The organism is Paenibacillus xylanilyticus (genome assembly GCF_013359935.1).
GTDB classification, from domain to species: domain Bacteria; phylum Bacillota; class Bacilli; order Paenibacillales; family Paenibacillaceae; genus Paenibacillus; species Paenibacillus xylanilyticus.
The window spans coordinates 1-115,343 of record NZ_JABMCB010000198.1 but is presented as its reverse complement, the minus strand read 5'-3'; the positions used below and the strand labels follow the sequence as shown (position 1 = coordinate 115,343).

Below are 115,343 nucleotides of genomic sequence, written 5' to 3'. Positions count from 1 at the left end.
ACCGCTACCAGTCCTTCAAGTACTTGAATGTCGTCCGCGTCGTAGCCTGAAGACCCCTGTCCTCCGCCTGTCGAACCTGCCGACATATCGATTTGCTCGACCATTCATGCTCCCCCTTCTTAACTTGCAACTAAAAAAATACCTAAAATGCAAACAGATGTTTTCTTATCCTTGTCCATTTTAATTCAAGATATCCCGTTTCGTAAAGACAAGGAATGACACAATGAGTGATGCAATGCCCCAAACACTAAGCACAATAAGGGAAAAACCCAAATTCATTCCTTCAATCGGCGGCAGCCCGCCAGACAAATAATCCGGAAGTTCCAGATTAACCATGAACAGGTATTTGGCCGACTGCCAGGATGCAGCCATGCTTGTAAGAATTGTGCCTGCTATAAGTGCAGCCATCATAATGACAATGCTTGCTGCAGTACTGCGGACCAGGACGGAAACCATGAATGCCAGGATCGCCACGATGACACTAACAAACCAAATTAATCCTGCCTGCATGAGAAGATACAACCATTGGTCCACGGCGTGTACGGCAGACATATCCACATCGGTGCCTACGACCTTGAATCCGGTAAAAATCGGCATGCCGAAACCTTTATAGCCAAATACCGCACCGGAGATGATGTAACAGATAATATACGCAGATACGACGATTATAGACACAAACATAAGCAGGGTAATGAGTTTACTGAGCAGTACTTTCCAGCGTTTCACCGGACGAGTAAGCAGCATCTTGATGGTACCTGTTGTACGCTCACCCGAAACCAGATCCGATGCAATGGCCATAATGAGCAGGGGAATAAACAAGCCTACAGCATTGTTCATGAATTCCCGGGTAAAGGTGACACCATTGGGCTCTTCAGGATTCACGTCATTTTCCAGATAATATTGCATCTGCTGGATGTAAACCATTCTGTATTTTTTATATTCCTCCGGTACCCGGTCACTGCCCAGTGAATTCTGATTATCCGTGATTGCCTGCTGAAGTTCAAGCCGCCAATCTCCCCCGAACTTGTCACGATTATTTTCCGCAGATTTCATCTGCGCATACGTAAACATCGGAACGAGGACCGCAAGGACGATAAAAATAATATAAAGACGTTTCTTCTTCACCATCTTGATCGTTTCATTTCGGATGAGGGGCATGATATTACTCAATGGATTCACCTTCTGTCATCTTTAAAAATAATTGTTCCAGTGTTGGCTGAATCCGCTGCACACCTTCAACCTGAATTCCTGCTTGAACCATCTGATTTACCAGACCGGGTATACGGTCCTCATGCATTTCAGCAACAACTGCATTTGGCCCCAGCCCTGCAATAATGGTATCATCCATCACCTCAGCCGGGCGATCTATCAGCGTAATACCTGCGTCAAGAAGCATTCTTTTCCCTTCATCAAAAGGTGAAACATGCCAAATGGCAAATTTGGAATGATCCTCGATTAACTCGTTTACGCCTCCAACCGCAAGAACTCGGCCTGCGCTAATAATGGCAACCCTATCACACAGAAGCTGGATTTCACTCAATAGATGACTGCTGACAAACACAGCCATGCCTTCACTTGCAAGTTGCTTGATAAAGACACGAAGTTCCTTAATCCCTTTGGGATCAAGTCCGTTTGTGGGCTCATCCAGGATTAGCAAACGCGGGCGTCCAAGCAGCGCTTGAGCAATACCCAGCCGTTGACGCATACCTAATGAATAAGTCCTTACTTTATCATGAATTCGCTGGTCAAGACGAACGATATCCACCACTTCCTGAATACGGGCATGATCCACACCTGGCTGCATCCGGGCAAAGTGCTCCAGATTCTCCCAACCGGTCAAGTATGTGTATACCTCCGGATTTTCAACGATGGAACCGACATATTTCAATGCACGTTCTGGATCGCGATTCACATCGTAACCGCAAACCTTAATTTTACCTTCTGTCGGCTTGATTAGGTCAACTAGCATACGAATGGTTGTCGTTTTACCCGCTCCATTAGGACCAAGGAAACCAAAAATCTCGCCAGGCTTGACGTCAAAAGTGACATCTTTAATAATCCATTTGCGTCCAATCTTTTTCTTAAGTTGCTGTACAGAAAGTACTGAATCGGTCTGTGGTTCTGCCATTATTTTGTGCTCCCTTCCGCCGCTGATTCAGCCTGATATTCCTGTGCAATACGAGTTGCAATTTGCTCGTATCCTGCACCATTAGGGTGGAAGTGATCCGATGAAAGATACTCGCCCAGATGGTTCTCAAACAGATCGAAGGTTGGTACAAGCATCATTTTGTCCTCTTGATTCAAAATTGTAAGAGCAGCATTATTCCATGCAGCTACAACTGCATTTCCGGGTAACTCCAGTTCCTTCACATCACCAAACGGGTTGTACAGCCCTATGTATGCAATCTGTGCGTCCGGATTGATCTCTTTTACTTTCTTCAAAATGTCCTGAAGACGTTTGGACGTTTCAGGTAATGCTGCAGTCAATTGCTCAGCAGTTGGCGGGTCTTCCCCCTGCAAAACCTGCCCCCCTTGGAACAGATCGTTAGCACCAATGGACAATAAAATAAAGTTGGATTGCTGGAGGACATAACGTACGCCATGTTCGTCCAGTTTATTCAGTAAAGCGTCAGTCCTCAGACCGTTGACTCCCAAATTGTTAAGAACCTGGACTTGATACCCTTGTTCTTTCAGAAGGTTTCCTGCACGTCGTACGAATCCAAGTCCTTCATCGTCGCCCGTACCTCTTGCCAGAGAATCACCGATGACTGCCATGCGAATCTTCCCATCCTCGATGGGAGCGGCAGGTTTACCTGCTTCATCAGCAGGCGTAGTTGATGGCTGAGTCGTTCCCAATGTTGAATCTCCCGTAGGAAAGATGACGTCTTTTATGGCGTAACCAAAACCGAATAATAGCAAAAGCGTTGCCAAGATGGATACCGTACTGATTGTTCTCCAGATCCATGGCGCTGAATCAAGGTTTTTTCTTTTCATTCATCACATCTCCGCTCATGTACACCTGGTTGGGTACTTAGAATTTAATATGGTTTTACATTAAGATGACGCTTTTTCTAAATAACATAAATGTTCTGTCGATAATTTGCAAATTTTGCCGCTTCAATCATCATCTAATTTTGGTAATGAAAAAAGGCTATGCCATGCACAGACCTAGCTGTGATGACATAACCTTTTTTTCGATTACAACTCGAATGTTCTTCATTCAAATGTATTATTTGCCGATAAATTCTTGAGCCCAGTATCCGTTGAAGTAACCAACGCCGATTTTGGTGAAGTTTTTGCTCAGGATGTTAGCACGGTGTCCTTCACTGTTCATCCATGCAGTAACAACTTCCTGTGGCGTTTTTTGACCTTTGGCAATGTTCTCTCCAGCATAGCTGTACGTTACTCCGAATTGTTTCATCATGTCAAACGGAGAACCGTACGTTGGGGATTGGTGATCAAAATAGTTGTTATTGCTCATGTCTTTTGCTTTTGCAAGAGCGACTTTATCCAGAAGCGAATCGGAAGCCAGTGCGCTCAAACCTGCTTTGGAACGTTCAGCATTAACGAGTTTTACAACCTGTGCTGCGAAATCGGATTGTGCCGACTCATTACTATTGTTGCTGGTGTTGTTACCTGTGTTGCTTGTATTACCAGTGCTGCCATTGTTTTCAGGCTTTTTCGTTGGTGTAGCAGCCGGTTTCTCTTCTTGAGTTGGTTGCGTTGGTTTTGTTGTTTCTGGCTTTGTTGTTTCTGGTTTTGTTGGTTTTGTTGTTTCTGGCTGTGCTGTTGGCTGTTTAACAACTTGACCATTCGATACCGTAATTCCGTTGTCTTTCATCCATTTTTCAAGCATTGTTTTCAGACTCGCAGCATCCGTAAGTTTAAACGTTGCTTTATATGTGGACACCTCTGCAGCTGATGCAGAAGCGGGCATCATAATCCCTACGGCCAATACCGCTGTCAGACTACCAGTGACGACAGTTTTCAACAAGTTCTTTTTCAAATAATTCATCTCCTCGAAAATTAATTAGTTACAACTTTGTAATGAATACTCTAGCAGTATACCAATTCATAATGATGATGTGAACCTATAAATTATGGAAAAGTTACTTTTTTGTAACATTCGTCTTGATTCAAAAGCAATGAAAAAGTTTATATCATGAAGGCTCATACCATGAATTGAGTTATGTACCCATACTTGCTATAAAAGATATATCGGATTTATGCATGCTTAAATGAATATTTAATATAATCTCTATACACGTTGAAATTGCCACTTTTCTTCAATGATTGGCTTAAGGATTATCATATCGGAAAAATAGACTTTGCGGGACGTCCTTTTTTAACCAAAAAAAAAAGACATCCAGACAACTAAACCTTGTCCGAATGTCCCGAGGAACCAATAAATCATCAATCTCATTGACAAATTGGTGCCTTAGTTCAGAATAATCTTTCTATAGAAGGACTTTACTGAAACGATATCCTCTCTTCTGGAAACCAATATGCTCATAGAAAGAATATGTTGATGAAGCAACTTCACGATTCGCACCGGTGACAAACAATTGTTTCCCACCTTGCTGTCTGCCCCAGTCCTCAGCACGAGCCATCAGACGACGACCAATGCCGCCTCCACGATGTTCCTGCCCTACAATCAAGGACGTAATTTGAGCGGCAGGTTCCGGATAGGCATGACTTTGCACACATTGCAAGCCGATCATACCAATAATTTGTTCATCCACTTCGGCAACAAGCATGCATGCGTTTGGATTGCTCTCCAAACCTTCAATGCGCTCTTTCATAACATTGGCTGTTGTCGGATAGCTGACCTCGCGCATCAGTCCCGTTACCGCTTCAGCATCTCGCAGTTCACACTCTCGGATCATCAGTACAGGGGCCTGGGCATTATTGGACATGATTTACCTCCACTTTCAGCATATTTGCGGCTTGAACCGCCGTTTTACGAGCTTCCTCCACATCCTGGCCAGCACTAAGTGCCACAGCCATGCGGCGTCCCACTTTCGTCTCAGGCTTGCCAAATACACGAACCTGAGTGCGTGGAAGGGCCAGCGCTTCTTCAATCCCGCCTACAGTAAAGTCAGTTGTTTCAACATTCGCCTTCAGCGTTGCTGAAGCTCCCGGTGTGAGCAGATGTACATCTGTAACCGGAAAACCAAGAATTGCACGCACATGCAATGCAAACTCGGAGCTGTCTTGCGTTACCATGGTAACCATACCTGTATCATGCGGACGAGGTGACACCTCGCTAAACACGACTCCGTCGGATGTCAGGAATAACTCGACTCCGAACAGCCCATAACCACCGAGTTCATCAGTCACAGACTTGGCAATATGACAAGCTTGCTCCCATTGCTGCGGCGTCATGGCATGGGGCTGCCAAGATTCGACATAATCCCCATCCTTTTGAATGTGGCCAATCGGAGGACAGAATACGGTTCCGGATACGGATCTTACAGTAAGCAGCGTTATTTCGCTATCAAACTTCACAAAACTCTCCACAATGACACGTACAGATTTGCCGCGCGCCCCAGAAAGAGCGATATTCCAGCAATTCTCTACGTCATCCGGCGTGCGGCATACACTCTGCCCTTTGCCGGATGAACTCATCAGGGGTTTGATCACACAAGGTGTACCCAGTTTACGAACCGCTTCTTGAAGCTCTTCTAGGTTGTTTGCAAAAAGATAAGCTGCTGTCGGAAGGTTCAGTTGTTCGGCTGCCAAACGGCGAATTCCTTCGCGGTCCATGGTTAAACGGGCAGCACGGGCCGTAGGCACAACACAAAATCCCTCTTCCTCAAGCTCCAGCAAGGCTTCTGTTGCGATTGCTTCAATCTCAGGTACGATGTAATGAGGTTCTTCCTTACGGATCAATTGTTTCAAAGCTTCGGCATCTAACATGTCGATGCAGTAAGACCGGTGTGCAACCTGCATGGCAGGTGCATTGTCATAACGATCTACAGCGATCGTCTCTACTCCCAGTCGATGGGCCTCAATAACGACCTCTTTTCCCAATTCTCCGCTGCCCAACAGCAGCATTTTTTTGGCTTGAGCCGTAAAAGGAGCACCCCACATGTTCTTTCCAATCCTCCCAAAGAGAAATCTTCTATATCTGTCTCTCTATTTTCGGGGTTTTGGTTAAAGAATGCAAGAGTGCTCCCTATTTTTCTTGTGAATTTTACAAGATTTTTTGTGTTTTTTCGATCATTTTTTACAAAAATCTGTATTGAGCTTCTATTAATCCATTATAAACTCCTTGTTTCTGGATAAGTTGCTCATGGTTTCCTTCTTCCTTGATCTCACCATGATCGAGTACGATAATATTGTCCGCATTCCGAATTGTTGAGAGACGGTGAGCAACCATAAATGAGGTTCTGCCCTTCAACAACACTTTCAGGGCTTCCTGAATTTTGAGCTCTGTCTCGGTGTCAATGCTTGCTGTCGCTTCATCCAGAATCAGAATCCGCGGATCTGCAAGCAATGCACGTGCGAAAGATAACAATTGTCTTTGCCCCATGGACAGTACATTCCCTCGCTCTTCAACCTCTGTATCGTATCCGCCAGGCAGCTTCATAATGAATTCATGGGCATTGACCGCCTTCGCCGCTTCTTCCACTTCTTCATTCGTTGCATCGAGTCTGCCAAAGCGAATATTGTCACGAATGGTTCCGGAGAAAATGAACGTATCCTGCAGTACTATGCTGACCTGGCTGCGCAAACTCTCTACCGTTACGTCCCGTATGTCCCGACCGTCAATGGTGAGTCTTCCCCCAGTGATGTCATAGAAACGACTAATCAGGTTAATAATCGTACTTTTCCCTGAGCCTGTGTGACCAACCAGTGCAATCGATTGGCCTGCTCCCGCGGTAAAGCTGATTCCTTTTAGCGCCTGTCTGCCTTTCTCATATTCAAACACGACATTATCAAATACGATATCTCCCTTAATGGAAGGAATAGGTTTCGCACCCGGCTTGTCGGCGATGCTTGGTTTCTCATCCATGAATTCGAAAATTCGTTCCGAGGAAGCCATCGCTACCAGCAGTTGATTGTACATCTGTCCCAGACGGTTGATCGGGTCCCAGAAGTTGCCGACATAGTTGGCGAAGGCTACAAGCAAACCTACGGTCAACTGACCATCCTGAATCAGGTAAGCACCAAACCAGAAGAGAATCAATGTACCGAAACCGCCGGTAATTTCGATCAGCGGTCCAAACCCCTGGTTCATGGCCGATGCTTTGTCCCATGATTGTTTGCTCGACAAGTTCATGTTGTCGAAGTATTTCATGTTTTCTTTTTCCTGTGTATACGCCTGCGTCACACGAATCCCCTGAATAGATTCATTCAAGTGGGAGTTGATGCGGGAGTTTTTCATGCGTACATCCTGCCAGGCTCGGCGGATTAACACCCGAAGTTTGGTGGATATGATAAACATGATCGGTACCGTGATAATGACTGCCAGACCAAGCTTCCAGTTGATTAAGAGCAAAATTACGATAATTCCCAATAACTGCACACAGTCAATCATGACGTTGACAGCACCGTTTGTGAACAAGTCCTGCAATGAGTTGATATCATTCGTGACACGAACCAGTACGGAGCCTGCTGGCCTTTTGTCAAAAAAGTTAAAGGAGAGCTTCTGGATGTGTTTGAACAGATCCGAGCGAAGGTCATAAATGACTCGCTGTCCTATAATATTGGTCAGTTTGATCCGGTACGTATTGGCTGCCCACTGGATCAGATACAGCAGGAGTACTGATCCCGCAATAAGATATAACATTGTCATGCTTGGCAGTCCGTTCGCGGGAGCTATCGCTCTGTCAATCGCTAAACTGATCAAAAAAGGAACGGACAGTTTGGTAATAGTACCCAAAATCATCATTAATATGACGAGTGGCAGGAGCTGCCTAGCATAAGGTTTCATATATCCGAACAAACGTCCAAATTCTTTCCAGTTAAACGGTTTCTCAATGATCTCATCATCCTGATAGACAAATCGTTCATTAAGATTCTTTTCAGTGGTCCCTTTGACCTCGCGCCTGTCTGCTACTGTTTCGGCACTCATGAGTTCACCTGCTCCCCAGCCTCCCGCTTGCCGCGGGCGATATAATCTGCGTATTGAATCTTGTAAACATCCTGATACGGTCCAGGTTCTTCAATGAGGCGTTTGTGTGTGCCACGCTGAACAACACGCCCTTCATCAAGTACGAGTATCTCATCCGCATGACGCAGTGAAGAAATACGGTGTGCAATAATAAAGGTCGTTCTTCCCCGCATGACTTCCTGGAATCCGGACTGAATCTCATGCTCGGTCTCCATATCCACTGCACTTGTCGCATCGTCCAGTACCAGAATTTTCGGATTTTTAAGCAAAGCTCTCGCAATCGCAATCCGTTGCTTCTGACCACCGGACAACCCCATGCCTCGTTCACCCACAACCGTGTCATATCCGTCCGGAAATTCCATGATGAAATCATGAGCCTTGGCAAGCTTCGCTGCCCGTATGATTTCATCCATGCTTACATTTTTGAGACCGTACGAGATGTTGTTGCGTATGCTTGACGAGAACAGGAACGTTTCCTGGAACACGGAAGCGATCTGACTCCGCAGGCTGCGAATGCCCAGGTCTTTAATATTTTTGCCATCCAATTTGATTGTTCCCGAATTGACGTTATATGCACGCATCAGGAGCTGGATAATAGTGGACTTACCGGAGCCTGTGCCTCCCAGAAAACCGATAACCGAGCCCGGAGGCGCATCAAAATTAATATCGGTAACTGCCGCCATTTTATTGCCATACGCAAAGGTTACAGACTCAAACGTTACATGCCCTTTAACCTGATCAGCCTCGACAATGATTGGATCTTCTGTCTCCTGCACGTCCACTGGTGTATTCAACAGTTCAAGCACCCGTTCGCCCGAAGCTTTGGATTGCGTATAGTTGTTGATATGGAAACCAAGGTTCCACATGGGTCCGATTATGTACCAGATCAAACTGAAGAAGGCAACGAGTTGACCAAGCGTCAGTGTCTGCTGGATGACCATTCTTCCTCCAATGACAAGAAGCAGTACAACGCTTACAGAAGCAAGAATCTCCATGATTGGAAAATAGCGACTCCACAATGTTGCAGCATGAATCTGATTCGTTTTGTAACGCTCGTTGCGTGTGGAAAACTTCTCCACTTCGTAAGGCTCGCGTGCAAAAGATTTCACGGTACGCACTCCGGTGATATTTTCCTGTACGGCTGTTGTCAATGAGCTGAGCGCCAGTCGCATCTCCTGGAACGCGGGGTGGATCTGGGATTCAAATCTCAGCGCAACGAAGGCAAGCAGAGGAATACATATGAGTGTCAGCAAGGTAAGCTGCCAACTCATCGTCATCATCATGATTGCGCCGAATACGACCATCAAAACCATGTTGAGAATCTGTGCAAAGCCGAACCCGATAAAGTTGCGGATGGCTTCAAGGTCTCCCGTGAGGCGGGACATCAGATCACCCGTCTTGGCCGTATCATAGTAACGGAAGGATAAAAATTGAAGCTTTTCGTAACATGCGTTACGGAGTCGGTACGCCAGGAAGTTACCGAGGCGTCCTCCAAAAAAACCGTGTAAAAACTGCATTCCCGCTTTCAAAATCACAACACCTAACACGGTCAAAGCAAGTATGGGAACGTCTTCAAAATTGCGCGGTATAATGACGTCATCAATCAGTATCCTGAGCAAATTCGGATACACCAGCCCCAGCGCAGTCGCTATGGCGAGGAACAAGATTGATACAAATAAATACGTGCGCTTCTCCCAAAAAAAGGTTTGCAGCTGCCTGAGAACATCCATGTTTCTCCTCCTCTTGTCTAGTTCAAAAACAGTATGAACATTTATGAAGTTTATCACCGTCCCTCATTCGCGGCAAAGCGAATAACTGACCATATTCAGGCTACTTTCTCCTTAATGCGTCATTAACGGGAATAAAAGACCACCTATCAATCAAATGTTTGAATATTCTCTTTGTTTCAGGTTGTTCGGACAAAAAAAGGCTCCCTGTATGACCTGGTCGGTCAGGAGCCTTTTTCCGGATACATATGCATACACTTTGCGTGTATACTTATTCGTGTACGAATTGCTGCATTTGGACTGACAGGCTATGCCATTCTTCTGCCGGGACACCGCTCGTCAATGTCTCATTTAATGCAGCAACGGCCTCTTTCAGTCGATCTTCCAGCTGGCTGGATTGATGCTTCAATGACTGATGCAGCTGGGCTTCATAGAACTGCACCAGCTTCTCCTGTGCAGCTGGGAGAGCGCCAGCTACCATTTGTTTAATCACCGGATCGAGCGCCTCCTGCAGTCGCTGCCTTCCGTCACCTTCAAAGAACTGCTTCGGATTGCGGAAGTAGCCAAGGTAGGTTTTCCATCCCGATGGTTCCTCCAGCCTGATCTCCTCGAGCACAGGTGTGCTCCAACTTTCGTCTAAGGCCAGCGATAGATCCATTCCTCCTGATCGTTGTTTGAGTTCCTGGACACAATCATTGATCTGCTTCATTAACCAGCTCTTCCCTGTTTGCTCCAGTCGTAGCGTGGTCGCAAGCAATTCCTGTTCCAGTTCTACAGCGATCATGCGCAGCAGCTCTCGACCGCAAGCTGCAAATGCGCCTTTCAGATTGCCACGGTCTTCCCGCAGTACGGAAGGATGAAATGCTTCAGCCATAAATAGACCCAGACGGTAACCCAGACGCTGTCTGACATGAAAGAGCAATTCAGCCGTTTCCTGGGCAAGCTCTTCTTTCATGGACCGCTCCGAAAGGGTCCGAATTCGAGCGAGCGATTGATCCATGATGGCATGAAGTTCCTGCCTGCGCTGCTGCAGCACCTCTTCACCCTGAACAGCATCATGTGCACGCTGATCCAACCGCTGCACGACCCGTGATAACTCTTCGGCAGCACCTCCAACAGCAAGGTCAGCAAGTTCCGTACCTGCGAACCGATTAAACTCCTCTTCAAATCGGATAAAACCCGATTGTTCAAGCATATTTTCGTCTCCCGCACGCTTGCCCTCCATCGCGAGCAGGCTGGAAACAGGAAATAATCGGGGCGCACGGATTCCATTCGTTCGCAGCTGTGTGCTGACATGGTCGAGAACCTGCTCTAGCTCTTCTTCAGATGAAGACAGATCACTGGCATTAACCACAAAAAACATCTGGTCCATGGCAGAACTGTCTTTCACCCGTCCCAGTTGATTAAGGAACTGTCGATCCCCCTGGGAGAATGCATGGTTGTAGTAGGTTACAAAAATAAGCGCGTCCGCATTCTTCATATAATTGAAGGTTACGCCAGTGTGACGGGCATTCACCGAATCGGCTCCTGGTGTGTCCACCAGCACAATGCCTTGTTCCGTGACCTCACAGCTGTAGTACAGATCAATACTGTCGACAAAACAGGATTTCCGTTCATTGGCCACAAAGTTTCGATATCCGTTCAGGTCTACCTGGATATCCTGGCCCAGCTGATCTGCCGTGTCATCCCAGCCTGCAGCCGCTGCCTGCAGGAAGCTGTAATGCGGTCGCCCTGCCGGATGTACCTCTTGTGGCGATAAAGACTTGACCCGTTTTTGCCAATCTGCTCCTGGTTCACCCAGTCCGAGCAAACGGAACGAATAGGCCAGATCCTCCTGAAAGGCGTTTCGGGTCTTCATCCGGACCCGGGCGGTTCCATGCTCCGCGCCCCCGGCTGGAGCCATGATCCGGTTAATCGCCGCTGTCGTTGGATGGGGCGATACGGGTAGTACAGATTCGCCAAGCAGCGCGTTGGCGAAGGAGGATTTGCCGGCGCTGAAGGCTCCGAACAGCGCCAGAGTGAACGTGCCGCCCGCAAGCGAAGCCGCGCGTGCACGCAGATCCCGTACCGCCGACCCCATGGCGGGGTACGGCTCTACCAGCGCAGCGGCGGCTTCCAGCCGTGCCGCCGCTGCGTCCAGGCGCCGGCGGCGCTGTGCACCAGCCGCCGGCTGCACGTGCGCCGCAGCCTTGCGCGGCGGCGCCTCCGTCTGTGGCTGCGCAGCCACAGACGCTGCCGTGCCCGGGCGAGAGCCGTGAGCTTCGCTCGGCTCTTGCGCGGGCACGTGCGGGCCCTGCACCTCCGGCAACAGCCCGGAGGTGAGGGGGCCCGCAGGGGGCAGCAGGCTGCGCAGCCCTGCTGCCTCGGCGGCGGCGGCGCGCTGCAGCGCCGTGTAGCGCGCCGCCGCCGCGGATTGCGCCAGCAGCGCTGCGCGGCTGGCGTCCAGCGCCTGGAGCGCGGCTTCACCCTGCGCGCCCAACGCCTCAAGCAAACGGTCGGCCAGCAGCATGGCCGACTTGCGGTAGCGGGCCTCAATCTCGCCCCGCACCTCCTTGCTGAATTGAAGCACATATTCGGGAGACACCTCTGCGCTGGCGCTTCGTTTCATCTCCAGCAGTGCTTCATCCAGAACAGGCAGCTCCGCATTTAATGCCTGTTCCCACTCCGGGCTCCACAGCTGGTGAGATTCTCCCAGCTTGCGGAGCATGGTGCGGATGTGCACCTCCACTTGACCCGAGGTTTGATCCTGAAGCATTTTCACAAGCTCAGCTGCACGGCGCTGCTTCTCCTGTTCAGTTTTGCCGCCCGAGAAGAGCAAACCTACCCGGAACCCGGGCTTCCGGCTCTCCAGATAGGCTGACGCCGATGTCCGAATATCTGCCGGAGTGAGATTGGCATTCGCCAGAAGAGGCTCCAGCTCGGCCCGGAACTTCTCACGCTCTCGTGCAGGTTTCTTACGAAGTTCCTCTTCTTCTCCCTTTAGCTTATCTAAGTCTCGTTCCAAACGGTCTAAACCTTCCCGTCCTCCGATTTCCTCCAGCAGAGCGGACTCTTCGTCTTCACGCTGTTCCGCCTGCCTGATCAAGTGCTGCTCGGTGATATGGCTGGCCGAACTTGCAAGACTATGCTGAATCAACGCTTCCTTTTCTTTCATCATGTGTTGAATTAAATCAGGAAGCACATGCCATTGATTGTAACGATGCTCCTTATCGCGAAGCGAAGTAAACAAGAGGCCGTCATACCTGACTTCCCACGCATCAAAAATGGCCTCTACACCCTTCACATATTCGTCAAACGCAAGCTCACGTTCCCGGTGCTTATCAATCTGGTTCACAATGAGGAACAACGGCTTACCCCAATCCGACAGACTTTTGGCAAAAGATAAGTTGCTTTCAGACTGGACGTGATTATAATCCATCACATAGAACACCACATCTGCCAGGTGAAGCGCCGAATGGGTCGCCAAACCGTGTCCCCGGTCCGTCGAATCCACACCTGGCGTATCAAGCAGCACCGCATCGTCCGCTAGCAAAGGAATATCATCCCATACTTCAATAGAACGATATGCGCCGCCATTCTTGCAGTACTCCTCCAATTGTTCAGGAGATACCTCAAGAGGAGCTGCCTGATTGTCAGCGCTTTCGTTAGCAGCCGTATAAATCAATGCACGAGGCGCACCATTACGAATGGACACCACATTGGCACTTGTAGGAACAGGACTTGAAGGCAGGACCCGCTTACCGCATAAACTATTGATAAGACTCGATTTTCCTGCTGAGAAGTGCCCACAAAATGCGATCGTTAACTGCTTCATTTCCGCCTTGCTCATCAGATCCGTTAAAGCCTGTACAGCAGTATGGTCTTCTTTCTGCTCCATCGCCTCACGCAGTGAAAGCAGAGGTTTGGCCATTTCTACTGGGTATTCTGTTCTGGTCATGACTGGCCTTCCCCCTGGCTCCTCTAATTTGGCATCTGTTTAATGCCTTTATCTTATAATAGTCTTATTTTAACATTAGACGACCTGAATTTGAACGGTTTGCACGTATAGATGATCGGCCCTGCAAGAACAACAGATTATTTTAGCTAAAAAAAATAAAACCGATCTGTCGGTTTTATCTGTGTTGTGATGTATTTTCTGTTAAGACATCATGTCGGTAGTGCAATGCTATGTATGCTGTATTCAATGCCAGCATGAACTTATGTGGTAAGTTCGATGCCAGCATTGATAAACACCTCTTGCGTTTAGCAAGAAAATTAGGAAACAGCATTCTCCATTGAGGGCAGCAAAATTTCAAATACTTGTCCATGCTGCAGAATAGTGATGTCTCTTCCTTTGTCTCTCATAACTACAACTTCCGGTTTTGTAGACATGCGCTCCAAATAGTGCTCAGGCACATCGCCAGAGTGGCTTACAGTGATGCCTTCTACTTCTTTCTCTTCATTTTCAGCCATTTCCTGTTCAACGATTTGTTCGAAAATATCGGAAAAAGCCTCAAAATTGTCAGTGTACACGGAAATGCATTTCATGATTACTCATCCTCTTCTACTCATTAATTTATTTTTCGTTTTGGGGTAGTAACACGTTCCTTATCTTTCCTGATTTGGGACGTTTTCATACGCTTCTTCCCTTCCCGGCATATGTCCAGCAATGGACAGATATGACATTGGGGATTTTGAGCCTTGCAATGGTAGCGTCCAAAGAAAATGATCCGGTGGTGAGTTAAGGTCCACTCATCCCGGGGTACGCGCTTCATCAGTTTTTTCTCGACTTCAAGTACGGAGTCGTCCCAGCCTGCCAGCCCGAGCCGTTTGGATACACGTTCAACGTGAGTATCCACCGCAATCGCTGGTACACCAAACGCATTGGAAACAACCACATTCGCAGTTTTCCGCCCAACGCCTGGCAAGGTCACAAGCTGATCATGTTCCTGCGGTACATCACCGCCATACTGCTCTATTAAAATACGGCACATGTTCTGAATATGCTTGGCCTTGTTCCGGTACAAACCAATACGTCGGATGTCCTGTTCCAGCTCTTCGAGAGGAACCGCCAGGTAGTCGGCAGGACTGGTGTACTTTTGGAACAAGTCTGCGGTCACCTTGTTTACCGTCTCATCGGTACATTGGGCAGACAACAGAACAGCTACAGTCAATTCAAACGCATTGCTGTGATTTAATTCGCAATGTGCATCAGGGAACATCGCTTCCATTGTATCGAGTATGTGCCTAACCGTTGCTGCATTCATGAAGAGCTACCTCCCACAAAATCACCACACAGAGTGGAGACTTACTTCCAAGCTTATTTCGAGTGTTCTGCGGGGACGCCCAAAAAGCTTGCAAAAAAAACGTCCTGATGCAGGAAAGATCCCGCATCAAGACGGTCATTCTTTTGATCCTCGAAAAGAAACGATTACTGTTTTTGGATCTCCATGACTACATTATTCAGGAGATACAATACAATATTATCATTATCTTTGAGAGATTGCACGCTTAAAGTGTTGTCACCCTGGTGAACAAATACGCCTGTACCAAGTGCAAAACGGTAATTTGTGTCTGAAGTGGACTCGCGTTTAACCAAAATTTGGTTTCCTACTCCATCATAAGACCAGAACTGTTTGCTCATAATCGTCATCACTCTGAATCGTGTCGAATTGTCCGTATCCTTTGTCATTTCTACACGATCACCCACTGTAAGACTGTTTAATGTCGTTAATGTGGAACCCGACTTGATGACTTTTACAGCACCGCTAACAGGTACAGTTTCGCTCTGTCCATTAAACAACTTCAGTGTAACCGAAGTCGCATCCACAGATGTCACTTCCGCAAGCGTACGTTTCACGACCTGAACCGCTTTAGGCGTAGTTCCTTCGAATGTGACGTTAATCAGGTTGCCTGCTGTTAACTGGGAAGTCATGATCGACTGTCCACTTTCACCAGTCAAAACAGCTTGATCCACGTAAAACTGACTTGTCAACGAATCTGATTTTACACGAACACGGCCATTGGTCTCTACAGATACGACTTCAAATTGGGCCACGGTGTTCAGTGACACTTTCTGTACGTAATCCTGATTAGAACCAAGTGTAACTGTCACTTTATCACCAATTTTCAGGTCGCCCAAACCTGCTCCAGACTTGTTATAAATCTCAATTGTTGGAACGGTCGAGTATGGGACGGTGATGGTTTGATTACCGGACAATAAGCTGATCGTTTTCTTATTCGTATCGATCCCGCTGAGCGTACCTTCATATTTGTAAATTACTTTTACGGACAATGCTCGTGTTCCAACATAAGTCAGATCAAGTTTACGTCCTTCGTTCAACAGCGATTCCAATCCAGCCAGTGTAGGTTTGGTTGTGTTGTAGTCCAGCTTCGTTTTATCATCCAGGGTAAATACAAATGGTTTTTTGTTGCTGTCCAGTACCGTCAACACTTTGGTTTTGCTGTTGTAGGATACCACGGAAGCTCCGTTCATCGGTTCCATCTGACGTCCAATCACCTGTATTTTCGTTACGCGATCTTCCCCGTTCAGCGTAAGTTCTACCTGGTCACCATTGGTTGCATCCGTAATCAGATCATTCAATGTGGCATCCTGAATTCCGTTAATCACCACTTCCGGATTTTCCGCAAGAAGTTTCGCCTCCAGGGAGCCTCCTTCACGTTTGAACGTTAGTGTGGATTGATTGCCGCCGATCTCTACCAGGGTACCACGTACCGACTGCTCTACTCCCTGAGACAATTCAATGGTTTGCAGAACACTGTCTTTCACTGTGTATTTAACCGCACTTCCTGCTTTAAGCTCGGCGAGGGAGAGAATTCGATCCTGATAACGAATGATAAGATTATCGCCATACACAAATTGCTCAGTGGTTCCTGCTGCATTCGTGAACTTGATTGTTTTTCCAGTGGTACTTACTTCCGCAATCACACCGCTATCGCTCTTGTTGACAATACCGGATTTCACACGAATGGCGACAGTCTTTTTGTCAGGGGAGAACGTTTCGCGCTGCACCTCAATGATACTATCTGCTGTAATATCAGACAGCTTAATGGCATTTCCATTCTGATCAATGAATGCCGTAGCTTCATCATATCCGTACGTTTCATAGTTCTCGCCAACAAAAATACCAATTTTATTGCCTGACAGTGAACGTGCAAAAGTACCTTCAACGCTCTCTACCTGCGGTGTCGCATCCATTACCTCCACATAAGCTGCAGTTCCGGCAGAGCCAACCACCTGCACTTTGGTATAGAGCTGAACATTGGGTGCTGCCGCACGTGTTTCACTGTCTTTTGTAAAATATGGTGTGCTGGTGTTCACCGCAAAGTTCATTGCTTTGCCATCAACCAGCATGCTGATCTGACCATCCTTTAAGCCAGTCACATAACCCGTAAAGGTGTTCGGATATGCCGTCTCTGTTAACGCCTCTCCTCTGCTGAAGAAAGTCGCCAGTTGGGCGCGCGTTACCGAGCCAGTAGGATTAAATTTGTTGCCTTCCACTCCTTTGGCAAGCTCTAGGCTCACCGCCAGATTGACGTAACCTTTTCCATCCTCGGAAATGCTTGCATCATCGGCGAAGCCAGTTGACTGACTGTTCTGTGCCTTCGCTTCAGCCTCTTTGTTCAATGAACGGATCAGTAATTTGGTAATCCACTCACGCGATGCAGGCTTTTGTCCCCATGATGTTTTGGAGACGTCTGCTGTGGATTCTTCCGTTTTATCAATCAGTCCCAGTTGAAGCGCCAAAGCGACATATGGCTTGAAATAGTTCCCCACTTCCATATTTGTCGGTAATGCCGCAGCCGTGCTGTCGTTCAACTGGCCTTCCTGGTTCATAAAACGGATCGCCATGGTTACAGCTTCCTGTTGTGTTACCGCATCTCCTGGACGGAACAGACCATTGTTACCGAGAAGGATACCTTGGTTTGCCAGTTTATATACATGCTTCTCAGCCCAGTATCCAACCTTGATATCACTGAACAAACCTGCAGGTGCAGTCGTATTGCTAACAGCTGCAGTCTGGCTTTGCTCCGCTTCTGTTGATTCTGCTGCCATGGCAGCTCCGCCAGTGCTAAGGGCCATCATGCCTGCAAGCACGGCTGATACTACTTTTTTAGAGTGTGATGGATTGTTATATTTAAAAGTCACCTATGATTTCCCCTCTCATGTAAAACGGTCGGTCGATATCCCTTGAAAAACGGTAAAACAACAAGCAACAGCGAACCTATTCGGATCTCGTCATTGGATGCTCAAGATCGACATGGCCCATCAAGCTCTCAGATTGCTGCCCGTCCACCAACAAATCAAGCGATTTGACTTCATCAAACTGGAAGAATGTTTTCTTCAAGGCATCAATTGCATACGCTTCTCCACCTGCACCAAGACGCGCGGTATCAGGCATATGGATATCCAATGTGAGTGCACCTGCATCAAATTTTACGGACTTTAATTCAATCTCTTTAGCCCATAGTGGAACAAGTTTGTCATCTGACGTTTGTTGCAAAGCTGCAAATGCTTCCTTGTATTTGTCGTCATCTGTAGCGTAGGAGATACTCGCAGTGGCTTCATGCACTTCCAGCTCTTCCGGATCGGTATAAAACACATTAATTGTTTTTTGTTCTGTACTCTGTGAAGTACTATTGGACTCCGTAGAAGTTCCTCCCGAAGAAGTCGTGCCTTCCGAACCCGAGCTGGAAGGTGTCGAATCCGGTGTAGATGTCGTACCTTCTGTTTCCACAGTTACAGGATCCGTAATTTCGGTATCATTTGTCTCATTCTCGCTATTTTGATCCTCAGGGACGTTAACTTCTGTACCAGCTCCCTGAGTCTGACTTGGAGCAGGAGCTGCTGTTGGCTTGCTTCCACATCCGGCAGCAACTGCCATAACCGTCACCAACAGTGCTGCAATCCATAATTTTTTGTTCATTCTAACTCCGCCTCCTGATCATAAGGGTTAGCCCTTATTTAATTCCCAGATACTCCTTGATTCCTGCAACAATACCCTTCGCAACACTGTTTTGGAAACTTTCAGTGAACAGAGCTGCTTCATCACTCTTATTGCTCAGGAAACCGCCTTCCAGCAAAACTGCTGGCATTGTCGTTTCACGGGTAACATGGAGGCTTGCCGTCTTCACGCCACGATCCTTCAATCCGGAGGATTGCAGAAGATACTTGTGCATGATGGTAGCCAGTTCCTTGCTGGTGGATCGAGTATAGAACGTTTCTACACCGTTGGCAGCAGCAGGCCCACTATTGGCATGAATCGAAATAAAGATATCCGCGTTTACTTTTTCGGCAATTTTCACACGTTCACTCAAAGCCAGAAAAGTATCGTCGCTGCGGGTCAGCACTACGTCAATTTTAGACTCTTTTTTCAGCAGTGCTTCCACTTTCAAAGCCATCGCCAAGTTGAAATCTTTTTCCCGTTTTCCGGTAACACCGATTGCACCAGGATCCTGGTCCCCGTGTCCTGCATCAATCACGACAACTTTCTTGCCATTATCCCCCACTGGTGGAGCAGGTGTTTCGCCTTGTTTGTTCAAATCAATCATGATCAAACCAGAATCGTTTTGAACCTCATAACCTTTGGCACTGGAAAGGTCAATGACAAAACGAACAGTAGAAGGGCTGTTGCTGTATAGTGAATACCGGATCTTAGAAACATCGGGATAACCGCTAACTACAAGCTGTCCATTCTGGTTGCTGTCAAGAGCTTGTCCCTCACTGAAAGAATCAGCGAATGCGGTATTAGGTAAGTCGATAACGATTCGATTCGGTCCTGTCATCGTGAAGACGTTCGGCTTCGTATCTCCGCTTGTTGCAATAAAGAAGCGGTTGTCACTGAAGCTGATGCCGTTCACCAGTACAAGACCTTCCTCATTCGTTCCTCCGCCATTATTACCGGAGTTCGGAGGAGTTGTTGTTCCGTTTCCGGAACCTGAATTCTGGGTAATTAATGTTACCGTCTTCGTGGTATTGTTCCAACCCACCTTGAGACCCATTTGTTCACCGATAAATCGGAGTGGCACAAGTGTCGTACCATTTTTTACGAGTGGCGGGGCATCCAGGTTCACGTTACTGCCGTTCACCGTTGCCGTCTTCTGTCCAACAATCATCTGCATGGCAATGTTGTCTTTGCTTATAGTCACAGTGCTTGTACTCTGTTTCCAGTCCACACCGTACCCCAGACTCTCGGAGATTACCCGAATCGGGACCATCACTTTGCTGTTGATGATCTCCGCCTTGGCATCCGATGGCTGTACAATCTCTTTCCCGTCTAGGATAATTTTCGTATCTGCTGCTGCATGACTATAGCCCGGGAAAACGAGCCCAAAGACAAATAACAGTACCAAAAAACCGAACTTCTTCATCCTTCACCCCTACCATTCTCATATTTTTTCGCTGCATGTTGCAACTTACAGCTCCGACTGACCACGTGGGCATTACCAGACACCTATTAGACGCCACGTGCTCTCAAAAGTTGCGAATATATTCCAACATAACAGAAAAAAAACGTTGTCAAATCAAGCTTTTTCTACATTTTAATGTCTGTTTATTTCCTTTTTTATCAATTAAACATCTGAAAACAACGGACTGTCCTAAACTGCGTTTTTACGAATAACCAGCCTTACAGCCCCAAATATTCTGCTATTCCGTCTGCTATCGCCTGAGCGCATTGGTCCTGATAATCCTCAGTGAGCATAATCGCCTCATCTGTTGGATTGCTCATAAAACCGAGTTCTAGCAAAACGGCAGGCATGGTTGTTTCACGGGTTACATGCAGGCTGACCATTTTCACACCACGATCCTTAAGTCCCGTAACCGGCAACACATATTTGTGAAGTGTATCCGCCAGAGATTTACTGTCTTTACGACTATAAAGTGTCTCTATTCCATTCGGAACAGGATTCGTAAATTTGTTGCCGTGAATGGAGATGAAGATATCCGCCTGGTTAAGTTCCGCAATATCTACTCTCTGCTTTAATGACAGTTCCGTATCATCCTGTCGTGTGATCACCGTTAGAATGTCATCGTATTGCTCCAGCAGTGCCTGGACCTTTAGACCCACAGCTAAATTAAATTCCTTCTCGTATTTGCCAGAAATACTTACAGCTCCCGACTGCCTTCCGCCATGTCCCGGATCAATAATTACTATTTTCTTGCCGTCATCGTTTGGCAAGGCTGGTTTACTTGCAGACTCACCACTACTTGCTGTCAGATCGACGAGCATCACATTGTTTTCTCCAAGTGACCATTTGGCTGTTGCGGACTGTTTCAAGTCAAACACGACGCGAACAGTAGATGGTGAGCTGCTGAACATTGCATATCGAACCTTGGACACCAGCTCGGAATCCGTCACTTCAATACTGCCGCTGCCATCGGGGCCGGAGGCTTGTCCCTGAAGGAAATCCTGAGAGAAGGTTGTGCCAGGCAAATCTACGATAATGCGATCCGGTTCACCAAGCGTAGACAGCTTCGGCATGATCTCACCATTAACTGCTACAATTAGTCGATCCCCGCTGAAACTGATACTTTGCAATTCTGTATTCATGCTCGGTGCTGGGGCTTCACTTGCATCATTTTCTTCATTCGATCCTGCCACTGGAGGGACGGTGAATAGGTTTACCGTCTTGGTCCCATTGTCCCATCCCACTTTCAGCCCCATGCCTTCCCCGACAAAACGTAAGGGGACCAGTGTGGTTCCTTGTTTGATCAAAGGTGGGGAATCCAGCTCTACAAGGCTTCCATTGACCGTCGCTGCATCTTTGCCAGCTGTCATCTCAATGCTGCTGTTTCCTTTTTGAACAAGAACCGACTTCGTTTCCTTTTGCCACTTTACCTGATAACCAAGATTTTCCGAAACAATGCGAATAGGTACCATCACGGTTTTCCCTATATTCTCGGCTGGCGCTCCAGATCGCTGATCAATTGTCACACCATCAAGCACAATCGAGGGCCCTGCATTGGCATTCGCCATGACAGGAAATAAACACATAAACAGAAAGAAAACGACTGCAACAGACCATTTCTTCATAAATCATCCACCGTTCTGTTGTGTTTTGTACCTTTAACTACCTTCCACTGCTCCTCTATGTAACTTTCCATAATATACTAAACAGTTTATCAGATATTGTCTGATCATCCGGTTACAACGTTGTCATATTTAGTCGGAAAAACCCTGTCTTCCCGCAGATAAGCGCAAGCACAAAAAAATAAAACAACCCCCATATTGAGTAAGGAACACCAGGTTCCCTGCCCATTATGGAGGTTGATAGACTACACTTGTTATGAAATGCTAGTTATGGAGCAACTTATCCAAACAGCTTCGCCGCGTGGCGCTGCTCATAAGCCGTAATCTCATCATCATGCTGCAGCGTCAGGCCGATATCATCCAGTCCTTGCAGCAAAAATTGACGGCGATGCTCATCCAGATCAAAATCAATATGCAGTCCGTGTGCATCTGTAATCGTTTTGTTTTCCAGATTCACATTCAGTTCATAACCCTCATGCGCAGCTGTACGCTGGAACAGATCCTCTACCTGCTCTTCGGACAACTTGATTGGCAAGATGCCATTTTTGAAGCAGTTATTATAGAAGATGTCCGCAAAAGACGGTGCGATGACGCAACGGAATCCATAATCCATAATCGCCCATGGTGCATGCTCACGGGATGAGCCACAGCCAAAGTTCGCACGGGAGATCAGAATGGACGCTCCTTCGTAGCGGGATTTATTCATTTCGAAGGAAGGATTGTTGTTCCCCTCTTCATCAAAACGCCATTCATAGAACAAAAATTGTCCAAAACCGGTACGTTCAATCCGTTTCAAAAATTGTTTGGGAATGATTGCGTCTGTATCTACATTGACCCGGTCTACCGGTGCAACGATGCCTTGCAATGTTTTAAATTCTTCCATGTGATCCGTTCTCCCTTCTGTCCGTTACTTGTTAGATAACTGCTTCCGTTTTGAAATTCCAGTCACGTACGTCAACGAAGTGACCTTTAACTGCTGCTGCAGCTGCCATTGCTGGAGATACCAAGTGCGTACGTCCTCCGCGTCCTTGACGTCCTTCGAAGTTACGGTTGGAAGTCGAAGCACAGCGTTGTCCTGGCTTTAATACATCCGGGTTCATCGCGAGACACATGCTGCATCCCGCATCACGCCATTCAAATCCGGCTTCCGTGAAAATTTTGTCCAAACCTTCTTTTTCCGCCTGAATTTTAACACGGCCTGAGCCAGGAACGACGATTGCCGTAACATTACTGGACACCTTATGACCTTTGGCAACCTGTGCTGCCGCACGCAGATCCTCAATCCGTCCATTCGTGCAAGAACCGATAAATACATAATCAACCGGAATTTCAGAGATCGGTGTTCCTGGTGTAAGTCCCATATATTCAAGCGCTTTTTCAGCCGCTTTACGTTCATTTTCAGTCGGCAGTTCTGCCGGAACAGGTACTTTGGAAGAGATATCTGTTCCCATACCCGGACTCGTACCCCAAGTTACTTGCGGAATCAGGGACTCCACATCAATCTCAACGACACGATCAAACTCAGCACCCTCGTCGGTAACAAGCTCTTTCCATGCTGCAACAGCTTCATCGAATTTGGCACCTGCAGGTACATATTCACGTCCGCGAAGATACTCAAACGTCGTTTCGTCCGGCGCGATCATCCCTGCTCTTGCCCCACCTTCGATGGACATGTTGCAGACCGTCATACGCTCTTCCATGCTGAGTTCGCGAATGGATTCGCCAGTATACTCAATAACATAACCTGTCGCAAAGTCTGTGCCGTATTTGGCAATCACTGCGAGGATCATGTCTTTTGCGGTTACACCCGGATTACGCTTCCCAACGAAGCGAACTTCCATCGTTTTGGCTTTCGCTTGTTGCAAACATTGGGTTGCCATAACATGCTCGACTTCACTTGTTCCGATCCCGAATGCCAGTGCACCAAATGCACCGTGCGTGGACGTATGGCTGTCACCACAAACGATAGTTTTACCTGGGTGAGTCAGACCCAATTCTGGTCCCATAACGTGTACGACACCTTGATCAATCGTATCCAGATCATACAGTTTAACGCCGAAATCACGGCAGTTCTGAGAGAGTGTATCAATTTGCTGTTTGGAAATCGGATCTGTAATGTTGAAGCGATCCTTGGTCGGTACGTTGTGATCCATTGTTGCGAATGTAAGCTCAGGACGACGTACTTTACGACCACTCAAGCGCAGTCCTTCAAATGCCTGTGGAGAAGTTACTTCGTGCACCAGATGCAGATCGATATACAAAATACTAGGTTTTCCTTCTTCCTGATGAATCACGTGATTTTCCCAGATTTTCTCAAACATCGTTTTTTTACTCATCATTTTCACCTCATCATAAGTTCGGTCCTTGGAAGAGCTTCTTTTTTGTCCAAACGGTGAAGCTCTTGAATGACATAAATATATCACCCTGTCCTTCATTGTTCCAAGATATAATATCTATAGATGTAATAGGTTTGACCTATAATGAGGCAAATGCCAATAACCTCTGCATACACAGCGGTCTTTAATTGATAACAATTATCATTATCATAAAACTTATACTACGTTGCTTCACCAATGGTGTCAATGCTTTTTCCACGGATTCACAACAGGAAAATGATTTATTCACCCGGAATGTTATAATGGTGGCATAACGAAAGGAATGACATGTGCATATGGAATTCAGACAACTTCAATATACGCTGCAGATTGCTGCCGAACGGAATTTTTCCCGGGCAGCCGAGAAGCTTCATATCGCGCAGCCTTCACTCAGTCAGCAATTATCCAAACTGGAGAAAGAGCTGGGCGTTTTACTCTTCCAACGTAATACAAGCACCGTGGAGTTGACCCATGCCGGGGTCACATTTGTGGAGCAAGCCCAGAAAATTGTTGATGCCGTGGAGCTGCTCAGACAGGAAATGTCGGATATCTCCCAGCTGCGCAAGGGTAAAGTCGTTGTGGGCAGCATGCCGATCACCGGTTCACACCTCCTTCCGCACGTGCTCCCTGCATACCAGCAAGCTTATCCGGATATCGAAGTTACCTTGCTCGAGGACGCCGGACTTACCCTGGAGAAATTGACAGCAAGCGGCAAGGCAGATCTCAGTCTGCTCTCCTTGCCTCTCCAGGAGCCGAGCTTGTCTTACGTTGCGATCGGTGAAGAGCGGATTGATCTGGCGGTTCCACCTAATCATCCCCTGGCCATCAGAGGAAATCCGGAACAACCGATTCCCGTTCACATGGAAGAGCTGCGGGATGAGTCTTTTGTTGTCCTGAAAAAAGGTCAAGGCTTCCGTAAACTGACCTTTGATCTGTGTGAGCAGGCCGGATTTGATCCGCGTGTTGTGTTTGAAAGCAACAACATTGAAACCGTGCAGTCCCTTGTAGCTACAGGCATGGGAATCACGCTTGTTCCACGCTTTATTGCGAGGGCACCACGCAGTGAATTCGTGCCTGTATATGTACCACTCGCTGAACCTGTCCCGAGTCGTACTCTGGTCGTCGCTTACCGCCAGGGACGCGTACTGTCCAAGGCAGCAGAAGCTTTTATTGACACATTTAAACAGACTGTTGCCAAGCTCTCTGAGGGTGATCACGAAAATACTGCTTACGTAAAATAAACACTCCATGATCAAAACGGATCAAAACAAACAAAGGCCTGACCCATACGGGCCAAGCCTTTGTTATATACTCGTCTCCCGCATAAGCAGGATCAAGTTCTTGCATGAGATCGCAATGCTTCGTTACAGCACCATGTTGCTGATATCATGATTTAAGTTAACGTAGAAACGTACATAAGAGATTTTCATGTCTAGCCGTTTATTTTCGCAAATTACGTTCACTCGTCAGCCTGTTCTGCTGATTGACCAGTCGGCCTTCGTCCTGAACAGCTTGTTCAGGGGGTGATAGCCCTCCTGCCCCATTCTCTAAGAACGGCCTCAAATGATCTTCCCTTGTGTTTTCCTGTTCCAGTCTCCTGAGCGTATCTTTCACATGGTTGTCCATTGATTGATCATCCTCCTTGGTGACGGGATAGTTATCATTACCCGCCTCCAGGAAGAATAAACACCTTACTGAAATATCTTTTGTTATTTTCCCCCAAAATAAATGCCAGGTCTGCGGTCTTCAAAAACCGGAATACGTCCCCGCACTTCATCTACGAGAGACGGACGAATCAGTCCTGTCACGATCTCTTCCCCTTCTCCGCCCTCAGCTACAATTTCACCCCAAGGATCAATAATGAGAGAATGTCCGAAAAATTCCGTGTCTCCCCCTTTACCTACCCGGTTGCATGCGATGACGTACATCTGATTTTCAATGGCCCGTGCCGTCAATAGTGTACGCCAGTGGTGCAAACGCGGATTGGGCCATTCAGCAGGTACTATCAATGCTCTCGCCCCATTCAATGCAAGCGTGCGGGCAAGTTCTGGAAAGCGAATATCGTAACAGATGGAAGCACCCGCTGTGAGACCGTTCTCCAGTTCGAAAATTTCAGGATCGGCGCCTGGCTGCAAATACTTCTCTTCATCCATAAGACGAAACAGATGCAATTTATCATAACGGGTGACCTGATCTCCACTTCTGTTATACGCATACATTGTATTGAAAATTTGGTCATTTCGCTTCTCGGCTATGGATCCCCCGACAATTGAAATCTGATGTTTCTGAGCAAAAGCCGATAACCATGCCCGTGATCTTTGACCTTCCGGGTCAGCAAGCTCCTGGATTTTCTCCAAAGCATAGCCTGTATTCCACATTTCCGGCAGCACTGCCAGTTTCAGATCCGGATATTGTTCCACTGCTCGTTCGAGCAATGTCTGCATATGTTTATGATTGGCCTCAGGATTTCCGAGCTGAATATCGCCCTGAATCAGGGCAACACGCATTTCCCCCGGTTGTTGTTCTGTCATGACATGCACTCCTCTGAATCGTAATACCTGTTATCATAGCTTGATCGTATTGACGACCGCAACCCTGTTATCCGGGCTGGGAACCTAGCCATTCAGGCAGCATTTATCATTATCCGTTCTACTGATTATAAGCAAGCAACAACCTTTAATCTGGAGCAAGTTAGATACACAATTGCAATAGGAACATATCAACAGAAGTTGAAGCACCTATTAAATTCCTCTTTTCTGAATCTCCCTTATATATTTTTTTATAACGCGGCAGAGACCCTATTATTCGGTCTACACCATCCTTTTCCCCTCTATACAGCTCGGGATTAGCGTGATAAATTAATGAATACTATTCCCATCTTTATGAACCGGAGTGATGAAAATAATGAATAATCAACAGCAACGTTCGGCTCGTTCGGCTTTTAATATACCTACCTCAGATGTCATGACACAGCTGCCAACGCAATTTTTTGCAACTCTTGTTCAAAATGTGAATCGTGAAATCGCCAGTGGTCATGACGTAATTAATCTCGGTCAGGGGAACCCGGACACGCCTACACCCCCACACATTGTAAAAACATTGCAAGAGTCCGCTGAAAATCCGCTTTATCACAAATATTCTCCTTTTAGCGGTCATGCGTTCCTGAAGGAGGCAATCGCCCACCGTTATAAGGAAGACTACAACGTTGATCTTGATCCGGAGACTGAAGTCGCGATTCTGTTTGGCGGAAAAACAGGTCTCGTCCAGCTGCCTCAAGTGCTGCTTAATCCTGGAGACGTATGTCTCGTTCCTGACCCAGGTTATCCGGACTACTGGTCCGGTGTTGCTCTTGCCAAAGCACACATGTCTTTTATGCCGCTGCTCGATTCAAATGCATTCCTTCCTGATTTTGAGGCCATCTCGGCTGAAGATCGGGAGAAGGCCAAGCTGATGTATCTGAATTATCCCAACAATCCAACGTCTGCAACGGCCCCACTTTCCTTCTATAAAGATACGGTGGAATTCGCCATTCAAAATAAAATCGTAGTCGCCAGCGACTTCGCCTATGGCGCGATCGGATTCGATGGGCATCGTCCGGTCAGTTTCTTGCAGGCTCCGGGCGCCAAGGAAGTCGGCATCGAATTCTATACGCTATCCAAAACCTACAATATGGCAGGATGGCGGGTAGGCTTTGCCCTCGGTAATGCGGAGATTATCTCCAAGATCAATTTGCTGCAGGACCATATTTATGTCAGCCTCTTTGGCGGCATTCAGGCTGCAGCTGCTGCTGCACTGACTTCCTCTCAACAATGTGTTACGGATCTGGTTGCGCGATATGAATCCCGCCGTAACGCTTTCTACGAGGCACTCGCATCCATAGGCTGGCAAGCTGCGAAGCCAGGAGGTTCGTTCTTCAGCTGGCTGCCTGTTCCTGCCGGCTTTACTTCATCCGACTTTGCAGATTTGCTGCTTCGGGAAGCGAAAGTGGCTGTAGCCCCAGGTATAGGGTTTGGTACTCACGGGGAAGGTTACGTTCGGGCTGGTCTGCTGAGTGACGAAGAACGACTGCAGGAAGCCGTTAAACGGATTGGCAAGCTGAACTTGTTTAAGTAAATAGAGGTAGAATACCCCTTTGCATCTGCCAAGTTTCCATGGTATGTTATTAACAAATATCGAACGAAACGTGATGACGGGACCAGTACGAGAAAACAGGCCGCGCCCAGAGAGTAAATTCCACCGGGCTGCAAGAATTTACCGCGGCTTCTCTCCGAAACCTACCCCTGAGCGGCCTGTTTATGCAGGACGGTGCCTTCTGTTACAGGGCGCAAAGCCGGATGAATCAATCATCAATAAAGGTGGTACCGCGGAAGTCACAAACTTTCGTCCTTTTTACAACAAAGGACGGGAGTTTTTTTTGTACCGGGATAACCGTCCGCTGGTATCTCATTAATCATGTTTAAGGAAGTGAAAGCATGCCTTCACGTATTGTAGTCAAGATTGGAAGCAGTTCCCTTACCACGGAGGAAGGTGGACTTGATCGCAGTTCCATTTCATTTTTTGCCAGTGAGATCGCTTCGCTCGCCGAACAGGGGCATGAAGTCCTCTTGGTCACTTCCGGAGCCGTTGCTGCCGGATTCCGCGAGATCGGTTATCCCCATCGTCCCAAAATGCTGCATGAGAAGCAGGCTGCGGCCGCAGTTGGACAGGCATTATTAATGCAGGCATATCAACAGGCTTTTGCAGCGCACCGCGTTACTACAGCGCAAATTCTGCTGACAAGAACCGATTTTCACAGCCGAAAACGGATGGGTAATGCAGGCATGACGGTGGAAGAGCTGCTCAGACAGCGGGTCATCCCCATTTTTAACGAGAATGATACCGTTTCTGTAGACGAGTTGAAATTCGGGGATAACGATCTGCTATCGGCACTCGTTGCCAATTTGGTAAAAGCGCAGCATCTCGTTATTCTCACCGATACCAATGGACTCTACACAGCAGATCCTCGCAAGGATCCCTCCGCTGTGCGTTATGATCGGATACCTGAAATTACTGAAGAAATCTATGCTTATGCCGGAGGTTCAGGTTCGTCGGTCGGAACAGGCGGCATGCGCTCCAAGGTCGATGCAGCTAAAGTCGCAACACGCGGAGGGGTTCCCGTTTTTGTCGGTAGTGTCAAGGAATCCGGGGACTTGCAAAATGCTGTTGAGGGCTGTGGTAAGGGGACCTATTTCGAGACTCGTCTTGCTGCACTCTCCCGCAAAAAGCAATGGCTCGGCTTCATGTCGACCCCCCTCGGTACCGTTGTAGTGGATGCCGGCGCCGAAGAAGCTCTTGTCCACGGCGGTCATAGTCTGCTGCCCGTAGGAGTCAAACGCGTGCTTGGCACGTTCCACGCAGGCGACGTCGTAGAAGTCATTGGCATGGATGAGACGCTTCTGGGTCGAGGCATCGTCAATTATGATGATGATCAACTTCGTCTCATCGCAGGTATGCCAAGCGGCGAAGTGATGAAAACACTAAATGCCATCCACCGACTTGAGGTCATTCATCGAGACGAGTGGATTACGTTAAAATAACAAGTACTTGTATAAGGTAATGACTTGAACTTGTATATATGAAGGAGGAATTCCAGATGAGTGAAGTTAGACAAAAAGCCAGCAAGGCTCAAAGCAGCGTTCCACAGTTAAACCGATTGAATACAGAACAGAAGAACAAGGCCTTGCTCGCCATGGCGAACGCATTAATTGCCGAATCGGAATCCATTATTTCAGCCAATGCTGAGGATCTCGAACGCGGAAGAGAACAAGGCACGCCAGAATCCATGCTGGACCGCCTCTCCTTAAATAAAGAGCGCATTGCAGGAATCGCTGAAGGCTTACGTCAAATTGCCGAGCTGCCAGATCCTGTTGGTGAAGTGCTGGAGTCGTTCACACGTCCAGATGGGCTGCATATTGAAAAATTGAGAGTGCCGATCGGTCTGATTGGCATCATCTATGAGGCTCGTCCCAATGTTACGGTGGATGCTGCCGGCTTATGCCTCAAGACCGGAAACGCCGTTCTGCTTCGCGGTGGTTCTTCTGCTCTCTCATCGAACCGCAAAATTGTGGAGGTGCTGCATCAAGCACTGGCCAAAACAGACCTGCCACCGGATGCGCTGCAGCTCGTGGAAGATGCAAACCGCTCTTCAGTCGATGAAATGCTTAAGCTGAATGGCCTGCTGGATGTAATTATTCCTCGCGGGGGTGCCTCCCTGATTCGCAACGTGGTTGCCAACGCGACGGTACCTGTCATTGAAACAGGTGCAGGAATCTGCCATACGTATGTGGATGAATCGGCTGATCCGGTGATGGCAGCAGAAATTGCGATTAATGCAAAAGCACAGCGCCCGTCCGTATGCAATTCCATGGAAACCCTGCTGCTTCATGCGGCTTACGCAGAACAGCATTTGCCTGCCCTGGCCGAACAATTCCGTGAGGCTAACGTCTCATTGAAGGGTTGTGACACCACTCGCCGTCTCGTACCTGATGCCATTCCCGTGACGGAGGAGGACTACGCGACAGAGTATAACGATTATATTTTGAATATACGGGTTGTACGGAATTTGGAAGAAGCGATGAATCATATAGCAACCTATGGCACAAAACATTCCGAATGTATCGTCACCCGCGATACAGCTCATGCGGAGCGCTTCTTGCATGATGTGGATGCTGCCGCGGTGTACCACAATGCTTCCACACGTTTCACGGACGGATTCGAATTCGGCTATGGAGCCGAAATTGGTATAAGCACACAGAAGCTGCATGCGCGTGGCCCAATGGGTCTTCCTGCTCTCACTTCAACGAAATATCGCATTACTGGCAACGGACAAATTCGGCAGTAAAATCGCAGTTACAGACATATAGGGAGGAACGATAACCATGAGTCAAGAACAACAGACGTTATTACAGCAAAAGATTACTTTCCACGGAGCAGGTGCCATGGCAGAAGCCATCGTGCGCGGACTGATCTCCCGCCTCGTTGTACGTCCCCAGGATATTACGATGCTGAACCGGAGCAACCAGAAACGTCAGGAAGAGCTGAGTACCCGGTATGCCGTTCATACAGGAACAGCCTCCCAATCGCTTGAACTGCTCTCCGCTTCTCCCGTTATCGTACTGGCCATGAAACCAAAAGATGCTGCTGGAGCTCTTCGCGAGTTGGGTCCCCTCCTGTCACCGGACCAACTCATTGTTTCTGTTATTGCGGGATTATCCATTCGTACGATGCAGACACTGCTCGGCCGCAAACAGCCGATTGCACGTTCCATGCCGAATACATCCAGCACCATTGGACTCGGTGCAACCGGTCTTGCTTTCTCCGCAGAAATTACGGATGAACAGCGCAGCACGGTTATGACGATGTTTGAAGCGGTTGGCATCGTGACCATTGTACCTGAGGAGAAACTGGAGGTGCTCACGGGTATTTCCGGAAGTGGCCCGGCTTATGTATACTATTTAATGGAAGCCATGATTGCCGCGGGAATCCGTGGTGGTCTGTCCAGTCAGCAATCCCGCGATCTGACCGTTCAAACCGTACTTGGTGCAGCGCGGATGGTTCAACAGACAGGAGCGGAACCCATGAAGCTTCGCAGTGATGTCACCTCACCTGGAGGCGCCACACAAGCCGCACTGAAAACACTGGATGAGGGCGATTTCTTTGAAAATGTAATTGCAGCCGTCAACCGCTGTGCAGAGCGCTCACGGGAGATGGGGGCTGCCTTGGAAGGAGATTTAAGATGAATAACATGTGCACTGCTACATATCGTCTGCACGATGATCGTGCGGATTTCCGCAAAAAGGCGGAATCCATTGCTGTTGGCATGACTGTCGGCAGCTGGACCGAATTGCCGCAAGCCAAGCGTGAAGCGATGCAGAAACATCTAGGCGAAGTCATCAGTGTAAACGTACATGAAACTGAGGGCATGGCTCCGGGCGAGCGGTATGCTGATATTACAATCGGTTATCCCGATGTAAACTTCAGTCGCGATATTCCGGCCCTGCTTGTCACGGTCTTTGGCAAAATTTCGATGGATGGACGGATCAAGTTGACAAGACTTGGTTTCTCGGACGGATTCCTGAGCGCGTTCCCTGGTCCCAAGTTTGGATTGAATGGTGTCCGCGATCTGCTTGGTGTCCATGATCGTCCACTTTTAATGAGCATCTTCAAATCGGTTATTGGCCTGGATGCAGATGAACTGCGCGAACAGTTTATCCGCCAGGCTCTAGGCGGAGTCGATCTGATCAAGGATGACGAAATTCTGTTTGAGAACAAGCTGACACCTATTGAAAAAAGAGTCGAGATCTGCATGAAGGCTGCCGAACAGGCTCGCCGAGAGACTGGTAAGAAACTTCTCTACGCCGCCAACCTGACCGGCCCGACTTCGCGGTTGAAGAAGCAGGCTGAACGAGCGATCGATGCTGGAGCAAATGCACTACTGTTTAACGTGCTGTCCTACGGCTATGACGTTCTGCATGAGCTTAGCAGCGATCCGGATATCAACGTGCCCATCATGGCCCACCCTGCGCTTGCAGGCGCATTCTATCCTTCGCCGCATTACGGTATTTCGGCTTCAGTGCTGCTCGGTCAGCTGATGCGTCTTGCCGGAGCAGATCTCGTCCTCTTCCCATCACCTTATGGATCGGTGACCATGCCGAAAGAGGAGAATATGGCCATTACGGAACAGCTGCTCTCAAAAGAGCTCCCGGTCAGAACCAGTATGCCGGTTCCTTCGGCAGGAATTCATCCAGGGCTTGTTCCGCTTATTTTGCGTGACTTTGGCACCGACGTCATCGTTAACGCAGGCGGAGGCATTCACGGACATCCAATGGGCACTGAAGCGGGTGGACGCGCATTTTTGCAAGCCATCGAGGCAGCACAACGCTCGATTCCACTTTCAGAATATGCAGCTGAACATCCCGAACTGAAAAGCGCATTGGATCTATGGGGTGGAGAACGATGAGAAGTGATAAGAAAACGGTCATTTTCTGCGATTTTGATGGTACGATCACTCTTTCGGATAATATCGTAGCCATCATGAAGCATTCTAAGCCCGAAGGCATTGAACCGATCATGAAAGATACTGTCGAGCAGAAAATATCATTGCGAGAAGGTGTCGGTGCCATGTTTGCTCTACTGCCTGCATCGCAAAAAGATGAAATTGTGGAATTTGTTCTTGGACAAGCCGGCATCCGCGAGGGATTCAGTGAGTTTCTGGAATACGTACGAAGCGAAGGCATTGAATTCAATGTAACCAGCGGCGGCATGGACTTTTTTATCGAGCCTCTGCTTGCGCCATTCAATATCCCACAAGACCACGTCTATTGTAACGGAGCAGACTTTACGGGTGATTTTATCCGCATTGAGTGGCCCAATCCGTGCCAGCCCCCTTGTGAGAACGGCTGCGGCATGTGCAAAACAACGGTGATTCGTACGTTCCCGGAAGAACACTATAATCGGATTCTGATTGGAGATAGTTTAACCGATTTTGAAGGTGCCAAAATTGCCGATCTTGTCTACTCCCGCTCCATTTTGACGGACAAATGCATTGAACTTGGCGTAGATCATGTGCCTTTTGCTACCTTTTACGATATCATGGAAGACATGAAACAGAAGCAAACACAAGGAGTGCTGTAAAGATGGGTTTTGAAAAAATTACATTGGAACACAAACGCCAGGTACTGGAAGAACTTGCTGATATTAAAGCACTGTTTGCCAGTCGCAACTGGTTCCCGGGTACAAGCGGCAATCTGTCGATGCGTGTGGGAGAGTTTGATCCGGAGCAATTTTATTTTGCGGTTACGGCTTCGGGTAAAGACAAATCTCTTCGTACACCGGAAGATTTTCTGTTTGTGGACAAGCATGGCAAAGCCATTGAAACGACAACCCTGAAACCTAGTGCAGAAACGTTGATTCACTGTGAAATCTATCGTTTGACTGGCTGTGGTGCCGTGTTCCATGTGCACACCGTGTTTAACAACCTGATTAGCGAGTTTTTTGGCGCAGAAGGATCTGTGCCGATCCAAGGAATCGAATTGATCAAGGCTTTTAACATTTGGGAAGAAAATGCTGAGATTCGTGTGCCGGTCCTGCCTAACTTTGCCGATATTCCATCCATTGCCGAGTTGGTTCCAGGTGTACTTGATCCGAAGGTGCCAGGGATTTTACTTCGCAACCACGGCATTTATGCGTGGGGTAAAGATGCGTTTGAAGCAAAAAGACATCTGGAAGCATTCGAGTTTTTGTTCGAAGTGATGTATCGTCAGCTACTGCTGAAAGGTGCTTCGAAATAGAAATCATTCCTCTCTGATATTCAGACAAACAAAAAACACGCCACGGGCTGCTTTTTCAGCCTATGGCGTGTTTTTGTCTAGCGCTTTACTACAAACTTACAATCGATCATCCCGATCCCTGAACAAGAAGAGATTGGCTGATTCCTCGTCTTTTCCGTTTACTCCACTATGCTGTCCAATTGAACGCTGCTTGCCGAAGAGCAGTTTCAAGCCACCAAAAATGAGCAACAGCGAAACAATAACGGTATTCACATAGGAACGAATCTCGTAAGTCATGAAGAGATTGGGGAACAGCTCATTCAGCTGCGGGATGACAAGCCGGATGGCCAGGTAATACACACCAAGCGCTGCGATCCCGAATCCAATCAGACGTTGATGTTTAGCCCAATCTTTGAAAATGGGTTGATCGGTGAGCGGTTCCCGGCCATAACGGCTTGAACACTGAAGTCCATCAAAAAAGCTGTAGAACCAGATCAACGGAATCATGAACAAGAATACGGATAAATGAAGCAGGTCCAGAACATAGATGCTGCCGAGAAACAGGAACATCAGTTGCATGCCTCTTTTTTGCAGTCCCAGATACAGATGACCCGCACCAGGAAAGGCTGATAACAAGGTTGCCAGCACTTTGCTTCGTCGTCCGGAGGCTCTTCCCATTTCCAGTTCTTCGAACAACGTTCGGTCCTGCAACACTTCTCCAGCCTGCTTGCGATGGACATGCTGAACCGCATCAAACATGCAATACACCCAAATCACAGGCAGAATGAGCAGGAACATCAGAAATACCGATTCATTCGTAATCGAAGCTACAAATACCATCATCGCAAATGAGCCAAAGAATGCAATCAGAAACGAAAGTCCCCGATGCAGCAGGCCCAAATGTAGATGCCCAAGGCCCGGGATGAAAGACAACAATATCGTAAAGAATCGTTCACCTTCGCTGCGTTTTGGATACATAGGTTGACCATATGTACCTTCTGGCATACCGTATCCATGAGTAGAATGCTGATGCATCTCTTCTCCGTTCATTTGCTCCATGGGGCCATTTGGATCCGGATATGCCTGCTGATATGCTGCTTCCTGATAAGGACCATAATGGGCTCCATAGCCGTCGTAATGAGCATTCCGTGCAGAAGGTGCACGCAGCAGAGTGATTGTAATGTCCAGCATGTTGATACACCAGAAGAAGAAGGCTGCCACTGCCCCAAAAATCATAAGCTCATCTTCATTGGTGACCACCATCAACATGAATGCGCCGATCAAAGTGCCAAAGAAGAGCAATGGATAAATCACGGCCTTCGCGGTTCGGCCCCAGTACAGAAAACCAAGTCCCGGGACAGCATTTAACAGAAATGCAAGTATTTTGTTACGATCTGATTGCACAGTCGTCATCCTTTCTTTTCAGGCAATGCGAATTATTTATGGTTTAGGCTTGAAGTTATCCAGCCATGAAGTGGCTGCCTCCGTCCATTTTTGTGTGAAAGATCCCCTCTGCTCGCCTTCGTGGAACTTGTGATAAGGTGCGACCTTGTCAAACACCCCAGAAGAGAGGAAGATTAACGTCAGGCAGGCCGCTACCGCGTAATGAAATACTTTATGCTCCAGCCAGCGTCTGCTCCGTCCTGAACGTGATTTGCGCTTGCTCTTTGAATGTTCCAGATCTGTGATGCGTTCCATAATGGAATCCGCAAAGTGAGCCGGATTATCCAGTTTCGGCAATGTTTGATGAATACCCATAGCTTCCAGATAGTGATCCATCGCTTCTGGATCTTCGATTAATACCTTTTCCATGCGAATCGCTTGTTCCCCGGTAATTCGGCCTTCGATATAGTCCGTCCAGTCCTGAACGCCGTACATCTCGATTTTACTCACGCCACTCATCCTCCTTCCAATGAATTCTGATCCACTGCCGGGCACGGTACAAACGGGATTCCACGGTTTTGACAGCCACCTGGGCATCATGGGCGATCTGCTCATAATTTTTTTCGCTTAAATAATACGCAGTAATAATGTCCCGATGCTGGGCAGGCAGTTGATTGATTCGTTCACGCAGAGTTTCCTTGCGTTCTTCCCGAACGAGACGGGCCAGAATATCTTCTTCGCTTCCAGGCAGGTTGATTATTCGTTCTTCTCCACCCAGATCTTCGCTGCTTCTTCGGCCCAGCCTTCGTTTCGCATCGATGGCTTTGTGAAAGGCAATTCGGGTAAGCCATGTTTTGAATCCTTCGGAACGGTAATCGGGGAGAGATTTATACATCTGAATGAACGCCTCCTGAGCTGCATCCTGCGCTTCCTGATCGTTCCTGAGTACGGAATACGCCACATGGTATACATGCTGGCTGTACTTATCGATCAATAAACGAAACTTGGATGTATCCCCTTGACGGATTTGTTCGATTAAGCGCGCTTCGTCAATGACTCTCCCCTCCTCTCCACTACAATAGACGACAGCTTTCTGGGCTGCCCCTGCGTATTTATTTAATTTTTTTTAAATTCATGTGATTACATTGCCTGAAAAGATAAAATCATTCCATGGGTAGCTTGATCAATTCAATCTAGAATTCAAAAAACAGGCGCAGAATGTCTTCTGGCCTGTTCATTGATTGTTCCTTTACATGTGATTAACGTCCCCCGCTTCGGAAACGCTGCGTGTATGCCTTCGCATCCTGAACATTCTTCACCCGGTTGCGGCTCCATTCCAGCAAAATGCGGTCAATGTAACGGAAATGCACTTTGCCGGCAAATACGGCTTCCTTCAGAGCCATCAAAATCAGCTCTTCCTGATATCGGTCCTGATCCAGCCAGCTGGAGATCGTTTCGCATTCCATAGGTGATAACGGACGACCAAATTCTTTTTCAAAGATGGAGAACATGTTTCGTTCTTCCTCTTCTATTTGAACACTGTTCGAATTTGGACGTGCGTTCATGCTCATCTGCTGTGCTCGCGCTGCTGCTGCATCTTCAGCGACACACGTTGCGAGCTTGGCATACAGTCCATGCAAATCGTAACGCTCGTACTGAATATCCCGTTCCTCGTCCCGATGCTCATCAATGAAAATATATCCATCCCGCATCAGTCGCTGCAGCATTCTGGCGATGCCTTCAGGGGCAAGTCCCATACGTGCCGCGAGCTCTTCCAGGGTAGGAAACTCATTGAATTCTGCCTGACGGTAACCCAGCAATTGAATCAGCAAAAGCACTTCGGAATCTGTTAATCCAAGTTGATGATAATAACGCAACAAAGCATACGGGAGCTGTGCTGTTCCAGATGTCAACCCGTAAGCTACGCCACTCAGCCACGCTTTGGAGCCGGTTTCTTCCATAGGTTCCCGATTAATCATTAAGGGTACAGACGGTAGAGCATACGTGGGAATGCAATTGTCTCACGTACATGATCCAATCCACAGATCCATGCTACCGTCCGCTCCAATCCGAGGCCGAAGCCGGAATGAGGAACCGATCCGTATTTACGCAGATCCAAGTACCATTGATATGCCTCGTCGGACAACTTGTGCTCTTCAAAGCGCTGCTGCATCAACTCGGGATCATCGATACGTTGCGATCCACCAATGATTTCTCCGTAGCCTTCTGGTGCGATCATATCAGCACAAAGAACAACTTCGGGACGATTCGGATCAGGTTTCATGTAAAAGGCCTTGATGCCAGCCGGGTAATGCGTAATAAATACCGGTGTATTATACTTCTCGGCAATTGCAGTCTCATGAGGGGCACCGAAATCTTCTCCCCAAGGAATATCGAAGCCTTGTCCGTTCAGGAACTCAATCGCCTCATCATACGTAATACGCGGGAATGGAGCTGCGATACCTTCGAGTTTGGATACGTCACGCCCGATGGATTCCAGTTCAGCACGACAGTTTTTCACGACAGACTGAACCACGTGTGCGATGAACTTCTCTTGTACCCGCAAACTTTCTTCGTGATCCACAAATGCCATTTCCGGCTCAATCATCCAGAACTCAATCAGATGGCGGCGGGTTTTGGATTTCTCGGCACGGAACGTTGGTCCGAAGGAATATACTTTACCCAGCGCCATTGCCGCAGCTTCCATGTACAACTGCCCACTTTGAGTAAGATAAGCATCTTCATCAAAATATTTGATGTGGAACAGGTTCGTTGTACCTTCGGCAGACGAAGGTGTCAGAATCGGAGGATCAACCTGTGTGAATCCGTTACCATCAAAAAACTGCTGAACTGCGCGGATGATCTCTGCACGGATCACCATAACAGCACGTTGTTTGGTGGAACGAAGCCAAAGATGACGATGATCCATCAAGAAATCAACACCATGCTCTTTCGGTGTAATCGGATAGTTTTCTGTCAAATGAATGATCTCGACGCCCGTAACCGTCATTTCATATCCGGATGCGCTGCGTGGTTCTTCACGAATAATTCCCGTTACATACAAGGAACTTTCTTGCGTCAGGCTTTTGGCATCATTCCATACTTCTTCGCTAACTTCACTCTTTACGACTACCCCTTGAATATATCCGGTTCCATCGCGCAGCTGCAAAAATTGAATTTTACCGCTGGAACGTTTGTTATTAATCCAGGCACCGATCTTAACGGTTTCGCCCACATGCTCATTCACATTACGAATTACACAATCCGTACTCATGCCCATATCTCCCCTTGGTTCCTAAATTTGAAAATGCAGCGGGCAGGCCTCAGCCTGTCCCCTGCACTTCCTTGACATGCTATATTCACTTTACAATTAGATTACTTAGAATTCAATACGATTCGGTGTGTATCACGAGCAATTACCAATTCTTCATTGGTAGGTACGACGAGTACCTCCACTTTGGAATTCGCTGTTGTAATCCGGCGTGGTTCGCCGGAACGGATGGCATTGAGGGCTTCATCCACTTCAACACCCAGGTAAGTAAGTTGTTCACATACTTTTTGACGAAGAACTACGGAGTTCTCGCCGACCCCTGCAGTAAATACGATTACGTCCACACCGTTCATTGCAGCTGCATATGAACCGATATATTTACGCAAACGATATTCGTACATTTCGAAAGCAAGGGTGGAGTTCGCATCACCGTTCTCCATACCTTCTGTAATCTCACGCATGTCACTGCTGATTCCGGAGATCGCCAGCAGTCCGCTGTGTTTGTTCAACATGGAGTTCACTTCGCTCACGCTGAGTTCTTCCTTGTTCATCACGTAAGGTACGATGGCCGGATCTAGGTCACCACTGCGTGTTCCCATCATCAAACCTTCAAGCGGAGTCATACCCATGGATGTATCCACAGACACGCCACCTTGAACCGCCGTTACACTACCGCCATTACCGACGTGACAAGTGATGATTTTCAGATCTTCTACCGGACGACCCAAATACTCGGCTGCAGTCTTGCTTACGTAATCATGGGAAGTACCATGGGCACCGTAACGACGCACTTTGTATTTTTTGTACAGCACACGAGGGATCGCGTAGAGATAGGCTTTCTCAGGCATCGTTTGATGGAATGCCGTATCAAATACCATCACCTGAGGTACACCTGGCATATTGGATTCAGCCGCACGAATACCCATCATGGCCGCAGGGTTGTGAAGTGGTGCCAAATCGAACAGACGACGAATCTCAGCCTTGGATGCATCATCAACCAGAGCGGACTCCTTGAATGCTTCCCCACCATGAACGACACGGTGTCCAACAGCCTGAATCTCATCTACCGAACCCAGAACGCCGTTTTCTTTATCTGTCAAAATGTCAATGACTTTACGAATTGCTGTTGTATGCTCCAGAATTTCACTAACTTCAGTAACATCCTCACGGCCAGTCGGTTTGTGCGTCAGAATGGAGGAATCCATTCCGATCCGTTCTACCAAGCCTTTAGCCAATACGGACTCATCCGTCATGTCATACAATTGATATTTAAGCGAGGAACTCCCCGCATTGATTACGAGTACTTTCACAGCCGGTCACCATCCTTGTCGTACTTGAAGAATCCTTCGCCCGTTTTAACACCAAGATGTCCTGCACGTACCATTTTCTTCAGTACGATGGAAGGACGGTATTTCAATTCACCGAATTCACGGAACATTCTTTCCAGTGCAGCTTCCACAGAATCCAATCCGAAACGGTCAGCCATCTCAAGCGGACCATGTTGGAAATTGTATCCGATCCGCATTGCATCATCAATATCTTCAGCAGAAGCCACGCCTTCCTGAAGGACATGAAGTGCTTCATTGATCAAAAGACAGATCAGTCTGGACGTAACAAATCCTGGGGATTCATAGATCATTACACCTTTTTTGTCCACGACTTCTTCCACAAATCTTCTCGTTTCATCGAAAGTGGCATCCGAAGTTTTCAACCCACGAATAATCTCTACAAGGTCAACCCGGGAAACCGGGTGAATAAAGTGCATACCAATAACACGCTCTGGGTATTTGGTCGAGCTTGCAAGCTCGGTCAAACTCAGCGTGGATGTGTTACTTGCAAGAATAACGTTGCTTGGGCAAACTTGATCCAGTTGACCGAATACCTCTTTTTTGGCTTCCAGGTCTTCTGAAATCGTCTCAATAACCATATCGCAAGATCCCAGTTCAGCCAAATGAGCTACTTTGGTAATACGGGAAAGAATCAATTTTTTTTCGGCTTTCGTAATAGCCCATTTCTCCAATTGCTTATCTAGGTTTGTTTCGATCATGTCATATGCATGGTCAAGCTTCTCCGTCGTATGCTCCACCAGAAGCACATCAAGTCCTTTGGCTGCGAGCATTTGGGAAATGCCTTGTCCCATGGTGCCGCCGCCGACAACTCCTATTTTTTTAAAAAACATGGTTCTGCTCCATCCTTTCGGTTCTCTATTTCTCTATTGTACCCTGTTCGCCGAAAATTACAAATTTCGACCCAACATATAATAATATCTTAGCACGAGTGAAATGTAAAAAAAAATAACCGGCATAAATAAATTATGCCGGTAAAAGGGCGCTGTCACGAAATTGACAACGAAATTGTTCGCCAGACAACACTTCTTCTCTCATCAGTGTATCCAATGAATTGTCGAAAATTGTCCGCTGTTCTTCAAGAAGCCGTTTGGTCTGTTCCATCAAATCCTGCAGAATCATTTTATTTTCACGCATAAGCTCTTCCGTTGTAACCATATCCATGTTCACGATTCCGAGGGAAGTCAGGCCAGAAGCCATCATGGTCTGTACCACATTGGTCGCCTGCTCAAAGTCGTTGCGCGAACCGGTACTGCGGCCACCATAGTACATTTCTTCGGCAGCTGCTCCGCCAAGTGCGATCATGATCTGCTCTTCCAGAAAACGTTTGGTATATAAGAATTGCTCCTGCTGGGGATTGTGACGCACATAACCGAGTGCCTGTCCACGCGGGCTGAGCGCCACCTGGCTAACACTGCCGGGACGCACGAGTTCTGCCATGATGGCATGTCCCAATTCATGAATCGCAACCCGTTTTTTCTCTTCTACACTGGATTCACGATCCGTTTTCTCACCCATCATGACTTTATCAATCGCCATAGACAAGTGACGCTGTTCAATGTTGAGCAATCCATCTCTCATGGCGTAAATTGCTGCTTCATTCATGACACTTTCCAGCTGTGCACCTGAGAAGCCATAGGATTCTTCAGCCGTTTTCTCCAGGCTTACACCCTCGAGCAGAGGTTTATTCACCGCATGGAGCTCCAGGATGTGCTTTCTGCCTTTCTTGTCAGGCAGGTCTACCTGGATATGACGGTCAAAACGTCCAGGACGGGTTAATGCGCTATCCAGCATTTCTTTGCGGTTTGTTGCCGCTATAACAAGGATGCGAGGTGTATCGGATGTATAAATTCCGTCCATTTCCGTCAACAGCTGGTTGAGTGTCTGATCATACTCGCGCTGCTGACCGCCTTCACGCTTACCACCGATCACATCAATCTCATCAATAAAAATAATGGCGTTCTCTTTATTTTCTTTTGCTGCACGTGTTCTGGCATCGCGAAATAAATCACGAATTCTGCCCGCACCGACACCGACATACATCTCGACAAACTCACTGCCTGAGGCTGCAACAAACACGGAATCGGTATAGTGTGCGGCCGCTTTGGCCATCAGCGTTTTCCCTGTTCCCGGAGGGCCGGTAAGGAGGATACCTTTCAAAGGACGAATCCCGAACTTCTGAATTTCTTCATGACGGATCAGAAAATCAAGCGCTTCCCGCAGCTCCTGCTTGGCACTGTCCTGGCCGCCGATTTCTTCAAAAGTCAGTTTAGAAGGTCCTTTTTTCTTGCGCTTGCGTTCCTGACCTGCTCCAACCGTAATTCCCCCGCGCATCTGCATCATAAGCAGCAATCCGCCCACAACCGCAGCTGCAATCAGAATGGGGAAAATATTCACACCAACAAAAGCAAGAAAGATAATCAACACAGGGACAAATCCAATGGCAACTTCCTTCGTCCATTTAGGCATTAGGCCACACTCCTATCTGACCCGGTACACGCGGCAGAATAATAAACTTGCTGGCATCTCCATCTCGGAGGCTTACGTATACGTTATTGTCATCCATGGCCGTATTCACTTGAATACCATTGGTCGCCATTTTGGATAATGTAGGTGTAATATCCGTGTACTGCTTGTTCTCCATCGCTTGAGCGACAGTAAACATGGCATCGCCCCACCAGTTTTCCAGGGCTTCATTTGAATGATCCACCACGTCCAGTTTCAATGCACGCGTGCCGATCAGTGTCTGTCCTTCTTTCTGAATATATTGAACCAATCTGCCCAGATCCACATCTGGCTGCAAATCAAGTTTCAATTGTACGTCATTGCGGTTAATAGTTAAGTGAACGTCATTAACCCCGTCATATTGGGTTACCATTTTTTCAATCGGATTCTGCATGGCCACTTGACGATACACAAACCAACCTCCAAACAACACAACGGCTGAAATGACGGCAGTTAAAGCAATAGGCAATACTTTTAGCTTCAAGTGAGTTTCCCCTCCCAAATTTTGAGCCCATCCCTATAGCTTATAGGCATAATATGAATTGTGTACGAATGACCTGTGATGTGCCCAACAGGTTTTATTCCTGTTTGATGTATCCTTGAATACATATTTGAGTATATCACATCGTATATACAATTTCGAAGGCGAAAATATGAATAAATTATTAATTTTAACTATTCAAATCCAGAATGATTCGCAGGATACGCCAAAAAACCGGATCAGACGTGCTTCCATCTGCCGGTTCTTTGAAGAAATTACCTAAGAAAAAGTTCTGTTATTTCGATTAGCTGTTTGGAATGGTATATACCAAATCAACTTGGTCGCCATTGCTAAAACGATAGAATCGATAGTAGTTATGCGTATCGTCTTTGTAATACACTTGCCACACATAGATTCCATTAACAACTCCTGGCATAATCCGCTTAATCTCTCCGCCTGGAACTTCAGAGCTGAATCGATTCCGAATCTGTGCTTCAGATAACCCGTTCTGCAGCAGCTCACTGTGCACAGCGTTATTCCCTGTGACAGGTTTGTTGGTTGCATCGAATTTGACCCAGACGGCAATGTCCTGATTCTCTTTATTTTTGGCCATCATGGTCCAGTAAATATTGTCATCGCCTTCTTTTTGGCCCCAGACGTATTTTCGGAGATCCTCGTAAGATGTAATCCCCAGCTGCTCCTGTGCCGCTTGAATAGCTAGTGCTTCTTCATTGCGCTGGTCCTGGGTTATATAGATATAAAAGCGCTGAAGTCCAAACAGAATCAAAATCAGGATGAGCAGCGAGATCCATATCCATTTCTTTTTTCTTTTCAAAAGCCGAACTTCCTTTCCCCTATGACGCTGCTGCGATTCTGAAATTAACGGGCGAGCAGTCCGTCAAATGCAAGTTGAGACTCACGCAGAATGCGCTCTTCATCCATTGTAAGACATTCCCCATGCTTCACCAATTGTTTGCCGTCCACCCATACATGCTCTACATCCTTGGCTGAAGCCGAGTAGATCGTATGGGATATGAGGTCCGTGTGCGGATAGAAATGAGCTTGTTCAATGTTCAGTGCAATAAAATCGGCCTTCATCCCCACTTGAAGTGCTCCTGTATTGTTCAGGAATATGGATTTGGCACCATAGCCCGTTCCAAGCAGCAACGCCTCTCCTGCTGGTACAGCCGTAGGGTCACCGGATACTCCTTTGTGTATCAGCGCAGCAAGTCTCATCTCTTCAAACATGTCCAGATTGTTGTTGCTCGCTGGTCCATCTGTTCCCAAGGATACCGTAACACCCGCTTTTAGCAAATCCGGAACTCGTGCTACACCTGAAGCGAGTTTCAGGTTGCTTCCCGGATTATGGGAGACAGCGACATCATGCCGTGCCAAAATTTCAATCTCCTCATCATTGAGATGCACCGCATGAGCAACGAGAGAAGGCCGTGAGAAGAAGCCAAGCTTCTCCAAATGGGCTACAGGACGGAGACCGTAATCCGTCACATTCTGCTCCACTTCACGAAGCGTTTCCGACATATGGGTATGCAGCGGCAGATCCAGATCATGCGCAACCTGTACAAGCTTTTCAATGTAATCCGGAGGGCATGTATATGGCGCATGTGGTGAGATGATCGTCGTAATTCGGCCACCAGCCTGTCCGTTCCACTCGCGTGCAAAGGCAGCCGATTCCTGCAGTTTGCGCATTTGCTCTTCTTCGGAACACAAACCGATTACACCACGTGCCAATGCAGCCCGGATACCGGATTGTTCCACCACTTTAGCCACCTGGTCCATATGGTCATACATGTCCAGGAATGCCGTTGTGCCACCTTTCAACATTTCCAGTACAGACAGGGAGGTACCCCAATATACGTCCTCAGACGTCATTTTCGCCTCCATAGGCCACATTTTCTCCTGAAGCCATATCTGTAAGGCCAGATCGTCCCCGTGGCCTCTCAGAAGCGACATGGCTGCATGACCATGCGTATTGATCAGACCCGGCAAAAAGACCAGTCCTTTACCATCAACCTTCGGCAGGTTCTCATCCCTATCCGGCAATGTCTCACCAATATGCACAATCTTGTCCTCTTCGACTACCATGTAACCTGAAACCACATTCCATTCCGTACCGCTATTAACAGCAAATTTGCCGTTATGAATTACCCATCTATTTGTCGTCATCTTCCTCGTCGTCCTTTCCATTCTCCAGATAATAAGCAAGGCTAAGCAGATCCGTTGTAAAATCGGCATGATGGATACGGACATGCGGCGGTGTTTTGAGGATAGTCGGTGCAAAATTCAGTATCGCTTCAATGCCGGATTCAATTAACTGATCGGCTACATTTTGAGCTTCGGTATCCGGTACGGTAATAATGCCGATGCGAATATTATCCTTTTTGACCGAATCCGATAATTCATTCATTGGCTGTACCTTCAGGCTGTTAATCTGACTGCCAATCTTGGGACCGTAAGCATCGAAAACAGCAACGATCTTCATGTTGTCTTTAAGGTACGCATTGTAATTGGACAAAGCATGTCCCAAATTACCGGCTCCGACCAGTGCTACATTGATTTGCTGATCAATCTTCAAAATTTGGCGAATTTTCTCAATCAAATACGATACGTCGTATCCGATGCCTTTGCGGCCAAAGTCCCCAAAGTATGCAAGATCTTTGCGAATCTGGGCAGGATTAAGATCCAGCCGGAGTCCAAGCTCCTGTGATGAAACCGTGTTAACCTCACGTTGGTGCAGTTCACTCAAATATCGCAAATAAACAGGCAATCTGCGTACCACGGCTTCCGAAATTTTATCTGATTTCATTACATAACTCCCCCTTACCAAGGCCACGATAGATAAATAAAAATGGAGCACCCTGCATAACCGTTTTCGTTTCCGAATGAAATCATGCAAGATGCCTTATCAAGTATAAAATTAAAAGTGCTTCATGAATGAATCATCACTTTGTTGATCTAATAAAGTTTACAGCGAGAAGACCTCATTGCGCAATGACGTTACATCCTATTCTGCAGCAGGTTCGTCATGCGCAGGCGCTTCCAGCCACTCGCTAATCCGTGGAACCATCTGTTCTGTCAGCATATGTTCCATTTTGGGACCGGGTAATGAATATAAAAAGTATTTCCCATAGTAAGACTCAATCACCCGCGTATCATAGACGATGACAATGCCCCTGTCCTTGGCTGTACGAACCAGCCTCCCGAATCCCTGCTTGAAACGAATGACTGCCTGTGGAACCGATAGCTTCATGAACGGGTTCTTTTTCTGTTCCTGCAGCAGTTCGCTCTTCGCCTCCACCAGCGGATGATTCGGCGGCTGGAAAGGCAATCTGACAATCGCCAGACAAGTCAGTGCTTCCCCCGGAATATCGACACCCTCCCAGAAACTGCTGGTCCCCAATAAAACCGTAGCTTTGGCATCCTGGAACCGACGTGTTAACTTGGAGCGGCTGCCACTGTCTACACCTTGGCCGAGCAGCGAGATATCGTTACCGGACAATGCTTCTTTTAACGGATCATAAACCTGGCGAAGCATCCTGTATGAAGTAAAGAGCACCATCATGCGCCCCCGTGTAGCAATAGCCGTTTCGGCAAGAGACCGCACGAGCATGTCCACAAAGTGTGCATCACCAACACTGCCCTTCACGCTTGGAAAATCACGCGGAATAACCAGCAAAGCCTGATCCCGGTAGCGGAATGGCGATGGCAGCATGGACGTCAGCAAACGGTTATTGTCGGCCGCTTCCTGCAGGCCAAGCTGTTCAATCATGAATTGAAATGACTTATCCACAGAGAGCGTAGCCGAAGTAAGAACAACGCTTTTCTTTTTATCGAAGAACATGTCCTTCAACTGTGCGCTGACATCGACAGGAACGGCATAGAGCTGCAGTGATTTGCTGCGGAATTGCCCGCTTGCCTCCATCCAATATACCGTTTTGGCATCATCCATCCGCATGAAAAAGCGAAGATTCTCTTTTAGCGTTGCCAGGTCTTTAAGCAAACCTGTAATGTCCGTAATCAGACTATCCGATTGATAGTCGTCCTGATCCTCTTTGACTTCCAGAAGCAGCTTGTCTCCCTTACGGATCAAGTCACCAAGCGTGACATAGATCTGGTTCTCATAATCCTGCAGCTCCTGCCACTTCGCCGGTTTCTGCGAAGGCTTCAATCGAAGTGAAAACTGTCCTGTTTCTCCCGGAGAAGCATCACTTCGCTCAGGCAGCAGGCTAAATAAAGCCTCACTCAGCCGATCCCACATTTCCTTGACTTCAACAGCAAGCGGGAACATCTGGTCAATCACTGAGCCCCATTGTGCCGACATCTCATGACCAGACAGCTGAGTTCGCAGCATGGGAAGCTGACCATTGCGACTATCTTTAAACAATCGGGTTAATGTATGAACCAACGTGAAATATTTCATATGAAGACCCAAGTGCTTACCTGCAACATCCTCAAGATGATGGGCCTCATCAATCACAAGACTGTCATAAGCCGGCAGAAGCTGATGAGATGCTTTGACATCGGTAAACAGCTTGGAATGATTCGTAATCACGATATCAGACAAACCTGCTTCATGTTTTGCCCGGTGATAAAAACACTTCCTGAACCACGGACAGGAGCGTCCCAGACAGGATTCAGACTCACTCTGCACGGTCTCCCAGAAATCCCCACCGCGAGCGCTGAGGTTTAACTCCTCATCATCCCCGGTCTCCGTCTGGGTGAGCCAGACGATCATCTGTGCCGCTGTAAAATAGTCTTCTTTTGGTGTGGCGAATTCCCGTTTGTTGATCTTGTGCTCAAACTTCCGCAGACACAGATAGTGCCCCCGTCCTTTGAACACAGCAGCCTTAAACGGAAAAGGAACTACTTTGGTGAGCAGAGGGATATCCCGCTCTCGAAGCTGCTCCTGCAGGTTAATTGTATGCGTGCTAACCATCACTTTTCGTTCCTGCCTCACACTTTCATAAATGGCAGGCAGCAAGTAACCGAGGGATTTCCCCGTACCTGTACCCGCTTCGATTAACAGATGCTTTTCTTCGTCCAGGGCCTGTCTTACGCTGCTGAACATTTGAGTCTGCGCCTCGCGTTCTTCGTAATGATCCAGTGTATCTTTCAGATTATTTCTGACCTGATCCATATACTGTTCAAAACTGATACCTTCAAGCGGATTGCCTTCTCGTTCATCGCGTGGTGCACCAATCTCGGTCCAGTCACTTACGTTTAAGGCCAGCTGACGGTAATACGTATGTCCGTCGAGATCCTGAATAGGCTCTGCTTCCTTCTCACTGCGCATGCCGTCGAAGAACCAGCCCAGATCACTGTCTTCTGGAGCAAACAGATCACTGAGACGCTGTATGGTAATCAAGGGCAATTCACGCAGCTCGTCCAGGCACTTCAGCAGTACATAAGCAGTTGCTAGAGCATCACTGTCAGCCTGATGAGGCCGGTCGTGTTGAAATCCGAACTCGGCTGATACATACCCAAGCTGATAAGAGCCGAGAGATGGAAAAGAGATTTTGAGAAAATCAATCGTATCCAAAATACGCCCGGTGAACGGCAAATAGCCACATCGGTCAAGCGCATTTTGGAGAAAATGAAAATCAAAAGCAACGTTGTGTCCGACCAGGACAACATCGTCAAGCAGCGGAACCATCTCCATCATCATCTCTTCGAGTGAGGGAGCGTCCGCCACATCTTCGTCCGTAATCCCGGTTAACCCCGTAATAAACGGCGGAATAGGAACACCCGGGTTTACATAAGAACTATATATTTGAGTTATGCTGTAGTCATGATCTATGATGGCAAGTCCGGCTTGAATAATCTCACCGTCGGACTGCGTGCCGGTTGTTTCGAAATCCAATACGGCAAATTTCATTGCAATGTACAATTCCCTTCCATTCAGTCTATGTTACAGCATAGCAAAAAAACAGGCATTTGAAAATTAACTGACAAAAAAGGCGGTGTTCCCTCCACTAGGTTCAAGGAGGAAACACCGTCTTGATGCTGCTGAAAAGCACTTCATGATCAAGTACAGTCAGCTAATTCCATATTGCAGTTGTCCGCTGTTCAGCCTGCAGGCTTCCATATTATACAGCGGTTCGGTCAGCGTTGGGTCATGCTGGAGCGCTTGAGCAAACAGGGAACAGGCTCCCTTCGGATTCGCCAGCTTGGCTTCGATGCAGCCCAAAGCATTACAGGCTAGCCCCTTTAGCCTCGGGGAACCCTTCAGGTGCACAATGAGCCGCAAATGACTTCCCGCTTCAGCGGTCTGATTGAGGTTCATGTGTGCAAGTCCCAGATAGTACCGAGTCAGTGCACTGTCAGGATATTCATCAACAATCCGTGAAAATTGCATAATGGCTTGCGGATACATTTGCAACTTGAAATATCCCTGACCGCGACTAAAGGATTCCAGATGGATCTCCGGCAGTGCGGTAACTGCTTCCTGTTCCGGTTGAAGAGCAACCGGTTGTTCCAAATCCTTTACCTGACTCATTTTCTCCTCAAACATCAGCCACTCATCAATCATCCCGTCACTCATCCGCTTCAGCAAGTTCCACTTTTGCAGCAGTTCCTGTTTGTTCAGACCTTCAGCGGAAGGGTAGCGCTTGATAATTTCATCTAACATGTCGTTCATCTCGGCGAAAACATGCTGGAACATCGATGCATCCCCACCCTTGAAAAAATGGATTAGTGCGTGACCTGTACTCATTTTTTGCAGGGGGGACCGATTTCATTCCCCTTACCAGTCGATTACATAATTGTCGCGTGAACCTCATGCTTCATGGTCTGCACAGGTTTGTTCTGACCATCAACAAATACAACTGTAGGTTTATGCGTATTAGCCTCTTCCTGAGACATCATCGCATAGGAAATAATGATAACTGTATCCCCGGGCTGTACGAGACGTGCAGCCGCACCATTAAGACAAATCACTCCGCTGCCGCGTGGTCCAGGAATCACGTATGTTTCAAGGCGTGCGCCATTGTTGTTGTTTACAATTTGCACTTTTTCATTTTCCATCAAATCGGATGTTTCCATCAGATCTTCATCAATGGTAATGCTCCCCACATAATTCAGGTTGGCTTCCGTAACGGTGGCACGGTGAATTTTGGATTTCATTAACGTTCTAAACATGGGACATGACCTCCGTAGTTTGCAGTCTTGTATTGTCAATCAGTCTTGTTTTGCCAAATTTCACTGCGAGTGCAATCAGCAGATCGTCACGTCCATGCACTTTTTCCTGATCAGCGAGTGGTTCCAGACTTGGAAAAGCCTGAATTTCGGCATAATCAATAACAGCTCGTGAAGACCGTGCAATGTTCTCGCGCAGAATACGGCGAATATCCGCAGCTGTTGTGTCGTGTCTGGTATCAACTGCTTCTTGGGCCGCACGCAGTGCCTTGGATAGAACCAGAGCTTCCTGACGATCTTCAGCGCTCAGGTAGACGTTACGTGAGCTAAGGGCCAATCCATCCTGCTCCCGTACAATGGGACATGGAACGATCTCAACCGGCATGTTGAGGTCATTGACCATTTGCTGGATGACTGCGACCTGCTGGGCATCTTTCATCCCAAAAAATGCCCGCTGTGGTTGAACGATGTTAAACAGCTTGGATACGACGGTGGTCACTCCATCAAAATGTCCGGGACGAGAAGCCCCGCACAACCGGTTAGTCAGACGGGATACGGATACCGTCGTTTGTGTCGGCTGTGGATACATCTCGGCAACAGTGGGAATAAATACGATATCCACTCCCTGCGTACGTGCCGTTTCCACATCTCTGGCTTCATCCCTTGGATAGCTGTCAAAGTCTTCATTAGGCCCAAACTGAATCGGATTAACGAAGATGCTCAATACTACAATATCACTCTGCTGTTTGGCAGCATGCATCAGACTCGCATGCCCTTCATGAAGATAACCCATTGTAGGCACCAGGCCAACAGAGGCTTCTCTGGTCGGGTTCGCTTGACGCATCAAGCCAATTTCCTGTCTTAATTCTGCGATGTTCCGAATCACTTTCATGAGTTGCTCTCCACCTTTTCTTTACGATGTCCGTACAATTGCTCCACGACGCCGTCTGCAGCCGTGAATACATGCTCTTGAGCGGGGAACGAACGATCCTTGACTTCCTTCACATAAGCTTCAATGCTGCTGCGAATCAATGTGCCCACATCGCCATACGTTTTGACAAAGCGTTTGGGCATGTACGGAGAAGCATACTGAACGACATCATGAAACACCAATACCTGACCATCACATCCTCTACCGGCTCCAATACCAATGGTAGGAATGGACAGCTCTTCCGAAATGGCTCTTGCCACTTCTTCGGTAACCAGTTCAAGCACAATCCCGAAGGCTCCTGCTGCTTCAAGTGCCTTTGCTTCATCCATCAATCGTCTGGCATCCGCTGCATCCTTACCCTGAATGCGATACCCACCAATTTGATTTACCGATTGCGGGGTTAGTCCGATATGCCCGAGGACAGGTACGCCTGCTTGCACCACGGCTTTGACCGTATCCGCAATTTCCACGCCGCCTTCCATTTTGACTGCATGCGCATGACCTTCCTGCATCAGTCGACGAACACCTTTCAGTGTCTCATCCACACTGCCGTGATAGGTCATGAAAGGCATATCGGCTACGATAAAGGTGTTGCCTGCACCCCGTACTACGGAACGCGTATGATATACCATATCGTCTATGGTCACTGGCAGGGTAGAATCATATCCCAGCACTACATTGCCGAGGGAATCCCCGACCAGGATCAGATCAATACCTGCTTCTTCCGCCAGCAGCGCGGTTGGATAATCGTAGGCTGTTATCATGCTGAGCGGTACGCCATCCTGCTTGTATTTTTTCATTTTCACAATATTCAACGCTTGTTTGTTAGCCATTTTCTTCATGGCTCCTTTCTCCTTTTCAATTCAAAACGCAACAAAAAAACCTTTTAGTTTTCCACTAAAAAGTCCCGAAAAGTCAAAAAAGAGTCACTTGCGATCGTCCCTTCTGTCTCGGTCCTCTTCGGCTCAGAGCAGAATCCAACAACTCACTTAACACATTTTCAATTTTGCTATGCATCTGTTCATATTCAAGCCAATTAGGCATACTGTTGCCGGAGTGCAATTCGGTCTGTATAGCCGATATCGCCTCACGAACACAGTATACCAAAGATCAGCCCAAACTTCACGTGTTATGATCATTATTTTAGTGGAAATTCGACAAGTTCCTTACTCTATCAGAGATATTTCACCCGATACAACGGTTATGCGTTCTCCACTTGACTTCTCTACAATCAATGCACCTGAAGGATCCAGCCCAATAGCAGTTCCCTCGATGCTTCCCTGCGGGTTTGAAACCTTCACCTCACGGTGAATTGAAACAGACAATGCCTCCCACAATGACGCAATAACACCGAAACCTTCTTTTTGATACACAAAGTAAAGATGTTCCAGCTCGTTCAAAATGGCCGCTGCCAACTTCGTCCGATCCGCCTGCTGCCCTGTTTCCACTTTGATCGACGTGGCAATTGAAGTTAAGTCTTCAGGATAATCCGCAAGCTCAAAATTGACATCCACCCCAATGCCTGCGATGCAGTATCGCAGTGCATGATCTTCAACCGCAGATTCAAGCAGAATGCCACACATCTTGCGACCATTGATCAAAAGATCATTCGGCCATTTGATACCAGCATCTGCCCCGGTATAGGCACGGACGGCACGACAGACGGCAACACCCGTTAACAATGTCAGCTGGGGAGTGTTCCGAAGGGGCTGCTCTGGACGCAGCAGTATGCTCATCCAGATGCCTTTGCCAGGTGGAGAAAACCACTTACGACCGAATCGCCCCCGTCCACCCGTCTGTTCTTCAGCAAGGACCACGGCGCCTTCGGCCTGCCCCTGTTCAGCCATTTGCTGAACATCGCCTTGAGTAGACATCGTCGAATTCAGAATCACTGCCTTACGACCAAAGACTGACGTTTGCAGAGCCAGTTGGAGGCCTGCTGCATCAATACTGTCGGGTTTTGTTATCAGGCGATATCCTTTGCGGGAAACCGCCTCAAATTCGTATCCAAGATCACGCAATTTGTTCACTTGTTTCCAGACTGCCGTTCTGCTAATGGACAGGTTCTTGCTGATTTCTTCACCAGACACGAATTGCCCGTCCGCATTCATTAACATATGTAACAGTTCTTCATGCTTGGTCATCTGCAACCACCCGCTTCACTTCAGCAGTCAGCGCTTCATGCTGATTCGCTATATTTCCAATCGCCGTTTCACGCAACAAATGCTTCATCAGCTGACCAAGCCAAGGTCCACCTTTACGCTGCAGCTGTTCAAGAATATTCTCTCCGGTAATATCGAGATCCTTTAGCTCGTGCACCTTCATGGTTTGAGTCCACTCCGCTGCATTGGCATATATCTTTTGATATACCTTTTCTGCTGAAGTGGAAAGACGTGAACCAGAAGGAAGAAGTGGTTGTATTTTGAGCCAGTCCTCGGCTGCCTGACGCCCACACGCTAACACGGTAACAATCCATTCGGATCGTAATGTCAATTGGTCCTTGTTTTCCCGAACCACCGTCTTCATTAATTCTTCAACTTGAAGGACTCCAGTAATCCGCGTACGATCATCGTTGGAAAACGTCCACCTGCGCAGTAAAGCATCTGCTTCCTCCCTTATGTACTGACCTGAGATCAGCAGAAGAGACCAGCGCAGCAAAACGTCTACTCCCGACAATTGTTCGATACAAACCAATATTTTTTTATCGAATCGGTCCCCGTGAACCGGGGCCTTGATAAATTCCAATGCTCGGCTGCGGGAGAGCAGCTCCAATCCTCTCAGCGGATGGGGGCCAGCCATCATTTTCACCATTTCGGTACGAACCCGTTCCATGGCGATATATTGAAGCAGATCTCTTTGTTTCACAAGACCTCTCCATGTGTTATAGGCAATCTTAAAATCAAATACCGATGCAAACCGGACACAGCGAAGCATACGAAGTGCATCCTCACCGAATCTCTCGTTCGCTGCACCCACACATCTGATCCATTCTTCACGAATATCAGACTGACCTCCAAAGGGATCAACGATTTTGCCGTTTCTGTCCATCGCAAGGGCATTCATCGTAAAGTCACGACGCTGCAAGTCTTCTTTTATATCCTTGACAAACTGAACCTCAGACGGTCTCCGATTGTCCTTGTACTCCGATTCCGTGCGGAATGTTGTGACCTCAAAAAAATAGCCGCCTGAACGTACGGTAACCGTACCGTGCTGAAGCCCTGTCGGAATACAGTCCGCGAACAGTTCCATCACTTGTTCAGGGGAAGCCGATGTTGTAATATCCATATCATCTACACTGCGTCCAAGCAGCTCGTCACGGACACAACCACCGACCCAAAAGGCATCATAACCTTCTTCGTTTAACTTCAGCAGCACCTCTTCACTCTGCCGAGCCATTTCCGGGTCTACCTTTGTCCATTGCACCAAACCCATCACCTCATTACCTGCCTGCTGCTCCATATTTCCTTGGTCAGCTGCTTCTGCCGATGATTACGACAGTTTATCCACAAACGGGCTTCAAATTGGGAACTTCACGTCCCAGCACCCGATAGTATATTTGTTCATACTCATGCCGAATTGCATCGTTACAAAAATCATGATGAGCCCTACGAAGACATGCTTCCCTGAAATCAGCGGCCAGTCGATCGTCTGTTAATATACGAATCGCGTTCTCAGCCATGGACTGTGTATCGCCGATCGGGGATAAATATCCGGTTTTGCCGTGCAGTACGAGTTCCGGAATTCCTCCCGCCTGCGATCCGACCGTTGGCACACCGCAAGCCATCGCTTCCAGAGCCACAAGTCCGAAGCTTTCTTTCTCGGAAGGCAGCATAAGGATGTCCGCCATCGAAATGACTTGTGCAATATCATCCTGTTTACCAAGGAAATGAACTTTATCATTCAATCCCATGTCATTGATTTTCCATTGGATTTTAGGCAGGTCAGGCCCCTCACCAACAAATAACAATTTGGCTGGAACCTGCTCCTGCACCTGACGGAAAACCTCAACAACGTCCTGGGTTCTCTTCACCGGCCGAAAGTTGGAGATATGCATCAATATTTTCTCGTGCGGTGCTGCAAAATCCCTGCGCAGACTGGCTGCATCCCGAGGGTAATATATTCGTTTATCTATAAAATTGTAGGTCAAATCAATTGGACGCTGTATATCCAGCAGATCTACCGTTTCCCGAATCAAATCCTGTGATACAGCAGTTACGGCATCACTTTCATTAATCGCAAGGCGAATGAGATCCTTCAGCGATTCGTCCTGTGCAAGAACGGTAATGTCTGTTCCATGCAGCGTCGTGACTACCTTCAGGTCTTCGCCCACCATTTGTTTGGCCAAGAAGGCACATACGGCGTGCGGAACTGCATAATGCACATGCAGCAGATCCAGCTGCTGGGCCTTGGCCACTTGGGCCATCTTGGTTGCCAGCGACAGATCATATGGTGGATAGCGAAAAACATAATAATCGTTCACTTCAACTTCATGGTAAAAAATATTTTTCTGAAAAGTACCCAATCGGAACGGGATACTATTCGCAATAAAATGAACCTGGTGACCCTGTTCGGCAAGCAATTTGCCGAGCTCCGTTGCGACAACGCCAGACCCTCCGAGGGACGGATAACAGGTGATACCAATCTTTAACTTTTGCTCCATCCGGTGGACGCTCCTTTGATCTCCCGCGTGTGCAGGTTGATGTAATGCAACGGAAAATAAAACGATATATCAGGATACGAGCAAGCGCAGCAGGATATTACCTGGCTGCTGCGCCAAACTGCCCAACGACATAAGGTGTAATACTCGCAAATCCTTCAGCAAAGGGTATCAGGCTCCGCTGACCCAGCAAGGAATCGCGGGCTCTTACACGTTCAATATACCCTTGATTCAATGGGGTAGAAACCGTACCTGCTCCTGATTCAAATTGAGAACGATAACTGAGCAGCGATCTTTCCTTTTGCTCATAGTGTTCCGTAATATCGACAATCAAATCCGTTGGCCCAATATCATTAATGAAGTAAAAATACAGTTCCTTCACTTGGATGGCTGGCATGTCTGGCATATAATTTCGCAACTTGGCATTGAATACCGCTTCCTGTACAAGCTTGCTGCACATGACATGATCCGGATGCCGGTCTTCCCAATAAGGTGCAAATACAATTCGCGGCGCATGACGACGAATCTCAGCCGTTACAGCCTGTATATGTTCAGGGGTTATGTATAAGCCGCGGTCTGGCAAACCCAGATTGGTTCGACACGAAAGACCGAGGACGCGGGAGGCTTCCTCCGCTTCCTCGGCTCTGCGCTCTACAGTCCCGTTGGATGACATTTCTGCTTTTGTCAGATCACACACGCCAACTTTCAAGCCTGCGGCAGTATGCTTGGCGATTGTTCCCGCCATACCAATCTCCGCATCATCAGCGTGTGCCCCAAAAATCAGAATATCAAGACTCATTGGGAATCACCTTGATTCACTCCAGCTTCCGGTTTGTATTTATGCACAAGTTCTCTCCAGCCAAAATCTCCGCGATCCAGTGCTTTAACCAGAATTTCCGCCGTTGCGATATTGGTTGCGAGTGGAATGCCCTGTACATCACACAACCGAAGCAGTGCATTGATATCCGGTTCGTGTGGCTGAGCCATCAGCGGATCACGCAGGAAGATAATCAGATCCATTTCATTTTGTGCAACCAAAGCACCGATCTGTTGGTCTCCACCTAGAGGACCGGATTCAAACCGGTGAATTTTCAGGGACGTACCTTCCATAATACGAAGGCCCGTTGTACCTGTAGAATATAGTTGATGGTCAGTAAATACGGGTTCATAAGCAGTCACAAAGTTTACCATCTCTTCTTTTTTGCGATCATGGGCGATAAATGCGATTTTCAACATGATAATCTCCTTTAGTCGATAAAGTGATCAAATCCGTAGATGAGTCCTGTATATTCCATAACCTTCTGCACTCCGATTTTAACACCAGGCATGTACCCTGCACGCTCGTAGGAGTCATGACGAATTTTGAGCGTTTGACCAAAATCGCCGAATACCACTTCCTGCTGAGCAAATACACCTGGCAAACGAACACTGTGAATACGGAATCCGTTATAGTATCCGCCCCGTGAGCCTTCAATGGTCTCCTCTTCATTCGGGTTACCCTGACGAAGTTCTTCCCGGTTGGCTGCGATCAATTCAGCCGTTTTAATCGCTGTTCCTGAAGGCGCATCCAGCTTTTGATCCCCGTGGTACTCAATAATTTCAACATTAGGCATATGTTTGGCCGCCTGGGCTGCGAATCTCATCATTAATATAGCACCGATGGAGAAGTTCGGAGCAATCAGACCTCCAATCCCTTTATCCTGACACTGCTTGTCCAGTTGTTCAATCTGCTCCGTCGTGAAGCCGGTAACCCCCATAACGGGTCTGACTCCATAACGGATCGCAAGTTCTGTATGAGCGAAAGCATATTGCGGTATTGTAAAATCAACCATGACCTGCGGTTTGCTCTCAGCAAAGGCCATTTCGATATCATCGGTTACGAGAACTCCGCACTCGGGAAGACCGACAAGGGTTCCGGCATCCGTGCCTGCGCCGGAGCGGTTAACCGCGGCAGCGAGCTCCAGTTCTGGATCCTGGAGCACCAGCTTCACCACTTCCCGGCCCATCCGGCCAGCCGCTCCGATTACGGCAACTTTTATTACTTCAATCATCTTGGCTGCATCTCCTCACTGTATGTTGGATCAATCATTTGAATCCATTTCCTCAGCTATCGCTTTCACGATGCAGATGAAACGAATTTCTTATTGAATGGAATTTTTACGCTGCTTGATTTGTTGGTACAACTGATGCAGTTGCCCGTTCTGCGGGTCCAGCGATAACGCATCCCGGACTGCCTTGATTGCACGATCGAACTCATTCAGATCGCTATATGCCAGTGCAAGCATCACATGGGCTTCAACATACAGGGGATCAAGCTTAACTGCCTGTTTAAGCAGAGCAGCTGCATGAGCATAACGCTCCTGCATACCGCTACCCGCCTGTTCAAGCAAAACCTTCGCCTGTGTGCTTAGCTGCTTGGCTTCCAATGTCTGCAAATGCAGGACATATTCCTCTGTGCCTCCGGACAGATCAACCGCCTTGCGGGCATGTTCCAGCGCCGGGCCCAGATGCTGGCTGCGGGCATGCGTAATGGAACAGCGATAGTGGAGCTCCGCATGTTCCGGGTGAGCAAGAATGGCCGATTCAAACCAACGGATCGCCTGCTCAAAATCATTTTGCAAAATACAGCGGTAAGCCTGCTGCATATAATCTTCCGGCTTCATCATCCAAGCTGTCCCTCCCCAATCGGGTGATGGTACAGCATATGTAATCTACGCCTAATCGGTGTTTTTTGGAGTCCACCGATTTGCATCGCGTGTATTGAATTTATGCATGACTTTGTCGTGTGCCTGCGCGAGATCGATCCCGAGCGAGTTGGCAAAACAAATCGTGATAAACAAAATATCCCCAAGCTCCAGTTCAATGGAATTGTCTGCTTCGGATGCTTTCTTCGGCTTTTCACCGAACTGGTGGTTGACTTCCCGAGCAAGCTCTCCAACCTCCTCCGACATACGGGCCAACATGGCCAGCGGACTGAAATAGCCCTCCTTGAACTGGGAGATGTAGAGGTCAACCTCGCGCTGCATTTCTGCGATGCTTTTCTCCATGAGAACGGATTCTCCTTTTGAAATTGTGTCGTATTTGTTCCTAATATATCAGTTATTCCGTTTTACTTCCACCATCATAAGGCACAAATCATTTTTAAAGAATCAATAAATAGGTATACTATATGGGAAGTATTGCTTCATCATTAATTTACATATGGAGAGGGATCTTATGACCACTGCCAAAACATGGGTTCAATTCAAACTGATTCTCCCTATTCTGTTGGGTACCGCTTTGTATGCCTTTGGACTGCTGTACTTTATTATTCCCAACCAGCTGATGGAAGGCGGCGTCACAGGGATCACCGTCCTGTTAAATTATGCTTTCGGCCTCTCTCCTTCTCTGACAACCCTTGTTATTAACGTTCCCCTCTTTCTGGTCGGACTCAAAATATTGGGTGGCAGACAGATGATCTACACGGGGGTGGGGATCGGTGCGCTCACCGTGTTTCTGTGGTTATTTGAGAAAATGATTCACTTGGGGTGGATTGAGCCGCTCCATACGGAGAACGATCTCTTGCTGGCGGCACTTTATGCAGGTGTCACTCTTGGTGCGGGCCTTGGCATTGTATTCCGCTCCGGTGGAACGACAGGCGGCTCCGATATTATCGCACGGATTCTCAGCCGGAAATATGGATGGAGTATGGGCCGGATCCTGCTGGGGATCGATTTTATTATTATTGGCATCTCCCTGATCTACATTCCAAAAGAAAAAATACTGTATACGCTGGTTGCCGTATTTATCGCTTCCAAAGTTATCGACTTTATTCAGGAAGGGGCATATTCCGCTCGCGCATTTATGATCATCAGTGACCATGCTCCCGAGATTGCCGATCTGATTACCAAGGAAATGGACCGCGGCGTAACACTGATCCCAGCTATCGGTGCTTACTCCAAGCAAGCGAAACACGTTGCCTACTGCGTTATTTCCCGTCAGGAATTCAGGCGACTGCAAACCATCGTCAGGTCTGTTGACCCCCGGGCTTTTGTCATTATCAGTGACGTCCATGATGTACACGGGGAAGGCTTTAAAGAAAGCTAAATATGATAAAAACCTCTCCCAGAAAAGAGCCCATTTCGGCTTTTCTTGGGAGAGGTTTTTATCATGGCACATAAGGTAGGTCCATTAGCGCCGGAATGGAAATATGCCTTGCTGCTGCGCACGATACTTGCGATATCCCGCATAGCTGAGTGCAGCTACAATCACAGACGTAATAAACAGTCCTGCCGCTCTCCGATTCGGCCCCTCAACAAATGGTACAAATGCGCTCTCATCCTTTTCGCGTCCAAACAATTGATTCACCAGCTCTTCACCATGGGATAGCATGCTTTGCAGCTGAGCCACATCTGGCTGTTTGGCTGCAGTCAGCCCTTTGGTGTGAGACAACCAGGCATCCAATTGAGCTATCTCGTATGGTTCTCGGCGAATCATGGCCGCCGGACGAATCGTTTCATAATGTTCCTCCAGCACCGCATATTGGCTGGAGAGCGTTGCTCCATTATCATGTCGATTCACAGCGGTTGATAAGGCCTGAAGGTCATTTTGCACAATTTTATAATATTGGAGCCATAATGGTTTGGCTGGGTTAGCAAGACTGTCGGCAGCCAGTCTCAGTTTGGCAGAAGCTTGCTGTAGACCGGTATCGTCACTTTTAACGCGGACAGCTGCTTCTTTAACTTCCACGATGGTTTCGGATATGGCATGTATGCCTTCGACCGTCGTCTGGCCTTCAAACGAGATATGTTCCAATCTTTCGCTAATACGCATAATGCTGTTTCTGACTTCCTCAATATTATGCTCCAAGGCATGTCTGTAGAGTGAAGTCGCTTCCTCATTAAGCTGCTGAATAGAACTATTGACGAGAACCTGCTGGTCCGTCCCCCCGTCATTCCCTTTACTTTGAGCAGATACACTGTATGACAAGTTCGTCCAGAACAACAGAGTCATGAACGATACTACCATTAATCCGGTTTTGATCCAGAACGTTCTCTTCATGGACATCCCCCCCATCACCAATGTATGGCGGGGCAGAGCAGCTTAGAACAAGCTTATGAAATCAGGTTCGTTTAGCCTGTCTCAATGCAAGCCATGCACACAAGATGCTGACCAGTGTTAGTCCGAATGTAAAATTGCGTACACCATCCAAATGCTCATAGAGCGAACCCGGAAGCCAAGGGAAAATATCATATGTGTAATCCATCGTATCATTCAATAACGTCCATAGACTGGCAATAAGCAGCGCCACCCATCTGAAACCAAAAAATCTTACATAAATCAACGCTTCAATGGCCATGGCACTGTGTGAAGCGATCAGCATCCAGTCCTGCCAATGGGGTGAACCTCCCTGCATCCAACCTGCAAAAATAATGGATACGGCCCACACACCATATTTCACCGAAGTGACCACAGCGAGAGCTTGAATAACATGTCCAATTCTGTTGAGTACAACCGATTTGGGTTTATACAAGACCCATAATAAAGCAAGTGTAAAAAATAAACTCGCTGTTGGACTGTCAGGGACAAATACAATCTGCCACAGCGGCTGTTCAGCCAGTGTTCTCTCCAACTGATCTCCGTACCATATGTAACCATACACGGTTCCTACCGCATTACACCAAAACAGAAGCCACAGGAAATACCGATTGGTTAAAAACTCCCGGCTCCAGAAAAACGATAAAGACACGTTCGCTGCCCCTTCCTTCTTTCAGTTTCTATGAGCTATAAATCGCTGGTTGGTAAAACTCCTCAAAAAAACCTGACCGCAACAACAGTCAGGTTTTTGGCTTAATTCGATTTTACTGTTCTGCCTTCTGTTTCGCAAGCCAATCCGCAAGGTGATTGACGTCGTCATCTGTCAATCCTTGGGCGATGGCTTGATCATACATTGCAGGCATTGAGTTATATCCTTCTTTGATAATGGTCAAGATCTCTTCCTGGCTGTGCTTGTCACCAACACCACGAAGAGAGGGACCAGCAGCACCCTTCATATCAGCAGCATGGCAAGATACACATCCTGCCTTCTTGAACGTTTCCATCGCAGGATCGTCCTTCTCGACGATAGCCACTTCTTCCTTTTGGCCCGGTGCATTGGAAGTTGGCAGTCCTTGTTCATGCTTCTCCAGCGCTTCTTCCTCACGCTGAATATGTTCAGGCTTCTGACCTGTCGCTTCTAACTCGTGCGTGTAGTGCGTCCAGGCCACATTCGTCAGATAAAACACGGAAATGATCGACAAGACCATCAGGGATGAAGCAATGGGACGCCTGTAGAACCGTCGCTCCTTGCCTGTATCCAAGAACGGGGCAAGGAGTAAAGCACCGAAGGCCACCCCACTGACACCCAACACACCGAGCAGGACATAATCGCCTGAAGCGTATGGATATTTCAGATATTGATACAGAAAAAGGAAATACCAGTCCGGCATCGGAATAACGGATGCACTAGGGTTAGCGGGATAACCAAGTGGTGCAGGTTCAGAAATGGTCAATACCAGAATACCCACCAGTACAACAACGCCAACCATCCATTCCTTTAGCAAAAAGTTAGGTATAAATGCCTCGGATTTGCCTGGATACGCCGTATAGTCTGGCGGGGTAATGAACCCTGCCCCTTTGCGGACGCGTGAATCACCGACAAAGATAATCTTCTCCTGATCATCAGACTTGTGACCGTGAGCCATTACGATTCCTCCCTTCTCAGATTATAGTGGTCCCGAAATGCCCTGTCTGCGGATCATAATAAAGTGTCCGACCAGAAGCACCAGGAGCACAGCTGGGAGGAAGAAGACGTGTAGGGCAAAGAAACGCGTTAACGTCTGCGCACCTACAATGGTTCCACCTTGCAGGAATTCCTTAATAATTGGCCCCAGCCAAGGAACGGTATTGGCAATTTCCAGAGTAACCTTGGTTGCAAAGTAGGCTTTGTTATCCCATGGCAGCAGGTATCCTGTCAATCCCAGACCCAGCATGACGAAAAAGATCAGCATGCCCACGACCCAGTTCATTTCACGCGGTGCTTTATAAGAGCCTGTGAAGAACACACGCATCGTATGTAAAAACATCATTACGATTACCAGACTCGCTCCCCAGTGGTGCATGCCGCGCACAATTTGGCCGAAAGCTACTTTGGTCTGCAAATACTCGACACTGGCATAGGCATTGATGATATCAGGCACATAGTACATTGTCAGAAACATTCCTGAGAGAATCTGAATTACGGTGATAAAGAACGTCAATCCACCAAAGCAGTAGACGAATGCGGAAAAGTGATGAGCCGGGTTTACGTGCTCTGGAACTTCATGATCCGCAACGTCCCTCCAGATTGGCGTGATATCGAGACGCTCGTCAATCCAGTCATAGACATTTTTAAACATCTGCGTTCACGCCTCCTATTTCACTCGGGTGTTCGGAACAATCTCGCCCAGATAAACCCAACCCTGATCCTCCTTGACCACATATTCATCCAGCGGTTTCGGGGCTACGGCAAGATTTTTCCCTTCCTTGTCATAGTGCGCGCCATGGCAGGGGCAATGATACTCATCAGGATAATTTTTGTCACTGTTCCAGCCCACTGTACAACCCAAATGTTTACAGATTGGTGAAAGCGCATAAATTTTACCCTGCTCATCCTTACGAATCCATGCCACTAGCGAAGCATTACTCAAATACCAACCATCCTGTTGCTGCAGTTCGAATGTGAATTCTTGAGGTTCGTTCGTAATTTTGCTGATTTCAGCTACTTTGACAGAAGTGCCTTCGCCTTTATGTTGCAAAATCGGGTCCACCGCAAAACGGACCATGGGAAGAATCGCACCGGCGGCCATATAGGCTGTAGCTCCACCAAGCGTGTACGTCAAAAACTGCCTGCGTGACATTTCCTTCCGGCTTGGCGGTTTGTTCGAGGCTTCGTGCTGGTCATGCTCACTGCTCATACTGTCTCCAACCCCCTTTGTCAGCCAACTCTCTCATACGTTTTCATTATCAGAAATTCCACGACTTACTAGAACATACATAATCATATAGTAGCCCTAGAACACCGTCAAGAATTTGTCACACATTTTTAAGCTTCAATTGTAAGCGTTATTAAAAAAGTGTTGATAAATTGTCACAATTACAAATTAAAGTTAGCTTTTCCACATCTCCCGGACTTTTTCCCCGACAAAACTCGCTATTTTCATTTCATCCATTTGCTCAGTCAATTGGGAACGACTAAAAACAAGATCTGCACACGGAATTTTATCCAGTTCCAAACAACCATCAGATGTCATTATCACCACAAATTTGAATCCGGATTGCTTAAGCTGCTCACATATGGTGTTTAATGCCATTGACATTTCCTGAAAAGCAAAATGAAATGCGGGATACGTCATGATTCGTCCCTTGAATGGAACCTCAATCGTGTCCAGAAAATCTCTAAGCCTCTCTAACGCCTCCGTAACTTCAGCCGGAGACTGATTTCCCGTAAGACCGGTAAATGGGATAAGGCATGTATCCAGATAGAGTTGCAGTTCAGCCCAGCTGTCATGAGTCATCTCACTGAATTTCAATTCCCTATTTCCCCTCTCTATCCATTTTATTCCCATATTATATATGAGCCTTCGATGTAAATCTATAGATTCATTCGAAACCTCTCTATATGAAACAAAAAAAGAAATGCGTATTGACGCATTTCCTGTTTTATCTGTTTTAATCATCAGTTTATGGTTTTCAGTTCATCCGTCAGACTCCGGAAAGCTACTTCGTCTCCGGTAGCCAACGCCTTATCGATTTCCATATACAGCTTCTCGCTACGCTGTTTACGAAGCGCTTCGTCCCACACCATCTCAGCAGCCAGCCCCAACATGACTTCATACGTAACTTTCATTTTATCCAATAGGATGCACCTCCAAAACGGATTTAAGAGCTCCTATATTCCTTACCTTTGGCAACATAACCAAGTGATGTCCTGGACATCCGCTCAAGGTCGGCATCCGTCAGTTCACGGATCACTTTGGCCGGTGTTCCCAAAGCCAGGGTATAGGGCGGAATTTTAGTATTTTCAGTTACAACAGAACCGGCCCCGATTAGTGTATATTCACCAATTTCGGCTCCGTTGAGAAGGATGGCTCCCATACCAATCAGTGAGCCTGTTCCAATGTGACAACCGTGAATAATCGCAGCATGTCCCACGGAAACATCGTCCCCCAGAATCAGAGGTTGATTTGTATTGACATGTCCTACAGCATTGTCCTGTATGTTACAGCGTTGCCCAATCAAGATTGGTGCCATATCAGCCCGCAGTACTGCATTGAACCAGACCGTCGACTCTTCTCCTATTTTCAGATCACCTATCAGCTTGGCCCCTTCAGCCACATACACCGAAGAATGAAGCTGTGGTTGTTGACCTTTGAACGGAATTATCATCAGTATCACTCCTTAATTTGGGAGTGATTTTAGCAACATGTCCTCTAAATGTCAAACATTACAGGAGTCGTGTCTCCGGACAGCGATCTGCAGGATGCCGCCAAACGTAAGCCCCAGGCCGTCATTTGCACGGTTACTCCACTCTCCTGTTCTCCAATGCGAAGCATACCCAGATGCAGCATCATTTTGATGACTCTTGTTTCATAAATGGTCTCCGGCGTGTCGTAATAAAATGGCTGTATCAACGGACCAATCTGACGAAACAAAGACTCTGCTGTGGACCAATCCGGTGCACATTCCCCTGTCCAGTAGACGATGGAGGACAAATTTGGAATAGCACCTTTATAAAGTCTTAACCAAAACCGAAATAGCTGTATCATTTCGGCAGTTTTCTCTGCCCCCAGCTTGTCTTCGCCAGATGCAGACAGTTTCAGCAGTCCTTGTTCTTCCCGAACTAGGCGGTGGTGAAATGCATAATCGTATAGAAATGCAAAACGGTCAGGATAATCCTTGAAGGAACGGCCGTAGCCAAACCTCCAGCCTGCTTTTCCAACCAATGTCTCGCTGACATGTAGATGATCCATCACCTGCTGCTGGGAACGACGGTACATCATGCCCTCTGCGTTCAAGGGGATCTCATGCTGCTGAACAAATTGCAGAAACAACTTAAGATCGTCTACAAGCAGATGGTACTCATCCCTATACATGGGTGGTTCACTTGTCTTTTTAATACCCGCCTTCAGGTGAGTTGATAACACATCCCGGAATCTCATTTTCAAATCCTGGGGCACCTGATACAGGTACTTGGTATGCTGTGTTGTTCCGTTAAACAACCACCCGCTCTTGGTGAAGCGAACAATCAGATCGCGCGGACTGGCACCAGCGTCGCTTTCCTTTTTGTCCATCGACTGACGTGCAATGGCGACAAGTTCTTCCATCCCAAAGTATTGACGGGGATCAAATAGCAGGTTGTTCAGAAAACGCAGATGCGCCACGTTCAGTTCGCTAACCTGTTGCTCAAAAAATCGCCTGCTGCCCAATGTCGTGAGAATACTCTGGATGAGTTCATGTTTGGAATTCGGCTTACACTCACATTGGTAATAGTCTGCTATACGATTAAGCTGGCCGATATCGGCAAAAGTAAGCATATCCGCTAGATTCATGGGTCCATCGCCTCGCCGTTGACTACTATTTGGCTACTGATTCGGGGCCTGAGTAGTTTGGTTTTGTAAACATGTTTGACGGAATTCCAAGGATCTAAACCTCTTTGCACAAATCTTTTATCGTTTTAACCATACTATGCCCTAACTTGTCTGCTCAGAAGAAAAATGAGAGGCTCGAAATGATATAGAACGACAGCTTCGCTGTTTGAAAACAAAAAAAAAACAATCTGAGTCCAATTACTCAGATTGTTTGGCCGAATCCAAAGATAGATGTCGTGTGCAGTTATATAACAAGGGACTCCAGTCGTCCTTTTCTTTTTCCAGAATCGTAAGCGACAAGTTTCCAATTCGTTCCGTATAGCGGTCTTTGTACAAGGCAGATAACAGATTGGCCAGAAAAGCCCCATGCGTCACAATCAGCACATTTTTGCTTGGATATGCAGCCCATAGATCCTCCAGGAACGCTAAAGCCCGTGCCTGTATATCAACAATCTGCTCCTGTCCCAGATCCAGCGTCTCCCAGGTTGTTCCCCAGCGGGCGATTCGTTCATCTGAGGTCAAACCCTCGATTTGACCGAAACCTCTCTCTTTCAGACGTGCATCTGGATCAAGCATAGGCACATTTAACAGTTTAGAGATGATCTCTCCTGTCTCCTGCGCACGGGATAAACCACTGGTGATGATATAGTCCCACTGATACTCCTCAGTCAACAGACGGCTTCCCAGCCGTTCTGCCTGCTGACGCCCTTCTGCATTCAAAGGGATATCAGTCTGCCCCTGAATACGTCCTGCAGCATTCCAATCAGTAAGACCGTGACGAATAAGCCCAATCCTCATCTCATCCCTCATTTCTCTATACGGTGAACGGCAGGTAGCTATGCGCGTGCACCTTGTTTACGTTTGTTCGTCGTACGATGCATGCGCCCCAGTGAAAACAGAGCCATGCCTATGGCAAGCAGTGACAAGGCCATCCAGTATCCCGGATAAGCAGGTCCCATACTTACGACAAAAGGTTCAATGATGCTCCCTCTGTCTGCCCCTGGCATGTTGTACTGGTACATGCTTGAAGCCGTCAGATCACTTCCAGCAACAGCTGTTTCGAGTATCCCCGTAGAAACAACGCTTTGCTGCTGCTCAGCTTCAGATACTTCTGGCTTAAACATCGCCATGTACAAGAAACTGCATAAAAAAATGGCCAGAAACGCAGCAATCCACAAAGACATATGCTTGCGGATCGCAGCAGAGAATCGATTCACCTTTGCCTCTTCAGGCAAAAGCCATGGTGACTCCGCATAAATGCGGTCCATTACATTGCGATTGACTCTCTCTGCCTGCTGCTCTGTCACGGGTTCCGGTATGCTGTGCAGCAATATTTGGGCTTCTTCCCAAACCTCAAACTGCTGCGAACAGTCCTCACAACCATCCAGATGGGCATGAAAAGCAATCCGCTGCGGATGATTTGCCGGCAAGTCCCAGATCAGTGCAAACAGGTCCTGGGCTTCATTGCAATTCATCGGTTCTTCATCCCTTCATATGGCTCGTACACCGGTTCGAAGAAATAAGGCTCCAATTGAGTTTTTACGCTTGATCTTGCTCTGAACAATAACGATTTTACAGAACTGACGCTCTGCCCAAGAATATTGGCAATCTCCTGGTAGTCTAGTTGATCATATTCACGGAGTATTATGGCAGAACGCTGCTTCTCCGGTAAGTTGTTAATGGCATCTCTAACCAGCATTACCCGCTCACTGCGCAGTACAGCATGCTCAGGCGCGTTCTCGGAAGGAGCAATTGGTACGACACCGCTCTCTTCAAGAGGAACGCTTCCACTGCGCTGCTTGCGCAGTTCACTCAGCACCGTATTTCTCGCAATGGTGTATAGCCAAGTTGAGAATGAGGCATCCACCTCACGGAACGAGTGCAAACTGCGGTACGCCTTATAGAAAGTCTCAGAACAGAGATCTTCCGCAAGCAGCTCCATATTGGAACTTTTCAACATATGATATACGAAAGCCAGTATTTTACGCTGATAACGACGCATCAGCTCGGAATATAACTCCAGGTTACCTTCCTTGATTTCTCGAATCAACTGGGAATCCGTCATTTGAGTGCGACCCCTCCTCGCCCATCCATGTGCTTCTCCCCGTTCGACTCTATCCATGTATTACCGAACAGGCACAAAAAAGTTGCGGTTCTCACCGCATAAAACAGCGTAAGGGCCCTTCAGGCCTCTACGCCAAATTCCCCTATGTAATGGCAATTTCCCCAACGTTTCTACATTAACAGTATTTATTGTACAACGGTCAGCATCATCCTGGCAAATCTATTGTGCATCATAAAAACCCGACCTGTCATTCTTATGCAATTTATTGCGCTCATATGACGCCATTAGAATCCATTTTGGCAAAAATGCACATTGCACACTCATTAGACGTACGAGGATTCAAAAAGGTTTCAAAATTTTAATCTTTTTTTCACACCTGAGTTGAAGGATTTTATTTCCTGAATTAACGTAAGTTATTATTATTTTTAACAGATTCACTTAAAGTGTTGACAAAATGAAAATGTATACATATAATAAAAGTACAGTATGGTTTCTCTCCACTCCTATCCAATAACTGTATTGCTCCACGTGAGCAATGGCCGCTTATGTAAGCGGTCTTTTTTTTACCCTTTTCCAGATAACGTACTTTAACAATAAGTTGTCGACATAAAAAAGAGGGCTCCGGCCCTCTTTTTTTGCCTCTATCTTACACCCATACCTGGTATCCCAGGGAATCCAGTAAAGACTTCGCACGCTCCATATCCTCTTCCTGACGGAAGGACAAACGCATGATGCCTGGCACATCAACCCGGTTCTCAATGATCTCCAGATTACTCAGGTTGATATCATGTGTTCCAAGCTCAGTTGCGATCTTACCAATCATCCCCGGTGCATCCTGCACATCGGTATATAAATCAAACAGCGGTGAAATCATGCCTTTACGACGTTCTGGCAGTACACTGCGGAACTCACGGGCCTGACGGAACGCATCTTCTATCCCTTGACCGTTCTGGTTCTCCAGCATCTCTGTAAAGGCAGACATCTGGTTATTCCAGTCCTTCATTAAACCAAGGAGCACTTCACGGTTGCTCAGCAGAATATCACGCCATACGATCGCATCACTGGAAGCAATCCTTGTAATATCACGGAATCCGCCTGCCGCCAGCATTTTATACAGCGGGTTTGATTCGTTGTATTCACGCACCTGATTCACAAGTGCAACCGCAATGACATGTGGCAAATGGCTGATAGCCCCCACAATATCATCATGCAGCAGAGGTTCAACCCGAACGATCTGTGCTCGCGTGTACGCTAGAAGTTCGGACAGACGGGAGTAAGCCTCTTCCGGGACATGAGCGGACGGAGTCAAAACATAGTACGCATTTTCGAAAAGCACAGCCGAAGCCGCATCCACGCCAGCACGCTCAGAACCGGCCATGGGATGACCGCCAATGAAATAGGCATCCGTCATGCGTATATGCTCCGCACAGGCAGCGATCGAAGCTTTGGTACTGCCAACATCCGTTATGATACAACCCTTTTTCAAGGGCAGCTTGGCCAATTGTTGAAAATACGATTCAAGTAAACCTACCGGCACGCACAAAAAAATAAAGTCGGCATCCTGTACCGCTTCCTCCAGAGAGAGTGTAGCGTCATCGACTACGCCACTCGCTATGTACTTGTCCTTCAGTTCAGGCAGATGTGCATAGCCCATCACGGTAACATCCGGCTTGCCTTTGAAGCAAAGCGCGAGTGAACCGCCGATGAGCCCTACACCAATCATTGCAATTTTTAGTTTCATGGGTCCTCACTCTTTCATCGCCGGTAATTAGGGGCTTGTTATCGCCTTCTCAGCCAGCGTGTTCTCCAGTGCCTTCACAAACGCACGGTTCTGCTCCGGTGTGCCAACAGACACACGAATGTATGTCGGATAGACTTGGAAGCCAGGGCGCACAATAATGCCTTGTTTGAGCAAGGATTGGAACGCGTCTTTGGATGGCATATCCAGATCCACCATGATGAAGTTGCCTTGCGAAGCAAAGTATGGCAATCCAAGCCGTGTAAACTCATTTTGCAGGAAATCACGCTCAGATGCATTCAGCTCTGCACATTCCTGAACAAATTTTTGATCCAGAAGTGCAGCTGTTGCTGCAGCCTGACCAAAACGCGATGTGTTGAACGGCTCACGGACACGGTTGATCAGATCGATTACTTCCGGACGCGCGATACCATATCCAATGCGTAGGGATGCCAGACCATAAATTTTGGAGAAGGTTCGTAATATGACCAAATTCGGATAACGTTCCAGTAACGATATACTCTGTGGATAATCCGCATCGGTTACAAATTCATAATAAGCCTCGTCCAGCACAACCATGACATGAGCAGGTACACGATCCATAAATGACGTAAGTTCCTGTTCAGAGATGATCGTTCCTGTTGGGTTATTCGGGTTACATACCCATACCACCTTGGTTCTGTCATTAATTTGCGCAAGCATGGAAGACAGGTCATGGGTTCCATCCTTAAGCGGTACTTCAATCGTCACAGCACCTTCAATGTCAGCATTGCTTTTGTATACGGAGAATGTCTGATCCGCCATGACGGTCTCATCTCCCGGGAGGAAGAAGGCACGGGTAATCAGGGCTATAATCTCGTCCGATCCACAGCCAAAAATAATGTTGCTCCGTTCCACGCCCAAATGCTTCGCCAGCACCCCTGTCAGTTCTACCGCACTGCCGTCAGGGTACAGGCTAACATTTGCCAATTCTCTCGTAATGGCTTCCAGTACGGCAGGAGAGCTGCCGTATGGATTTTCGTTGGAGGCCAGCTTGATGACTTGCTCAAGCCCCAGTTCACGTTTCACTTCTTCAATCGGTTTGCCCGGTTGGTACACAGGCAGATTGACAATCTGGGATTTCGGTTTCAACCCGACCGCCTCCTGTAATTAAGTTATAAATCACATGCCGAAACATGTACCGGGAAATATAACACGTCGTTATGTCCCTATCCTTTTAATTGTGCCACAAAGTTGCGAATTTGCAAAAGTCCGGTCTCACGGGTATCGGGATTCCCAAGAAGAGGAATGGCTTCTTCGACCTGGCGGACGATGGCGCTTCCCACAACAACTCCGTCACAAATGCGGGAAAACCGTTCCACCTGTTCATGGCTCGATATGCCGAACCCTACCGCTACCGGCAGGTCTGTAAAACTTTTTACAGTTTCAATAAAGCTCTCCACCCCATCGAAAAAGGAAGCTCTCTCCCCCGTTACACCCAGTGAAGAGACGCAGTAGATAAAGCCTCGTGCTCCTGTCACGATGCGCTCAATGCGCGCGTTGGATGTAGGGGCCACAAGTGGAACAAGATGCACACCAGCGGCGTCCGCACGGCGGCGCATATCCTCTGCTTCCTCAATCGGAAGATCAGGGATGATCATGCCACTGATATCATGTTTGACAAGCTCATCAAAGAACAGATCGAGTCCGGTTTGCAGCACTGGATTGTAATAAGTAAACAGCACAAATGGCAGTTTCACTCCAGCCTCGCGTGCTATGGCTGCTGTTTCCATGCAGGTACGAATGGAAATCTGGCTTTTCAAGGCCCGCTCGGATGCTCGCTGAATGACAGGACCATCCGCAAGCGGATCAGAATAGGGAACACCAAGCTCCAATATGTCCGCTCCGGCCTGTTCAAGCTCCTTAATAATATCTATTGTGGTCTCCACATCGGGATCGCCAACGGTCAGGAATGGAATGAGTGCTGTTCGATTTTGTTCCTTTAAACGCTGGAAGGCCTGGTCCATCAGGTTCATTTCAAATTCCCTCCCGTATATTTCAAAATGGATTCAACATCTTTGTCTCCCCGGCCCGACAAGCAGATGACAACGATATCATCCGCTGTAAGTTCAGGTGCAAGTTTAACGACCTGAGCAACAGCATGTGCAGACTCCAGCGCCGGAATAATGCCTTCCGTACGGCTGAGCAATTGCAGCGCATCCAGTGCCTCCTGGTCTGTAATCGGTACGTATTTCGCACGTTCAATGTCCTTCAGGTAGGAATGCTCCGGTCCAACTCCTGGATAATCCAGACCCGCAGAGATGGAATGTGCCGGTTGAACCTGTCCATATTCATCCTGAAGCAAATAACTCATGGAACCCTGAAATACGCCGTGTGTCCCTTTACTCATGGTTGCTGCGTGGAATTCAGTGTCCACACCTTTGCCCGCAGCTTCAACACCCACAAGTTTCACATCCTGATCTCCGATAAACGGATAGAACATGCCGATCGCATTGCTTCCGCCACCGACAGCCGCAACGATAACGTCTGGAAGACGCCCTTCGATATCCTGAATCTGTCTGCGTGTTTCATCTCCGATAATCCGTTGAAAGTTACGCACCATCATGGGATATGGATGAGGGCCAACAACGGAGCCCAAAACATAGAACGTATCCTCCACGTTGCTAACCCAATAACGAAGTGCCTCATTACCTGCATCCTTCAGCGTTCGTGTGCCTGATGTCACTGGAATCACTTCTGCCCCAAGCAGCTTCATACGGAATACGTTTAATTGTTGACGCTCTGTATCTTCTTCACCCATAAATACTTTGCACTCAAGACCCAGTAGAGCGGCAACGGTCGCTGTGGCAACGCCATGCTGTCCTGCACCCGTTTCGGCAATGACTTTCTTTTTCCCCATGCGTTTGGCAAGCAAACCTTGTCCGATCGCATTGTTGATTTTATGTGCACCCGTGTGATTCAGATCTTCGCGCTTCAGGTAGATCTTGGGTCCTCCCAAATGGCGAGACAATTGTTCCGCGTGGTACAGCGGCGTCTCCCGTCCGGAGTACTCGCTCAGCAAATAATTCAGTTCCTTATTGAATTCCTCGTCTTGAGAGTAACGACCGTAGGCCTCTTCCAATTCGATTAGAGCGTTCATTAGTGTCTCGGGTACAAAGCGGCCTCCGAAGGGACCGAAACGACCGTGTTGATCCGGCAATTGATGTGTCATGCCTGCTTCACCCTTTCTACAAATGCTGTGATTTTTGCAATATCCTTCACGCCATCAGACTCCACGCCGCTGGAAACATCGACGCCGTCTGGTGCATAGTTCTGTATCAGCTGCTTTACATTATCCGGCTGTAATCCCCCAGCTACAAACAACATAATTCCATGTTGAACTGCCCATTCGGCATAAGCGGGGATACGTTCCCAGGCAAAGGTTTTACCGGAACCTCCTCCGTACAGTGGATCATAAGTGTCAAGTAATATGGCATCCACAACGCCTAGATAAGGATCGAGTACCGTCGCGTCAGTATCGTTCGCTTCCGCTCCCGTTTCATGCTTAGGAAAAGAAAGAGCCTTAAACACCTCGGTGCCAAAGCGCTGCTTCACCTGCCTACAAAACTCCGGAGACTCCTGCCCATGCAACTGGATGACATCCAGGCGAGCCACCTCCATGATACCTTCGAGCTCTTCGAACGTGGGATTCACAAATACTCCCGCCAGTTTCGGCCGCTCTAACGCTGTCCAGTTCATTAGTATCGTTCTTAACTCGGCTGCCTTTTGCGGTTCGATTCGGCGACGGGACTCGGCAAAGACTACACCAATGTAATCAATCGGCAAGTTTATCATCGATTTTAGCACTTCAACGTCCTGAAGTCCACAAATTTTTACTGCCGCTGCTGATTCCCTAGGCGGCCTGTTATCTCTGCCGCCTGTGCCGTCATACTTGAAAGTATTCATTCTTTTGGCCCCATCAGTTCATAGACGGCTGCTTCCACGTCATCCTTGCGCATCAGATGTTCTCCAACAAGGATACCCTGCACACCAGCCTCTATTAGAGATTCCAAACGCTCCGGACCGTCAATTCCACTCTCACTGATTAACGTTACACCATCCGGAATCAATTCCATCAGATCAAGCGTTGTACTCAGACTGGTTTCGAACGTCTTCAGATCGCGGTTGTTGATTCCAACAAGAGTTGCCTGCGGTATCTCCAGTACCTGCTCCAGTTCGGTGCGATCGTGTACTTCAATCAAGGCATCCAGTCCAATGCTTTTAGCAAATAACAGATACTGACGGATCTGCTCCGGTGTCAGTATGCTTGCAATTAGCAAAATGGCATCTGCACCAAGCAGCCTTGCCTCGGCGATCTGGCGCTCATCAATAATAAAATCCTTACGCAGCAGCGGAATATTTACAGACTGATGAATGGCCTGCAAATATTCTCCACTACCTTGGAAGTAGGAGACATCTGTCAGTACAGAGATGCAATCCGCCCCTGCCCGTTCGTAAGCGGAGGCAATTTCTACCGGATGGAAATCCGGACGAATGAGCCCTTTGGATGGTGAAGCCTTCTTCACTTCGGCTATAAGACCCAGTCTCCGGTTCCGTTCCTTCGATAATGCCCGCTCAAACCCACGAGTAGCCGGCAGTGTTTCGATTGCCTTCAAGGCCTCATCCATATGAAACGTTTGAGCCAATACTTCAACTTCTTGTTGTTTCGTTGCTACGATTCGATCAAGATACATGACTGTACGCCTCCGTTGTGTGTATTAACTGTTCCAGTTTCATCGCTGCCCTGCCTGAATCCACAGCATCTGCCGCCATGGATACACCTTCTGCAATGGTCTCTGCAAGACCTGACAGGTAGATGCACGCTCCTGCATTTAAAAGAACGACATCACGGTAGGCACTCCGTTCCCCGCGGAAGATTCGTTTTATAATTTCGGCATTCTGGAGAGCATCTCCTCCAAGAACTGCTTCAAGTGGATGAAGAGACAAGCCCATATTCCGCGGATCAATGTCATACGTATGAACCTCACCATTACGCAGTTCGGATACCTGAGTGGGTGCGGATATGCTGATTTCATCCAGCCCGTCATGACTGGCAACTACGAGTGCTCTTTTTAAACCTAAGCGATTAAGTACTTCAGCAATCATCGGCGTGCGGCTGCGGTCATACAACCCGAGCAGTTGACGATCCGCCCCCGCAGGATTGGTGAGAGGTCCAAGCATATTGAAAATCGTACGTACACCCAGCTCTTTGCGCGGGGCAGCCGCATGTTTCATGGACGGGTGGTACACTTGAGCAAAACAGAAGCAAATGCCGATTTCATCGAGACATTGTCTCGCCTGTTCTCCATTAAGATGAATATTGACACCCAAGGCTTCCAGCACATCCGCACTGCCAGCTTTACCTGAAGCGGATCGATTGCCATGTTTCGCTACACGAACAGAGACTGCTGCTGCAATAATGGCTGAGGCTGTTGAAATATTGAACTTGTGAATACCCGATCCGCCCGTTCCGCAAGTATCCAACAAACCGCTTCCGTCAGTAAGTATTCGACCACCCTGTCCGCGCATCGCTTCGGCAAAACCGGTGATTTCGTCCACCGTTTCCCCCTTCATTCGAAGAGCCATAAGCAACCCGCCGATCTGAGCCGGAGTAGCTTCACCTCTCATGATCGAGTACATCAAGTCACGTGCTTCCGCCTGTTCGAGGTGGTTGCCCTCCAAAATTTTGGCAAGGCCTTCCTTCATCCCTTCGGTTTGGCTATCTGCGGATGCAGATCGCTTGGATTCTTCATTTATCACTGGGTTCATATTCATATCCGGTCTCTCCTCTCTCAGTTCTGTGCAGCAGTGGCTGAAGTTACAAAATAGTCTGCGTTGGCAAGTGTAAGGGTGCTATCCTTCTCTTTAGGCGGAAACATCGCTTCTGCTGTACGAATGGCCTTAAGTAATGCTTTCGCCTTATTGACGGTTTCTTCATATTCATTCTCAGGTACCGAATCCCAAACGATTCCTGCTCCGGCCTGCACATATGCTTTTCCTTTTTTGAAAATGATGGTCCGGATCGTTATGCAGGAATCCATGTTTCCCGAGAAACCAAGATATCCGATAGCGCCTGCATAAGCACCGCGCGCTTCTTTTTCCAGCTCTGCAATAATTTCCATCGCACGCAGCTTCGGTGCGCCGGATACCGTTCCTGCAGGAAGGCAGGAGAGAAATGCATCGAAGAAATCCTTGTCTTCCCTGAGCTCACCCGTGACATTCGAGACCATGTGCATAACGTGGGAGTAACGCTCAATTTCCATGAACATGTCACACTTCACGCTACCAAACTTGGATACCCGGCCCAGATCGTTGCGCCCCAGATCTACCAGCATGAGATGTTCCGCTCGTTCCTTCTCATCCTGCAGCAAATCGGTTGCAAGTGCGCGATCTTCCGTTTCGGTCGCTCCTCTTGGACGTGTGCCGGCAATCGGTCGTGTCTCCACACGATTCCCGTCCACCTTAACCAGTGCCTCTGGTGAGGTTCCAACGATAATTTCGTCATCCATTTTCAGATAATACATATACGGTGATGGATTCAATGTCCGAAGAACACGATACACATGAAGCGGAGAAACTTCGGTATCGATGTGGAAGCGCTGGGACAATACGACTTGAAAGATATCACCAGCACGAATGTATTCCTTGGCTTGCTCCACATTGCCGATAAACTGTTCCTTCGTGAGGTTCGAACGAATATCCCCCAGATCAACGTCTCCCGGTATGGATCGCGGATTCAGGTTTTCCCCTGGTCCTTGCTGCTGCAAACGCTCTGCGGCCTGTTCGAGCTTTTCTGAAGTCGCTGCGTAGGCTTGCCTGATATCCTCATCCGTTGCCCCTTCTTTTACGTGCACATTTCCAACAAGCAGCATTTGCTGTTTCACATGGTCAAACACGATAATCTGGTCACAAAACATGAAACGAATATCATCCATATTCAGATCATCCAGGGCATGGGCTGGAAGCTTCTCATAATACTGCAGCAGATCATATCCAAAAAAGCCAATCGCCCCGCCTGTAAATGGAGGCAGTTCATCATCTTTGGGACTACGATACTTGCGCAGCAGCGCTTTTAATTCTTCAATCGGTTTGCCTGGCAGTTCACGCTTCTGGCCTGCTTCTTCCACTACAATCCGGCCCTTTTTGGCCGAAATCATCAGGAACGGATCGGTACCAATGAAAGAATATCTCGCCCATTGAATGCCGCCCTCCACACTTTCAAGCAGAAATGCCCGGTCGTTGTCAGCATAACGGCGGAAAATTCGGATGGGGGTCTCCATGTCAGCCAATATCCGTTTGACTACCGGAATCAGATTATATTCATTCGACATTTTCAGTACTTGATTAACGTTTGGCGTTATCATCAGATCACGTCCTTTCAGATTAGGTAGAAGGAAGTCATGGGTTATATACAACAAAAAAACCTCTACCATCAGGTAGAGGTTCTGGTTTATAAGCTGTTTTCAACAGGTTCGTGCTTCATAAATAACAAGTCCCTATACATCCACGCCGGATTATCAGATCAGTCTCACGTATGAACGTCATACATCCACCAACCAGCACGTCTTGAAAATGGTATCACAAACCCTCATGCGTCACGATTTCCATTACAAATGTGAAATGGAAAGGTAGCCATAACGAGCTTATACCAAAACAAAACGGTGTCTCTGGACACGTTTCATATGTGGTTCCTGTTTCTTCTAATCCTGTAGCACGACGTACCGCGAATCAGTTGGCCGATATTGTTACTCGGCTACCACCCGCTGGACTCTGCTATATACTCCACTATCTCAGCTGCTCTCAGCTCAACTCATACTCTACTCAACTGGTTCTCACTATACATCATTCAGAACGGTTTGACAACCACTCCATGTTTATGAATTTGAAGGTGCAGCCAAATCAGGGCGCAATGACTGCGCACCATTCAGGTATACATGATTCATTTCATGTTGATCTTTGGCCGTGTTGACATGTACCATGAAACGAATACATTGCGGTAAAGCACCTTGAACAGGTACTTCCAGTGCACACATCAAAGGCACCAGTTCCCAGCCATCCAGTTGACGAATCGCCTTCGCTGGAAAGGCTGCATCCAAATCACCAGTCATTGTAATCCAGACGCTGCAAATATCTTCCGGTTGAATGTCGTTGCGGTCTACAATCTCCTGCAGCAATACCGCCGTTTCCTTCAAAATCTGTTCTTCATTATTTTGCGTGACTGTTGTTGCCCCGCGAATTCCCCGTGTTACCATCGCTATTCAGCTCCCTCTTTAAGCAATTCAATGACATCCCGAACTGCCGATACGGGCACGTCTTTCACAATTCTCGCTGCACCGATCCGATCCGGGATAATGAAGACCATATGTCCTTCACGGAATTTCTTGTCATGCATCATGGCATCCATCAACGCATCCGTATCCAGATGTTTGGGCATGGTCACCGGTAGTCGCAGTGAACGAAGCATGCGTACCGTATCGTCATAGAGTCCCGCGGGTGCACCAAGCTTCTCACCTAGCAAAGCCGATCCGGCCATACCGATCGAAATGGCTTCGCCGTGCAAAAATTCGCCGTATCCAGCTATCGCCTCAATGGCGTGTCCAATGGTGTGTCCCAAATTCAACAGTGCGCGCTCTCCGTTTTCGCGTTCATCCCGAGACACAATTTCCGCCTTGATGCCACATCCGCGTTCGAGTCCGTAACCGAGTGCTTCCGGATCAAGCCCGAGCAACTCTTCAGCGTGCTCTTCACACCAATGTGCAAAAGCTTCGTCCCGAATCAGCCCGTGCTTCAGCATTTCCGACAATCCAGCTGAAACATCGCGCGGCGGCAAGGATTGAAGTGTATCCACATCATAGAGCACAAGCTCAGGCTGATGGAATGCACCGATCATATTTTTGGCTAATGGATGGTTAACGGCAACTTTGCCACCAACACTGCTGTCGTGCGCAAGAATCGTTGTAGGTACTTGAACAAATTTGATTCCACGCATATATGTAGCAGCCACGAATCCAGCGAGATCTCCCACAACGCCTCCGCCTAATGCAATAATGGCCGAACTCCGGTCCAGCTTGCCTTCAATGGCGACCGTCATCATGTCCTGATACACTGAAAGGGATTTTGATGTTTCCCCGGAAGGAACAACTGCCGAAACGACTGTATAGTCAGCCGCTCGCAGCGTTTGTTCCAGACCAGCCAAATACTTGGGAGCCACATTCTCATCCGTAATAATAAGCAGCGGACTTTTTTTCGTCAAACCGTATTGTTCAAAGAATTGCGGCGCCTCCGCCAGCAGACCACTGCCAATCAGAATGGGATACGAGCGTTCCTCCAACTGAACTGTCAGCTGACGCATATTAGTAGTTCTCCAATTGATCGTTGTAGTTGTTATAGTTCGCGCGAATTTCCTCCATGGAATCCCCACCGAACTTCTCAAGGAATGCCTTGGCAATCTCCCATGCGACTACATGTTCCATTACTACACTTGCTGCTGGGACAGCACATGCGTCAGAACGTTCTACCTGAGCTGTGAAGGCTTCTTTGGTATCAATATCTACACTTTGAAGCGGCTTGTACAGAGTTGGAATAGGTTTCATTACCCCACGAACCACAACCGGCATTCCATTGGTCATACCACCCTCAAATCCGCCCAAACGATTGGTTGCCCGATGGTAACCACGTTCCTCCGTGTGAATAATCTCATCATGCACCTGGGAACCGCGAATCGTTCCTGCTTCGAATCCGATACCGATTTCCACGCCTTTGAATGCATTAATGGACATGACACCTTGAGCAATCCGTGCATCCAGTTTGCGGTCGTACTGTACGTGGCTTCCGAGACCGATAGGCACACCTTCAACAATACATTCTACGATTCCCCCGATGGAGTCGCCTTCCTGCTTGATCTGGTCGATGTAGGCTTCCATCTTTTTCTCGGTCTCTGCATCGGTTACGCGAACCGAGGAAGCTTCGGTGACTTCAATCAGTTCATCGATCGGCAGGTCTTGATATGGTGCCTCGATCTCACCGATACGTAATACGCGCCCTGCCACCTTAATTCCAAACTCGGCCAGGAATTGACGAGCGATCGCGCCACAAGCTACACGTACCGTCGTTTCACGTGCACTGGAGCGCTCCAGAACATTGCGGAGATCTTTCAGATTATATTTCAGCCCACCGTTCAGATCGGCATGTCCAGGACGAGGACGATGAACGCGGCGTTTCTCTTCATCACTGCCTTCAATTGGCTCGATGTTCATAATGTTCTGCCAGTGTTTCCAGTCATTATTTTGAACGACCAGAGCTACCGGAGCCCCAGTTGTATATCCATGACGAATGCCGCCCACGAAATTAGCCTGATCTTTCTCAATCTGCATCCGGCGTCCACGGCCATATCCTTTTTGTCTACGGTGGAGCTGGAAGTTCAGTTCCTCAAAATCAATATTCAGATTGCTTGGCAATCCTTCAATAATTGCGGTCAATTGGGGTCCGTGCGTTTCCCCTGCGGTTAAATAACGTAAACTCATAATACGTTCCCCCTTTAAACTGTTAAACTGCACATTGCTAAAATCCCATAATTTCTTTGCTCATTATAGTATAGCTGACCCGCTTTGACAAGAAAGCCGGTCGTTTCCTGTCCAAAAATGAATTTCGAACAGGTTGTGCTACCCGGGTTGGAGGGTACTGGTGCTCACTCCTTAACCCATAAATGTAAATAACCGTCTGGGCACCTGTTCGTGCAATCCAGACGGTCATCGAAATCATTTGAATTATTTTTTGCGATAGAAGAAAGTCTCCGCTGTTTCCAGACCATATTGTCCGGGTGAGAAGATCTGTTCTGTGCTGCCTACAAATAAAATGCCGCCTGGACGCAAACTTGCTGCAAATTTATGATACAACAGGTTTTTGGCTTCCTCGGTAAAATAGATCATGACATTCCGGCACACAATCAGATCATATCCATCGTCAAATGGATCCAGCAGCAGATTTTGCTTCATGAACTTGATTGAGTTTTTAAGTTTCTCATCGATTCGATATACCAGGCCATCCTGTTTGAAATAGCGATTGGCCGTCTCTTTCGGAACATCCTTGAGCGAGCGCTCCATATAACGCCCTTCCTTGGCCTTGGCCAGCGCACCTTCATCCAGGTCACTTGCCGTAATGGAGCTGTCCTTCAGGATTCCCATCGTATCGAGGATCATCGCAAGTGTGTATGGCTCTTCGCCTGTAGAACAGGCTGCACTCCATACCTTCACTCGGCGCTTTGGACCAATCAATTCAGGTAAAATCTCGTCACGCAGCACTTCCCAACGGTTGGGGTTGCGCCAAAATTCCGAAACGTTAATCGTCATACGATCGAGAAACTCGTAAAACAGAGATTTATCCTTTTGCATGGCATCAAAAAAAATAGAAAATGTATGAAACCCGTTTTTGTTGCGAAGTGTGGTCAGCCGTCTCTTCATCTGGCCTTCCTTGTATTGAGCAAGATCAATGCCTGTGCTCTCTTTGATTTTCCGAATAAAACCGGCATAATCCGGGTCTAGTTGTTCCTGCTCCAGCATCGTATCACCCTTCTGGCTAATAAATTACAACCAGGCTGCGATGCTCTTGTCGTACGTCACCAATTCATCTGAAGTAAAGAAGTTTGCTGCTTCACGAGAGGCACTTTCCGGGGAATCAGCTCCGTGAATCAGGTTATGCGGTGTATGGCTCGCAAAGTCTCCGCGGATTGTACCGGGAGCAGCCTCCTTCACATTGGTTTTGCCGATTACGATGCGCGCAAGTGCCACAATGTCGTCGCCTTCCCAAACCATCGCAAATACAGGTCCAGATGTGATAAATTGCACCAGATCATCGAAAAACGGTTTTCCTTCGTGTTCCGCATAATGGCGTTTGGCCTGATCCTCAGTCATCTGGACCAGTTTCCCTGCCACCATTTTAAACCCTTTGTCTTCCAGACGGCTAATGATACGCCCTATCAAACCACGCTGCACACCATCCGGCTTCACCATCAAAAATGTACGATCCATACGCTCACTCCTCACTCACGGTTCAAAGTTAGTTCATTATGTAGACGCAATCACTTTGATTGTAACATACATGTCCATTTCCTCCCAATGAGGAATCTCACATCTATGTCTTTGGAGTAATCCCGAGCAGCAAGCAACATGATTCGTTTACTTATTAATGAGTACGCTTGACTACAAAATGTGCGATGTCACGCAAATTTTTGTTGGTCTTGATATTAGGCAGCTGATCCAGAGCATCGAGCGCTTTCTTCATATATCGGTCAGCCAGTGCTTCTGCTTTAGCGATTCCTTGACTTTGGCGAATCATACCAATTGCATCCGAAGCACTTGCCCGTCCCTCCTCACGCTGAACACGTGAAATCTCGTGAAGCAGCTGCTCACGAAGATCCGGTTCCTGAAGAGCGTAAAGCACTGGCAGCGTAATATTTCCCTGCTTCATATCACTGCCTGGAGGTTTGCCCAATTGTTTCTCCGTACCCACCAGATCAAGAACATCGTCCTGAATTTGGAAAGCCATACCGACATTATATCCGTAAGTGTAGAGCAGTGAGGACACATGTTTCGGTGCACGTGTGGCTAGAGCTCCAAGCTGGCAGCTGACTGCAATCAGAAGCGCCGTTTTGCGGCGAATCCGCAGCAAGTAGTTACGAACACTTTGTCCTGTGTTGAAAAAGTCGCGAATCTGTTCCATCTCACCGATGGACATCTGCACCATCGCCTTGGCGAGAATGCGATGAATGGCTGGTTCGGACAGACCAGCTGTCAACTGAAGTGCTTTTCCATAGATATAATCACCGGTGTACATGGCAATCCGATTGTCCCATTTGGACTTGACCGTTGGTTTGCCTCTCCGCGTTTCCGCATTGTCGATGACATCATCATGTACCAGGGAAGCTGAATGGATCAATTCCAGTGGTACCGCAATTAGCTTCAGGCGTTCAATGTCGTATGTACCATATTTCCCGCCGAGCAGCACAAATACCGGACGTAAACGTTTCCCACCTGCCTTGAGCAAGTGAAGTGAAGTTTCGCTAAGCAGCTTTTGATCTCCCTGAACGCTGCGATACAATTCTTTCTCAATGTAATCCATGTCTTTTTTTAGTAATCCGAAAATATCCAATAGTTTCATTCGTTCACCCGTGTCAGCGTATTATCAGTCCATAAATCCATGCTTACCTTCCCCTCCAGCAAGTCGGGCCTGCAGGCATAACGAAAACCAGGGCTTGCCGTTCCTGCTTGATTTCTTCTAAGTCGTACCACATTTCTTCGAGTGTCATGGCAGACACCCGGGAATTAAACTCTGCGACTTGTTCTGAAACAAAAAGTACAGAAGTTGCCGGAGCATGGGTCAAGGCTGTGGTTTCGCCGAGACTCTACCATCAGCGCTCACCAATACCCCGGGATTCCGGGGCGACCTGTGTGTGTTGCCCCCCATGGATAAATATCCGTTGTAGGAACACCTTTGCTAGCCCCGTTTATCCGGTTCTCCCCATCTTGCAAACAGTTGATGTTGAATGCGCAGGCTGTCCAATACCTTACCTACCAAAAACATAATCAACTCTTCCATCGTCTGAGGTTTGTGATAAAAAGCCGGCATGGCCGGAATCATTCGAACACCAAGGCGAGAGAGCTTCAGCATATTCTCCAGATGGATCGCATGCAGAGGTGTCTCCCGTGGGACCAGAATCAGCGGCCTTGCCTCCTTCATCATGACATCCGCAGCGCGGGACATCAGATTATCCGACGACCCCTGCGCAATGGAGGACAGCGTTCCCATGGAGCACGGCATGATAATCATGCCATCAGCCAGGAAAGATCCACTTGCAATCGAAGCGCCTATATCACTTACAGGATGATAGATCCACGAGCCGCCAAGGCCACCAAATTTTTCTTCCAGCATGCCTTCACGATCCGTGACATCCCAATCCATTTCTTCTTTTAGTACCCGCCAGCCCGCATTAGATATCACCAGATGAACAGTGTAATCGAGGCTCAGCAGTGTTTCAATCAGTCTTATGCCATAAATACTTCCGCTGGCTCCGGTAATCCCGACAACAAGTCGTTTATTGTCCAGCTGTTGCATGTCTATTTCACCGCCAGATCAATCAGGGTAAACGTAAATACAACCAGACTCAGTACACTATTCATGGTAAAGAAAGCCGTCTGTACACGACTCATGTCATTAGGCGAAACAATATAGTGCTCATAGAAAAGAATACCATATGTGATCAGCATGCCTGCGCCATACCACCAGCTCAGATCTGTCATCAACAGAAGGGCCAAAAATCCGATGGCTGTAATCACATGAAAGAACTTGGCAATGTTCAATGATTTGATGAGTCCGAATCGGGAAGGAATCGAATGAAGCCCCTCTTCCTGGTCAAACTCCAAATCCTGACAAGCATAAATAATATCAAACCCTGCGGTCCAGAACACTATCGTAACGTACAGCACAATCGCTGTCCAATCCATTGTACCGGTAACAGCAACCCAGCCCCCAAGCGGAGCAAGACCAATGGTCATCCCGAGAACAACGTGGCAGAGCCATGTGAATCGTTTGGTGTACGAGTACAATACCAGCATAAATACTGCGATTGGCAGCAGCTGCATTGATAACACATTAAGATTGGATGAAGCCCAGAACAATAATACAAATGAGACAACAATAAAGATGACAACCTCACCGTTCTTCAACAAACCAGCAGGGATGGCCCGCATTGCTGTCCGCGGATTTTTGCCATCGATCGCTTGGTCAATCATGCGATTGAGTCCAAATGCCGCACTGCGTGCACCTACCATGGCCAGCAGCACCCACATAATCTGCATCCAGGTTGGGAACGTATCGTTCACGACCATAGAGCCAAGAATTGCACCCATAAATGCAAAAGGCAAAGCAAAAAGCGTATGTTCAATCTTGATCATTTCTAAAAAGATGCGAATTTTCCTAAACATGCTGATTCTCCTTGGTTCCAATATGCAGTGCCGCGATGCCTCCGGTCAGAGGATAGGCCTGCACTTGCTGCAATCCGGTTTCTTCAAAAATGTGGGCCAGTTCCTTCCTTCCCGGAAATAATGCCAATGAATCCGGCAGCCACTTGTACTGCTCATAACGTTTGGCAAACAACTTGGCAAGATTCGGCAATACTTGTTCAAAATAAAAATAATAAATGCCTTTAAACGGTTGCCAGGTTGGCTTGGACAATTCCAGACACACCACCATGCCACCCGGTTTTACTACGCGTTTCATCTCGGACAGTACCTGTCTCAGATCAGGCACGTTACGAAGACCAAACCCAATGGTTACGTAGTCGAATGAATTGTCCTCAAAAGGAAGTGACATTGCATTCCCCTGAACAAGGGTTATCTGCTTCTGACGGTTTGCTGCAGTCACCTTGGTCTGTCCAACTTCCAGCATATTGCTGCTGAAGTCCAGCCCGTGCATGTGACCCGTTTCACTTGCCTCTGCCATGGCGAGGGTCCAGTCACAGGTACCACAGCACAGATCAAGCCCTGTATCCCCTTTGGACATGTTCATTTTTTTCATCGTGAATTTGCGCCAGGCCTTATGCCTGCGGAAACTCAGGATGTCATTCATAACATCATATTTTCCGGCTATACTTTGAAAAACCGAATGGACAAACTCTTCTTTCGGTTTCGTCTCTGCGCTCCCCATTTGTCTCCCCCTCAATCTTCCCTTACTGCTGCATGCGAAGGCTCTAGATAACCCAGATAGGTTTCCAGGATGGCTTGCACATCATGTAGCCCCCGCTGATCGTTCTCTTCCTGCAGTAACAGCTGTATGCGGTGTGTACTCTCACGAAGCCTGTCCAGCAAAATCTCATCCATTCGATATTTGAGTACCATGCCGCCATATGCCCGCGCATCAGGCTCTGACTGGCGAAGGATGTTTCGCTCGTCTTCATTGCCTTGCTCGTATATATACCAGAAGGCATAGCTATGATTAAAGCTCTTCTCGTTACTGATCCGCTGCAGTTCTTCCACAACGGTTTCACACAAGCTAAATTCAGAAAGAAGACTTTCCCACAGCTTTTGTTCCTTTTCTCCAATCATGTCCGCAAAAGAAAGAAACAGCTGCATCTTCAGCTGTACCGTTTCACGCAAGTATTCTTCAGCCGAAACGAGAAGCTTTTTCATCCGATCATACAGAGTCATCTTGCGTACGTTGACTTCAGATACTGCACCACTGAGCTTGCCGATCATTTCAATCCGACCAGCATGAGCAAGAAGCTGATAAAATCGACTGCTCAAGTAATCACCAGCAAGCACATTCAACTGACGCGAACGCATCTCCTGCTCTTTCCGATCCCCGGAGATCGTATCAATTCGATCATGCGTATCCATCGCCAGCTGGACGAGCGAGGTTGCAAGAGCATACAGCTCATCATGCCCCTTTTCATCTGTGCGGCCCACAAACACCTGCAGCAGACGAGCCCGGCTATCCGGAAACGGTGGTATTTCCGTATGTTGTCGAATCATGTCGTAATCCGTATATTTTTTTGCTAGTTGGGGTACGCGATATGAGTTCATTCTCAGCCTCCGAGCCTTTGCATTGTTAAACCATTTCTGCACTACAATCTTATATATTATAGCATATGTTGTTCGGCCACGCACTGAATCCTGCTATTCTATTAACCTTCGTTCAACATTTCGAATTGCTTCTTCCACAGGTCGGTCTCCATAATATGAAACCATTCTTTTAATTCACCAGATATGACAGGGCTTTTCCAGTTTCGCAGCGCGTCAATGGCATCCGTTGGCCATTCATTTCTCCGAATATCAGCAGCCAGCAGCAAATGTCTTTTGTGCAGCCATTCATCCTCTGCCATTACACGCAGCAAAACTTGCTCCACGTTATCAAGACTGTGAAATCCAAGCTCGGCTACTGCCGCCATGTTGGCGTAAATCTCGGTGTAACTCGTTTCGGTCCCGGTCACTTTCAAATCGAGTTTCAGAATAGACTGCTTCCACTCCACTTTTGCAATCGGTGTAGTTAAATGCATGGAGCTCAGCACATCTACCAGATTCTCGTCTGACAACTCCTGCTTTTGCTCAGCGGCAGTGACGGGCTGAGCCCGCTCTCCACCCAGTGTTCGCATATGTAAGGTTTGCACGGCAACTAGCAGAAAAACTGCCGTAACCGTTGCCAGCAGCGAAGCTGTCACGATCATCCGCGGTTTCATAAATGCCTCCCTGCCCATACCTGTTAGTGTAGTCTGTCCGGTAAAGGCTCATACCTCATTGTACAATGAAAAAAAGCAGGCTATGCCTGCAATTTCCCATAAATATCAGAAGTATATGCTGCAACGACTCCACTCCCTGATATCGCAGAAAGACTTTGGTTAAATGTACTCTGACTATTTGGTAAGAACCTCAAGTATTGTTTTTTTATTCTGATTCAATTTGGCCATGCTTCGTGATCATCGTAGCCTTGCCCCGGATTTTGATCGCTGAAGTATGATTGGTAAACTGGGCAATCATGACTTCTCCCTTGTCCAGCTTCTCGGTATGATGAAAACGTGTATCCTGACCTCGAGTCAAACCGATAACCTGAACTCCGTTCTCCTCTGCCTTAATGACAATGTAATCACTGCCGGTTGGATGGTCCATACGTAACGTCCCCTCTCCTAGTTCTTCAATAGCGTTAATGATGATTAAGATTGATTCATTTGTCAACTGAGTGTCGCTTGTAAAAGCTGCAATATTCTATGTGAACCGGGTCATACTACAGAATACATGGCACAGAAAGGAGCCTCTGCATGAAGTACACCCCTGCAGCTTTGACAGAAGAGCACATTCATCAATTAAAAGAAATAGAACAGCACCTTTCGGATGCAGCAGGAGAGGACCTGGTTTTGATCGCTTATGCACAGCATCCGGATGACCCTGAGGATACAAAAAACAGTGGAGCACATCGTTAGAGGGCAAAAGAAAAGGCCGTGAACAAGTCACGGTCTCTTCTTTGACATATGGAATATGTAGAAATCTTATTTAATTCCGTCTTTGAGCGCTTTACCTGGTTTGAATGCAGGGATTTTGCTCGCAGGAATTTCGATTTCTTCACCTGTTTGCGGGTTACGTCCTTTACGTGCAGAACGCTCGCGAACTTCGAAGTTCCCAAAACCAACCAATTGTACTTTGTCTCCGCTTTGAAGAGCCTCAGAGATTGCTTCGAATACGGCATCAACCGCTTTCGTTACATCCTTTTTGGACAATTCAGTCGCTTCAGACACGTGTGTAATCAAGTCTGATTTGTTCATTTGTTTTCACCTCCTGAATCAATGTCCTGAATGTTATACTGTGTTTCCGTTTTATAGCGAAATATACGTTCATACGCAAAAAATCTACGTACATCTTGAGCGTGATGAACACAAATCTCCGCCTGCGGTCAACAGTCATTTCCGGCAGAATGTCGCCTGAAACCAAGCGCGTTCCAGACGCGGAACAAATTTTATACTAATACAGACAGCACACAATTTCAAGTGCGGTTGCGGTTTAGCACGTAAAATGTCACTGCCAGGGCAAGAACGAGGACGCCGCCTTTTACAATATCATGCGTAAAATACTGGACATTCATCATCGTCAAACCATTCACCAGTACACCAATCAGGACCGAACCTATGAAGGTTCCGATAACATTAGGTTTACCCGCACCAAAGACAGAGAACCCTACAAACACAGCGGCTACGGATTCCATTAACAACGGAGATCCAGCATCAATTTGCCCAGAACCCACTTTGGATGCATAGATGATTCCCCCAATTGCAGCAAACACGCCAGCTGCCACATAAGCAAGTGTCCGCACTTTTTTTACCTTGATTCCGGATAGACGTGCAGCCTCTTCATTGCCTCCTGTGACGTACATTTGACGCCCATATTTCGTGTAGGTCAAAAAGATATGAACACCAATGACTGCAATCAGCAGAAGAATGACCGAAATGGGCATTCCAAGCCATTTTCCCTGACCAATCAGAAGGAATGTTGGGTCCATCTCTCCGGCAGCCTTACTGCCATCAGGAAATTGCATGTGATTATAAATGGTATAACCTTGTGCGTACGTTTTGTGGATCCCGCCGATAATATACATGGTCGCCAGTGTTGCCAGCAGATCAGGAATGCGCAATTTTACGATCAATAAGGCATTCAGCAGACCAATCACTGCACCGATCACCAGAGGGACAATGATGACAACAGCCAGAGGCTGCTGGTACCAAATCATTAACGAAGCTGTTACGACTGTTGTCAATGAGACGGTTGCGCCTACCGATAGATCAAATCCGTCCACAATGAGAGATAACGTCACACCAATCGCAACAAATGTGACGATTGAAATTGATCCCAAGATGTCAGTCAAGTTACTGTACGTAAAAAAGTAAGGCAATTTGATGCCAAAAAAAGCAATAACTCCGATAATAACGATAATTGCCCCATAACGGAACGCAAAATCCATTGATTTGTCCTTCATGTCTGCACCTCTTGTCCACCGCTTGCGTAGTATAGCAGCTGTTCTTGGTTGGTTTCGCCCCGTTTAAATTCTTTTACGATTTTCCCTTCGCACATCACTGCAATTCGGTCCCCAATGCCGAGTCCCTCGTCCAGTTCGCATGTAAAATAGATGACAGCCTTTCCTGCCAGAGCGAGCTCATTAATGATACGGAAGATGTCACTTTTGGCACCAATATCGACACCTTTGGTTGGTTCGTCAAATATAAAAACATCCGCATCCGCATTCAGCCATTTGCCGATAGCCACTTTCTGCTGATTGCCTCCGCTCAAGTACTTCACTTCCTGACGTACCGAAGACGTCTTAATCCCAAGCTGTTTGACCAGCGTTTCCGCATTTTCCCGCTCCTGTTTCCGGCTGACGAATCCGAACGTGCTAAGACGTCCAAGCAAAGGCAGACTCAAATTCCGTTCCACATTTTCCTGAATGAGAATCCCCTGTTTGCGGCGTTCTTCGGGAACGGAAACGATGCCTAATGCTGCTGCATCCGCAGGCTGGGAAATACGCAGCTGACGGTCCTGTAGCCGGATTTCCCCTTCCTCCAACCGGTCTGCTCCAATCAGAAGGCGGGAGCATTCCGTTTTACCAGCACCGACCAGGCCCACAACAGCCAAAACCTCACCGCGGTGTACAGACAAGTCCACTCCTTTGACCTTGAACCCTCGGCGAAGTCCCCGAGCTTCAAGCAGCACCTCGCCAATAGGTGCTTCTGTCTTCGGAAATTCCTCTTCGAATGGTTTGCCCAGCATTTGTGTGACCAGATCGTTCACAGTCAATCCGCGTGCCTCACTCGTAAATACATGCTGACCGTCTCTCATGACAGTCACTCGGTCACAATGCCCCGTCACTTCGGCAAGACGATGGGTAATAAAAATGCAAGCCACTCCCCGCTCTTTTAACAAATGGACAATCCGGAAAAAGGCATCGGTTTCTTCCTGACTCAGCGGAGCAGTCGGCTCATCAAATATGATCACCTTTGCCTCCTGGATCAGAATTCGCGCCAGCAAAATCATCTGTTTTTCTGCAAGTGTCAGATCGGCTACCTTTTTCTGAACGGATATATTCGCCCCCAGTTCCTTTAGCGCTTCTTGCGCCCGCTGCTGGAGCTTACGGGGGCTTTTCCACCATCCACCAACGGGTGATGCCAATTGATCCAGCATAATGTTCTCCGCAGCCGTCAGTTGGGGAACCAGTGCAGCATCCACCTCCTGATAGACACAATGAATTCCGTTTGCCTTGGCATCCCCGGGAGAATGCAGACGTAAATGCTCTCCGTTTAAACGAATCGAGCCCTGATCCAGCTGATAGGCACCCGAGAGAATTTTCATCAAGGTACTTTTCCCTGCTCCGTTAGCGCCCAGCAGTGCATGAATCTCTCCACCTTTTACAGTGAAATCAACGTCTTTAAGTGCAGGAATGCCCGCAAACTGCTTATGGATATGTTCCATTTGAAGCAATATCGGCGCAGTTGTCATGATGTCGACCTCCAATCCCTCCCCTAAGGGGTCTTGCTATCCTTATAAACCTAAGGCTTCAAATCGATTCTAAAAAAGCGCACCTTGCGGCGCGCCTCTCTTACGCTGCTTTATTTAGCAGTGATGCCGTATTCCTTCATCCAATCCTTGATACCTTGCGTGCTTCCTCCCCAACCTTCAACGTATTGGGATAATTCAGACGTAGAAATTTGTGTCTCTGGCAAAGCTTCACGCTGAACATAGACCGGATTGAGGACCACCTGATCTTCGGTCTCATCCCCGTTCAGTTTTTGATAAGCATAACGAACCTGAACTCGGCCAATGTCTGTCGGATCTACCGCTGCGGAAGCAATCCAAGGATTTTGGGGATCCTGTATCATTTGCAAATCCTCGTCACTCATATCAATACCGTATACTTTGATTTCATCACGACCTGCTTGCTGAATCGCGCGCGCCGCGCCTTTGGCAAACTCATCCCACGCAGCCCACACGGCAGTGATTTCGCCTTTTGGATACTGCTTCAAAATCGCTTCCATTTTGGCTTGCGTATCCAGCGCCGGGTTTTGTGCCGAGCCAAATGTGGCAATTTCCTTGATGTCGGTATTTTCTTTCATAAATTCACCGTAAGCAATCTGACGACGCTCCATAGGTGCAAATCCAGCAACCCATACTTTGACAATGTTGCCTTGTCCATTGATATCCTTTTTCATTTGTTCCAGCGTAAGCTCAGCCATCTTCTGGTCGTCCTGAGACAACACGGTTGCTCCAGGCACTTGAATATCAGCATCAAATACAACTACCGGAATCTTTTGCTCAACCGCTTTTTTCACACCCGGTTCCAGAAGTGAATCTCCGTGATCCGTCAAGATTGCATCAAACTTCTGGTTGATCGCGCTGTCCAGCAGTGAAACCATCTTGGCTTTATCATTATCGGCAACAAACGTAGTCAGCTCACCGCCGAATTTTTCAATTTCCTCTTTGACGCCTTGCACATATTGTTGTGAGAACGTGCCTGTGTTAAATTCCATAATCAGTGCAATTCGCTTGCCGCTCAGAGGTCCCGTTACCGCCTCTGTCTTGGGCTTGTCCTCTGATGCTCCCGAAGCTGGAGTTGCCGCTGGTTCTTTTTTGATCCCGCAAGCGGACAGTGCCAATGTAAATACAAGCAGAACACTTAACCATACCCATTTCGTATCTTTCTTTTTCATCTCTGTCTCCCCCTAATCGCACTCTCTCTGTGACCTTGATCACAATAGTTGAGTATTAATATAACGGCTAATCCCTAGTATGTAAATGGGTTTTAACAATTTAAAGCTAAAACTCGCTAAGTTTTTTCGGAGGCAATGATTTATACATCCAAATTACACCTAATAGGGAAAATAACAGCATAAGAAAAGACCACAAGGATAATCCCTGTGGTCTTTTGACTTACAAGATGATGGCAATCAAACCGCCTGAGCCTTCGTTAATGATTCGTCCCAGCGTCTCCTGCAATTTGTACCGTGCATTATCCGGCATCATGGCAATTTTGCCCTGAATGCCTTCCCTCACGATGGAATGCAGTGAGCGACCAAACATATCTGAATCCCATACCTTGATCGGATCGTTCTCGAAGTCCTGCATCAGATACCTCACCAGTTCCTCACTTTGCTTCTCCGTTCCGATAATCGGTGCGAACTCGGACTCGACATCGACACGGATCATATGAATGGAAGGAGCGGTTGCTTTCAGGCGTACGCCGAATTTGGTACCCTGGCGAATGAGCTCCGGTTCATCCAGTGCCATTTCGGCAAGAGACGGAGCTGCTATTCCGTAACCGGTCGTTTTGACCATCTCCAGGGCCTCAGCGAAGCGATCGTATTCCCGCTTGGCATGGGAGAATTCCTGCATCAATTGCAGCAGATGATCCTTGCCTCTGATCTCAATACCGACCACTTCCACGAGGATCTGATCGTATAATTCATCAGGAGCATACAGATCAATTTCTGCCACACCTTGACCCATATTCATACCACTGAGACCTGCGCGGTCGATGAACTCATACTCCATGAACTGGGAAACGACCCGGTCCACGTCACGCAGTCTTCGAATGTCCTTCACCGTGTCGCGCACGGAATTTTCGTAGTTGCTGCGGAGCCAGTGGGTTTCATTCAGCACCATCACCCAGCTCGGCAGATTCACATTCACTTCATGTACAGGGAACTCATACAGCACTTCACGAAGTACACCAGTTACATCATCTTCTGTCATTGTGGCTGCGCTTAATGTCATGACCGGAATGTCATATTTAGCTGCCAGTTCACTGCGCAATTGAAGAGCTTCTTCACTGCGAGGTCGGGTAGAGTTGATGATCAGTACGAACGGTTTGCCCACTTCTTTCAGCTCGGCAATGACCCGTTCTTCAGATTCCACATAGGAACTGCGGGCAATCTCAGCGATCGTACCATCTGTGGTCACCACAACTCCCAGTGTGGAATGCTCCTGGATGACTTTGCGTGTACCAATCTCGGCTGCTTCCTGGAATGGAATTGGCTCTTCAAACCAAGGTGTGGAAATCATGCGTGGTCCATTCTCATCCTCGTAACCCTTGGCACCTTCAACGGCATAGCCTACACAATCCACAAGGCGGACATTGACATCCAATCCCTCTGCAACCTTGATCTGAACCGCGTTATTCGGTACAAATTTCGGTTCCGTCGTCATGATCGTCTTGCCTGCCGCACTTTGTGGCAGTTCGTCTACAGCCCGCCCGCGGTCTGCCTCGTTTGTGATGTTCGGCAGAACGATCGTTTCCATGAAACGTTTAATAAATGTTGATTTCCCCGTCCGGACTGCGCCGACAACCCCGAGATAAATATCCCCTCCGGTCCGCTCGGCAATGTCCTTAAAAATGTCCACTTTCTCCAATGAAATCCCCTCCCTAAATTACTCCGAAGGAAAAATGCTAAAGAGCATCCGCTTCGTTTTTTCAATCAGAAGACTGAAATCCCTGCAACGGTAGAGCCGCCTTTGTGAGTGCCCGGAAGTCGTCCGCCGCCGAACGTTGCATTCTGATGAAACCGGCGAAAGCGGCGTTAACTCGTACATGCAATTGGACTAGTATCATCTTATGTATCCGTATGCAGCAATATGACGCGTTTTTTTGTTTTTTTCTCCAGGTCATAGCCTTTAGAAAAGCGCCCCGCTCTCGGACGGCGCGTCATTATTTCAATCTACTTTATGAGCAAAGGTAAGCTTTTATGCTGATTTCATTCCGTTTGAATTTGGAGTACCGGACAAGTCGAGCAAAAGGTATAACGGTGTTTCGAAACACCGTGCAATAAGTAGGGCATTCGTGGCTTTCCCGACGATGAACTGTAGTTGAACTACAACTTTCAGGTCTGAAGTGTTAGACGTCACCGTTTTTCTATTGAATTTGTGAGTATACTTACAACAAAAAGAGATATCCCCTATGCGGAATATCTCTTTCTTTGGCTCAGTTCATCTAAGGATCAACTTGTGCCACCGGGGCATTATTTTGCCATGTATAAGGTACTGATTTTACAGGAACGAAATGGGAGTGCTCCAGCAGAAACTCGCGCACATCATCCGCCTCCGCCGGAGATCGATCTGACTTCTCCACCGCCTGCATGATATCAAATGCATAGTCGACATACACATTTCCTGCATCGTCCATCATAAACGGTAACTCCTGACCAGAATATACACTCTTAAGGGTCACCATGGGAGCACCTGCCTGAGCAGCTTGTTTCATATCTACGGCATATAGACCTGTATACAATTCCTCCCCGGCGGGCAGCTTGCCGTTATGTACGGTTTTATACTGATTGATCATGCGCTGAACATCATTTACCTTTTGTACTGTTTGCAAATCCATCACTTTTACAGTGGGCGCTGTCTCTTCATTTTGAATCAGGAAGTAAGCGCTACCACCACTCTCAAAAGCAGTGCCTGGAATTTCATCCAAATAACCTTGCTGTTTCAGCTTCTGCAGATCCACTCTGAACTTTTCATATTTTGGTGTGTCCATATCCGCATTAATCATGGGTAAAATACCCTGATCCTTCTGAAAAGCCTCTACAGCGCTCTGCACCCGGTTCACGCTCTCCCGGTAGGCTATTTTTGGATCGTCACTACTCTGGGTTGGATACATGCAACCACTCACTGTAAGAGTAAGCATAAGGAACAACAGGAGACAGCCGCTTCGCATAATGCTATGCCTCCATCTTTTTGAGTCCTTTTCCACATTTATGTTCATCCGCATCCTCCTTGAATGTGAAGAGTCCAATGTAGACTCCCGTCTAGGTTAGCTCAATTCAGGTTAGTTTCAGAACCAATCGTCATTCTCTTGCTGTTGGAGCTCCAGCTGTTTTCGGATTGCAGCCTTTAGCGGGTCTTCCGGAACATGTACAGATACTGCTCCTCGTACCTTGGCCTGACAGGCAAGACGAGTTCCCGCGTCGAGCAGGGAACCCAATTTTCTTCTTTCAGCATCGGTAGGAGGGTCCAAAGCCTGAAGTTGATCTGCATCCACTTTGACCTTGCACATGAGGCAAGCGGCTTTGCCATCACACCGAGTGGGGATTTTCACCCCTGCACGGCGTGCGGCATTCAACAGATTTCCTCCTGCCTTAAGGTGGATGCTTTTATTTTGCGGTAAAAATGTAATCGTGTGCTCCATGCCCTTCCCCTCCTTCCTCGTACTAAGTCCATTTAAAGCCTACCAACTCTTCTACCTCTGCAGTGAATCGGCTTGTCCACACGTTATGCTCACCCAATAAATTCATTACGGGCTGATGAGCATGTGGATGCTTCCGAATGACGTTGGCAATAGGCTCATAACGATCAGCTCGACCTCTTAGCAGATTAAAAAGAAGCTCATGAGCAAGCGGCATCAATCGTAACGTGTAGGACCCTATTTGAGCTTGAGGTGCATGGTGAGCCAGGATCTGTTCAATCTCAATCCGGTACCAACTCTTTTGAGACCACACTTCAAAACCGCCCACGAGTTCAAGCGCACACTCCCCCACCTGATAATGACTCAGTAAAGAAGCATACGGCCCCGTTCGATCCACTACAGGTTCATCCAGCATGGTACCTGGGGCAGAATGGTGCAGCCTTTTTGCTGCAGCAAGGTCAGCGTACACATCGATATCCCTGGGAGCCTGCGGCAACTCGACCTGCTGCAGCAGCAATCCGCAGCTTCCCCCAAGCAGCCAAGTATAAGGCTCTCCATTCCAGGCTTTTGCCGTTTCCAGCAGCGCAGCGCTCAATTTTGGATAGCGTCCTGTAAGGTCCTCCGTTTCCTGCGGCCCCATCGGCTCACCTTCCCTTCATCCGTTTTCATTGTGTCAGTTCTTACGATGTGCTATGCGGATGTCATGCTTCAGGCAAAAAAAAGATCAAGTCAGCGATGCTATTCCGCCGAAAAAACCAATGAGCATAATCAGAAACGCGATTAATGATAAAATCCCCCTTACAATGCCCTTGGTTTTGGCCCTCGCAAAGGTAATCAGGAATACAGACAGTCCCATAATAAGAATCGCAACCAATGATAGCCACATCTTGTCCATTGCGCTCATAATCCAGCAGTCTCCCCTTCAATCCGTTATTCATCCCTGACACGGTGACAATTGAAATTATTATAACACGAAATTCAGCGCACTTTTCCAAAAAAAAGACAAAAAGAAAGCCAGCTAAAGCTGACTCGTCTTTTTGTCTTGCTCGCTCACTTGCAGATGCAGGAACGATCTATTATTTTTTCATCATCATTTTCATTAATGATTCCATACTGTTTGGATTCAGCCCACTCTTTTTGACCGCACTTACAATATCCTGAACCGTATCTTCAGATACCGGAACCTTAGCCATGGCGGATACTTGCTTGATCAATTGGCGCAACTGAGCTTCATTCTGCATGGTGGACGGTTTTACAGTACTCGCCAATTTCTTGACGGCACCTTCCGTTATCGTTTTACCTGTTTTTTTGTTGATCGCTTTCAGTGCATCCTTGGAAATGTTGTTACCCATTCGTCTCCCCTCCTCCGGCAATACTCATGTGTATAGTATGAGTCGGCCGGAGAAAAGGTGAATAAGCTTCTTCATTACCAGTGAGCTGAGCAATGTGCAATCAGGAATGCCACTGCTCCCACGTTTCAAGTTTCATGACTTCCATTTCGGTCTTGGGATCCCGCCCCATGAGAGCCTCTACAGCGTCACGTGGCTCACGATCCTGAAAGAGGACATGGTACAGTTGATCGGCAATCGGCATCTGTACCCCGTATTTCTGGGAGATAAAGTAGGCTGCTTTCGTCGTACGAATTCCCTCTACTACCATTCCCATGGAATTCAGAACATCCTCGAGCTTTTGTCCCTGGCCAAGCATGGAACCAGCACGCCAGTTACGGCTATGTTGACTCGTAGCGGTAACGACCAAATCACCAATTCCCGCCAGACCGGCAAACGTAAGCGGGTTCGCTCCCATTTCCACACCAATCCGTGTGATTTCAGCAAGTCCGCGAGTCAACAGGGCTGCTTTTGCATTATCACCGAAGTCAAGGCCATCAGACATCCCTGCACCAAGCGCGATAATATTTTTAAAAGCACCTGCCAGCTCTACACCAAGCATATCCCGATTCGTATACACACGGAAATAGGCATTCATAAACAAAGCTTGCGCAGCATCCGCTGCCGCTTTGTCCAGTGAGGCCACAACTACAGTTGTAGGGCAACGTTTTACCACTTCTTCAGCATGACTCGGACCGGAAAGGACCACAATGTGCCCTTCATCGCATTCGAGCTCTTCGGAAATAACTGTAGACATGCGTTTGAGACTTTCCGTTTCAAATCCTTTGGTCGCATGAATGATTAACATTTCAGGCGTGTAGTATGACTTCAGTTGATTGGCTACCGATCTCATGGCCGAAGAAGGTGCAACAATTAGTACCGCTGAAGCACCCTGAACCGCATTCCCCATGTCTGTCGTTGCCTGAATGCGATCTGATAGTTCTGCACCAGGAAGAAAACGGCTGTTTTTATGGTCGTTGTTAATTTCGGCGGCCTGCTCCTCACCACGTGTCCACATCGTCACATCCAGACCATTGGCGGCCAGTACACTGGCCAAAGCGGTCCCCCAACTGCCTGCGACCAGGACGGCAACTTTTTTAGACAACGCGTTTTCCACCCCCAGTTTTTTTGGCTCCTAATTTATTTTCCTGTCCTCTGGCAAGCTTCGCAATATTGGTGCGATGTCTCCAAAATGCAAACAGACAAATAATCAGACTTCCCCAGAATAAATTCATGGAATATCCGGGAAACACTAGGATGAAGATTGGTGTCAAGGCTACGAAAATAAGGGAACCCAGTGATACGTAACGAGTCAAAACGATAGACAGGATTGCAATAACGCCAGCGGATAAAGCTGGGACAATTGCAAGAGTAGCGAGTACGCCAATTGCTGTTGCAATTCCTTTTCCTCCACGGAATCGGAAGTAGAGCGGCCAGTTATGTCCTGCAATCGCTGCTATACCACAAATGGCAGGAATCCACTCTGAACCGTTACTGAACCATACTCCAATCCATACAGCTGCAATACCTTTAAGGACATCCAACAGCAGAACAAGAATCGCAGGCCCTTTACCCAAAATCCGCAATGTATTGGTAGCCCCTGCATTTCCGCTCCCATGTTGACGAATGTCGATCCCCCGTATTGCCTTTGCAAGGAGGACACTAAAGCTGATTGAACCAAGCAGATAGCTCAGAACAATCGCTGCGATTGGTAAAATCACAAACTTCTCCCCTAACCTTCGTCGGACTTCCTCCGAGTAAATATGCGAATTGGCGTACCTTCGAAATCAAACGCTCCACGGATTTTATTCTCCAGATAACGTTCGTAAGAGAAGTGCATCAATTCTGGATCGTTCACAAAAATAACCATGGTCGGTGGTTTTACGGCTACCTGTGTCACATAGTTGATACGCATTCTACGTCCTTTGTCCGTAGGCGGCGGATTAATTGCAACAGCATCAGATACAACATCATTAAGCAAATGTGTCTGAACGCGCATGGCATGCTGCTGCGCAACTCGCGTTACCACAGGAAGCAATTTTTGTAAGCGTTGTTTTGTCTTGGCTGACAAAAAGACTACAGGAGCATAAGTCATAAACAGGAAATGATCCCGAATTTTCTTCTCAAACTCGTTCATCGTTTTATCCGTTTTATCCACAACGTCCCATTTGTTCACTACGAACAGGGAAGCTTTACCGGCTTCAAATGCATAACCTGCAATATGCTTGTCCTGCTCAATGATGCCTTCTTCACCGTTAATGACAACCAGAACGACATCCGCACGTTCAATCGCTCGCATGGCACGCATAACGCTGTATTTTTCGGTAGTTTCATACACTTTACCGCGTTTACGCATACCTGCTGTATCAATCAGCACGTAACGTTGTCCGTCTTTTTCAAACGGGGTATCGATGGCGTCACGTGTTGTGCCGGCTACATCACTGACGATAACACGTTCCTCACCCAAGATGGCGTTCACGAGTGAAGATTTACCAACATTCGGTCGTCCGATCAGAGCAACACGAATCACATCATCATCGTATGTCTCTTCTTCAAGTTCAGGCAGTTTCTCAACGATTGCATCCAGCAGATCGCCTACACCTGTACCATGACTTCCGGATACACCGATAGGATCGCCAAATCCAAATCCATAAAACTCGTAAATGAGCTCACTACGCCCAATATTATCCACTTTGTTAACGGCTACAACAATGGGCTTGCCTGAGCGGTACAACATCTCTGCGACTTCTTCATCAGATTGTGTAATCCCTGCTTTTGCATCACACATGAATACAATAACATCCGCTTCTTCAATGGCGAGCTCTGCCTGCATCCGGATTGATTTAAGAATGACGTCCTCGCCGTCGATTTCGATACCACCTGTATCGATAATACTGAATGGTTTGCCGTTCCATTCACCGATTCCATAGATCCGGTCACGGGTAATGCCCGGCTTGTCTTCCACAATGGCCAGTCTGTCGCCGATAATCCGATTGAAAATAGTGGATTTACCCACGTTCGGTCGCCCGACAATTGCCACAACGGGTCTTGCCATACATTCCACTCCTCCTGTCCATACTTACGTTACTCATCATAGCAAAAAACACATGTCTTGGCTAACGTTTCATGCCAAGAATGCTCACAATAACAACAATCGGCGAACCCGCCTGGGGCTCGCCGATCTTGCTTTTATTGTTCAGCAAAATATGCAGTATATAACTAAGAACCATGCATGAATAACTTATTTGAATTTGCTGAGTTTGTCACCGAAACGTTCTCCAAGTGTGATACTCATACCTTGATTGCTCAAGGAAACGTTCGGGTTGTTAATTTCTTCACGCGGAGCGTTGCTTCTAGCAGGTCTTTCAGCTTTTGGCGCTTGGGCTGGAGCTTCTTCTGTTTCCTTGATGCTCAGGCTTACACGTTGTTCAGCAGGGTTCATGTCGAGAATCTTAACTTGAACTTCCTGACCTTCTTTCAACACTTCGTGTGGAGTGCCGATGTGTTTGTGGGAAATTTGCGAGATATGCACAAGTCCCTCAACACCAGGAGCGATTTCAACAAATGCACCGAAATCAACCAGACGTTTAACAACACCTGTTACGATATCGCTAGTGTTGAATTTCTCGCCAGCTGTTTCCCAAGGTCCTGGTTGAACAGCTTTCATGCTCAGGCTGATTTTACCTTTTTCAGGGTCAACTTTCAGCACTTTCACACTAACTTTGTCGCCTTCGGAAAGAACGTCAGATGGTTTGTCCACATGAGTCCAAGCAAGCTCGGATACGTGAACCAGACCGTCAACTCCGCCCACATCAACGAATGCACCAAATTGAGTCAAACGTTGAACAGTACCTTCGATGACTTGACCTTCTTGCAGACCAGCCATAACCTCAGCTTTGTTTGCTTCGAATTCTTGCTCCAGTACGTCTTTTTGGGAAAGGATCACTTTGTTGTTCTCACGATCGATCTCTTTCACTTTTACGCGCAGTGTGCGTCCTTTATAGTCGCTGAAATCTTCAACGAAATGGCGCTCAACCATGGAAGCCGGGATGAATCCGCGTACGCCCACGTCTGCTACCAGACCGCCTTTGACTACGTCAGCTACAACAACTTCGAACACGTCTTGGTCTTCAAAATGCTTTTGCAATTGATCCCAAGCGTTTTCGCTGTCGATCGCACGTTTGGACAGAACGAGTTTTTCTTTCTCGTCGTCGATGCTAAGTACTTTAGCTTCAACTTCTTGTCCTACTTCAACTGCATCAGACGCGCTGTCTACATGCAAAGAGGACAGTTCGCGAATTGGAATTACACCGTCATATTTATATCCAATGCTCACATAGGCTTGGTTATCTTCCAATTTGACGATGGTTCCTTTTACGGTATCTCCTTTTTTCAAGGAAACGAATTGATCCAACTCATCTTGGGTTGCTTCTTGATTTTTCATTTCTTCCGACATGTCAAATACCCTCCTCAATTCAAAAACCCCATTATATTCAAACCTGCCTGTAGCAGAGTTCAAAACACTTTCATCGCTGAATGGCATGGATTAGTTTCCCTCAAAAAAATGGAAACATGCATTCAGAATCTGGGCGAAAAACAATTACTTGCTCGGTACGCCCGTTTTCACCATTTCATTAATCTTGGACATAATCTTTTCAGTCGCTCTTTCCAATGCATCTCCGGAAGGATCTTCCTTAAACTCGTCCAAGTTCACCGGTGCTCCATACACAACTTTCATCTTACGAAAAAGCTTGTAGTTGCCGATAATAGCAGTAGGGATAACGGTGGCACCACTCCGAAGAGCGAAGCTCGCTGCACCTTTTTTGCCGATGCCTCCATCATTGTGCCGGCTCCCGGACGGGAAAATGCCAAGCACTTCACCATTACGCAAAATGTTCAGTGAAGTTTTGATGGATTCCTTGCTAACGCCTCCACGTTTAACGGGAAACGCGCCTACTGCCTTAATGATTTTGCCGAGTACCGGAACATCAAACAATTCACTTTTGGCCATGAAGCGTACCTGACGGCGAATTTTAATACCTACCGTTGGAGGATCAAAGTTACTAATATGATTGGAACATAAAAGTACGCCGCCTTCTTGCGGGATGTTCTCCCGGCCAACTGCTTCCAGGCGGAAAAGAATGGTGTAAATGATCCGCAGTACTGTGCTGCAAAATGTGTAAATCATAGACCAACCTCTCCTCTGACCATTGTGCAATAAGATACGATTTTGTCAACCACTTCATGAATGCTCATATTGGTTGTATCAAGAACAGTTGCGTCCTCAGCACAGCGAAGTGGGGATATTTCCCGCTCTTCATCCAATTTGTCACGCGTGGCGATGTCTCGCTCTAGTTGCTTCAACGTCAGTCCTTCAGAGGGGTCCAGTTCTTTGAAGCGGCGAAGTGCACGCTCTTCCACACTGGCAGTCATGAAGATTTTCACTTCCGCATCGGGCAATACTGTCGTTCCGATATCGCGTCCATCCATGACGACGCCCTTGCGCAAAGCCATTTGCCGCTGAGTATCCACTAATTGCGAACGCAGCCCCTCGATTTGCGCATATCGGGACACGATCCCCGTAACTTCACGGGAGCGGATTTCCGAGGTTACATCTTCCCCGTTACAGAACACTTTCTGTCCGCCCGGGTCCGGTTGTAAATCAATGACCAGTTTGTGGGCTTCTTGAAGTACCTCTGTTACATTATCCGGCGAAATCCCTTTCCGAATCATGTGCAGGGTTACCGCACGGTACATTGCGCCAGTATCGACGTAAATATACTCGAGCGCCTCTGCAACCAATCGGGCCACCGTGCTTTTCCCGGCACCAGCAGGTCCGTCAATTGCAACGTTCATCTTCCCGTTCTCTGATGTGTTCTGGCTTGCCAACGGGGCATTCCTCCTCAAACGATAAGCCTCAATAAAAAAACAGGCATTGCCTGCATCGTGAAAATTATACCACACTCTACACATGGATGCAAAAACAGCCAAATCAGCGTTGTTCCCTTTCCGTTGAAGACTCTGGCTGAATCGGTGTTCCTTCCATTCGGTCAATGTAGGTCACATTTTTTTTGAAATAGGGAACCTGGAGCAGAATTTGATACACCACCAACAGCAAGATCAAGACAGAGATGAGTTTGAGGAGCTTTCTCTCCATCCGTACTGATAAGACATAGTAGAGACGATCATATCTTCGGGATAAATGGCGGTGATTCATCACAAGTACCTCCGTTTTTCCCATTACGTTTCCCGGCAAATTTCCTTTTTATTCAAAATAGGGACACTTATTTTGTACGATAGTCCAGCTGCCGTTCAAAGCAGAACTTGATAATTTTTTGACGTTCCGAATCGGTAATCTGTACAAACTTCAACATGCATATCTGCCTGCCCGACTCCAGTTTCTGGATGCGAACGACTTCAGCCTCGAAAGCCACATGTTCGATGGTGGAATTTCGATAGGGAATGAGCAGCCAGCAATTCAACTTTTGCCCCTCCGCGACCGTTAATTTTGGTTCCCCGTAAATGGACAATCCCCCACCGCCGATATCTTCAGTCATTGCCACGGCACGGGTCAGATCCTCTGCTTGAATGGCTAATTCAAGGTTTGCATGAACACGCAGGAAGCTGCGTCGCTGTATTTTAGAAATATCGTCAGGAAGCGGTTTTCGAATGCGTACAAGTCTTACAACGTCTTCCTCGAATCCGGTCACGTACGTATTGAAATAATGTCTGACTCCATCGTCAGTCATATAATAAATGGACAGTTCTTCTCCAAAATACAATCTTTTTAAACGACTGCTCCCCTGCAGCATGGGGACTTCAATCAAGAAACTGTGTTCATCCAAGTCCGCAATACGGGATTTGTATTCCTTGCTCTCTTCTTTCTCATCTGCTGAGGCAATCTGTATGTGCAAAATTTCATTAATTTTCGGATACAAGTTCTTCACCGCCACCTTAGCTATTAATCATCGTATGTACAGGGACTATTATACCATGACCTTTCTCATAGCGGATAACAAAAAAAACAGACCACAACGTGGTCTGTTCCGCGGAAATACGATGCAAACTGCCTTGGCTTGATGTTACGAAGTCGCATTCACTGGTTTGATTTCCTCAACGGCTTCCTCGACGCCTGTATCCGCATTGATGTAAATTCGGTATTTCGTACCATTGATGCGTCCACCGAATTCATAACACAGCACTTCCTTGCTGTAATCATTCTCAATCAGCGATTTACGGGCATAGTTCTCTTCGAATTCGGGATTTAGCTTTTTGCGAGCCTGAGCTTCAGTAAGAGCTGCTTTCGGAATCTTCCGCTGTTTTTGATGCTCATAAACGTAGTCACTCGCCTGAAAACCTGTAACATCTCCTGTGTCAAGCCCAACTCGAACGGTCATTTTTTCAGGATAGATCAGGGTGTCTCCTTGTTTGCGCACATACGTCAGGTTACCCAAATTACCGTACTCGTCGTAGTTTACCGCCTTCATATCCTTGTAGCCTTTATTGACAAGGAATTGATCAGCCTTGGCCATAGCTTCTTGACGCGAAACCTTTTTCGTTCCGATTGGACGTGTATCGCTGTAGGAAATCAACATTCCCCCATTGCGTGTAAAATCCATCATCAATTTGCTGTCTTTGGCTTGATTAATTGTCGCAGTATAAGACTCCCAGTCTGTGCCCTTACCATTCTCCTGCACTTGAATCTTGTTGCTGTCTGCATTCGAGAATTTCGCAGCTTTGCTCTGAATCTGCTCTTTTGTCATTGGGATTCCATCGAGCTTTTTGACTGAACGTTTTGCATAAATGTTGGATACTGAAGGACCCCAGTCGAGCTCAGGGTACTCCTGTACCTTTTTGTTCACAGTGCGAAACCCATCGACAATGGTGTTATCCATCGTTTCTTCTTCAGTCGCCATAGCCGTTTCGGCATCCATCCAGCGCAAGCGGTCTGAAAGCACTTTTTGCTGAACGTCCTGAAGATTTTTCGTGATCTCCGAGGAGTTCTGGTACAGCTTTTTCAGGTTGCCCATCTCTTTCTCACTGAGTGGTTCGTTGGTCAAATCACGCATGGATGCCTGATAAGCGAAGTTTGAAATTCGGGAAAGAAAATCCTCTGTTTCATTGAAAGGCAGCATGGTGAGAGGCAGTTGGTTAATTTCATTTTGCGCTTCACTCGTGAGCCGCCACACATTCATCAGACCTTTACGATGCATTCCCTGGGAAGTGGAGTTCACTGCCAGTGTATTGCCGATTTCGGAATGCAATTTGTCCATGTGAAAAGACAGGTCATGAAAGGCACGTTGGTACTGATTCTCCGCTTTGATCAAAATCGCATTTTTCTCCTGGTTCTCTTGGTATCCCCAAACAAGGGCACCGATCAGCAGTACTGCAAATATCGGAAACATGACTGAACTTAAACGTTTATACATCGGTAGAGTCTCCTTTCATCTAAACCACTATCTATATTGTGGATCGAAGAAAGTCCTCTTATGCATCGGTTTTCCAGCCGGCACAATGTTTGACTCTTCACGTAGCTATTAGTTCATCTGAATCCAGGACGTAACGCCGTCTTCCTCAATCTCAAATTGATCCCGATTATCGCACAGGCACTGCTTAAACCCGGTCTCAATCCGACCTCTTTCTTTTTTACCACGCAGCGTAAAACGCTCTCCGCACTGTTTGCATCTGATTTTAATTTTAATTCTCATTACGCTGTCCCCGTTTCTGTTGGTCATTCCCCAGGGATTTTTATTCCAGAACAAAAAAAACACACCGGGGCATCAGGCGCAGTATGCGCTCCATGTCCACCAGTGTGTCCGTATTTCTATAATTTAATCTCTTCCTCCCGTTTCACAAATCGAAAAGGAGAGCGGTTGTTAGCCCGCGTAATTTTGCCTATGGCTCCATACCACAAGCCCGCCATTAGCGGAGCAATGAACCACAGCCAGTAGTTTGCCATGGTGTTCATGATGACATCGTACAGCGCATGCCAGAAAAACGGAAGCACTAAGGACATCATAAGAAACCATCGTTTCTTCCTGCCATCCGTAAATTTGGCCCGCCCCATGTAATACCCCATAATTACGGCAAACATGGCGTGTCCTGACACAGGGAGCAATGCACGGACAAACATGGCTGAGACGGATGCATTCCCCGCAAAGGCATACAAAACATTCTCTACCGTGGCAAACCCAAGTGAAACGGCAACTGCATAGAGTATACCGTCATAGGGCTCATCAAACTCCGTGTGATTATAAATGATATGATATAACACAAACCATTTAATGAATTCCTCAACCCCACCAGAGATGAGAATAGATTCAACATAGGGATTATCTCCGAGCCATATCATCATACCTCGCTGGATGATCATCACAGGCAACACCATCAGAATACCCATGACAAACACTCTCAACACCATGTGAAGCGGCTCGGAATCATAACGATCTTTCAGATAAAAATATGTTAACAAGGCGAGACCCGGAGCTACTGCTGCCGCTAAAACCGAAAACAAAAGCACCGAAATTCCCTCCTCTGGCTAAGACGCGTTTACATCTGAACTTAATCCTGACGTTTGAAGTGGGTGCAGATCACATCAATTGCCTGTTCAGGAATAATAACCTTACCGTACTCTTCCATAACCGCAGGCGTAACCGAAGAACCTTCACCAAATTCAGCAAGCAGCGCTATTAACGCAGCGTGTTTGGTGGAATCGACCTCATCCGGCTCCAGATGCAGGAACCATTTGTCTTTGTAGGAATAAAGTCTTCCGGCATTTGTCACGTGTTGACGCAGCATATGTGCAGCCTCGATTAATACTTCGAAATCCTTAAAGGCATATACGATGGAATCGCTTTGCTCTAACGTAACTTCCATCTCGTATACTTCTTCAGGCAGATCATCCTCATTGCCCGAACCATATTGTTGCGGATCATATTTCCCACGGGTAACAATGACAACCATTCCTTGAGCGGGAAGTGCGAATACTTCGACAGCAAGTGGACCTGTAGCATCGAACCCAAGTTCGGAATATGCCTGATCCATCATTTCAGTGAACAGTTCATGAACTTTAGGTATTTCCTGCCACATATCTTCTTTTTGTATTCCGCGCTCGCTCAGATCGTCAAAGGTCAGGAAAATCCGTATCTTATCGTGACTTAATCGTTCTATTTTCATACAGGATCTCCCCTTTATAAGCAAGTCTTATAACAGATTATGAAGCACAAAACAATATGTGCTGAAAATAAATCTATGTAGTTATGTTATCATTTTATACCTGCAAATGCACGAAGTAAAATCGACAAAAAAAGAATCAAGCCACATCATACAAGACTGTGGTTGATTCTATTCAGTAGTTTTGGTTTATAAACCCGGTACTGTTGTGTTTGTTTGAGTCAAAATCTGCTCAACTTCATGTTTAACATCAGGATTGGTGCGAATAAAATCTTTGAGCATGTTCATGTTCTCTTCTTTTTCCTGCGGGGTGATCGCTCTTGCCGTTTTCTTCACTGTACTTTTGTGGGATTCACCATGTTCATTATTCTTGGGGCTGAATCCATCCATGCCAGGAAACGTCATTTCCATCATCTTGTGCTTGGCCTGACCCATTACGTTGCCTGACGACAGAGAAGACAGCATGGGTATTTTGCCTTTGGACAGATATGAGCTGGCAGCAACGCCAACTACAATCCCCCAGAAAAAGGATGACGCCTTCATTACACCAACCTCCTCTTATGTTAAGATCACAACTAGTGTTTGCGGAAGCACGACATCTCATTCCGCATAAATACAGGAAAGTGAGTTGAATTTATGTTTAGAACTACTGCAGCAATCATTATTGCCGCGAGCCTACTGCTGTCTGCGTGTGGAGTGCAAGAAGATACTTCTGCTGAAAAAACAACTCCAGAAAATGAACCCGCCTCCACTGTACAAAGTGGTCTGAATGATTCCTCCGAGACAGCGGAGACTGATCAGCCCACAGCTCAAGACAACCCTGAACTTACAAAAGACAAGGAACCAACTGAGGATAAGCAAAAACAAAAAATTGCGAAAACGTATCATATGAATGAGAATTATTACATTAAGCCAAATGATGAACATGGTGAAAAGAAGGTTGTCTTGCTTACATTTGATGATGGTCCAAAGGAAAAAGAAATGATCAATGGATTAATCGATACGCTGGACAAACATAATGCCAAGGCCATATTTTTCGTCAATGGATATCGTGTCGAAAGTCACCCTGAGTTGTTAAAGATCATTCATGAGCGGGGTCAAATTATAGGGAATCACGCGTGGGACCATGAAGATCTCAAAAAAATGTCCACTACACAAGCCGTCAAGCAGGTAACGGATGTTCAAGACATCGTTAAAGATACCATTGGTGTCGAGCCGGAATTTTTCCGACCTCCCTTTGGTTCTGGCAATGACGCTCTGAAAGCTGCAGTTCAAAAAAACGGCATGTTATACATGACCTGGTCCAACGGTTCACTGGATTGGGACAAAAGCACAAAAAACAAACCGGAAAAAGTGATTCAAAATGTGCTTGACCAGTTGAATCCAGGGAGTAACATATTGATGCATGAGCTTCCCTGGACTGTAGACGCACTGGATGAATTGTTAACGAAATTGGATAAAAAGGGGTATTCGTTTGTAGACCCTCGTTCAATAGAACTTGAAGCTCGATAAGGCATAAAAAAACAGCCTCGATCAATCATGATCAAGGCTGTTTAGTTTTGCCGATTTTAAAGTAATCTTGTGCATTTCAGCCGGGCAACATAGTCTGAGCGGCAGGTGATTCGTTCCGTAACCTCTGCTGACCAGCAGTTTACCATCGGGAAGACCGTCACTCCGCTTGAAGGTATACCATCCGTGCGACACATCCCGGTATGCCTTATGAAGAAAAAGCGGTCCAAGGAATGGGATGACCAGTTGTCCCCCGTGTGTATGCCCACTTAAAACAAGATCGGCATATTCCTGAATGCGATTTGCCTGTAGCGGATCGTGAATTAACATAATCGTGCATTTATTTATGTCCTGATCCATAAGAAGCTTGCTAAGTTGACGGGACCGATAATCCATTCCGGCAAGATTGATGTTTGAATTCCCTTGATGCAGAGATACCACCTTGTCTTGCAGAAGTTCAACACCCGTTTCCTGAAAAATTCGAGTTAACTGAGCTGTTCCCGCCCTTTTATCATGATTTCCGTAAACCGCAAAAGTGGGAGCAATATCTGTCAACAGTTTCATATTGTGTCTAACGGTAGACCAGGATATCCCCTTTTCAGCGACGTCTCCACCTATCAGAACCCAATCCACCTGATCCATTAACGGTTCAAGGTCCCGCTGTCTAAGCTTTCTCTTATGAAGGTCTGATACAAACAAAATGGCACTTCCATCAAACGAATGGGGCAAACCGTTTACTTCCACCTCATCTTCAACTACCTGATGAAAATGCGCTTCACGCCACATATGAATCCCTAACATCACAATCAATAATAAAACAGCGCTGAACCAGAGCATCATCACCAAGGCCAAGGAAGGAAAGTGTTTGGGGGCGGAGCCCCTTGTATACCCCACCAAACGAGGCTGACCGTAAGAAGAACAAAAATAACAATTAGCGAGTTTACAAACCTTTTGCTTAAACGTAACCGCCGTGAAGGATGAAGCTCGGTTCGAGTGGGAAGTGAACCTGCTTCCGCGACAGTTTCATCCGTCGCTTTTTGCTGTGATTTGGAACGTGCTGGTGCACGACTGGGAAGCACTGGGCTTTCCAGGGTTGATGCGTATGACTTGCGCTGCGATCTTGGTACAGTTACCGTAGTCAACGCTGTACCTGCCCCTTCCACTGCAGCAGCCGGTTCAGCAACCAAGTTTACTTGGGATGCATTAGTCCGCTCGGTTGTCTCTGTTTTGTCCGAGTGTCGGTGACGCTGACTGCCATATGTCTTCATTCTACTTAATTGCTGGTTCATGATCCCCTCCGAAAACGTATCGCTAATCCGGACACCAAATCAATAACAAAATGACATAATATCGGCGCCCACAATGTGCCGGATTGCAAATAAATCCAACCCAATCCATAGCTTGAAACAAATACCCAACCTGTAGGAATCCAGTGGCGAAGATAGCGAATATGAATTACGGCAAACAAAATGCTGGTCCAGTAAGGTCCAATTGCATGCTGAATGGCTCCCCGGAACAACAATTCTTCGCAAATAGCGACAAGGGCTGCTATACACACGATATGCCAGATGGGACGAGACCTGAATAACATCTCGTTAATTCCCCCGTCATCCATACTCTCCTGAGGAATGACAAACGACAGGACCATGTCCATGACCAGCATAATGCCAGCAAGACCAAGCCCCCACCAGATAAAATGAACATTTTCAGGCCATGCGAGAACATCGAACAGATTACGTTTCTGAAGTAAAATCCATATAACTCCAACGATCAGAGTTAAACCCTGTGTAAAATATAGATTGATCAGAAGCAAGCGCTCGGTTAACTGCTGTGGTTCAGCCTTCTGAATTTTGAACTTGGAAAACTTTGATTTTTTCATCGCCTGCGTCTGTCCTCTTGATATATTTTTGATGGATAACCTACTTGGCTGTCCAATCGGATAGTATACTAAATGATAGCCAAAAAACCAAATTGGTTCAAGACCTGCCTCAAGTCCCGGTTTTCCAGCCATTGTTACCCGCATTTCGCGGGCTTCAACAGGATGTCTGGCATTGCGTTTCCAAACTTCGAAACCTCACTATTTTACGAATATGATTCATGTATTTCTCCAACAAAAGACAGACATATGGAAGAGTTTCACTCGATTCGAATTAAAACATTTATGCCTATTGACATGCTCATGTTAGCCATGATACATTATGAAAAAATTAGTCGCGTTAAACACGATGATGGAAAAAAGATGTTGCTTTGTTCTTACAGAGAGCCGATGGATGGTGTAAATCGGTGGCAGGCAATGAATCTTGAGCGTTCCTGAGTTATTGCATTGAAATTGGAGTAGGTGCAATCGGTTTAGAGCCGTTATCCTCTTCGGTCTTTATTGACCGTGAAGACTGTCGTTGCGAAGCGGCAGTGAATTAGGGTGGTACCACGACAACTCTCGTCCCTTATTGCGCAAGCAGTATGTGGATTGAGAGTTTTTTGATTTATTTTTAGGCGAATGACGTGGGAACACTCTATTATTACACCTCTACCCTCTGCTGCGACACCGCGTTGTTGGGCGGAAGGATGGACTTGGTTTTAAGGAACACCTCTATCTTGAGGTCAGACCTTGACGATATAGATACACATACTAAGGAGGAAGAAACCATGTACAAAGTGTTAGTATCGGACCCAATCAGTGATTTGGGTATCCAGCAGCTGGTGGATGCAAATGATGTTGTTGTTGAAAAGAATACCGGTCTTAGTGAAGATGAGCTCGTAGCTATCATTGGCGATTATGACGCCCTTCTCGTTCGAAGCCAGACTCGTGTTACAGATCGTATTATGACTGCCGGAACAAACCTTAAGGTCATTGGCCGTGCAGGAGTTGGGGTAGATAACATTGACCTGGAAGCTGCAACTCAGCGCGGTATCATCGTTATTAATGCACCTGATGGCAACACCATCACCACATGTGAGCATACATTTGCCATGATGATGGCGCTGGCACGTCACATTCCACAGGCATACGCCAAAACCATTCAAGGTACATGGGATCGTAAAACCTTCCTTGGTGTGGAGTTGAGAAACAAAACCCTTGGCGTGCTCGGCATGGGACGGATCGGAAGTGAGGTAGCCAAACGTGCCAAGGCATTTGGTATGGACATTTTGGCTTATGATCCATTCCTCACCCAAGAACGTGCTGACAAGCTTCAGGTTAAACTGGCCAGCGTGGATGATATCATTCGCAATGCCGACTTCATGACGGTACACACTCCATTGACACCAGAAACCCGCCACATGATCTCCCGTGCGCAATTTGAAGTCATGAAAAAAGGAATGCGCATTATCAACTGTGCTCGTGGTGGAGTGGTGGATGAAATGGCGCTTGTCGAAGCGATCGATGAGGGTATTGTTGCAGGTGCGGCATTTGACGTATTCGAAAGCGAGCCACCAGCACAGGATCACCCTTTCCTGAACCATCCGAGCATCATTGTTACGCCTCATCTTGGTGCATCCACAGTGGAAGCTCAGGAAAATGTGGCGATTGATGTATCAGAGCAAGTGCTTCACATTTTGCGGAATGAACCGTTCAAGAATGCGGTGAACATGCCCGCTGTTGCTCCAACCGTTATGAACAAATTGCAACCGTACTTCAAACTGGGTGAAACCCTGGGTAGCTTTGCAGCACAGATTACACAAAATGCAGTACAAGAGATTCGGATCGATTATGCAGGTGATCTTTCTGAGGTAGATACTTCACCTCTTACCCGTTACATTGTTAAGGGTATTCTCGCCAGACATCTGGGTGGGGAAGCCAATATCGTCAACTCCATGCATCTGGCCAAAACCCGTGATCTAAATGTGGTTGTAAGCCAAACATCCGCAACCAAAGGATTTACCAATCTCATTACAGTAACGTTGGTAACAACGCAGGATGCAGAGGAGCGCCGTGTCGCTGGTACATTGCTTGCAGGTTATGGAGAACGGATCGTTCGCCTGGACAAATTCCCGGTAGATATCGCCCCGGAGAGCCATCAAATCCTGATCTCCCATAATGATAAGCCAGGAATTATCGGGCGTGTAGGTACCCTGCTTGGACAAAATGATGTCAACATCGCATCCATGCAAGTGGGACGGAAAATTATTGGTGGTGCGGCGATCATGATTCTGACTGTGGACAAAGCCGTTCCGAAAGATGTTCTTGTCCAGCTCACTGCTCTGCCTGAGCTTAATACAGCTGTTGAAATTGTACTTGAATAGTTACTCATCTTGAAAAGATAGTCAAAAGAGACGATCCCAAAGGGTTCGTCTCTTTTTTTAAACTTAGCTTAATCGAATAATGTTTAGTGTTGCACCCGGAGGTGACAGCACAGCTGTTGCAACTAATCCAAACAATTGAAGCTGAATGGTCGATCCCGCCGGAACGGTTATTATAAAATCGGCCGCTAGCTGGCTAAGTGAAAGTAATGGTGAAATTACACTCGGTGGAACGACAGCTCCATTAAGCAATATGCGGGATTGAATGGCGAGCGCAGCTGTAAGATTTATTTTGTAGCTAATATAATAACGACCGGCCGTAGCAAGTGTGAACGTATTGTTGGCTCCATTTGCTGTAATACCTGTTCCTAAATTCTGATTTGTAGGGAGGGCTACCGATGTTCCACCCAAAATAACAAGAATGGTTCCATTAGTGTTCTCTGCATAAGCAGAAGTCTCAGTTAAAGAGGTTCCTGTCACGCCTGTTGCACCGGTACTTCCGGTTGTACCAACACCTGTGGCTCCCGTAACCCCCGTCTCGCCTGTTATGCCAGTTGCCCCTGTTGCACCTGAAACGCCTGTTGCTCCTGTAAGGCCTGTTGCTCCTGTAACCCCAGTACTTCCTGTCACACCTACTCCCGTGGCTCCGGTTAACCCCGTTTCTCCCGTTACGCCAGTTGTTCCTGTGACTCCCGTAACTCCGGTCGCTCCTGTAATCCCGGTACTTCCTGTCACACCTACTCCCGTGGCTCCGGTTAACCCCGTTTCTCCGGTCACGCCAGTTGTTCCTGTGTCTCCCGTAACTCCGGTCGCTCCAGTGACTCCGGTATTTCCTGTCACACCTACTCCCGTGGCTCCGGTCAATCCCGTTTCTCCGGTCACGCCAGTTGTTCCTGTGTCTCCCGTTATACCCGTACCACCCATCACGCCGGTAACTCCTGTTGCTCCTGCTCCTGCAAGCAACGTATAGTCAGGTGAGGTTCCCGGTGTTCCTGTCGGTGACGCAACATTGGCAATATACGTACTGCCGTTGAACGTAACCACCTGACCCGCTGAATACGTTGGTGCCACCGCCGGATCGAAAGGTACTATGCCACTCAAACCGATACCCGTTGCTCCCGTAATCCCTGCTATCCCTGTTGCTCCCGTTTCTCCTGTCCCACCCGTTATGCCGGTAATCCCAGTAACGCCTGTTGCTCCTGCACCTGCCAACAACGTATAGTCTGGTGACGTTCCCGGTGTTCCTGTCGGTGAAGCAACATTGGCAATATACGTACTACCGTTAAACGTAACAACCTGCCCAGCAAGGTACGTCGGTGCTACGGCCGGATCGAATGGCACTATGCCACTTAAACCGATACCCGTTGCCCCCGTGATCCCCGTTATTCCTGGCGCTCTCGTCGCAACCGTGACACGTGTATAAGCGGTAGTCCCAGTAACGCCTGTTGCTCCTGCACCTGCTAACAACGTATAGTCTGGGGACGTTCCTGGTATCCCAGTCGGAGATGCCACATTGGCAATATACGTGCTGCCATTAAACGTAACAACCTGACCGAAGG

At 47.4% G+C, this 115,343-nt stretch carries 116 protein-coding genes and 1 other annotated feature (1 of these 117 running past the window's edge); of the genes, 12 read left to right on the top strand and 104 right to left on the bottom strand.

The features are described from left to right. The 18 genes from parE to leuC form a co-directional block, all read right to left on the bottom strand. Window positions 1-104, bottom strand: partial view of a DNA topoisomerase IV subunit B gene (gene parE, locus HP552_RS24040; RefSeq protein ID WP_175397918.1) — the beginning only. 1,876 nt of this gene lie to the left of the window's left edge; 104 of the gene's 1,980 nt are visible here — the first part of the coding sequence; it begins with the start codon at window positions 102-104; the stop codon falls past the left edge of the window. 76 nt (window positions 105-180) lie between these two features. After that, the gene (locus tag HP552_RS24035) at window positions 181-1,170 is read right to left on the bottom strand and encodes an ABC transporter permease (protein ID WP_175397917.1); all 990 of its coding nucleotides are present in this window, start codon (window positions 1,168-1,170) and stop codon (window positions 181-183) included. Then, window positions 1,163-2,128, bottom strand: a complete 966-nt coding sequence (locus HP552_RS24030) for an ABC transporter ATP-binding protein (RefSeq protein ID WP_175397916.1) — start codon at window positions 2,126-2,128, stop codon at window positions 1,163-1,165. The genes HP552_RS24035 and HP552_RS24030 overlap by 8 nt, the downstream gene beginning before the upstream one ends. Further along, window positions 2,128-2,994, bottom strand: coding sequence for a GDSL-type esterase/lipase family protein (locus tag HP552_RS24025; RefSeq protein WP_175397915.1), 867 nt, complete (start codon window positions 2,992-2,994; stop codon window positions 2,128-2,130). Before HP552_RS24025 ends, HP552_RS24030 begins: the two co-directional genes overlap by 1 nt. A gap of 235 nt (window positions 2,995-3,229) precedes the next feature. Continuing rightward, window positions 3,230-4,006, bottom strand: a complete 777-nt coding sequence (locus HP552_RS24020; protein ID WP_175397914.1) for a CAP domain-containing protein — start codon at window positions 4,004-4,006, stop codon at window positions 3,230-3,232. Between the two features lie 451 nt (window positions 4,007-4,457). Continuing rightward, window positions 4,458-4,916 (bottom strand): GNAT family N-acetyltransferase, encoded by a 459-nt coding sequence (locus tag HP552_RS24015; protein WP_175397913.1) that lies wholly within the window; start codon window positions 4,914-4,916, stop codon window positions 4,458-4,460. After that, on the bottom strand, window positions 4,906-6,093 hold the full coding sequence (purT, locus tag HP552_RS24010) for a formate-dependent phosphoribosylglycinamide formyltransferase (RefSeq protein ID WP_175397912.1): 1,188 nt from the start codon (window positions 6,091-6,093) through the stop codon (window positions 4,906-4,908). The genes HP552_RS24015 and purT overlap by 11 nt, the downstream gene beginning before the upstream one ends. A gap of 136 nt (window positions 6,094-6,229) precedes the next feature. Then, window positions 6,230-8,080 (bottom strand): ABC transporter ATP-binding protein, encoded by a 1,851-nt coding sequence (locus tag HP552_RS24005; RefSeq protein WP_175397911.1) that lies wholly within the window; start codon window positions 8,078-8,080, stop codon window positions 6,230-6,232. Then, entirely contained in the window at window positions 8,077-9,849 is a 1,773-nt protein-coding gene (locus tag HP552_RS24000; RefSeq protein ID WP_175397910.1) for an ABC transporter ATP-binding protein, read from the bottom strand. Before HP552_RS24000 ends, HP552_RS24005 begins: the two co-directional genes overlap by 4 nt. A 268-nt stretch (window positions 9,850-10,117) precedes the next feature. Then, entirely contained in the window at window positions 10,118-13,783 is a 3,666-nt protein-coding gene (locus tag HP552_RS23995; RefSeq protein ID WP_175397909.1) for a dynamin family protein, read from the bottom strand. 317 nt (window positions 13,784-14,100) lie between these two features. Next, on the bottom strand, window positions 14,101-14,373 hold the full coding sequence (locus HP552_RS23990; protein WP_024630585.1) for a hypothetical protein: 273 nt from the start codon (window positions 14,371-14,373) through the stop codon (window positions 14,101-14,103). Window positions 14,374-14,396: 23 nt separating this feature from the next. Next, window positions 14,397-15,092 carry an endonuclease III gene (nth, locus tag HP552_RS23985; RefSeq protein ID WP_175397908.1) on the bottom strand — a complete coding sequence of 232 codons (696 nt, stop codon included), beginning with the start codon at window positions 15,090-15,092 and terminating at the stop codon, window positions 14,397-14,399. 164 nt (window positions 15,093-15,256) lie between these two features. After that, on the bottom strand, window positions 15,257-17,995 hold the full coding sequence (locus HP552_RS23980; RefSeq protein ID WP_175397907.1) for an S-layer homology domain-containing protein: 2,739 nt from the start codon (window positions 17,993-17,995) through the stop codon (window positions 15,257-15,259). 76 nt (window positions 17,996-18,071) lie between these two features. Further along, a complete protein-coding gene (locus HP552_RS23975; protein ID WP_175397906.1) occupies window positions 18,072-18,773 on the bottom strand; it encodes a GerMN domain-containing protein in 702 nt (233 codons plus the stop codon). A gap of 34 nt (window positions 18,774-18,807) precedes the next feature. After that, the gene (locus tag HP552_RS23970; protein ID WP_175397905.1) at window positions 18,808-20,217 is read right to left on the bottom strand and encodes an N-acetylmuramoyl-L-alanine amidase family protein; all 1,410 of its coding nucleotides are present in this window, start codon (window positions 20,215-20,217) and stop codon (window positions 18,808-18,810) included. Between the two features lie 257 nt (window positions 20,218-20,474). After that, window positions 20,475-21,881: an N-acetylmuramoyl-L-alanine amidase family protein gene (locus HP552_RS23965; RefSeq protein WP_175397904.1), complete on the bottom strand. Its 1,407-nt coding sequence runs from the start codon at window positions 21,879-21,881 to the stop codon at window positions 20,475-20,477. Window positions 21,882-22,158: 277 nt separating this feature from the next. Next, window positions 22,159-22,761, bottom strand: a complete 603-nt coding sequence (gene leuD, locus HP552_RS23960; protein ID WP_095292742.1) for a 3-isopropylmalate dehydratase small subunit — start codon at window positions 22,759-22,761, stop codon at window positions 22,159-22,161. 31 nt (window positions 22,762-22,792) lie between these two features. Next, window positions 22,793-24,214: a 3-isopropylmalate dehydratase large subunit gene (gene leuC / locus HP552_RS23955; RefSeq protein ID WP_175397968.1), complete on the bottom strand. Its 1,422-nt coding sequence runs from the start codon at window positions 24,212-24,214 to the stop codon at window positions 22,793-22,795. A 335-nt stretch (window positions 24,215-24,549) separates the two neighbouring features. Here leuC and HP552_RS23950 point away from each other — a divergent pair, with 335 nt between their 5' ends. Beyond that, the gene (locus tag HP552_RS23950) at window positions 24,550-25,494 is read left to right on the top strand and encodes a LysR family transcriptional regulator (RefSeq protein ID WP_175397903.1); all 945 of its coding nucleotides are present in this window, start codon (window positions 24,550-24,552) and stop codon (window positions 25,492-25,494) included. Window positions 25,495-25,693: 199 nt separating this feature from the next. On the opposite strand, the gene HP552_RS23945 is transcribed toward HP552_RS23950, so the two are convergent. Further along, window positions 25,694-25,879, bottom strand: coding sequence for a hypothetical protein (locus tag HP552_RS23945; protein ID WP_095292751.1), 186 nt, complete (start codon window positions 25,877-25,879; stop codon window positions 25,694-25,696). Between the two features lie 83 nt (window positions 25,880-25,962). Beyond that, window positions 25,963-26,784 (bottom strand): carbon-nitrogen family hydrolase, encoded by an 822-nt coding sequence (locus tag HP552_RS23940; protein ID WP_175397902.1) that lies wholly within the window; start codon window positions 26,782-26,784, stop codon window positions 25,963-25,965. A gap of 373 nt (window positions 26,785-27,157) precedes the next feature. Between HP552_RS23940 and HP552_RS23935 the strand changes: the two genes are divergently transcribed. From HP552_RS23935 to HP552_RS23905, 7 genes are all read left to right on the top strand, one after another. Further along, on the top strand, window positions 27,158-28,366 hold the full coding sequence (locus HP552_RS23935; RefSeq protein WP_175397901.1) for a pyridoxal phosphate-dependent aminotransferase: 1,209 nt from the start codon (window positions 27,158-27,160) through the stop codon (window positions 28,364-28,366). A gap of 359 nt (window positions 28,367-28,725) precedes the next feature. After that, entirely contained in the window at window positions 28,726-29,829 is a 1,104-nt protein-coding gene (gene proB / locus HP552_RS23930) for a glutamate 5-kinase (protein ID WP_175397900.1), read from the top strand. Between the two features lie 56 nt (window positions 29,830-29,885). Next, window positions 29,886-31,133, top strand: coding sequence for a glutamate-5-semialdehyde dehydrogenase (locus tag HP552_RS23925; protein ID WP_175397899.1), 1,248 nt, complete (start codon window positions 29,886-29,888; stop codon window positions 31,131-31,133). Between the two features lie 37 nt (window positions 31,134-31,170). Then, complete coding sequence (gene proC, locus HP552_RS23920) at window positions 31,171-32,031, top strand: pyrroline-5-carboxylate reductase (protein WP_175397898.1); 861 nt, start codon at window positions 31,171-31,173, stop codon at window positions 32,029-32,031. Then, the gene (locus HP552_RS23915; RefSeq protein ID WP_175397897.1) at window positions 32,028-33,251 is read left to right on the top strand and encodes a 2,3-diketo-5-methylthiopentyl-1-phosphate enolase; all 1,224 of its coding nucleotides are present in this window, start codon (window positions 32,028-32,030) and stop codon (window positions 33,249-33,251) included. The genes proC and HP552_RS23915 overlap by 4 nt, the downstream gene beginning before the upstream one ends. Then, on the top strand, window positions 33,248-33,925 hold the full coding sequence (locus tag HP552_RS23910; RefSeq protein WP_175397896.1) for a 2-hydroxy-3-keto-5-methylthiopentenyl-1-phosphate phosphatase: 678 nt from the start codon (window positions 33,248-33,250) through the stop codon (window positions 33,923-33,925). Before HP552_RS23915 ends, HP552_RS23910 begins: the two co-directional genes overlap by 4 nt. Window positions 33,926-33,927: 2 nt before the next feature. Then, entirely contained in the window at window positions 33,928-34,581 is a 654-nt protein-coding gene (locus tag HP552_RS23905) for a methylthioribulose 1-phosphate dehydratase (RefSeq protein ID WP_175397895.1), read from the top strand. Window positions 34,582-34,677: 96 nt separating this feature from the next. On the opposite strand, the gene HP552_RS23900 is transcribed toward HP552_RS23905, so the two are convergent. The 25 genes from HP552_RS23900 to HP552_RS23780 all read right to left on the bottom strand — a co-directional run bounded on the left by HP552_RS23900 (window position 34,678) and on the right by HP552_RS23780 (window position 59,333). Next, window positions 34,678-35,964, bottom strand: coding sequence for a multi-tm2 domain protein (locus tag HP552_RS23900; RefSeq protein ID WP_376768982.1), 1,287 nt, complete (start codon window positions 35,962-35,964; stop codon window positions 34,678-34,680). A 36-nt stretch (window positions 35,965-36,000) separates the two neighbouring features. After that, complete coding sequence (locus tag HP552_RS23895) at window positions 36,001-36,453, bottom strand: anti-sigma factor (protein WP_175397893.1); 453 nt, start codon at window positions 36,451-36,453, stop codon at window positions 36,001-36,003. After that, window positions 36,446-36,937, bottom strand: a complete 492-nt coding sequence (locus HP552_RS23890; protein ID WP_246311029.1) for an RNA polymerase sigma factor — start codon at window positions 36,935-36,937, stop codon at window positions 36,446-36,448. The genes HP552_RS23895 and HP552_RS23890 overlap by 8 nt, the downstream gene beginning before the upstream one ends. Window positions 36,938-37,202: 265 nt before the next feature. Next, a complete protein-coding gene (locus tag HP552_RS23885) occupies window positions 37,203-37,904 on the bottom strand; it encodes a DnaD domain-containing protein (protein ID WP_175397892.1) in 702 nt (233 codons plus the stop codon). Between the two features lie 17 nt (window positions 37,905-37,921). After that, the gene (gene asnS / locus HP552_RS23880; protein WP_175397891.1) at window positions 37,922-39,217 is read right to left on the bottom strand and encodes an asparagine--tRNA ligase; all 1,296 of its coding nucleotides are present in this window, start codon (window positions 39,215-39,217) and stop codon (window positions 37,922-37,924) included. Between the two features lie 101 nt (window positions 39,218-39,318). Then, the gene (locus tag HP552_RS23875; RefSeq protein ID WP_175397890.1) at window positions 39,319-40,524 is read right to left on the bottom strand and encodes an acetate/propionate family kinase; all 1,206 of its coding nucleotides are present in this window, start codon (window positions 40,522-40,524) and stop codon (window positions 39,319-39,321) included. After that, window positions 40,521-41,393 (bottom strand): 3-hydroxyacyl-CoA dehydrogenase family protein, encoded by an 873-nt coding sequence (locus HP552_RS23870; protein ID WP_175397889.1) that lies wholly within the window; start codon window positions 41,391-41,393, stop codon window positions 40,521-40,523. Before HP552_RS23870 ends, HP552_RS23875 begins: the two co-directional genes overlap by 4 nt. Before the next feature lie 133 nt (window positions 41,394-41,526). After that, window positions 41,527-43,029 carry an AAA family ATPase gene (locus HP552_RS23865; protein ID WP_175397888.1) on the bottom strand — a complete coding sequence of 501 codons (1,503 nt, stop codon included), beginning with the start codon at window positions 43,027-43,029 and terminating at the stop codon, window positions 41,527-41,529. Further along, complete coding sequence (locus HP552_RS23860; protein WP_175397887.1) at window positions 43,022-43,549, bottom strand: hypothetical protein; 528 nt, start codon at window positions 43,547-43,549, stop codon at window positions 43,022-43,024. Before HP552_RS23860 ends, HP552_RS23865 begins: the two co-directional genes overlap by 8 nt. Before the next feature lie 301 nt (window positions 43,550-43,850). Beyond that, window positions 43,851-44,381 carry a hypothetical protein gene (locus HP552_RS23855; protein ID WP_175397886.1) on the bottom strand — a complete coding sequence of 177 codons (531 nt, stop codon included), beginning with the start codon at window positions 44,379-44,381 and terminating at the stop codon, window positions 43,851-43,853. Between the two features lie 44 nt (window positions 44,382-44,425). Continuing rightward, a complete protein-coding gene (locus tag HP552_RS23850; protein WP_175397885.1) occupies window positions 44,426-45,730 on the bottom strand; it encodes an amidohydrolase in 1,305 nt (434 codons plus the stop codon). After that, window positions 45,717-46,370 (bottom strand): redox-sensing transcriptional repressor Rex, encoded by a 654-nt coding sequence (locus tag HP552_RS23845; protein ID WP_175397884.1) that lies wholly within the window; start codon window positions 46,368-46,370, stop codon window positions 45,717-45,719. Before HP552_RS23845 ends, HP552_RS23850 begins: the two co-directional genes overlap by 14 nt. Window positions 46,371-46,568: 198 nt before the next feature. Next, complete coding sequence (locus HP552_RS23840; RefSeq protein ID WP_175397883.1) at window positions 46,569-49,439, bottom strand: ATP-dependent DNA helicase DinG, 3'-5' exoribonuclease type; 2,871 nt, start codon at window positions 49,437-49,439, stop codon at window positions 46,569-46,571. Between the two features lie 159 nt (window positions 49,440-49,598). Continuing rightward, entirely contained in the window at window positions 49,599-50,225 is a 627-nt protein-coding gene (locus HP552_RS23835; protein ID WP_175397882.1) for a tetratricopeptide repeat protein, read from the bottom strand. 92 nt (window positions 50,226-50,317) lie between these two features. Continuing rightward, window positions 50,318-50,701, bottom strand: coding sequence for an aspartate 1-decarboxylase (gene panD / locus HP552_RS23830; protein ID WP_175397881.1), 384 nt, complete (start codon window positions 50,699-50,701; stop codon window positions 50,318-50,320). Further along, on the bottom strand, window positions 50,694-51,542 hold the full coding sequence (gene panC / locus HP552_RS23825) for a pantoate--beta-alanine ligase (RefSeq protein WP_376768983.1): 849 nt from the start codon (window positions 51,540-51,542) through the stop codon (window positions 50,694-50,696). Before panC ends, panD begins: the two co-directional genes overlap by 8 nt. Before the next feature lie 44 nt (window positions 51,543-51,586). Next, a complete protein-coding gene (panB, locus tag HP552_RS23820) occupies window positions 51,587-52,462 on the bottom strand; it encodes a 3-methyl-2-oxobutanoate hydroxymethyltransferase (RefSeq protein ID WP_175397966.1) in 876 nt (291 codons plus the stop codon). A 333-nt stretch (window positions 52,463-52,795) separates the two neighbouring features. After that, entirely contained in the window at window positions 52,796-53,773 is a 978-nt protein-coding gene (locus HP552_RS23815; protein ID WP_175397879.1) for a biotin--[acetyl-CoA-carboxylase] ligase, read from the bottom strand. After that, a complete protein-coding gene (locus HP552_RS23810; protein WP_175397965.1) occupies window positions 53,760-55,061 on the bottom strand; it encodes a CCA tRNA nucleotidyltransferase in 1,302 nt (433 codons plus the stop codon). The genes HP552_RS23815 and HP552_RS23810 overlap by 14 nt, the downstream gene beginning before the upstream one ends. Window positions 55,062-55,128: 67 nt before the next feature. Continuing rightward, window positions 55,129-56,289, bottom strand: a complete 1,161-nt coding sequence (gene bshA / locus HP552_RS23805; RefSeq protein ID WP_175397878.1) for an N-acetyl-alpha-D-glucosaminyl L-malate synthase BshA — start codon at window positions 56,287-56,289, stop codon at window positions 55,129-55,131. Between the two features lie 97 nt (window positions 56,290-56,386). Next, on the bottom strand, window positions 56,387-57,085 hold the full coding sequence (bshB1, locus tag HP552_RS23800) for a bacillithiol biosynthesis deacetylase BshB1 (RefSeq protein WP_175397877.1): 699 nt from the start codon (window positions 57,083-57,085) through the stop codon (window positions 56,387-56,389). After that, window positions 57,082-57,522 carry a methylglyoxal synthase gene (gene mgsA / locus HP552_RS23795; RefSeq protein WP_175397876.1) on the bottom strand — a complete coding sequence of 147 codons (441 nt, stop codon included), beginning with the start codon at window positions 57,520-57,522 and terminating at the stop codon, window positions 57,082-57,084. The genes bshB1 and mgsA overlap by 4 nt, the downstream gene beginning before the upstream one ends. Before the next feature lie 11 nt (window positions 57,523-57,533). Continuing rightward, window positions 57,534-58,337, bottom strand: a complete 804-nt coding sequence (gene dapB / locus HP552_RS23790; RefSeq protein WP_175397875.1) for a 4-hydroxy-tetrahydrodipicolinate reductase — start codon at window positions 58,335-58,337, stop codon at window positions 57,534-57,536. 90 nt (window positions 58,338-58,427) lie between these two features. Beyond that, window positions 58,428-58,952, bottom strand: a complete 525-nt coding sequence (locus HP552_RS23785) for a tetratricopeptide repeat protein (protein WP_175397874.1) — start codon at window positions 58,950-58,952, stop codon at window positions 58,428-58,430. 51 nt (window positions 58,953-59,003) lie between these two features. Further along, window positions 59,004-59,333 (bottom strand): nucleotide pyrophosphohydrolase, encoded by a 330-nt coding sequence (locus tag HP552_RS23780; RefSeq protein WP_175397873.1) that lies wholly within the window; start codon window positions 59,331-59,333, stop codon window positions 59,004-59,006. 169 nt (window positions 59,334-59,502) lie between these two features. Here HP552_RS23780 and HP552_RS23775 point away from each other — a divergent pair, with 169 nt between their 5' ends. Continuing rightward, window positions 59,503-60,372, top strand: a complete 870-nt coding sequence (locus HP552_RS23775) for a YitT family protein (RefSeq protein ID WP_175397872.1) — start codon at window positions 59,503-59,505, stop codon at window positions 60,370-60,372. Window positions 60,373-60,456: 84 nt separating this feature from the next. Here the strand turns inward: HP552_RS23775 and HP552_RS23770 are convergent, their stop codons facing one another. The 32 genes from HP552_RS23770 to mtrB form a co-directional block, all read right to left on the bottom strand. Further along, window positions 60,457-61,326, bottom strand: a complete 870-nt coding sequence (locus HP552_RS23770) for a sporulation protein YpjB (RefSeq protein WP_175397871.1) — start codon at window positions 61,324-61,326, stop codon at window positions 60,457-60,459. A gap of 61 nt (window positions 61,327-61,387) precedes the next feature. Next, window positions 61,388-62,014, bottom strand: coding sequence for a DUF1405 domain-containing protein (locus HP552_RS23765; protein ID WP_175397870.1), 627 nt, complete (start codon window positions 62,012-62,014; stop codon window positions 61,388-61,390). A 112-nt stretch (window positions 62,015-62,126) separates the two neighbouring features. Continuing rightward, the gene (locus HP552_RS23760) at window positions 62,127-63,008 is read right to left on the bottom strand and encodes a menaquinol-cytochrome c reductase cytochrome b/c subunit (RefSeq protein WP_175397869.1); all 882 of its coding nucleotides are present in this window, start codon (window positions 63,006-63,008) and stop codon (window positions 62,127-62,129) included. A gap of 21 nt (window positions 63,009-63,029) precedes the next feature. Continuing rightward, window positions 63,030-63,701, bottom strand: coding sequence for a menaquinol-cytochrome c reductase cytochrome b subunit (gene qcrB, locus HP552_RS23755; protein WP_017687726.1), 672 nt, complete (start codon window positions 63,699-63,701; stop codon window positions 63,030-63,032). 15 nt (window positions 63,702-63,716) lie between these two features. Continuing rightward, window positions 63,717-64,259 carry a QcrA and Rieske domain-containing protein gene (locus tag HP552_RS23750; RefSeq protein ID WP_175397868.1) on the bottom strand — a complete coding sequence of 181 codons (543 nt, stop codon included), beginning with the start codon at window positions 64,257-64,259 and terminating at the stop codon, window positions 63,717-63,719. A 192-nt stretch (window positions 64,260-64,451) separates the two neighbouring features. Further along, complete coding sequence (locus tag HP552_RS23745) at window positions 64,452-64,874, bottom strand: DUF2487 family protein (RefSeq protein WP_175397867.1); 423 nt, start codon at window positions 64,872-64,874, stop codon at window positions 64,452-64,454. A gap of 146 nt (window positions 64,875-65,020) precedes the next feature. Next, a complete protein-coding gene (locus HP552_RS23740; RefSeq protein WP_095292837.1) occupies window positions 65,021-65,200 on the bottom strand; it encodes an IDEAL domain-containing protein in 180 nt (59 codons plus the stop codon). 23 nt (window positions 65,201-65,223) lie between these two features. Continuing rightward, the gene (locus HP552_RS23735; protein WP_175397866.1) at window positions 65,224-65,730 is read right to left on the bottom strand and encodes a gamma carbonic anhydrase family protein; all 507 of its coding nucleotides are present in this window, start codon (window positions 65,728-65,730) and stop codon (window positions 65,224-65,226) included. A 44-nt stretch (window positions 65,731-65,774) separates the two neighbouring features. Next, the gene (locus tag HP552_RS23730) at window positions 65,775-66,893 is read right to left on the bottom strand and encodes a hypothetical protein (protein WP_175397865.1); all 1,119 of its coding nucleotides are present in this window, start codon (window positions 66,891-66,893) and stop codon (window positions 65,775-65,777) included. 237 nt (window positions 66,894-67,130) lie between these two features. Then, on the bottom strand, window positions 67,131-67,730 hold the full coding sequence (locus HP552_RS23725) for a histidine phosphatase family protein (RefSeq protein WP_175397864.1): 600 nt from the start codon (window positions 67,728-67,730) through the stop codon (window positions 67,131-67,133). A gap of 38 nt (window positions 67,731-67,768) precedes the next feature. Beyond that, window positions 67,769-68,407 (bottom strand): anti-sigma factor family protein, encoded by a 639-nt coding sequence (locus HP552_RS23720; protein ID WP_175397863.1) that lies wholly within the window; start codon window positions 68,405-68,407, stop codon window positions 67,769-67,771. Then, window positions 68,404-68,997 (bottom strand): RNA polymerase sigma factor, encoded by a 594-nt coding sequence (locus HP552_RS23715; protein ID WP_175397862.1) that lies wholly within the window; start codon window positions 68,995-68,997, stop codon window positions 68,404-68,406. The genes HP552_RS23720 and HP552_RS23715 overlap by 4 nt, the downstream gene beginning before the upstream one ends. A 646-nt stretch (window positions 68,998-69,643) precedes the next feature. Continuing rightward, on the bottom strand, window positions 69,644-70,738 hold the full coding sequence (locus HP552_RS23710; RefSeq protein WP_175397861.1) for a prephenate dehydrogenase: 1,095 nt from the start codon (window positions 70,736-70,738) through the stop codon (window positions 69,644-69,646). A 27-nt stretch (window positions 70,739-70,765) separates the two neighbouring features. After that, the gene (gene hisC, locus HP552_RS23705) at window positions 70,766-71,866 is read right to left on the bottom strand and encodes a histidinol-phosphate transaminase (RefSeq protein ID WP_175397860.1); all 1,101 of its coding nucleotides are present in this window, start codon (window positions 71,864-71,866) and stop codon (window positions 70,766-70,768) included. 77 nt (window positions 71,867-71,943) lie between these two features. Beyond that, window positions 71,944-72,750 (bottom strand): tryptophan synthase subunit alpha, encoded by an 807-nt coding sequence (gene trpA / locus HP552_RS23700; RefSeq protein WP_175397859.1) that lies wholly within the window; start codon window positions 72,748-72,750, stop codon window positions 71,944-71,946. Continuing rightward, window positions 72,747-73,946 carry a tryptophan synthase subunit beta gene (trpB, locus tag HP552_RS23695; protein ID WP_175397858.1) on the bottom strand — a complete coding sequence of 400 codons (1,200 nt, stop codon included), beginning with the start codon at window positions 73,944-73,946 and terminating at the stop codon, window positions 72,747-72,749. Before trpB ends, trpA begins: the two co-directional genes overlap by 4 nt. Beyond that, window positions 73,943-74,680 (bottom strand): phosphoribosylanthranilate isomerase, encoded by a 738-nt coding sequence (locus HP552_RS23690; protein ID WP_175397857.1) that lies wholly within the window; start codon window positions 74,678-74,680, stop codon window positions 73,943-73,945. Before HP552_RS23690 ends, trpB begins: the two co-directional genes overlap by 4 nt. Further along, on the bottom strand, window positions 74,677-75,468 hold the full coding sequence (trpC, locus tag HP552_RS23685; RefSeq protein ID WP_175397856.1) for an indole-3-glycerol phosphate synthase TrpC: 792 nt from the start codon (window positions 75,466-75,468) through the stop codon (window positions 74,677-74,679). Before trpC ends, HP552_RS23690 begins: the two co-directional genes overlap by 4 nt. Next, window positions 75,458-76,480, bottom strand: a complete 1,023-nt coding sequence (gene trpD, locus HP552_RS23680; RefSeq protein ID WP_175397964.1) for an anthranilate phosphoribosyltransferase — start codon at window positions 76,478-76,480, stop codon at window positions 75,458-75,460. The genes trpC and trpD overlap by 11 nt, the downstream gene beginning before the upstream one ends. Window positions 76,481-76,566: 86 nt before the next feature. Next, a complete protein-coding gene (gene trpE, locus HP552_RS23675; RefSeq protein ID WP_175397855.1) occupies window positions 76,567-78,138 on the bottom strand; it encodes an anthranilate synthase component I in 1,572 nt (523 codons plus the stop codon). Window positions 78,139-78,648: 510 nt separating this feature from the next. Continuing rightward, window positions 78,649-79,026 carry a chorismate mutase gene (gene aroH / locus HP552_RS23670; RefSeq protein ID WP_175397854.1) on the bottom strand — a complete coding sequence of 126 codons (378 nt, stop codon included), beginning with the start codon at window positions 79,024-79,026 and terminating at the stop codon, window positions 78,649-78,651. A gap of 2 nt (window positions 79,027-79,028) precedes the next feature. Then, window positions 79,029-80,126, bottom strand: coding sequence for a 3-dehydroquinate synthase (aroB, locus tag HP552_RS23665; RefSeq protein ID WP_175397853.1), 1,098 nt, complete (start codon window positions 80,124-80,126; stop codon window positions 79,029-79,031). Window position 80,127: 1 nt separating this feature from the next. Continuing rightward, window positions 80,128-81,297: a chorismate synthase gene (aroC, locus tag HP552_RS23660; protein WP_175397852.1), complete on the bottom strand. Its 1,170-nt coding sequence runs from the start codon at window positions 81,295-81,297 to the stop codon at window positions 80,128-80,130. A gap of 243 nt (window positions 81,298-81,540) precedes the next feature. Next, complete coding sequence (locus HP552_RS23655) at window positions 81,541-82,332, bottom strand: CheR family methyltransferase (RefSeq protein WP_175397851.1); 792 nt, start codon at window positions 82,330-82,332, stop codon at window positions 81,541-81,543. A 24-nt stretch (window positions 82,333-82,356) separates the two neighbouring features. Next, window positions 82,357-82,800, bottom strand: coding sequence for a nucleoside-diphosphate kinase (gene ndk / locus HP552_RS23650; RefSeq protein WP_175397850.1), 444 nt, complete (start codon window positions 82,798-82,800; stop codon window positions 82,357-82,359). 154 nt (window positions 82,801-82,954) lie between these two features. Then, window positions 82,955-83,929, bottom strand: a complete 975-nt coding sequence (locus HP552_RS23645) for a polyprenyl synthetase family protein (protein WP_175397849.1) — start codon at window positions 83,927-83,929, stop codon at window positions 82,955-82,957. 336 nt (window positions 83,930-84,265) lie between these two features. Next, window positions 84,266-84,883, bottom strand: a complete 618-nt coding sequence (locus HP552_RS23640) for a UbiX family flavin prenyltransferase (RefSeq protein WP_175397848.1) — start codon at window positions 84,881-84,883, stop codon at window positions 84,266-84,268. A 2-nt stretch (window positions 84,884-84,885) separates the two neighbouring features. Further along, on the bottom strand, window positions 84,886-85,752 hold the full coding sequence (locus tag HP552_RS23635; RefSeq protein ID WP_175397847.1) for a UbiA-like polyprenyltransferase: 867 nt from the start codon (window positions 85,750-85,752) through the stop codon (window positions 84,886-84,888). Beyond that, window positions 85,745-86,473, bottom strand: a complete 729-nt coding sequence (locus HP552_RS23630) for a demethylmenaquinone methyltransferase (protein ID WP_175397846.1) — start codon at window positions 86,471-86,473, stop codon at window positions 85,745-85,747. Before HP552_RS23630 ends, HP552_RS23635 begins: the two co-directional genes overlap by 8 nt. Window positions 86,474-86,484: 11 nt before the next feature. Next, window positions 86,485-87,348 (bottom strand): heptaprenyl diphosphate synthase component 1, encoded by an 864-nt coding sequence (locus HP552_RS23625; protein WP_175397845.1) that lies wholly within the window; start codon window positions 87,346-87,348, stop codon window positions 86,485-86,487. A 101-nt stretch (window positions 87,349-87,449) separates the two neighbouring features. After that, window positions 87,450-88,001 (bottom strand): hypothetical protein, encoded by a 552-nt coding sequence (locus HP552_RS23620; protein WP_175397844.1) that lies wholly within the window; start codon window positions 87,999-88,001, stop codon window positions 87,450-87,452. Window positions 88,002-88,206: 205 nt separating this feature from the next. Continuing rightward, window positions 88,207-88,428: a trp RNA-binding attenuation protein MtrB gene (gene mtrB, locus HP552_RS23615; protein ID WP_095292880.1), complete on the bottom strand. Its 222-nt coding sequence runs from the start codon at window positions 88,426-88,428 to the stop codon at window positions 88,207-88,209. Between the two features lie 149 nt (window positions 88,429-88,577). On the opposite strand from mtrB, the gene HP552_RS23610 reads away from it, so the two are divergent. After that, window positions 88,578-88,739 carry a hypothetical protein gene (locus HP552_RS23610; protein WP_175397843.1) on the top strand — a complete coding sequence of 54 codons (162 nt, stop codon included), beginning with the start codon at window positions 88,578-88,580 and terminating at the stop codon, window positions 88,737-88,739. Window positions 88,740-88,805: 66 nt separating this feature from the next. Here HP552_RS23610 and hbs read toward each other — a convergent pair whose 3' ends face one another. From hbs to HP552_RS23495, 23 genes are all read right to left on the bottom strand, one after another. Then, complete coding sequence (gene hbs / locus HP552_RS23605; RefSeq protein ID WP_024630670.1) at window positions 88,806-89,078, bottom strand: non-specific DNA-binding protein Hbs; 273 nt, start codon at window positions 89,076-89,078, stop codon at window positions 88,806-88,808. 218 nt (window positions 89,079-89,296) lie between these two features. Continuing rightward, window positions 89,297-90,283 (bottom strand): ABC transporter permease, encoded by a 987-nt coding sequence (locus tag HP552_RS23600; RefSeq protein WP_154895605.1) that lies wholly within the window; start codon window positions 90,281-90,283, stop codon window positions 89,297-89,299. Continuing rightward, window positions 90,280-91,797 carry a sugar ABC transporter ATP-binding protein gene (locus tag HP552_RS23595; protein WP_175397842.1) on the bottom strand — a complete coding sequence of 506 codons (1,518 nt, stop codon included), beginning with the start codon at window positions 91,795-91,797 and terminating at the stop codon, window positions 90,280-90,282. Before HP552_RS23595 ends, HP552_RS23600 begins: the two co-directional genes overlap by 4 nt. 110 nt (window positions 91,798-91,907) lie before the next feature. Beyond that, window positions 91,908-93,005, bottom strand: a complete 1,098-nt coding sequence (locus HP552_RS23590) for a sugar ABC transporter substrate-binding protein (protein WP_175397841.1) — start codon at window positions 93,003-93,005, stop codon at window positions 91,908-91,910. 220 nt (window positions 93,006-93,225) lie between these two features. Further along, a complete protein-coding gene (gene spoIVA, locus HP552_RS23585) occupies window positions 93,226-94,704 on the bottom strand; it encodes a stage IV sporulation protein A (protein WP_175397840.1) in 1,479 nt (492 codons plus the stop codon). Window positions 94,705-95,281: 577 nt separating this feature from the next. Beyond that, the gene (locus tag HP552_RS23580) at window positions 95,282-96,007 is read right to left on the bottom strand and encodes a YphF family lipoprotein (protein WP_246311027.1); all 726 of its coding nucleotides are present in this window, start codon (window positions 96,005-96,007) and stop codon (window positions 95,282-95,284) included. Window positions 96,008-96,124: 117 nt separating this feature from the next. Further along, entirely contained in the window at window positions 96,125-96,478 is a 354-nt protein-coding gene (locus tag HP552_RS23575; RefSeq protein WP_175397838.1) for a 2Fe-2S iron-sulfur cluster-binding protein, read from the bottom strand. 22 nt (window positions 96,479-96,500) lie between these two features. After that, window positions 96,501-97,115 (bottom strand): hypothetical protein, encoded by a 615-nt coding sequence (locus HP552_RS23570; protein ID WP_175397837.1) that lies wholly within the window; start codon window positions 97,113-97,115, stop codon window positions 96,501-96,503. Between the two features lie 84 nt (window positions 97,116-97,199). Continuing rightward, on the bottom strand, window positions 97,200-97,379 hold the full coding sequence (locus HP552_RS23565; RefSeq protein ID WP_017687688.1) for a DUF2768 family protein: 180 nt from the start codon (window positions 97,377-97,379) through the stop codon (window positions 97,200-97,202). A 172-nt stretch (window positions 97,380-97,551) separates the two neighbouring features. After that, entirely contained in the window at window positions 97,552-97,827 is a 276-nt protein-coding gene (locus tag HP552_RS23560) for a stage VI sporulation protein F (protein ID WP_056696692.1), read from the bottom strand. Window positions 97,828-97,927: 100 nt separating this feature from the next. After that, entirely contained in the window at window positions 97,928-98,968 is a 1,041-nt protein-coding gene (locus HP552_RS23555) for an NAD(P)H-dependent glycerol-3-phosphate dehydrogenase (protein ID WP_175397836.1), read from the bottom strand. After that, window positions 98,961-99,584, bottom strand: coding sequence for a glycerol-3-phosphate 1-O-acyltransferase PlsY (gene plsY, locus HP552_RS23550; protein ID WP_175397835.1), 624 nt, complete (start codon window positions 99,582-99,584; stop codon window positions 98,961-98,963). Before plsY ends, HP552_RS23555 begins: the two co-directional genes overlap by 8 nt. A gap of 11 nt (window positions 99,585-99,595) precedes the next feature. Continuing rightward, window positions 99,596-100,918: a ribosome biogenesis GTPase Der gene (gene der / locus HP552_RS23545; protein ID WP_175397834.1), complete on the bottom strand. Its 1,323-nt coding sequence runs from the start codon at window positions 100,916-100,918 to the stop codon at window positions 99,596-99,598. 186 nt (window positions 100,919-101,104) lie between these two features. Then, on the bottom strand, window positions 101,105-102,319 hold the full coding sequence (rpsA, locus tag HP552_RS23540) for a 30S ribosomal protein S1 (RefSeq protein ID WP_175397833.1): 1,215 nt from the start codon (window positions 102,317-102,319) through the stop codon (window positions 101,105-101,107). Between the two features lie 144 nt (window positions 102,320-102,463). Continuing rightward, complete coding sequence (locus HP552_RS23535) at window positions 102,464-103,051, bottom strand: lysophospholipid acyltransferase family protein (protein WP_127540251.1); 588 nt, start codon at window positions 103,049-103,051, stop codon at window positions 102,464-102,466. Further along, complete coding sequence (gene cmk / locus HP552_RS23530) at window positions 103,048-103,752, bottom strand: (d)CMP kinase (protein WP_175397832.1); 705 nt, start codon at window positions 103,750-103,752, stop codon at window positions 103,048-103,050. Before cmk ends, HP552_RS23535 begins: the two co-directional genes overlap by 4 nt. Before the next feature lie 103 nt (window positions 103,753-103,855). Next, window positions 103,856-104,080, bottom strand: a complete 225-nt coding sequence (locus tag HP552_RS23525) for a hypothetical protein (protein WP_175397831.1) — start codon at window positions 104,078-104,080, stop codon at window positions 103,856-103,858. A 67-nt stretch (window positions 104,081-104,147) separates the two neighbouring features. Further along, the gene (locus tag HP552_RS23520; protein WP_175397830.1) at window positions 104,148-104,801 is read right to left on the bottom strand and encodes a flagellar brake protein; all 654 of its coding nucleotides are present in this window, start codon (window positions 104,799-104,801) and stop codon (window positions 104,148-104,150) included. A gap of 144 nt (window positions 104,802-104,945) precedes the next feature. Next, on the bottom strand, window positions 104,946-106,292 hold the full coding sequence (ypeB, locus tag HP552_RS23515; protein WP_175397829.1) for a germination protein YpeB: 1,347 nt from the start codon (window positions 106,290-106,292) through the stop codon (window positions 104,946-104,948). Window positions 106,293-106,400: 108 nt separating this feature from the next. After that, a complete protein-coding gene (locus tag HP552_RS23510; RefSeq protein ID WP_175397828.1) occupies window positions 106,401-106,571 on the bottom strand; it encodes a hypothetical protein in 171 nt (56 codons plus the stop codon). A 116-nt stretch (window positions 106,572-106,687) separates the two neighbouring features. Then, on the bottom strand, window positions 106,688-107,383 hold the full coding sequence (prsW, locus tag HP552_RS23505) for a glutamic-type intramembrane protease PrsW (RefSeq protein ID WP_175397827.1): 696 nt from the start codon (window positions 107,381-107,383) through the stop codon (window positions 106,688-106,690). Window positions 107,384-107,424: 41 nt separating this feature from the next. Next, entirely contained in the window at window positions 107,425-108,039 is a 615-nt protein-coding gene (locus tag HP552_RS23500) for a genetic competence negative regulator (protein ID WP_175397826.1), read from the bottom strand. Between the two features lie 186 nt (window positions 108,040-108,225). Further along, window positions 108,226-108,579: a hypothetical protein gene (locus HP552_RS23495; protein ID WP_175397825.1), complete on the bottom strand. Its 354-nt coding sequence runs from the start codon at window positions 108,577-108,579 to the stop codon at window positions 108,226-108,228. A gap of 93 nt (window positions 108,580-108,672) precedes the next feature. Here HP552_RS23495 and HP552_RS23490 point away from each other — a divergent pair, with 93 nt between their 5' ends. Beyond that, window positions 108,673-109,548 carry a polysaccharide deacetylase family protein gene (locus HP552_RS23490; protein WP_175397824.1) on the top strand — a complete coding sequence of 292 codons (876 nt, stop codon included), beginning with the start codon at window positions 108,673-108,675 and terminating at the stop codon, window positions 109,546-109,548. A gap of 21 nt (window positions 109,549-109,569) precedes the next feature. On the opposite strand, the gene HP552_RS23485 is transcribed toward HP552_RS23490, so the two are convergent. The 3 genes from HP552_RS23485 to HP552_RS23475 are packed head-to-tail and all read right to left on the bottom strand — an operon-like array spanning window position 109,570 to window position 111,424. Next, window positions 109,570-110,331 (bottom strand): metallophosphoesterase, encoded by a 762-nt coding sequence (locus HP552_RS23485; protein WP_175397823.1) that lies wholly within the window; start codon window positions 110,329-110,331, stop codon window positions 109,570-109,572. Window positions 110,332-110,384: 53 nt separating this feature from the next. Then, entirely contained in the window at window positions 110,385-110,834 is a 450-nt protein-coding gene (locus HP552_RS23480; RefSeq protein WP_175397822.1) for a hypothetical protein, read from the bottom strand. Further along, the gene (locus tag HP552_RS23475) at window positions 110,831-111,424 is read right to left on the bottom strand and encodes a type II CAAX endopeptidase family protein (protein WP_175397821.1); all 594 of its coding nucleotides are present in this window, start codon (window positions 111,422-111,424) and stop codon (window positions 110,831-110,833) included. The genes HP552_RS23480 and HP552_RS23475 overlap by 4 nt, the downstream gene beginning before the upstream one ends. A gap of 337 nt (window positions 111,425-111,761) precedes the next feature. After that, window positions 111,762-111,993 (top strand) — a binding site (T-box leader). Between the two features lie 198 nt (window positions 111,994-112,191). Here HP552_RS23475 and serA point away from each other — a divergent pair. Next, window positions 112,192-113,787, top strand: coding sequence for a phosphoglycerate dehydrogenase (gene serA, locus HP552_RS23470; protein WP_175397820.1), 1,596 nt, complete (start codon window positions 112,192-112,194; stop codon window positions 113,785-113,787). Window positions 113,788-113,850: 63 nt separating this feature from the next. Here the strand turns inward: serA and HP552_RS23465 are convergent. Continuing rightward, window positions 113,851-115,343: BclA C-terminal domain-containing protein (locus HP552_RS23465; RefSeq protein ID WP_175397819.1), on the bottom strand; the 1,493-nt coding region annotated here is incomplete at its 5' end.

Coding starts and splice junctions, on each gene's coding strand:
- HP552_RS23735 (WP_175397866.1), bottom strand. CDS start 65,730: ATGATAATTCCGTTCAAAGGTCAACAACCACAGCTTCATTCTTCGGTG.
- leuC (WP_175397968.1), bottom strand. CDS start 24,214: ATGAGTAAAAAAACGATGTTTGAGAAAATCTGGGAAAATCACGTGATT.
- HP552_RS23475 (WP_175397821.1), bottom strand. CDS start 111,424: ATGAAAAAATCAAAGTTTTCCAAGTTCAAAATTCAGAAGGCTGAACCA.
- mtrB (WP_095292880.1), bottom strand. CDS start 88,428: ATGGACCATCCAACCGGCAGTGATTACATTGTCATTAAGGCAGAGGAG.
- HP552_RS23990 (WP_024630585.1), bottom strand. CDS start 14,373: ATGAAATGCATTTCCGTGTACACTGACAATTTTGAGGCTTTTTCCGAT.
- HP552_RS23865 (WP_175397888.1), bottom strand. CDS start 43,029: ATGCCTAAATGGACGAAGGAAGTTGCCATTGGATTTGTCCCTGTGTTG.
- aroH (WP_175397854.1), bottom strand. CDS start 79,026: ATGGTAACACGGGGAATTCGCGGGGCAACAACAGTCACGCAAAATAAT.
- HP552_RS24030 (WP_175397916.1), bottom strand. CDS start 2,128: ATGGCAGAACCACAGACCGATTCAGTACTTTCTGTACAGCAACTTAAG.
- aroC (WP_175397852.1), bottom strand. CDS start 81,297: ATGAGTTTACGTTATTTAACCGCAGGGGAAACGCACGGACCCCAATTG.
- panD (WP_175397881.1), bottom strand. CDS start 50,701: ATGTTTAGAACGTTAATGAAATCCAAAATTCACCGTGCCACCGTTACG.
- HP552_RS24000 (WP_175397910.1), bottom strand. CDS start 9,849: ATGGATGTTCTCAGGCAGCTGCAAACCTTTTTTTGGGAGAAGCGCACG.
- HP552_RS23965 (WP_175397904.1), bottom strand. CDS start 21,881: ATGAAGAAATGGTCTGTTGCAGTCGTTTTCTTTCTGTTTATGTGTTTA.
- purT (WP_175397912.1), bottom strand. CDS start 6,093: ATGTGGGGTGCTCCTTTTACGGCTCAAGCCAAAAAAATGCTGCTGTTG.
- HP552_RS23810 (WP_175397965.1), bottom strand. CDS start 55,061: ATGGGTTTGGTGCAATGGACAAAGGTAGACCCGGAAATGGCTCGGCAG.
- HP552_RS23500 (WP_175397826.1), bottom strand. CDS start 108,039: ATGAAAATAGAACGATTAAGTCACGATAAGATACGGATTTTCCTGACC.
- HP552_RS23975 (WP_175397906.1), bottom strand. CDS start 18,773: ATGAACAAAAAATTATGGATTGCAGCACTGTTGGTGACGGTTATGGCA.
- qcrB (WP_017687726.1), bottom strand. CDS start 63,701: ATGTTTAAAAATGTCTATGACTGGATTGACGAGCGTCTCGATATCACG.
- leuD (WP_095292742.1), bottom strand. CDS start 22,761: ATGGAAGAATTTAAAACATTGCAAGGCATCGTTGCACCGGTAGACCGG.
- HP552_RS23940 (WP_175397902.1), bottom strand. CDS start 26,784: ATGACAGAACAACAACCGGGGGAAATGCGTGTTGCCCTGATTCAGGGC.
- HP552_RS23850 (WP_175397885.1), bottom strand. CDS start 45,730: ATGACGACAAATAGATGGGTAATTCATAACGGCAAATTTGCTGTTAAT.
- HP552_RS23870 (WP_175397889.1), bottom strand. CDS start 41,393: ATGTTTTTTAAAAAAATAGGAGTTGTCGGCGGCGGCACCATGGGACAA.
- nth (WP_175397908.1), bottom strand. CDS start 15,092: ATGAATGCAGCAACGGTTAGGCACATACTCGATACAATGGAAGCGATG.
- HP552_RS23645 (WP_175397849.1), bottom strand. CDS start 83,929: ATGAAACTATTGGATATTTTCGGATTACTAAAAAAAGACATGGATTAC.
- rpsA (WP_175397833.1), bottom strand. CDS start 102,319: ATGTCGGAAGAAATGAAAAATCAAGAAGCAACCCAAGATGAGTTGGAT.
- HP552_RS23600 (WP_154895605.1), bottom strand. CDS start 90,283: ATGAAGGACAAATCAATGGATTTTGCGTTCCGTTATGGGGCAATTATC.
- HP552_RS23835 (WP_175397882.1), bottom strand. CDS start 50,225: ATGTTCCAGCATGTTTTCGCCGAGATGAACGACATGTTAGATGAAATT.
- ndk (WP_175397850.1), bottom strand. CDS start 82,800: ATGGATCGTACATTTTTGATGGTGAAGCCGGATGGTGTGCAGCGTGGT.
- HP552_RS24015 (WP_175397913.1), bottom strand. CDS start 4,916: ATGTCCAATAATGCCCAGGCCCCTGTACTGATGATCCGAGAGTGTGAA.
- HP552_RS23580 (WP_246311027.1), bottom strand. CDS start 96,007: ATGCGAAGCGGCTGTCTCCTGTTGTTCCTTATGCTTACTCTTACAGTG.
- trpA (WP_175397859.1), bottom strand. CDS start 72,750: ATGAACCTGATGGACCAGGCCTTCCAGCGTTTAAAGGAACAAAATCGA.
- HP552_RS24005 (WP_175397911.1), bottom strand. CDS start 8,080: ATGAGTGCCGAAACAGTAGCAGACAGGCGCGAGGTCAAAGGGACCACT.
- HP552_RS23625 (WP_175397845.1), bottom strand. CDS start 87,348: ATGAACTCATATCGCGTACCCCAACTAGCAAAAAAATATACGGATTAC.
- HP552_RS23510 (WP_175397828.1), bottom strand. CDS start 106,571: ATGAGAATTAAAATTAAAATCAGATGCAAACAGTGCGGAGAGCGTTTT.
- HP552_RS23485 (WP_175397823.1), bottom strand. CDS start 110,331: ATGTGGCGTGAAGCGCATTTTCATCAGGTAGTTGAAGATGAGGTGGAA.
- HP552_RS23815 (WP_175397879.1), bottom strand. CDS start 53,773: ATGACCAAGCATGAAGAACTGTTACATATGTTAATGAATGCGGACGGG.
- HP552_RS23730 (WP_175397865.1), bottom strand. CDS start 66,893: ATGAATCTAGCGGATATGCTTACTTTTGCCGATATCGGCCAGCTTAAT.
- HP552_RS23575 (WP_175397838.1), bottom strand. CDS start 96,478: ATGGAGCACACGATTACATTTTTACCGCAAAATAAAAGCATCCACCTT.
- HP552_RS23610 (WP_175397843.1), top strand. CDS start 88,578: ATGAAGTACACCCCTGCAGCTTTGACAGAAGAGCACATTCATCAATTA.
- HP552_RS23885 (WP_175397892.1), bottom strand. CDS start 37,904: ATGGAAGAAACCGGCTCCAAAGCGTGGCTGAGTGGCGTAGCTTACGGG.
- dapB (WP_175397875.1), bottom strand. CDS start 58,337: ATGATTGAAGTAATAAAAGTTGCCGTAATCGGAGCGGCTGGCCGGATG.
- HP552_RS23535 (WP_127540251.1), bottom strand. CDS start 103,051: ATGATTTACACATTTTGCAGCACAGTACTGCGGATCATTTACACCATT.
- HP552_RS23910 (WP_175397896.1), top strand. CDS start 33,248: ATGAGAAGTGATAAGAAAACGGTCATTTTCTGCGATTTTGATGGTACG.
- HP552_RS23710 (WP_175397861.1), bottom strand. CDS start 70,738: ATGAAACTAAAAATTGCAATGATTGGTGTAGGGCTCATCGGCGGTTCA.
- HP552_RS23780 (WP_175397873.1), bottom strand. CDS start 59,333: ATGGAGAAAAGCATCGCAGAAATGCAGCGCGAGGTTGACCTCTACATC.
- trpD (WP_175397964.1), bottom strand. CDS start 76,480: ATGAAGGAAGGCCTTGCCAAAATTTTGGAGGGCAACCACCTCGAACAG.
- HP552_RS23570 (WP_175397837.1), bottom strand. CDS start 97,115: ATGGGGCCGCAGGAAACGGAGGACCTTACAGGACGCTATCCAAAATTG.
- HP552_RS23635 (WP_175397847.1), bottom strand. CDS start 85,752: ATGTTTAGGAAAATTCGCATCTTTTTAGAAATGATCAAGATTGAACAT.
- trpC (WP_175397856.1), bottom strand. CDS start 75,468: ATGTATCTTGATCGAATCGTAGCAACGAAACAACAAGAAGTTGAAGTA.
- ypeB (WP_175397829.1), bottom strand. CDS start 106,292: ATGTATAAACGTTTAAGTTCAGTCATGTTTCCGATATTTGCAGTACTG.
- HP552_RS23620 (WP_175397844.1), bottom strand. CDS start 88,001: ATGAAACCGCGGATGATCGTGACAGCTTCGCTGCTGGCAACGGTTACG.
- trpE (WP_175397855.1), bottom strand. CDS start 78,138: ATGATAACGCCAAACGTTAATCAAGTACTGAAAATGTCGAATGAATAT.
- HP552_RS23970 (WP_175397905.1), bottom strand. CDS start 20,217: ATGAAGAAGTTCGGTTTTTTGGTACTGTTATTTGTCTTTGGGCTCGTT.
- HP552_RS23915 (WP_175397897.1), top strand. CDS start 32,028: ATGAATAACATGTGCACTGCTACATATCGTCTGCACGATGATCGTGCG.
- HP552_RS23640 (WP_175397848.1), bottom strand. CDS start 84,883: ATGCAACAGCTGGACAATAAACGACTTGTTGTCGGGATTACCGGAGCC.
- HP552_RS24025 (WP_175397915.1), bottom strand. CDS start 2,994: ATGAAAAGAAAAAACCTTGATTCAGCGCCATGGATCTGGAGAACAATC.
- asnS (WP_175397891.1), bottom strand. CDS start 39,217: ATGAGTACGGATTGTGTAATTCGTAATGTGAATGAGCATGTGGGCGAA.
- HP552_RS23925 (WP_175397899.1), top strand. CDS start 29,886: ATGAGTGAAGTTAGACAAAAAGCCAGCAAGGCTCAAAGCAGCGTTCCA.
- proB (WP_175397900.1), top strand. CDS start 28,726: ATGCCTTCACGTATTGTAGTCAAGATTGGAAGCAGTTCCCTTACCACG.
- HP552_RS23490 (WP_175397824.1), top strand. CDS start 108,673: ATGTTTAGAACTACTGCAGCAATCATTATTGCCGCGAGCCTACTGCTG.
- HP552_RS23525 (WP_175397831.1), bottom strand. CDS start 104,080: ATGAATCACCGCCATTTATCCCGAAGATATGATCGTCTCTACTATGTC.
- HP552_RS23495 (WP_175397825.1), bottom strand. CDS start 108,579: ATGAAGGCGTCATCCTTTTTCTGGGGGATTGTAGTTGGCGTTGCTGCC.
- HP552_RS23560 (WP_056696692.1), bottom strand. CDS start 97,827: ATGGGTAACAACATTTCCAAGGATGCACTGAAAGCGATCAACAAAAAA.
- HP552_RS23655 (WP_175397851.1), bottom strand. CDS start 82,332: ATGCTGGAGCAGGAACAACTAGACCCGGATTATGCCGGTTTTATTCGG.
- HP552_RS23935 (WP_175397901.1), top strand. CDS start 27,158: ATGAATAATCAACAGCAACGTTCGGCTCGTTCGGCTTTTAATATACCT.
- mgsA (WP_175397876.1), bottom strand. CDS start 57,522: ATGTTGAAAATCGCATTTATCGCCCATGATCGCAAAAAAGAAGAGATG.
- HP552_RS23690 (WP_175397857.1), bottom strand. CDS start 74,680: ATGAATACTTTCAAGTATGACGGCACAGGCGGCAGAGATAACAGGCCG.
- HP552_RS23785 (WP_175397874.1), bottom strand. CDS start 58,952: ATGATGAAGCCGGAAGATTATATGCAGCAGGCTTACCGCTGTATTTTG.
- HP552_RS23840 (WP_175397883.1), bottom strand. CDS start 49,439: ATGAAATTTGCCGTATTGGATTTCGAAACAACCGGCACGCAGTCCGAC.
- HP552_RS23770 (WP_175397871.1), bottom strand. CDS start 61,326: ATGAAGAGAACGTTCTGGATCAAAACCGGATTAATGGTAGTATCGTTC.
- proC (WP_175397898.1), top strand. CDS start 31,171: ATGAGTCAAGAACAACAGACGTTATTACAGCAAAAGATTACTTTCCAC.
- HP552_RS23995 (WP_175397909.1), bottom strand. CDS start 13,783: ATGACCAGAACAGAATACCCAGTAGAAATGGCCAAACCTCTGCTTTCA.
- serA (WP_175397820.1), top strand. CDS start 112,192: ATGTACAAAGTGTTAGTATCGGACCCAATCAGTGATTTGGGTATCCAG.
- panC (WP_376768983.1), bottom strand. CDS start 51,542: ATGCGTCAAGCGAACCCGACCAGAGAAGCCTCTGTTGGCCTGGTGCCT.
- HP552_RS23950 (WP_175397903.1), top strand. CDS start 24,550: ATGGAATTCAGACAACTTCAATATACGCTGCAGATTGCTGCCGAACGG.
- panB (WP_175397966.1), bottom strand. CDS start 52,462: ATGGCTAACAAACAAGCGTTGAATATTGTGAAAATGAAAAAATACAAG.
- HP552_RS23630 (WP_175397846.1), bottom strand. CDS start 86,473: ATGGGGAGCGCAGAGACGAAACCGAAAGAAGAGTTTGTCCATTCGGTT.
- HP552_RS23565 (WP_017687688.1), bottom strand. CDS start 97,379: ATGAGCGCAATGGACAAGATGTGGCTATCATTGGTTGCGATTCTTATT.
- HP552_RS23945 (WP_095292751.1), bottom strand. CDS start 25,879: ATGGACAACCATGTGAAAGATACGCTCAGGAGACTGGAACAGGAAAAC.
- HP552_RS23480 (WP_175397822.1), bottom strand. CDS start 110,834: ATGAACCAGCAATTAAGTAGAATGAAGACATATGGCAGTCAGCGTCAC.
- HP552_RS23905 (WP_175397895.1), top strand. CDS start 33,928: ATGGGTTTTGAAAAAATTACATTGGAACACAAACGCCAGGTACTGGAA.
- bshB1 (WP_175397877.1), bottom strand. CDS start 57,085: ATGAGTCTTGATATTCTGATTTTTGGGGCACACGCTGATGATGCGGAG.
- HP552_RS23590 (WP_175397841.1), bottom strand. CDS start 93,005: ATGAAAAAGAAAGATACGAAATGGGTATGGTTAAGTGTTCTGCTTGTA.
- aroB (WP_175397853.1), bottom strand. CDS start 80,126: ATGCGTCAGCTGACAGTTCAGTTGGAGGAACGCTCGTATCCCATTCTG.
- trpB (WP_175397858.1), bottom strand. CDS start 73,946: ATGACACATCAATTGCCGGATCAACACGGTCGTTTCGGTCCCTTCGGA.
- HP552_RS23760 (WP_175397869.1), bottom strand. CDS start 63,008: ATGGCTCACGGTCACAAGTCTGATGATCAGGAGAAGATTATCTTTGTC.
- HP552_RS23725 (WP_175397864.1), bottom strand. CDS start 67,730: ATGAGGATTGGGCTTATTCGTCACGGTCTTACTGATTGGAATGCTGCA.
- HP552_RS23775 (WP_175397872.1), top strand. CDS start 59,503: ATGACCACTGCCAAAACATGGGTTCAATTCAAACTGATTCTCCCTATT.
- HP552_RS23750 (WP_175397868.1), bottom strand. CDS start 64,259: ATGAGCAGTGAGCATGACCAGCACGAAGCCTCGAACAAACCGCCAAGC.
- HP552_RS23845 (WP_175397884.1), bottom strand. CDS start 46,370: ATGAAATCAGATAAAATTTCGGAAGCCGTGGTACGCAGATTGCCTGTT.
- hbs (WP_024630670.1), bottom strand. CDS start 89,078: ATGAACAAATCAGACTTGATTACACACGTGTCTGAAGCGACTGAATTG.
- bshA (WP_175397878.1), bottom strand. CDS start 56,289: ATGGAGCAAAAGTTAAAGATTGGTATCACCTGTTATCCGTCCCTCGGA.
- der (WP_175397834.1), bottom strand. CDS start 100,918: ATGGCAAGACCCGTTGTGGCAATTGTCGGGCGACCGAACGTGGGTAAA.
- HP552_RS23720 (WP_175397863.1), bottom strand. CDS start 68,407: ATGAATTGCAATGAAGCCCAGGACCTGTTTGCACTGATCTGGGACTTG.
- HP552_RS23595 (WP_175397842.1), bottom strand. CDS start 91,797: ATGACAACTGCGCCGATATTGCTTCAAATGGAACATATCCATAAGCAG.
- HP552_RS23715 (WP_175397862.1), bottom strand. CDS start 68,997: ATGACGGATTCCCAGTTGATTCGAGAAATCAAGGAAGGTAACCTGGAG.